Annotated in this window: 92 protein-coding genes, 3 pseudogenes and 2 riboswitches (2 of these 97 running past the window's edge); of the genes and pseudogenes, 39 read left to right on the top strand and 56 right to left on the bottom strand. The window is 71.0% G+C overall.

The genetic code is table 11. The features are described from left to right. From ACF08N_RS07530 to ACF08N_RS07510, 5 genes are all read right to left on the bottom strand, one after another. Positions 1-186, bottom strand: the 5' portion of a protein-coding gene (locus ACF08N_RS07530) for an amidohydrolase (RefSeq protein ID WP_392323911.1). It extends 1,083 nt beyond the left edge of the window; 186 of the gene's 1,269 nt are visible here — the first part of the coding sequence; the start codon lies at positions 184-186; the stop codon falls past the left edge of the window. A gap of 182 nt (positions 187-368) precedes the next feature. Next, positions 369-1,397 carry a hypothetical protein gene (locus tag ACF08N_RS07525; RefSeq protein ID WP_392323637.1) on the bottom strand — a complete coding sequence of 343 codons (1,029 nt, stop codon included), beginning with the start codon at positions 1,395-1,397 and terminating at the stop codon, positions 369-371. A 210-nt stretch (positions 1,398-1,607) separates the two neighbouring features. Beyond that, positions 1,608-2,531 carry an N-acetylneuraminate synthase family protein gene (locus ACF08N_RS07520; RefSeq protein WP_392323636.1) on the bottom strand — a complete coding sequence of 308 codons (924 nt, stop codon included), beginning with the start codon at positions 2,529-2,531 and terminating at the stop codon, positions 1,608-1,610. A gap of 13 nt (positions 2,532-2,544) precedes the next feature. Further along, positions 2,545-3,819: a cytidylyltransferase domain-containing protein gene (locus ACF08N_RS07515; protein WP_392323635.1), complete on the bottom strand. Its 1,275-nt coding sequence runs from the start codon at positions 3,817-3,819 to the stop codon at positions 2,545-2,547. Between the two features lie 112 nt (positions 3,820-3,931). After that, the gene (locus ACF08N_RS07510; RefSeq protein ID WP_392323634.1) at positions 3,932-5,245 is read right to left on the bottom strand and encodes a DUF6716 putative glycosyltransferase; all 1,314 of its coding nucleotides are present in this window, start codon (positions 5,243-5,245) and stop codon (positions 3,932-3,934) included. A gap of 187 nt (positions 5,246-5,432) precedes the next feature. On the opposite strand from ACF08N_RS07510, the gene ACF08N_RS07505 reads away from it, so the two are divergent. Continuing rightward, positions 5,433-6,416, top strand: a complete 984-nt coding sequence (locus ACF08N_RS07505; RefSeq protein WP_392323633.1) for a glycosyltransferase family 2 protein — start codon at positions 5,433-5,435, stop codon at positions 6,414-6,416. After that, positions 6,416-7,732 (top strand): polysialyltransferase family glycosyltransferase, encoded by a 1,317-nt coding sequence (locus tag ACF08N_RS07500; protein ID WP_392323632.1) that lies wholly within the window; start codon positions 6,416-6,418, stop codon positions 7,730-7,732. The genes ACF08N_RS07505 and ACF08N_RS07500 overlap by 1 nt, the downstream gene beginning before the upstream one ends. A 91-nt stretch (positions 7,733-7,823) precedes the next feature. On the opposite strand, the gene leuE is transcribed toward ACF08N_RS07500, so the two are convergent. Both leuE and ACF08N_RS07490 read right to left on the bottom strand, forming a co-directional pair. Next, positions 7,824-8,474 carry a leucine efflux protein LeuE gene (gene leuE / locus ACF08N_RS07495; RefSeq protein WP_392323631.1) on the bottom strand — a complete coding sequence of 217 codons (651 nt, stop codon included), beginning with the start codon at positions 8,472-8,474 and terminating at the stop codon, positions 7,824-7,826. A 59-nt stretch (positions 8,475-8,533) separates the two neighbouring features. Beyond that, complete coding sequence (locus tag ACF08N_RS07490) at positions 8,534-10,114, bottom strand: methylmalonyl-CoA mutase (protein ID WP_392323630.1); 1,581 nt, start codon at positions 10,112-10,114, stop codon at positions 8,534-8,536. A 259-nt stretch (positions 10,115-10,373) separates the two neighbouring features. Here ACF08N_RS07490 and ACF08N_RS07485 point away from each other — a divergent pair, with 259 nt between their 5' ends. Continuing rightward, complete coding sequence (locus ACF08N_RS07485; RefSeq protein WP_392323629.1) at positions 10,374-11,225, top strand: L,D-transpeptidase family protein; 852 nt, start codon at positions 10,374-10,376, stop codon at positions 11,223-11,225. A gap of 266 nt (positions 11,226-11,491) precedes the next feature. On the opposite strand, the gene ACF08N_RS07480 is transcribed toward ACF08N_RS07485, so the two are convergent. Then, complete coding sequence (locus tag ACF08N_RS07480) at positions 11,492-12,523, bottom strand: hypothetical protein (protein ID WP_392323628.1); 1,032 nt, start codon at positions 12,521-12,523, stop codon at positions 11,492-11,494. Further along, on the bottom strand, positions 12,523-13,251 hold the full coding sequence (locus tag ACF08N_RS07475) for an RNA polymerase sigma factor (protein WP_392323627.1): 729 nt from the start codon (positions 13,249-13,251) through the stop codon (positions 12,523-12,525). The genes ACF08N_RS07480 and ACF08N_RS07475 overlap by 1 nt, the downstream gene beginning before the upstream one ends. Positions 13,252-13,843: 592 nt before the next feature. Here ACF08N_RS07475 and ACF08N_RS07470 point away from each other — a divergent pair. Continuing rightward, positions 13,844-14,215, top strand: a complete 372-nt coding sequence (locus ACF08N_RS07470) for a hypothetical protein (protein ID WP_392323626.1) — start codon at positions 13,844-13,846, stop codon at positions 14,213-14,215. Here the strand turns inward: ACF08N_RS07470 and ACF08N_RS07465 are convergent. Continuing rightward, positions 14,178-15,098: a L,D-transpeptidase family protein gene (locus tag ACF08N_RS07465; protein WP_392323625.1), complete on the bottom strand. Its 921-nt coding sequence runs from the start codon at positions 15,096-15,098 to the stop codon at positions 14,178-14,180. The genes ACF08N_RS07470 and ACF08N_RS07465 overlap by 38 nt on opposite strands. Positions 15,099-15,257: 159 nt before the next feature. On the opposite strand from ACF08N_RS07465, the gene ACF08N_RS07460 reads away from it, so the two are divergent. Further along, complete coding sequence (locus tag ACF08N_RS07460; RefSeq protein ID WP_392323624.1) at positions 15,258-15,761, top strand: DUF1877 family protein; 504 nt, start codon at positions 15,258-15,260, stop codon at positions 15,759-15,761. Positions 15,762-15,819: 58 nt separating this feature from the next. On the opposite strand, the gene ACF08N_RS07455 is transcribed toward ACF08N_RS07460, so the two are convergent. Genes ACF08N_RS07455 through ACF08N_RS07445 form a run of 3 tightly spaced genes read right to left on the bottom strand, consistent with a single transcriptional unit; the run spans position 15,820 to position 17,355 of the window. After that, the gene (locus ACF08N_RS07455) at positions 15,820-16,695 is read right to left on the bottom strand and encodes a DUF6612 family protein (protein WP_392323623.1); all 876 of its coding nucleotides are present in this window, start codon (positions 16,693-16,695) and stop codon (positions 15,820-15,822) included. A 46-nt stretch (positions 16,696-16,741) separates the two neighbouring features. Next, a complete protein-coding gene (locus tag ACF08N_RS07450) occupies positions 16,742-17,152 on the bottom strand; it encodes an ATP-binding protein (RefSeq protein ID WP_392323622.1) in 411 nt (136 codons plus the stop codon). After that, complete coding sequence (locus ACF08N_RS07445; RefSeq protein WP_392323621.1) at positions 17,152-17,355, bottom strand: hypothetical protein; 204 nt, start codon at positions 17,353-17,355, stop codon at positions 17,152-17,154. Before ACF08N_RS07445 ends, ACF08N_RS07450 begins: the two co-directional genes overlap by 1 nt. Positions 17,356-17,532: 177 nt before the next feature. Here ACF08N_RS07445 and ACF08N_RS07440 point away from each other — a divergent pair, with 177 nt between their 5' ends. Both ACF08N_RS07440 and ACF08N_RS07435 read left to right on the top strand, forming a co-directional pair. Next, positions 17,533-18,387 (top strand): helix-turn-helix domain-containing protein, encoded by an 855-nt coding sequence (locus tag ACF08N_RS07440; protein ID WP_392323620.1) that lies wholly within the window; start codon positions 17,533-17,535, stop codon positions 18,385-18,387. Next, positions 18,368-18,664: a DUF397 domain-containing protein gene (locus tag ACF08N_RS07435; RefSeq protein WP_392323619.1), complete on the top strand. Its 297-nt coding sequence runs from the start codon at positions 18,368-18,370 to the stop codon at positions 18,662-18,664. Before ACF08N_RS07440 ends, ACF08N_RS07435 begins: the two co-directional genes overlap by 20 nt. 70 nt (positions 18,665-18,734) lie before the next feature. On the opposite strand, the gene ACF08N_RS07430 is transcribed toward ACF08N_RS07435, so the two are convergent. Continuing rightward, positions 18,735-19,220 (bottom strand): carboxymuconolactone decarboxylase family protein, encoded by a 486-nt coding sequence (locus tag ACF08N_RS07430; protein ID WP_392323618.1) that lies wholly within the window; start codon positions 19,218-19,220, stop codon positions 18,735-18,737. A gap of 175 nt (positions 19,221-19,395) precedes the next feature. Between ACF08N_RS07430 and ACF08N_RS07425 the strand changes: the two genes are divergently transcribed. Beyond that, a complete protein-coding gene (locus ACF08N_RS07425; RefSeq protein ID WP_392323617.1) occupies positions 19,396-20,346 on the top strand; it encodes an RNA polymerase sigma-70 factor in 951 nt (316 codons plus the stop codon). Positions 20,347-20,383: 37 nt separating this feature from the next. Here the strand turns inward: ACF08N_RS07425 and ACF08N_RS07420 are convergent, their stop codons facing one another. Continuing rightward, positions 20,384-20,848, bottom strand: coding sequence for a hypothetical protein (locus ACF08N_RS07420; protein WP_392323616.1), 465 nt, complete (start codon positions 20,846-20,848; stop codon positions 20,384-20,386). Positions 20,849-21,370: 522 nt separating this feature from the next. Between ACF08N_RS07420 and ACF08N_RS07415 the strand changes: the two genes are divergently transcribed. Then, the gene (locus ACF08N_RS07415; RefSeq protein WP_392323615.1) at positions 21,371-21,775 is read left to right on the top strand and encodes a hypothetical protein; all 405 of its coding nucleotides are present in this window, start codon (positions 21,371-21,373) and stop codon (positions 21,773-21,775) included. A 145-nt stretch (positions 21,776-21,920) separates the two neighbouring features. Continuing rightward, positions 21,921-22,013, top strand: a pseudogene (locus ACF08N_RS07410) (hypothetical protein); the annotation flags it as partial. 593 nt (positions 22,014-22,606) lie between these two features. On the opposite strand, the gene ACF08N_RS07405 reads toward ACF08N_RS07410, so the two are convergent. Together ACF08N_RS07405 and ACF08N_RS07400 are read right to left on the bottom strand one after the other, a co-directional pair. Next, positions 22,607-23,131 carry an SMI1/KNR4 family protein gene (locus tag ACF08N_RS07405; RefSeq protein WP_392323614.1) on the bottom strand — a complete coding sequence of 175 codons (525 nt, stop codon included), beginning with the start codon at positions 23,129-23,131 and terminating at the stop codon, positions 22,607-22,609. A 14-nt stretch (positions 23,132-23,145) separates the two neighbouring features. Next, the gene (locus ACF08N_RS07400) at positions 23,146-23,487 is read right to left on the bottom strand and encodes a DNA/RNA non-specific endonuclease (RefSeq protein ID WP_392323613.1); all 342 of its coding nucleotides are present in this window, start codon (positions 23,485-23,487) and stop codon (positions 23,146-23,148) included. Positions 23,488-23,803: 316 nt separating this feature from the next. Between ACF08N_RS07400 and ACF08N_RS07395 the strand changes: the two genes are divergently transcribed. The 3 genes from ACF08N_RS07395 to ACF08N_RS07385 all read left to right on the top strand — a co-directional run bounded on the left by ACF08N_RS07395 (position 23,804) and on the right by ACF08N_RS07385 (position 24,780). After that, positions 23,804-24,031: a hypothetical protein gene (locus tag ACF08N_RS07395; protein WP_392323612.1), complete on the top strand. Its 228-nt coding sequence runs from the start codon at positions 23,804-23,806 to the stop codon at positions 24,029-24,031. Between the two features lie 177 nt (positions 24,032-24,208). Beyond that, entirely contained in the window at positions 24,209-24,451 is a 243-nt protein-coding gene (locus ACF08N_RS07390; RefSeq protein ID WP_392323611.1) for a hypothetical protein, read from the top strand. Then, positions 24,448-24,780: a hypothetical protein gene (locus tag ACF08N_RS07385; protein ID WP_392323610.1), complete on the top strand. Its 333-nt coding sequence runs from the start codon at positions 24,448-24,450 to the stop codon at positions 24,778-24,780. Before ACF08N_RS07390 ends, ACF08N_RS07385 begins: the two co-directional genes overlap by 4 nt. Before the next feature lie 465 nt (positions 24,781-25,245). On the opposite strand, the gene ACF08N_RS07380 is transcribed toward ACF08N_RS07385, so the two are convergent. From ACF08N_RS07380 to ACF08N_RS07365, 4 genes are all read right to left on the bottom strand, one after another. After that, positions 25,246-26,112, bottom strand: a complete 867-nt coding sequence (locus ACF08N_RS07380; RefSeq protein ID WP_392323609.1) for a hypothetical protein — start codon at positions 26,110-26,112, stop codon at positions 25,246-25,248. A gap of 1 nt (position 26,113) precedes the next feature. Continuing rightward, positions 26,114-35,212 (bottom strand): DNRLRE domain-containing protein, encoded by a 9,099-nt coding sequence (locus tag ACF08N_RS07375; protein WP_392323608.1) that lies wholly within the window; start codon positions 35,210-35,212, stop codon positions 26,114-26,116. 615 nt (positions 35,213-35,827) lie between these two features. Further along, entirely contained in the window at positions 35,828-36,334 is a 507-nt protein-coding gene (locus tag ACF08N_RS07370; protein WP_392323607.1) for a S1 RNA-binding domain-containing protein, read from the bottom strand. Beyond that, entirely contained in the window at positions 36,331-44,571 is an 8,241-nt protein-coding gene (locus ACF08N_RS07365; RefSeq protein ID WP_392323910.1) for a DNRLRE domain-containing protein, read from the bottom strand. Before ACF08N_RS07365 ends, ACF08N_RS07370 begins: the two co-directional genes overlap by 4 nt. Positions 44,572-45,174: 603 nt before the next feature. On the opposite strand from ACF08N_RS07365, the gene ACF08N_RS07360 reads away from it, so the two are divergent. After that, on the top strand, positions 45,175-46,794 hold the full coding sequence (locus tag ACF08N_RS07360; protein ID WP_392323606.1) for an N-acetylmuramoyl-L-alanine amidase: 1,620 nt from the start codon (positions 45,175-45,177) through the stop codon (positions 46,792-46,794). A 70-nt stretch (positions 46,795-46,864) separates the two neighbouring features. On the opposite strand, the gene ACF08N_RS07355 is transcribed toward ACF08N_RS07360, so the two are convergent. Next, a complete protein-coding gene (locus tag ACF08N_RS07355; protein WP_392323605.1) occupies positions 46,865-47,380 on the bottom strand; it encodes a hypothetical protein in 516 nt (171 codons plus the stop codon). Between the two features lie 126 nt (positions 47,381-47,506). Then, complete coding sequence (locus ACF08N_RS07350; RefSeq protein ID WP_392323604.1) at positions 47,507-49,102, bottom strand: glycoside hydrolase family 20 protein; 1,596 nt, start codon at positions 49,100-49,102, stop codon at positions 47,507-47,509. Positions 49,103-49,317: 215 nt separating this feature from the next. Between ACF08N_RS07350 and ACF08N_RS07345 the strand changes: the two genes are divergently transcribed. From ACF08N_RS07345 to ACF08N_RS07320, 6 genes are all read left to right on the top strand, one after another. Next, on the top strand, positions 49,318-49,896 hold the full coding sequence (locus ACF08N_RS07345; RefSeq protein WP_392323909.1) for a 2-oxo-4-hydroxy-4-carboxy-5-ureidoimidazoline decarboxylase: 579 nt from the start codon (positions 49,318-49,320) through the stop codon (positions 49,894-49,896). Between the two features lie 231 nt (positions 49,897-50,127). Further along, positions 50,128-50,508 carry a succinate dehydrogenase, cytochrome b556 subunit gene (gene sdhC / locus ACF08N_RS07340; protein ID WP_392323603.1) on the top strand — a complete coding sequence of 127 codons (381 nt, stop codon included), beginning with the start codon at positions 50,128-50,130 and terminating at the stop codon, positions 50,506-50,508. 8 nt (positions 50,509-50,516) lie between these two features. Next, positions 50,517-50,993: a succinate dehydrogenase hydrophobic membrane anchor subunit gene (locus ACF08N_RS07335; RefSeq protein ID WP_392323602.1), complete on the top strand. Its 477-nt coding sequence runs from the start codon at positions 50,517-50,519 to the stop codon at positions 50,991-50,993. 24 nt (positions 50,994-51,017) lie between these two features. Continuing rightward, a complete protein-coding gene (sdhA, locus tag ACF08N_RS07330; RefSeq protein ID WP_392323601.1) occupies positions 51,018-52,772 on the top strand; it encodes a succinate dehydrogenase flavoprotein subunit in 1,755 nt (584 codons plus the stop codon). After that, positions 52,772-53,530, top strand: a complete 759-nt coding sequence (locus ACF08N_RS07325) for a succinate dehydrogenase iron-sulfur subunit (protein ID WP_392323600.1) — start codon at positions 52,772-52,774, stop codon at positions 53,528-53,530. Before sdhA ends, ACF08N_RS07325 begins: the two co-directional genes overlap by 1 nt. Before the next feature lie 157 nt (positions 53,531-53,687). Further along, positions 53,688-54,245, top strand: coding sequence for a hypothetical protein (locus tag ACF08N_RS07320; RefSeq protein ID WP_392323908.1), 558 nt, complete (start codon positions 53,688-53,690; stop codon positions 54,243-54,245). A 30-nt stretch (positions 54,246-54,275) separates the two neighbouring features. Here the strand turns inward: ACF08N_RS07320 and ACF08N_RS07315 are convergent, their stop codons facing one another. The 3 genes from ACF08N_RS07315 to ACF08N_RS07305 are packed head-to-tail and all read right to left on the bottom strand — an operon-like array spanning position 54,276 to position 57,273. Further along, the gene (locus tag ACF08N_RS07315) at positions 54,276-56,483 is read right to left on the bottom strand and encodes a DUF4132 domain-containing protein (protein WP_392323599.1); all 2,208 of its coding nucleotides are present in this window, start codon (positions 56,481-56,483) and stop codon (positions 54,276-54,278) included. A gap of 2 nt (positions 56,484-56,485) precedes the next feature. Continuing rightward, complete coding sequence (locus ACF08N_RS07310; protein ID WP_392323598.1) at positions 56,486-56,788, bottom strand: hypothetical protein; 303 nt, start codon at positions 56,786-56,788, stop codon at positions 56,486-56,488. Positions 56,789-56,817: 29 nt separating this feature from the next. Then, positions 56,818-57,273, bottom strand: a complete 456-nt coding sequence (locus ACF08N_RS07305; RefSeq protein ID WP_392323597.1) for an Lrp/AsnC family transcriptional regulator — start codon at positions 57,271-57,273, stop codon at positions 56,818-56,820. Between the two features lie 77 nt (positions 57,274-57,350). Between ACF08N_RS07305 and ACF08N_RS07300 the strand changes: the two genes are divergently transcribed. Then, the gene (locus tag ACF08N_RS07300) at positions 57,351-58,280 is read left to right on the top strand and encodes an SMP-30/gluconolactonase/LRE family protein (protein WP_392323596.1); all 930 of its coding nucleotides are present in this window, start codon (positions 57,351-57,353) and stop codon (positions 58,278-58,280) included. Here ACF08N_RS07300 and ACF08N_RS07295 read toward each other — a convergent pair. Both ACF08N_RS07295 and ACF08N_RS07290 read right to left on the bottom strand, forming a co-directional pair. After that, positions 58,240-58,518 (bottom strand): alpha/beta fold hydrolase, encoded by a 279-nt coding sequence (locus ACF08N_RS07295; RefSeq protein ID WP_392323927.1) that lies wholly within the window; start codon positions 58,516-58,518, stop codon positions 58,240-58,242. The genes ACF08N_RS07300 and ACF08N_RS07295 overlap by 41 nt on opposite strands. Then, positions 58,461-58,742 carry an alpha/beta fold hydrolase gene (locus ACF08N_RS07290; protein ID WP_392323907.1) on the bottom strand — a complete coding sequence of 94 codons (282 nt, stop codon included), beginning with the start codon at positions 58,740-58,742 and terminating at the stop codon, positions 58,461-58,463. Before ACF08N_RS07290 ends, ACF08N_RS07295 begins: the two co-directional genes overlap by 58 nt. 222 nt (positions 58,743-58,964) lie before the next feature. Between ACF08N_RS07290 and ACF08N_RS07285 the strand changes: the two genes are divergently transcribed. Genes ACF08N_RS07285 through ACF08N_RS07275 form a run of 3 tightly spaced genes read left to right on the top strand, consistent with a single transcriptional unit; the run spans position 58,965 to position 60,585 of the window. Continuing rightward, positions 58,965-59,408 (top strand): hypothetical protein, encoded by a 444-nt coding sequence (locus ACF08N_RS07285; RefSeq protein ID WP_392323595.1) that lies wholly within the window; start codon positions 58,965-58,967, stop codon positions 59,406-59,408. 5 nt (positions 59,409-59,413) lie between these two features. Beyond that, complete coding sequence (locus ACF08N_RS07280; RefSeq protein WP_392323594.1) at positions 59,414-59,815, top strand: thiol-disulfide oxidoreductase DCC family protein; 402 nt, start codon at positions 59,414-59,416, stop codon at positions 59,813-59,815. Positions 59,816-59,826: 11 nt separating this feature from the next. Then, positions 59,827-60,585 (top strand): TetR/AcrR family transcriptional regulator, encoded by a 759-nt coding sequence (locus tag ACF08N_RS07275; protein ID WP_392323593.1) that lies wholly within the window; start codon positions 59,827-59,829, stop codon positions 60,583-60,585. Positions 60,586-60,604: 19 nt separating this feature from the next. Here ACF08N_RS07275 and ACF08N_RS07270 read toward each other — a convergent pair whose 3' ends face one another. The 3 genes from ACF08N_RS07270 to ACF08N_RS07260 form a co-directional block, all read right to left on the bottom strand. After that, entirely contained in the window at positions 60,605-62,158 is a 1,554-nt protein-coding gene (locus ACF08N_RS07270; RefSeq protein ID WP_392323592.1) for an ABC transporter substrate-binding protein, read from the bottom strand. 89 nt (positions 62,159-62,247) lie between these two features. Beyond that, positions 62,248-63,888 carry a metallophosphoesterase gene (locus tag ACF08N_RS07265; protein ID WP_392323591.1) on the bottom strand — a complete coding sequence of 547 codons (1,641 nt, stop codon included), beginning with the start codon at positions 63,886-63,888 and terminating at the stop codon, positions 62,248-62,250. A 19-nt stretch (positions 63,889-63,907) separates the two neighbouring features. After that, positions 63,908-64,153, bottom strand: a complete 246-nt coding sequence (locus tag ACF08N_RS07260; RefSeq protein ID WP_392323590.1) for an SCO4848 family membrane protein — start codon at positions 64,151-64,153, stop codon at positions 63,908-63,910. 190 nt (positions 64,154-64,343) lie between these two features. On the opposite strand from ACF08N_RS07260, the gene ACF08N_RS07255 reads away from it, so the two are divergent. Further along, positions 64,344-65,534, top strand: a complete 1,191-nt coding sequence (locus ACF08N_RS07255; RefSeq protein ID WP_392323906.1) for a D-alanyl-D-alanine carboxypeptidase family protein — start codon at positions 64,344-64,346, stop codon at positions 65,532-65,534. On the opposite strand, the gene ACF08N_RS07250 is transcribed toward ACF08N_RS07255, so the two are convergent. The 4 genes from ACF08N_RS07250 to glyA all read right to left on the bottom strand — a co-directional run bounded on the left by ACF08N_RS07250 (position 65,482) and on the right by glyA (position 69,784). Next, complete coding sequence (locus tag ACF08N_RS07250; RefSeq protein WP_392323589.1) at positions 65,482-66,405, bottom strand: YihY/virulence factor BrkB family protein; 924 nt, start codon at positions 66,403-66,405, stop codon at positions 65,482-65,484. The two genes, ACF08N_RS07255 and ACF08N_RS07250, sit on opposite strands and share 53 nt — an antisense overlap. A gap of 82 nt (positions 66,406-66,487) precedes the next feature. Continuing rightward, a complete protein-coding gene (locus tag ACF08N_RS07245) occupies positions 66,488-67,069 on the bottom strand; it encodes a 2'-5' RNA ligase family protein (protein ID WP_392323588.1) in 582 nt (193 codons plus the stop codon). Between the two features lie 195 nt (positions 67,070-67,264). Next, entirely contained in the window at positions 67,265-68,275 is a 1,011-nt protein-coding gene (trpS, locus tag ACF08N_RS07240; protein WP_392323905.1) for a tryptophan--tRNA ligase, read from the bottom strand. 240 nt (positions 68,276-68,515) lie between these two features. Continuing rightward, positions 68,516-69,784, bottom strand: coding sequence for a serine hydroxymethyltransferase (gene glyA, locus ACF08N_RS07235; RefSeq protein WP_392323587.1), 1,269 nt, complete (start codon positions 69,782-69,784; stop codon positions 68,516-68,518). Between the two features lie 38 nt (positions 69,785-69,822). Beyond that, a riboswitch (ZMP/ZTP riboswitch) is annotated at positions 69,823-69,912 on the bottom strand. Between the two features lie 152 nt (positions 69,913-70,064). On the opposite strand from glyA, the gene rocD reads away from it, so the two are divergent. Further along, positions 70,065-71,270: an ornithine--oxo-acid transaminase gene (gene rocD / locus ACF08N_RS07230; protein WP_392323586.1), complete on the top strand. Its 1,206-nt coding sequence runs from the start codon at positions 70,065-70,067 to the stop codon at positions 71,268-71,270. Between the two features lie 244 nt (positions 71,271-71,514). Here rocD and ACF08N_RS07225 read toward each other — a convergent pair whose 3' ends face one another. Continuing rightward, complete coding sequence (locus tag ACF08N_RS07225; RefSeq protein WP_392323585.1) at positions 71,515-72,924, bottom strand: PLP-dependent aminotransferase family protein; 1,410 nt, start codon at positions 72,922-72,924, stop codon at positions 71,515-71,517. A gap of 47 nt (positions 72,925-72,971) precedes the next feature. Between ACF08N_RS07225 and ACF08N_RS07220 the strand changes: the two genes are divergently transcribed. Beyond that, positions 72,972-73,466 (top strand): carboxymuconolactone decarboxylase family protein, encoded by a 495-nt coding sequence (locus ACF08N_RS07220; protein ID WP_392323584.1) that lies wholly within the window; start codon positions 72,972-72,974, stop codon positions 73,464-73,466. A 13-nt stretch (positions 73,467-73,479) separates the two neighbouring features. Further along, entirely contained in the window at positions 73,480-74,217 is a 738-nt protein-coding gene (locus tag ACF08N_RS07215; RefSeq protein WP_392323583.1) for an isocitrate lyase/phosphoenolpyruvate mutase family protein, read from the top strand. A gap of 128 nt (positions 74,218-74,345) precedes the next feature. Here the strand turns inward: ACF08N_RS07215 and ACF08N_RS07210 are convergent, their stop codons facing one another. The 6 genes from ACF08N_RS07210 to ACF08N_RS07185 form a co-directional block, all read right to left on the bottom strand. After that, positions 74,346-75,308 carry an ABC transporter substrate-binding protein gene (locus tag ACF08N_RS07210; RefSeq protein WP_392323582.1) on the bottom strand — a complete coding sequence of 321 codons (963 nt, stop codon included), beginning with the start codon at positions 75,306-75,308 and terminating at the stop codon, positions 74,346-74,348. 1 nt (position 75,309) lies between these two features. Further along, positions 75,310-77,268 (bottom strand): ABC transporter permease subunit, encoded by a 1,959-nt coding sequence (locus ACF08N_RS07205; RefSeq protein ID WP_392323581.1) that lies wholly within the window; start codon positions 77,266-77,268, stop codon positions 75,310-75,312. A 115-nt stretch (positions 77,269-77,383) separates the two neighbouring features. Continuing rightward, positions 77,384-78,445, bottom strand: coding sequence for a glycine betaine/L-proline ABC transporter ATP-binding protein (locus tag ACF08N_RS07200; protein ID WP_392323580.1), 1,062 nt, complete (start codon positions 78,443-78,445; stop codon positions 77,384-77,386). Then, positions 78,445-79,971 carry a GMC family oxidoreductase gene (locus ACF08N_RS07195; protein ID WP_392323579.1) on the bottom strand — a complete coding sequence of 509 codons (1,527 nt, stop codon included), beginning with the start codon at positions 79,969-79,971 and terminating at the stop codon, positions 78,445-78,447. The genes ACF08N_RS07200 and ACF08N_RS07195 overlap by 1 nt, the downstream gene beginning before the upstream one ends. Before the next feature lie 17 nt (positions 79,972-79,988). Further along, positions 79,989-81,476, bottom strand: coding sequence for an aldehyde dehydrogenase family protein (locus ACF08N_RS07190; protein WP_392323578.1), 1,488 nt, complete (start codon positions 81,474-81,476; stop codon positions 79,989-79,991). A gap of 138 nt (positions 81,477-81,614) precedes the next feature. Further along, positions 81,615-82,118: a GNAT family N-acetyltransferase gene (locus ACF08N_RS07185; RefSeq protein WP_392323577.1), complete on the bottom strand. Its 504-nt coding sequence runs from the start codon at positions 82,116-82,118 to the stop codon at positions 81,615-81,617. 204 nt (positions 82,119-82,322) lie between these two features. Between ACF08N_RS07185 and ACF08N_RS07180 the strand changes: the two genes are divergently transcribed. Together ACF08N_RS07180 and ACF08N_RS07175 are read left to right on the top strand one after the other, a co-directional pair. Continuing rightward, positions 82,323-83,024, top strand: a complete 702-nt coding sequence (locus ACF08N_RS07180; protein WP_392323576.1) for a DUF6882 domain-containing protein — start codon at positions 82,323-82,325, stop codon at positions 83,022-83,024. Between the two features lie 94 nt (positions 83,025-83,118). Beyond that, a pseudogene (locus ACF08N_RS07175) lies at positions 83,119-83,220 on the top strand (Scr1 family TA system antitoxin-like transcriptional regulator); the annotation flags it as partial. Positions 83,221-83,456: 236 nt separating this feature from the next. Here the strand turns inward: ACF08N_RS07175 and ACF08N_RS07170 are convergent. The 3 genes from ACF08N_RS07170 to ACF08N_RS07160 form a co-directional block, all read right to left on the bottom strand. Next, a complete protein-coding gene (locus ACF08N_RS07170; protein ID WP_392323575.1) occupies positions 83,457-84,446 on the bottom strand; it encodes a malate dehydrogenase in 990 nt (329 codons plus the stop codon). 461 nt (positions 84,447-84,907) lie between these two features. After that, entirely contained in the window at positions 84,908-85,798 is an 891-nt protein-coding gene (locus ACF08N_RS07165) for a DUF3017 domain-containing protein (RefSeq protein ID WP_392323574.1), read from the bottom strand. Between the two features lie 9 nt (positions 85,799-85,807). Continuing rightward, the gene (locus tag ACF08N_RS07160; RefSeq protein ID WP_392323573.1) at positions 85,808-86,677 is read right to left on the bottom strand and encodes a bifunctional methylenetetrahydrofolate dehydrogenase/methenyltetrahydrofolate cyclohydrolase; all 870 of its coding nucleotides are present in this window, start codon (positions 86,675-86,677) and stop codon (positions 85,808-85,810) included. A gap of 244 nt (positions 86,678-86,921) precedes the next feature. On the opposite strand from ACF08N_RS07160, the gene ACF08N_RS07155 reads away from it, so the two are divergent. Beyond that, the gene (locus tag ACF08N_RS07155; RefSeq protein ID WP_392323572.1) at positions 86,922-87,467 is read left to right on the top strand and encodes a hypothetical protein; all 546 of its coding nucleotides are present in this window, start codon (positions 86,922-86,924) and stop codon (positions 87,465-87,467) included. A 204-nt stretch (positions 87,468-87,671) separates the two neighbouring features. Here ACF08N_RS07155 and purH read toward each other — a convergent pair whose 3' ends face one another. Further along, positions 87,672-89,237 (bottom strand): bifunctional phosphoribosylaminoimidazolecarboxamide formyltransferase/IMP cyclohydrolase, encoded by a 1,566-nt coding sequence (purH, locus tag ACF08N_RS07150; protein WP_392323571.1) that lies wholly within the window; start codon positions 89,235-89,237, stop codon positions 87,672-87,674. After that, positions 89,224-89,841: a phosphoribosylglycinamide formyltransferase gene (gene purN / locus ACF08N_RS07145; RefSeq protein ID WP_392323570.1), complete on the bottom strand. Its 618-nt coding sequence runs from the start codon at positions 89,839-89,841 to the stop codon at positions 89,224-89,226. Before purN ends, purH begins: the two co-directional genes overlap by 14 nt. A 224-nt stretch (positions 89,842-90,065) precedes the next feature. Between purN and ACF08N_RS07140 the strand changes: the two genes are divergently transcribed. After that, a complete protein-coding gene (locus ACF08N_RS07140) occupies positions 90,066-90,845 on the top strand; it encodes a hypothetical protein (protein ID WP_392323569.1) in 780 nt (259 codons plus the stop codon). Between the two features lie 68 nt (positions 90,846-90,913). On the opposite strand, the gene ACF08N_RS07135 is transcribed toward ACF08N_RS07140, so the two are convergent. Then, a complete protein-coding gene (locus ACF08N_RS07135; RefSeq protein WP_392323568.1) occupies positions 90,914-92,587 on the bottom strand; it encodes a DUF6350 family protein in 1,674 nt (557 codons plus the stop codon). Positions 92,588-92,703: 116 nt separating this feature from the next. On the opposite strand from ACF08N_RS07135, the gene ACF08N_RS07130 reads away from it, so the two are divergent. After that, complete coding sequence (locus tag ACF08N_RS07130; RefSeq protein ID WP_392323567.1) at positions 92,704-93,963, top strand: helix-turn-helix domain-containing protein; 1,260 nt, start codon at positions 92,704-92,706, stop codon at positions 93,961-93,963. Between the two features lie 73 nt (positions 93,964-94,036). On the opposite strand, the gene sucD is transcribed toward ACF08N_RS07130, so the two are convergent. Both sucD and sucC read right to left on the bottom strand, forming a co-directional pair. After that, positions 94,037-94,921 carry a succinate--CoA ligase subunit alpha gene (sucD, locus tag ACF08N_RS07125; RefSeq protein ID WP_356634793.1) on the bottom strand — a complete coding sequence of 295 codons (885 nt, stop codon included), beginning with the start codon at positions 94,919-94,921 and terminating at the stop codon, positions 94,037-94,039. 21 nt (positions 94,922-94,942) lie between these two features. Then, complete coding sequence (gene sucC / locus ACF08N_RS07120; RefSeq protein WP_392323566.1) at positions 94,943-96,124, bottom strand: ADP-forming succinate--CoA ligase subunit beta; 1,182 nt, start codon at positions 96,122-96,124, stop codon at positions 94,943-94,945. 178 nt (positions 96,125-96,302) lie between these two features. Here sucC and ACF08N_RS07115 point away from each other — a divergent pair. Further along, positions 96,303-97,178, top strand: a pseudogene (locus ACF08N_RS07115) (hypothetical protein); the annotation flags it as partial. Between the two features lie 496 nt (positions 97,179-97,674). Here the strand turns inward: ACF08N_RS07115 and ACF08N_RS07110 are convergent. The 4 genes from ACF08N_RS07110 to ACF08N_RS07095 form a co-directional block, all read right to left on the bottom strand. Next, positions 97,675-98,514, bottom strand: a complete 840-nt coding sequence (locus tag ACF08N_RS07110; RefSeq protein ID WP_392323565.1) for a hypothetical protein — start codon at positions 98,512-98,514, stop codon at positions 97,675-97,677. Between the two features lie 828 nt (positions 98,515-99,342). Next, positions 99,343-100,512, bottom strand: a complete 1,170-nt coding sequence (locus tag ACF08N_RS07105) for a VWA domain-containing protein (RefSeq protein WP_392323564.1) — start codon at positions 100,510-100,512, stop codon at positions 99,343-99,345. After that, on the bottom strand, positions 100,509-103,115 hold the full coding sequence (locus ACF08N_RS07100) for a DUF5682 family protein (RefSeq protein ID WP_392323563.1): 2,607 nt from the start codon (positions 103,113-103,115) through the stop codon (positions 100,509-100,511). The genes ACF08N_RS07105 and ACF08N_RS07100 overlap by 4 nt, the downstream gene beginning before the upstream one ends. Further along, the gene (locus ACF08N_RS07095; protein ID WP_392323562.1) at positions 103,112-104,224 is read right to left on the bottom strand and encodes an AAA family ATPase; all 1,113 of its coding nucleotides are present in this window, start codon (positions 104,222-104,224) and stop codon (positions 103,112-103,114) included. The genes ACF08N_RS07100 and ACF08N_RS07095 overlap by 4 nt, the downstream gene beginning before the upstream one ends. 118 nt (positions 104,225-104,342) lie before the next feature. Here ACF08N_RS07095 and ACF08N_RS07090 point away from each other — a divergent pair, with 118 nt between their 5' ends. Then, positions 104,343-105,746, top strand: a complete 1,404-nt coding sequence (locus ACF08N_RS07090) for an SWIM zinc finger family protein (protein ID WP_392323561.1) — start codon at positions 104,343-104,345, stop codon at positions 105,744-105,746. Between the two features lie 10 nt (positions 105,747-105,756). Further along, entirely contained in the window at positions 105,757-107,373 is a 1,617-nt protein-coding gene (locus ACF08N_RS07085; RefSeq protein ID WP_392323560.1) for a DUF5691 domain-containing protein, read from the top strand. Positions 107,374-107,887: 514 nt separating this feature from the next. On the opposite strand, the gene ACF08N_RS07080 is transcribed toward ACF08N_RS07085, so the two are convergent. Then, complete coding sequence (locus ACF08N_RS07080) at positions 107,888-108,298, bottom strand: cobalamin B12-binding domain-containing protein (protein WP_392323559.1); 411 nt, start codon at positions 108,296-108,298, stop codon at positions 107,888-107,890. A gap of 449 nt (positions 108,299-108,747) precedes the next feature. On the opposite strand from ACF08N_RS07080, the gene ACF08N_RS07075 reads away from it, so the two are divergent. Continuing rightward, the gene (locus tag ACF08N_RS07075) at positions 108,748-109,578 is read left to right on the top strand and encodes an esterase/lipase family protein (protein WP_392323904.1); all 831 of its coding nucleotides are present in this window, start codon (positions 108,748-108,750) and stop codon (positions 109,576-109,578) included. A gap of 259 nt (positions 109,579-109,837) precedes the next feature. Then, positions 109,838-111,442, top strand: coding sequence for a M23 family metallopeptidase (locus ACF08N_RS07070; protein WP_392323558.1), 1,605 nt, complete (start codon positions 109,838-109,840; stop codon positions 111,440-111,442). A 65-nt stretch (positions 111,443-111,507) separates the two neighbouring features. Here ACF08N_RS07070 and pcrA read toward each other — a convergent pair whose 3' ends face one another. Then, positions 111,508-113,943 carry a DNA helicase PcrA gene (pcrA, locus tag ACF08N_RS07065; protein ID WP_392323557.1) on the bottom strand — a complete coding sequence of 812 codons (2,436 nt, stop codon included), beginning with the start codon at positions 113,941-113,943 and terminating at the stop codon, positions 111,508-111,510. A gap of 240 nt (positions 113,944-114,183) precedes the next feature. Continuing rightward, a riboswitch (cyclic di-AMP (ydaO/yuaA leader) is annotated at positions 114,184-114,348 on the top strand. Between the two features lie 2 nt (positions 114,349-114,350). On the opposite strand from pcrA, the gene ACF08N_RS07060 reads away from it, so the two are divergent. Continuing rightward, on the top strand, positions 114,351-114,741 hold the 5' end (the start) of the coding sequence (locus ACF08N_RS07060; protein ID WP_392323556.1) for an NlpC/P60 family protein. Its footprint extends 758 nt past the window's final position; only the first 391 of its 1,149 coding nucleotides appear in the window; the start codon lies at positions 114,351-114,353; the stop codon falls past the right edge of the window.

Here is a 114,741-nt window from a genome sequence, read left to right as displayed (position 1 = left end):
CGCGGTGGTACGGAACTCCTGGTTCCCGAGCTCGGGGTGCATGTGGAGGTCGCGCCGGAAGGCGACGAGCTCCGTACGCAGCGGCTCGGTCAGCCTGCCGGGCAGTACGGCGTCGCCCGGCAGCGCACCCATGGAGGGCGCTGCGTCTGCGCCGGGCGTCTCGGCTTCTTCGGACTCGCGGGACATCAACTGGTTCACCCAGTGAAGGGTATGCCCCTCACGGCCCCAACTGCCGTGCGATCAACAAAAGATCAGCCTCATAGGGGAAGAAAACCTGGTACGAGGCGCATAGTCGATTGTCGTTGTGGGTAAACTCACTCGCCCTTTTTGTCAGGTCGGCTCTGCTCGCGGACCCCGGTCCCGCCCCTTCAAGCGGGCGCCGCCAGCCGGTGCACATCCCGGGCCGTGCCCGTGACGACCGCCAGGAATCCCTGGGCGCGCGGCGATGCGCTCTCCTTCAGCCACTCCGGCGCGATGTCGCAGACCGCCACCTTGATCCCCGTGCCCGCGAGGGCCAGCGGAAGGGTGTGGACGACCGTCGAAGGAAAACTCAGCACCGTTGAGCCTATCGGGCCCCTGCGGGCGATCAGCTCCAGCGGCAGGTCGGGTCGTACCACCGCGAGGCCCGTCTCGGCGGCGAGCCGGTGCAGCTTGTCGGAGCTCTCCCTGCGGTGGGCGAAGTAGCGGGTGGCGCCGTGGGCGCGGGCGAGCGTCGCGACCGCCTCCAGGTACTGCTCCAGGTCCACCACGCCCGTCTCGACCAGCGAGGTCCCGACCAGGTCGGCGCCCCGGGTGAGCGTCGGGGGCCCGAAGCGCTCCCGCGTCCAGGCGAAGTCGTTCGGCGTGACGGTGATCCCCGGCGACGGCTCCACGGGCATCGAGGTGAAGACCTCGACGGCACGGGTGCGGGACGGGGCCAGCCTGCGCCGGGCCATGAACGTCACCGGTGCGAGCACCAGCTCGCGCGGGCCGCGGCGGCCACCGCGCCGGTGCCAGCGCACCAGCTGCTCCCCGCGGGTGACCTGCGCGACGAACTCCATGGTCGCCGTGCCGTCGTCGACCACGGTCAGGTGCTTGCCGCCGACGAGCGTCAGCAGCAGCTGGACGTAGCGGGAGAACGGGTCCCCGATGACGATCCGCTCGGCGCGGCGCAGTATCGGGCCGAGCTCGCGGATGGTCCGCAGGGGTGCGCCGGCCCCACCGCGCGCCTCCTGCCAGCGGACGGTGTACCCCTCGCCGCGTGCCAGCTCCGCCATGCGGCGCAGCTGGCCCCGCGACATGGGGTCGGTGGGCGACAGGACGACCACGGTGAGGTCGGCGGCCGGGGTCCGGGCGGCGTGGGCCCACTCCAGGACGTTCAGAAGCTGGACCGGGCTCTCGACGAACGCGAGATTCACTGGGGTTTCACCTCGTGATGCCGGATCGGCGTGCCCGGCGGGGCCGGGGTCTGGATGGATACGCCCGCCGCGCACCCGGCCGGGCCGGCCGGGTGCGCACGGCGCGTACGTGACCGCGTCGGCGCGGCGGGCCCGCCGGGCGCGGACGCCCGCGCCCGGTGCGGCGCTGCGGCAGGGGCCGGCCCCCGGGACGGGGCCGGGGCCGGGGTGTCAGACCGCGGCCGGCTCACGGTCGTCCGCCTCGGCCACGACGCCCGCCACGCGGCGCAGCTTCTTCATCGGGCCGAGCTCGCTCTCGTAGACCTTCTTGACGCCGTCGCCGAGCGACTCCTCCACCACGCGGATGTCGCGGACGAGGCGGGTGAGGCCCTGCGGCTCCACGGAGGCGGCCTGGTCGGAGCCCCACATGGCGCGGTCGAGGGTGATGTGGCGCTCGATGAAGGCGGCGCCCAGGGCGACGGCGGCGAGGGTGGTCTGCAGACCGGTCTCGTGGCCGGAGTAGCCGATCGGCACGTTCGGGTACTCGGCCTGCAGCGTGTTGATGACGCGCAGGTTGAGCTCCTCGGCCTTCGCCGGGTACGTCGAGGTGGCGTGGCAGAGCAGGATGTTGTCGCTGCCCAGGACCTCGACGGCGTGGCGGATCTGCTTCGGGGTGGACATGCCCGTCGACAGGATGATCGTGCGGCCGGTGGCGCGCAGGGCGCGCAGCAGCTCGTCGTCGGTGAGCGAGGCGGACGCGACCTTGTGCGCCGGGACGTCGAACTTCTCCAGGAAGGCGACGGCCTCGGTGTCCCACGGGGAGGCGAACCAGTCGATGCCGCGCTTCTTGCAGTGCTCGTCGATCGCGCGGTACTCGTCCTCGCCGAACTCGACGCGGTGGCGGTAGTCGATGTACGTCATACGGCCCCAGGGGGTGTCGCGCTCGATGTCCCACTGGTCGCGCGGGGTGCAGATCTCCGGCGTGCGCTTCTGGAACTTGACCGCGTCGCAGCCCGCGTCGGCGGCCGCGTCGATCAGCTTGAACGCGTTCTCCAGGTCACCGTTGTGGTTGATGCCGATCTCGCCGGTGACGTAGACGGGGCGGCCGGGGCCGGCGGTCTTGCTGCCGAGGGTGCGCAGGCGGGTGGTGCTCATGGGGGGTCTTTCCTTACTTCTCGGGGGACAGGGGGGTGGTTTCAGGGGTGTTGAGGTGCGGGCCGAGGAGCCAGGCGGCGATCTCGCGGATCGCGCCCTCCCCGCCGGGCGTGGCAGTGACGGCACGCGCGGCGGCCCGTACGGAGTCGTGCGCGCTCGCGACGGCCACGGGCCAGCCGACGAGGTGGAAGCACGGGAGGTCGTTGACGTCGTTGCCGACGTAGAGCACGCGCTCGGGCGCGATCCCCTTTTCCTCGCACCACTGCTTGAGGGCGAGGTCCTTGCGGTCGATGCCGTGCAGGACGGGGACCTGCAGCTTGCGGGCGCGGGCGGCGACGACCGGGTTCTGCTCGGTGGACAGGATCAGGAGCTCCAGTCCGGCCCTGCGCAGGTGGGCGACGCCGAGGCCGTCCCCGCGGTGGACGGCGACGATCTCGCGGCCGTCCGCGTCGATGAGGACCCGGTCGTCGGTCTGGGTCCCGTCGAAGTCCAGGACGACCGCGTCGACGTCCTCGCGTGCGGGCAGGGCGGCGGCGTCCAGCAGGGGCGCGAGCGCCCGGGCGCGGGCCAGGTCGTGCGGGTCGTCGACCTCCAGGACGCGGGCGGGGTCGGTGCGCACGAGTGCGGTGCGTCCGAAGAACCGGTGCCCGGCCTCGCGGAAGCCGGCGGCGTTCATCGCGTACGCGGCGCCGGTCTCCAGAAAGTCCTGGGGACGGTCCTGGCGGCGGGGCCGGAAGGAGGCGTCGTGGTTGACGCCGTAGCCGGAGCCGGTGGCCGTGGCGGTGTCGACAAGGACGGCGGTGGAGCCGACGGCCTGTGCCACGGAGGGGTCCGCCGCGTCGGCGGGCTCGCTCTCGCGCCACACGAAGCCGTGGAAGGGGGCGACGGTCACCGCACTGTCCGCCCCGTCCTCGACGACCGCGCGGGCGACGCCCTCGATGTCCTCGCGGGCGATGAACGGGCTGGTGCACTGCACGAGCAGCACCACGTCGACGCCGTCGCCGTGCACGGCCTCGTGCGCGTCCATGGCGTGCAGGACGGCGGACTCGCTGGTGGCGGTGTCACCGGCGATGGCGGCGGGCCTCAGCACGACCTCGGCGCCCGCGCTGCGCGCGGCGGCGGCGATGTCGGCGTCGTCGGTCGAGACGGCGACGTGCGTGACCAGCGGTGCGTCGAGGCAGGCACGCACAGCACGCGCGACGAGCGGCACACCGGCGACGGGCGCCAGGTTCTTGGCCGGCACGCCCTTCGATCCGCCCCGGGCGGGGATCACGGCGAGAACGGTCATCGGGGCTCCTGAACAGTACGAGTGCGGTCCGACCCCGAACGGGGCCACGTGCGGTCCGCGGGCGCTGGGCGGACGGTCCTGGGGCGGGCCGCCCCCTGGACGGCGGTGGGGGTCACAGGTCGCCCATTCGGCGGATCATCGGGGCCACGCGCTGGACGCCGTGGCGGTACGCGCCGCGTGCGGCCTCGCGGACCGCGTCGCGGACCACCCGGCGCAGGCCCGTGGCCTCCGCCTTCGGGGCCGCGCCGGGCAGCGCCGTGCCGTCGGGGGCGAGGTGGTGGCGGGCGAGGATGTTCGGCAGGTAGCCCGGTGCCGTGCTCGGCGTGTAGTACGGCGCGATCGGGCCGGGCCGGTCGGCGAGCAGCTTCGCGACCCGCGCACGCGCCTCGTCGAAGGCGCTCTCGTACGAGCCTTCGGCGGCGACGCCCTGCCGGGCCAGCCACTCGGCATCGGGCACCGGACGGTGACCGGCGTCGAGCCGGTCCCAGGACGTCAGCAGGCCGGAGCCGAGGAAGTGGTGGTTGCCCAGCACCTCGCGCACCCCGAGGTCGCTGAGGACCGCGGTGGGGATGCGGCGGTGAAGGGACTCGAGCGCGGCGGTCGAGGAGACCGTGACGAGCAGGTCGGTGCGGTCCAGGACCTCGCCCATGTTCCCGTACACGAGACGGAAGTTGGGCGGCAGTCCGCCGGGCAGCCGGTCCGCCAGCCTCTGGTACGGCAGCTCCTCCAGGTGCGTGGTGTGCTCGCCCGGCTTGGACCGGAGCTTCAGCAGCACCTCGCGCCGCGGGTGCAGTCGCGCGTGCTCGACGAGGCGGCGCAGCAGGTACGTACGGTCGGCGCGGCTCTCGGGCACGGAGGGCTGCGCGGCGAAGACGACGGTGTCGCGGCCCTCCTCCGGCTGGTACGGCGCGCCGCCGAGGAAGGGCAGCGCGGCCTCGGTGACGGCCGAGGCGTCGGCGCCGACCCCCTCGTACACGGCGCGGAAACGGTCCGCGTCGTGGCGGGAGTTGGCGAGGACGACATCGGCGCCGTGGCGCAGCAGCAGCCCGTCGGCGAGCTTCTCGTAGACGACGCCGACGTAGCCGGTGACGACGACGGGCCGGCGCGGGAGTCCCAGTGCGGCGAGGCCGTGCAGCATGGCCTGCACGCCGCCGCCGACGAGTGCGAGGACGACGATGTCGTACGGCCCGTCCTCGACCGCCCGCAGGAACTCGTTCCCCGTCACCTCGCGCATCGCGTCGGCGTGCACGCCCACCTCGGCGAGCTGACGGGCCGTCGGGGTGGCCCGGCCGCGCAGCAGGAAGCCGCTCAGCTCCACTGAGGTGCTCGGGGCGATGCGGTGCGCGGTGAGCGCACCCCATTTCCACCGGGTGTCGGAGTCGGCGAGTACGGCTACCCGTACGGCCTCACTGGTACGTGTTGGCACGTCGAGGACGCTAGGAAGGCATTTCGTTTCACGGCCCAACTCAACTGCAACAACGGGTTAACAGAGCGCCTACGAACGGGGCGAAGACCCCGGAATCGAGCCGGTTAACAAACTCGACGCTCTGCGTTCACCTTCCATCCCTCCGACAGTCGATACGAATGCCGCGCAGCGACCTAGCGTCGCGCAGGTGGTTAAGCTCTCCGTCATCGTGCCGTTCTACAACGTGCAGACATACGCCCCGGACACACTCAAAAGCCTGCAGGCGAACGCCCGCGAGGACTTCGAGTTCCTTCTCGTCGACGACTGCTCGACGGATGGAACTCCGGAGATCCTGGAGCGGGCGGAGCGCTCGGTTCCGGGCGCGGTCCTGATCAGACATGAGCAGAACGGCGGGCTCGCCACCGCCCGCAACACGGGTCTGGACGCCGCGCGCGGTGAGTACATCACCTTCCTCGACGGCGACGACTGGCTCGCGCCCGGGCACTTCGAGGCGCTGCTCGCCGCCCACGAGAGCCTCGGCGTCGACTTCGTCCGCACGGACCACGTCCAGTGCACGGCCCGCGAACGCAAGGTGCACCGGGCACCCGTCGGCCGGCGCGGCGAGGTCCTGCGGCCGCGCGACTGGATCCTGCCCGCCGACCGCTCCACCGGCGTCGACTACCCCTACGCATGGGCCGGGATGTACCACCGCAGGCTCGCCGACCAGGGGCTGCTGCACTTCACGCACGGGCTGCGCACCGCGGAGGACCGGCCGTGGATCTGGCGGCTGCACCGCGAGGCGGAGACGTTCGCGACCATCAGCCGGCTCGGAATCTTCTACCGGCGCGGAGTGGCTTCTTCCCTGACGCAGATCGGCGACATCCGGCAGCTCGATTTCATCAAGGCATTCGACCAGGTGCTCCAGGAAACGGCGAATGACCCGGAGGCCGACCGCCTTCTTCCCAAGGCCGTCCGTACATATTGTGCCGTCATTTCCCACCACTTGGGATCGATCGAAAGGTTCGAGCCCGCCGTGGCAAGGAAATTGCGCACCATGAGTGCCGCCGCCCTGAAGCGCATGCCGCAGGACGTTCTGGGCGAGGCTCTCGACTCGATGGACATCGAGCGCGCCTCCCGGCTCCGCCGGGTGCGCCGCCGCCCCGCCCCCCTCACCGTGGAGGCGGCGGCCTGATGCCCACCACCCAGATCTTCTACGCGTCCTCCCTGTACGGAGCGGCGACCGTGGCCGCCGCGATCGACAGCGGCTGCTTCGCCACCGCGAACCGGCGGCTCCTGCTCGTCGCGAACAACGCGACGACACCCGAGACCACGCCGTCGCTGGACGAGATGGCCGGCTTCGAGCGGCTGCGCGGCCGCTTCGACGGGGTGCTGTCGTGGAACGAGGCCATCGCCCCCTTCCACCCCGGCGGCTGGTCGCCGCGCCAGGACGACATCCCTCTGTGGGAGAGGTACCTGCGGCAGCTGTGGGACCTCGGCGACGACCGCATCGAGCTGGCCGTCGAGTCGATCCAGGTCGCGCCCGCGCTGGCGATCGCCCAGCTCTTCCCGGACGCCGCGCTCGACGTGTACGCGGACGGGCTGATGAGCTACGGCCCCACCCGCAACAAGATCGACCCGTTGGTCGGCGAGCGCGTGCGGCGGCTGTTCCACCTGGACCTGGTGCCGGGTCTGAAGCCCCTTCTGCTGGCCGAGTACGGGGCCGAGCCGCAGCTCGTGCCGACCGAGGCGTTCGTCAAGATCGTCGCGGAACTGTCGGACGTCGTCCCCGAGGCCGTCCCCGGTGTCGGGGAGGGACCGGCGCTGCTTCTGGGCCAGTACCTGGCGGCGCTCGGCATCATCACGCCCGCGGAGGAGGAGGCGCAGCACCTGCGCATGCTGAAGGCCGTGGTCGGACTGGGCCACCGGAACGTCGTGTTCAAACCGCACCCGACGGCCCCCGCGTCCTGGACGCGGACGCTGGAGCGCGAGGCGGAGTCGCTGGGTGTCGAGCTCACCGTCGTGGACCGGCCGCTGCTCGCCGAGGTGCTCTACCGGCAGCTGCGGCCCGGCCTGGTCGCGGGCTGCTTTTCGACGGCGCTGTTCACGGCGGCCACGTTCTACGGCATCCCGGTCGCCCGGCTCGGCACGGAGCCGCTGCTTGACCGGCTCACGCCGTACCAGAACAGCAACCGGGTGCCGCTTACCGTCGTCGATGCGCTGGTCCCGGACCTCGCGGAGGGCGAGGCGGGCGCGCCGGCCGCGGCGGACGAACGGCTCACGGGGCTGCTGAGCGCGGTGGGCTTCGCGATGCAGCCGCAGATCAGGCCGGACCTGCGGCCGGCGGCGGAACGCTTCCTCAGCACGGCGCGCGACACGTCGACCATGCGCTACTTCAAGCGCCGCCGCCTGACGGTTCTGGGCCTGCCGGGCGGCGTCCCGGTCCCGCGCCACGCGGCGGTCCGCCGCGTGGTCCGCCGCGCGCGCCGGTTGAAGCGGGCCCTGACCTGACACGCCTGTTGGGGCTCCGCGCCAAGCCCCGCGCCTCAAACGCCGGCGGGGCTGGATTTTCCAGCCCGTCCGGGGCCCCTGCCGGCCCGCGTCACGCGCTGCTGAGCGACAGCTTCACCGCGAAGCCCAGGAACAGCGCGCCGGCCGCAGACGTCGCGCCGGCCGAGAGGCGCCTGCGGCGGCGGAAGGCCGCGGCCAGGCGCGTGCCGCCGAAGATCAGGGTCGTCAGGTACAGGAAGCTGCTGAGCTGGAGCAGGCTGCCCAGGACCAGGAAGGACACGGCCGGGTACGCGTACGACGGGTCGACGAACTGCACGAAGAAGGAGATCAGGAAGAGGATCGCCTTCGGGTTGAACAGGCTGATGATCAGCGCGCGGCGGTACGGGTTCTCCCCCGCGGCCGCCGTGCCCGCCGGCTCCTCGGCGCCTGCCTCGCCGCGCGCACGCCACATCGCCCAGGCCGCCCGCAGCATGCCGAACGCCATCCAGGTCAGATAGCCGGCGCCCGCGTACTTCACGATCATGAACAGCAGCGGAGTGGTCTGGAGCAGCGAGGCCGCGCCGAGCGCGGCGAGCGTCATGAGGATGGCGTCGCCGGTGAAGACTCCGGCGGCGGCCTTGTACCCGGTCCGGGTGCCCTTGCGGGCGGCGACGGACAGCACGTACAGCGAGTTCGGCCCCGGCAGAAGGATGATGAGGACGAGGCCCACGAGGTAGGTCGGCAGATCGGTGACACCCAGCATGAGGCGGAGTGTCGCACGAGGGTGCGACACTCCGCCTCGGCATTTCGTATGCCGGAAGATCAGAAGGCGTCGGTGGGGACGTACGTGCCCCAGACCTCCCGCAGCGCGTTGCACACCTCGCCCACCGTGGCGCGGGCCTTGAGCGCGTCCTTCATCGGGTAGAGCACGTTGTCCGTACCCTCGGCGGCCTTCTTCAGCGCGGCGAGCGCCTCGTCCACCGCCTGCTGGTCGCGCTCGGCGCGCAGCCTCGCGAGCCGCTCCGCCTGCTGGGCCTCGATCGCGGGGTCGACGCGCAGCGGCTCGTAGGGCTCCTCGGCGTCGAGCGTGAAGCGGTTGACGCCGACGACGACGCGCTCGCCCGAGTCGGTCTCCTGAGCGATGCGGTAGGCGCTGCGCTCGATCTCGTTCTTCTGGAAGCCGTGCTCGATGGCGTTGACCGCGCCGCCCAGGTCCTCGACGCGCTGCATCAGGGCCACGGCCGCCGCTTCGACGTCGTCCGTCATCTTCTCGACCACGTAGGAACCGGCGAACGGGTCGACGGTGGCCGTCACGTCCGTCTCGTACGCGAGGACCTGCTGGGTGCGCAGCGCGAGGCGGGCGCTCTTGTCGGTCGGCAGGGCGATGGCCTCGTCGAAGGAGTTGGTGTGCAGCGACTGCGTCCCGCCGAGGACCGCCGCGAGGCCCTGTACGGCGACGCGCACCAGGTTCACCTCCGGCTGCTGGGCGGTGAGCTGCACCCCGGCCGTCTGCGTGTGGAAGCGCAGCATCAGCGACTTCGGGTCCTTCGCGCCGAACTCCTCCTTCATCACCCGGGCCCAGATGCGGCGGGCGGCACGGAACTTGGCGACCTCTTCGAGGATCGTGGTCCGCGCGACGAAGAAGAACGACAGGCGGGGCGCGAAGTCGTCGACGTCCATGCCGGCGGCGACCGCGGTACGGACGTACTCGATGCCGTCGGCGAGGGTGAACGCGATCTCCTGCGCGGGCGAGGCACCGGCCTCCGCCATGTGGTACCCGGAGATCGAGATGGTGTTCCACCGCGGGATCTCGGTCCTGCAGTACTTGAAGATGTCGGCGATCAGCCGCAGCGAGGGCTTGGGCGGGAAGATGTACGTGCCGCGGGCGATGTACTCCTTGAGCACGTCGTTCTGGATCGTGCCGGTCAGCTTGTCCGCCGGAACGCCCTGCTCCTCGCCCACCAGTTGGTAGAGGAGGAGAAGGAGCGCGGCAGGGGCGTTGATGGTCATCGACGTGGAGACCTTGTCCAGCGGGATCCCGCCGAACAGCACGCGCATGTCGTCGATCGAGTCGATCGCGACGCCGACCTTGCCGACCTCGCCGTGCGCGAGGGGGGCGTCGGAGTCGTGGCCCATCTGGGTCGGCAGGTCGAAGGCGACGGACAGGCCCATCGTGCCGTGGGCGATGAGCTCCTTGTACCGGGCGTTGGACTCGACGGCCGTGCCGAAGCCCGCGTACTGGCGCATGGTCCAGGGCCGGCCGGTGTACATCGTCGGGTACACGCCGCGCGTGAAGGGGTACGCGCCGGGCTCGCCCAGTTTTTCGGCCGGGTCCCAGCCCGCCAGGTCCTCCGGCCCGTAGACCGGTTCGATGGGCAGTCCCGACTCGGACTCGCGCGCCATGTGACTGTGCCTCCCGCTAGAACTTCGGACCGGAATCCCGGAGCTACTGACTGGTAACGACCCTCGCGACGGACTGTAGCGGTGAGCGTGCGACGGGGTGGAGGGCCGCGCGCTGGGACCTTGCTCACAGCCCCTTCGTGTCGACCTCGTCCCCCAACTGTTACCCCCATGATGCGCGGGATCGCGCAACCGGGCGGGGAGGGAATCTGTCTCACCAGGCACAAGGACAAAGAGGGCGATCATGCTCAGGGGGGCGATCATGTTCAGAAGAGACGTGGCGGTCAGAACGCTGGCCGCGGCGGCCGCGATGACCGTGGCCGTGGTGACGGCCGGCTGCACGGCACAGGCCGCGACCAAGGAGCCGCGGGCCACGGCCACGCCGAGCGCGGCACCCACGACCACCACGCCGACGCCGTCGGCACCGGCCGAGCCGTCCGAGAAGCCGTCGGCGTCGCCCGCCACCTCCGCTCCCGCGCCGAGGATCCTCATGGCTCCCGGCGCGAAGGGCGAGCAGGTACGCGAACTGCAGGCCAGGCTGGCGCAGATCGGCTGGTTCGACGACAAGCCCACCGGCACGTACGGTCCGCTCACCACGACCGCCGTCAAGGGCTTCCAGGGCAAGCGCGGCCTGCCCGCCACCGGCAGCACGGACGAGGTCACCTGGCAGAAGCTGCTCGGCATGACGACGAAGCCGACCCGTGACGAGCTGGACGGCAAGGAGGTCGAGAAGCCGAAGGCGAAGCCGGACCCGCGGTGCATGACGGGCCGCGTGATGTGCATCAGCAAGACCACGCGCACGCTGTCGTGGATGATCGACGGCAAGGTCCTGTCGACGATGGACGTCCGCTTCGGCTCGCAGTACACGCCGACCCGCGAGGGCACGTTCAACGTGGGCTGGAAGTCCCGTGACCACGTCTCGACGATCTACCACACGCCCATGCCGTACGCGATGTTCTTCAGCGGTGGCCAGGCGGTCCACTACTCGTCCGACTTCGCGGCCCGCGGCTACAACGGCGCCTCGCACGGCTGTGTCAACGTGCGGGACAAGGGGAAGATCGCGGCGCTGTTCGACCAGGTGCGCACGGGCGACAAGGTCGTCATCTACTGGTGAGGTGCCTCGCGAGGGCGAGGGCGAGGGCTTCGGGCGGGGGGCTTCGGGCCGGAGAGCCGGGGGCTTTGAGCCGGGGCTTCGGGCCGGAGCAGAGAGGGCGCGGGCGGGACCGGGGGAACGTGTCCCGCCCGCGCCATGTGCGCTGAGCCGTAGGTACGGGGGGAACCCCGGCTCTTCGCGCGGCCGATGACCAGTCGGCTCACTTCTTACTGCGCCACCGGCCGAAAAAACGTCACACCACGTTCAGCCGGGCAGAAATTCGCAGGTCAGAGGATGTTCGTGGGCCGGCTCAACGAGGCAGGCCCGCTCGCCGAAGCGGTCGGGGCCACGGTGACCACCGAGTCCTGCGGGACGAGCGTCCAGGAGATGGGCGGGACCTCGACGGGGTCGGCGTCGTCGGAGCCGGCGCCGCCGGAGTCCTCGCCGCCCGCGTCACGCTCGCCTTCGCCCTTGCCGTCTCCGCCGCCGGAGCCGTCGCCGTTGCTGTCGCCGCTGCCCTTGCCGCCGCCGGTGGCCCGCTCGGGGCCGAGCAGCCGGTCGCAGAACCGCTTCACGCCGTCCGCACCGTTCGCCAGCTCGTCCAGGCGCTCCTTGCGCTCCGGGGCGATGGTGCCGTTGCGATAGTCCTTGCACGCCTCGACCGACGTGCGCCGCAGCTCGGCGTCCCGGCCCCCGCCCGCGCCGGGCGTCGCCTGGCTGCCGTCCGTACCGCCGGTGCTCGCCGTGCCGTCCGGGCCGGAGGGCGAGCCGGAGGGGTCACCGCTGAGCGACGGAGGCGCCGGGGGCGTGCCGGCGCCCGGGGACGTGGACGCGCCGCCGGTGGCCCCCTGTGTCTCGGACGTCAGGGGGCCGGGGGTCTGGGCCACCGAGACGGATGACTCGGGCAGCGGGTGCTCGTCGCCGCCGAAGGGAGCGGGCAGGACGCCCGTACCGGCCGCGACCGCCACCCCGCCGAGCGCGAACGCGGCCACCGCCGCGGCGAGCCCGAAGCGCACGGGGCGGCCGAAGCGCAGCCCGAAGGCCGGCACGGCGGGCCGGGTCAGGCGTGCCGTGCCGAAGAGGTCACCCGCGGGTGCCGCCGCATCGGCTCTGGCCTTGCGGAACGCGGCCATGGCGGCCGCCTCGCCGGGCAGCTCGCCGTCGTCGTAGCGATATCCGGGACCGGCGGCGCCGTCCAGGACCTCGAAGAGCCGTGCGGCCTGCGTACGGGCGTGTTCGTCGGTGGCCTCGACAGGCTCACCGCGCAGCAGCTGCTCCGCCGCGTCCCTGTCAAGCCACTCGTACCGCTCGTCGGCCATCACATGTCCTTCTGCGTCCGCGAGCGGGAATGCGTCACACCGGCCGGCGTCGTCGCGCCGCGCCGGCGGCCGCGCTGCGGGGGCACTCCGTCGAGTTCCGGAGCGGGTTCTTCCTCCCCCGCGGGCGTCGGAAGGCCGTCGGCCACCTGCGGCTTCGTCCCGTCGTCGGCGAAGTGGCCGCCCTCGTGGAGCAGTTCGGCAAGCCGCTTCAGCCCGCGGTGCGCCGCGGTGCGTACGGCGCCGGGGCGCTTGCCGAGCGTCTGCGCGGCGCTCTTCGCGTCGAGCCCGACGACGACCCTCAGGACGACGGCCTCGGCCTGGTCCTGCGGCAGCTGCGCGATCAGCGCCATGGTGCTGTTGGTCGTGATCGACTCCATGGCCTCGGCGACGGTGTCGGACTCGGCGGGCTTGCCCGTCAGCTCGGTCTCGTCCCCGCCGACGGCGGGCCGGCGGCCGCGCATCCGGATGTGGTCGAGCGCGCGGTTGCGGGCGATGCGCGCGGCCCAGCCCCGGAACCGGTCGGCGTCACCGCTGAAGCGGTCGAGATCGCGCGCGATCTGCAGCCACGCCTCGGACGCGACGTCCTCGGAGTCCATCTCGCCCACGAGCGTGCGCACATAGCCGATCAACCGCGGGTGCACGGCGCGGTACACAGTCCGGAAGGCACCTTCGTCCCCGTCCTGAGCCGCGAGCACCGCGGCGGTCAACTCCGCGTCGTCCCCCAGCACTACCTCAACCTGTCTGAATCGCAGCTGGTCACCACTGCCGCGCCACCCTGCGCGAACCAGCACGCTACGTCGTCGTCCGGGTGCACGTCCATGCCTAGTACAAGCGGCAACAACCTAACAATGCAGCGCGGTGTGACAGAAAACGCACGCACGGCGCTGAGAGAAGTACGGGGTACCACTGCGACCCCGTCCGAAGCGACGACCGGGGCCTCTCCTGTGGGGGGTGGCGGCCCCGGTCGTCCTTCTTTCCGCCCCTGCCCGGGCCTGTCGGGGGGATGGCTGCGGCTCCGGATCTGTAATGGATTCGATACGCAACGCGGCGCTCGCCGCGCCTCTCGCACACGTACTTCTCACTCACCGGCCATCTGCCGGTCACCTTCTTCGCACCGGACCACCACAGGCCGGGGGCTCGCGGCGGGTCCGTCCGACCCCGTCGGTACGGTCGCCTCATGACCCACGACGTCGACCTGGTCCGGTCGCTGACGGCGGCCGCCGAAGGCCGTGAGCATGCGGGGAGTTCGCCCGCGGCTTCGCGGCGCACTGGGCGGGCGACGCGCTCGGCGAGGGGCGCCTGACGCAGGAGGACCCGCCCGTGCGCATGCGGCCCGACATGGCCGACACGAGCAGGGCGGCGTGGCAGGACTGGCTGGACCGCACCTCGCTCGCGTTCGTCGAGATCGTCCTGTCGGAGTCGCTGCACGCGCCCGACGACCTCGTGGACGTTCTGGACGCGCTGGAGGAGGAGCACCTCGCCGGGCTGGAACGGCACGGTGTCCGACTGCCGCTCCCGGCGTCCCCCCTGGGGGAGGAGCCGGTCAGCGGCCTGGCGGCGCTGCGGACGCTGATGCCGCCGCCCCTTCGCGTCGACCATCGACGGACCACGCCGGCGGCAGCAGCGCCTTCAGCGAGGCGGGGTCCGGCACGCGTCAGCCGATGGCGATGCGCGGGTTCGCCGACGGCTTGACCCAGCCCATGAACCGGTCCATCGTCGCGCGCGGCACCGACACACAGCCCGCCGTCGCGCCCTTGCCGTTGACGTGCAGGAAGATGCCCGCTCCGCGGCCCGGCACGGCCGGCCAGCGGTTGAAGTTGATGACCAGCGCCTTGGCGTACTGCGTGGGGTAGTTGATCAGGTGCTCGCTGCCGCGCTCGCCGGACTCGGTGAGCGGGAAGTCCGCGCCCTCCGCCGTGTGCATCTGGTTGTAGTACTTCGACTCCGGGTCCTGGACCCACCAGTGGCTGTCGTTCACCTTGGTGTACGGCATCGCGGTGCCGCTGGACTCCACACCGAAGCCCTCGGTGATCGTGTACGTGCCGGTGGGCGTCGTGTACGTGCTCTGCTTGCGCGTGGCACCGTCGGTGACGCCGTTGGAGCCGACGCGCCCGGCGCTCGTGGAGAACTGCGCCTTCCAGCCGGAGGAGCCCTTCTGCCAGGCGGTGACCGTGGCGTACGAGCCGCTGGCCTTGACGGTGATGACCTGGGTGGCGTTGCCGACGTTCACGGGCACGGGGAAGTCCGGCGCCGAGGGGGCGGTCGACCGCTCGCTCGTGGACCCGCTGCCCGAACCGGTCCCGGTGGCCGTCGCCTTGGGGGCCGCGCTGCCCGACGCCTTGGCGGAAGCGGAAGGGGAGGCGGACGCGGACGCCGAGGGAGACGCGGAGGCGGAGGCCGAGGCGGACGGACTCGGCGACGCGGACGCATCCTTCGCGTCGTGGTCCCCGTGCGTGGCACCGGGCGCGACGGAGGCGGCGGAGCCTGCGGGCTCCTGGTCTCCGCACGCGGACACCAGAGTGATCGCACCGACCACGGCCAGCACGGACGCATACCTACGGGAAGAGCGCAGCACGAGAAATCCTTGGCTCGTCGGAACAGCGCGGCGGGGCAGGGCCGCGCATGTCAAGGCGGCCGGTTATACAGGGCCCTTCGGCTGATTTCCAGGCACCGGACATAGCGGACACGGGGTCGAGTGCTTCGCTGTCGGTGGCCCGGGGTACCTTCCGGGATCATGAGCTTCCACATGCATCTGCGGGCCGTGGCCGAATCCGAGGTCCAGGGCCGGGACGTCGCCTGGCTGCTGGACTTCATGGGTGCGGCCTGGGACGGGGACGTGCACAAGGCCGAGTACGCGGCGGGCATCGCGGAGTCCATCGAGAAGGACTTCCACACGGTCAACGAGCTGTGCGAGGCGGGCTCGGGGCACCCCGCGGGCGGCGCGGCGTGGGAGCTGCCCATATTCGGCGGCCGCGTGCTCCACGACCCGGCGAGCCCGAAGGCCCCGCTCGCCCTGCTCACCGCGGCCGAGACACGCGCGGCAGCAGCCTTCCTCACGGACGTGCCGTTCGCGACCCTGTGGGAGTCGGCCGGCGCCAGGATCCACGCATCCTTCGGCCCGGCCTGGGCCGAGGAGGTGGTCCGCGGCATCTACGAGGGGCACCACAGGGACCTGGCCACCTTCTACGGCCGCGCGGCGGCGGACGGGCGGGCGGTGATCAAGGCGTTCTGGTACTGAGGACTCCGGCTCCCCGACCGCGGGCCCCTGCCTCCGAGCGTTCCGGACGCCCCCGCGCTCAGCGCCGCAGGCCGGCGGGAAGCTCGATCGTCCCCTCGGACGCGCCCTGGTTCTCCTCCCGTACGTCCTGCTCGTACGCGATGTCCTGGCCGCCCGCGTACGGGACGAGGAAGCCGAACGCGAACCGGTGGCTCTTGATCCGGTACGTCGTCGCGTCCAGGACCAGCACCTCCTCCAGGCGGGAGAGCGTCAGCTGCTCCTTGTTCACCGGGACACCGGCCTTGCGGAGCTGTTCGGCGGTGGGGTCGAACTCCCGCTCCGCCTTCTTCGCCCACGCCCGGTCGCGCACGGCCGACAGCTTCTGCCGCTCGCTCGCGACCCGCAGTTCGACGGTGCCGCCCGCCTCGGTCACCGTCACGTCGTCGCCTGCCGCCTGCGCGTACGCCCGGAACTCCGCGACGACCGCGACCGGGTCCTCGATCTTGTTCCGCATCTCGGGGGCGGAAGCGGGCGCGTCCTTCCAGGCCGCGTCGCCCTCCTTGACGTACGCCGTGTCGTCGACGACGTAGATCTCCTCGTTCCGCTTCGTCCCCTTGCTGCTGGTGCTGACGCCCTGGGAATGCAGCGCCTCCGGGTCCATGCCGCGTCGGACGGTGGCGCGGTAGGTGGCATCGCTCTTCTGCCCCTGGAAGGTCAGCCCCTCCTGCCCGGTGACGGAGAAGGTCCATGCACGGCCGTCGGCCATCGCCTTCTCGGCGAGGTCGAGGAAGTCCTCGGGGGACTCGGGCGTCTCTGGTGCCTTCGTGGATGCCTCGGCGGACGGCGTCGCCTCGGGGGCCTTCGCGCCCCCCGCGTCCCCCTCCTCCGCACCGCACGCGGCGAGCGCGAGCACGAGCGGGAGAACGAGCGCGGCGGTACGGCGACGAGTGCGCATGGACCTCTTCCTTACGTCAGGCGGGGCGCGGACTGTACAGCAGCGGTCAGCCCGCGATCACGCCGACGCCCATTGCGCGCGAACCGGCAGGAATGCCCCCCAACTCGCACCACACGGTCTTGCCTCCCGGCCCCTGCTCCACGCCCCACCGCAGGGTCAGCGCGTCGAGCAGCGCGAGGCCGCGGCCGGTCTCGTCATCGGCGGCGGCCCGGCACAGGACGGGCAGGGCGCGGGGGTCGGGGTCGGTGACCTCCAGCCGCGTACGGTCCCCCTCGCACGCCACCCGGACCGTCACGGGGAGACCCTCACCCAGGTGCCGGACGACATTGCCGAGAAGCTCGCTCGCGCAGAGCTGGAGGTCGGCGCACGGCCCGCCCACGTACGCACGCAGAGCGCGGCGCACCTCGGACACGTCCTTGGGGGTGGCCAGGAGGTGCAGGGTCAGGGGTGACCGCATCACGCAACTCCCTTGCGCAGGGCGGCGACCAGCGCCCGGGCGGTGAGCAGGTTGCAGTTGCCCAGCGCGATGAGCGGCCGGGTCGGGTAGCGGGCGGCGAACGTCGGCAGGTCGACGCCGAGGGACGGCAGCGTGATGCCGTGCTCGGCGAGCGCGGCCCGCAGATCGGCGGCGCAGTCGTCGGCTTCGGAGTGGTCGTGCATGAGCGGTTCACACCTTCCAGTGCGCTGTGTGACGAACTGCTCACACCCTGACGCGGGCCCGCGTAGCGTGGAAGGGGTTCGGGCACCCGGCCCTGAACTGCACGTATGCGGGGCACAGTTGGTACGGGCCGGGGAACGCCGGGTAGCGGGCGGTAACGGCACCAAGGACGGTGAACGATGGGGCAGCGCAAGGACATCGACGGATCGGCGAGCGTCCCCACCTTCTACGGCAGTGAGTTGCGGTGGAAACGGGAGGAGGCGGGCCTCACCCTCCAGCAGCTGGTCGAGGGCAGCTTCTACGGCCCCAGCCACCTCAGCGAGATCGAACGCGGCACGCGCCGCATGCCGGCGGAACTGGCCGAGCACGTGGACAAGGTGCTCGGGACGGACGGCTTCTTCCGGCGGCGCTGCGAGGACGTGCGGAGGGCGAAGCGGCGGGGCCACGCGAGCTACTTCGAGCGGGTGCTGGAGGCGGAGAAGCACGCCAAGGCCATCGAGGAGTGGTGCCCGACGCTGATCCCGGGCCTGCTCCAGACCGACGTCTACGCGCGGGCGCTGGTTCGGGCGGCCATGCCGCTGGCCCCGGACGAGGAGGTGCAGGAGAAGGTCAGCGCCCGGCTGGCACGGGCCCGCCTCTTCGAGGACAACCACAAGACGCCGATGTACTGGGCGATCCTGTCCGAGGTGCTGTTGCGCCAGCCGATCCTTCCCCCGGAGCAGACAGCCGAGCAACTGGAGCACATCGCGGCGCTGGCACGTCGCCGCCGGATCGTTCCCCAGATCCTTCCGTGGAACTGCGGGCCGCACCCTCTCATGATGGGCATGGCCAAGGTCATGACCTTCCCCGACGCCCCTCCCCTGGTCTACTTGGAGTCACAGCACAGCGGGGACACCATCGACGATCCGGCCCTCGTGGAGGAGTACCGCAGGTCGTACGATCTGCTCAGGGCCGCCGCATTGCCGCCGGAGGCGTCCCTCGCCCTGATCGAGGAAGCGGCTGAGGATGTTCGAAATGGCAAACAGCGGGATTGACTTGAGCACCGCCGTCTGGCGCAAGAGCAGCTACAGCAACGGCACCGGCGGTGACTGCGTCGAGGTCGCCGAGGCGTTCCCCGGCGCGGCCACCTGGCGCAAGAGCACGTACAGCAACGGCGACGGCGGAGACTGCGTCGAGGTGTGCGACGCCCACACCGGCGTCGTCCCCGTCCGCGACTCCAAGGTCCCGAGCGGCCCGGTCCTCACCCTTGCGGCCCCGGCCTGGTCGTCGTTCGTGACGGCCTTGAAGGACGGGGCCGTCGGGGCTGCGTAGGCGAAGCTCGGGGGCTGCCGTGCCCGGCCTGGGTCGCGTGATGCCGGGCCGGGCCGGATTCATCCGCCGGTCAGCCGAGCGCGGCGGCGAACATGCCGGGCTCGTAGGAACCTCCCCGCTGGTGCACGATCACGGCGAGCCGGTTGGCCGCGTTGATCAGGGCGACCAAGGCGACCAGCGCGGCGATCCAGTCGTCGTCGTAGTGCTTGCGCACCTGGGCCCAGGTCTCGTCGGACACGCCGTGGTGGGCGTCGGCGAGCCGGGTGCCCTCTTCGGCGAACGCCAGCGCGGCCCGCTCGGCCTCGGTGAACACGGTGGACTCGCGCCAGGCGGCGACCAGATGGAGCCGGACCGCGGTCTCGCCCTCGGCTGCGGCCTCCTTGGCGTGCATGTCGATGCACCAACCGCAGCCGTTGATCTGGCTGACGCGCAGCGACACCAGCTCCTGGGTGGACTTCGGCAGCGGCGACTGGTGGATCACCATGGCGGCGCCTGCGAACCGCTTGGCGAACTTGAGGCCGATCTCGTTGTCGAACATGTCGAATCGGGCGTCCATGACTGCGTCCTCACTTGTGGTGGTGATGCACTGACGAACACCAGATGCCGGCGACCCGCTCCCTGTGACGGAGCGGCGGCGTGACGTACGTCACCGCTCATGGATGTCACAGAGCCGCGGGGACCGGCGTCTTGTGCGCGTGTCGCCGTCGAGAGCGAACAGGCAGGAGCAGCCGGTGAAGAGCGAGCACAGCGAGCGCACAGAGGACACGGCCGGGCAGCTCGCCGACGGCGGACGCACGGATCCCACGGACCCCGCCACCGACGCGTTCGTCGCCCATCGCAACCTGCTGTTCACCGTCGCCTACGAGATGCTCGGCTCGGCCGCCGACGCGGAGGACGTCCTGCAGGAGACCTGGCTGCGGTGGGCGGGCGTCGACCTCGGCACGGTGCGGGACCAGCGTGCGTACCTGGTCCGGATCACCACCCGCCAGGCGCTGAACCGGCTGCGAACGCTCGGCCGCCGCCGGGAGTCCTACGTCGGTCAATGGTTGCCCGAGCCGTTGCTGACCGCCCCGGACGTGGCCGAGGACGTCGAGCTGGCCGACAGCGTCTCGATGGCGATGCTGCTCGTGCTCGAGACGCTCACGCCGACCGAGCGGGCGGTGTTCGTGCTGCGCGAGGTGTTCGACCTCGGGTACGACGAGATCGCCGAAGCCGTCGACAAGAGCCCGGCCGCGGTCCGCCAGATCGCGCACCGGGCACGGGCACACGTCGCGGCGCGCCGGCCGCGCGGGGTCGTGTCCCCGACCGTGACACGAGACGCGCTCGACGCGTTCCTGCGGGCGACCGAAACGGGCGATCTGCAGGGCCTGCTCGACATCCTCGCGCCGGATGTCGTCCTGATCGGTGACGGTGGCGGAATCAAGCAGGCCGTCCTGCGGCCGGTCGTGGGGGCCGACAAGGTGGGCCGCCTGATGGTCGCCCGGATGGGCAGGATCGCCGCGATGGGGTCGCTGCGGCCGGCACAGGTGAACGGCTACCCGGCGCTGGTTCTCCGGCTCGACGGCGAGATCGACACCGTCGTGGCGGTGCGCATCGACGACGGCCTCATCACCGGGTTCTACGCCGTGCGCAATCCCGAGAAGCTGTCCCACATGCAGCGCGAGACGGCCCTGCGCCGCTGAGCCGGGGGCGGCCCCGGGGCCATGCCCTGGTCAGCTGTCACGTGTGGAGGTACACCGTGCATTCCCTGCCCGTCGGATGGACCAGGACGCCCACCGCCCCGTCTGCGACCCGGAGGTACCGGTCGTCCTCGTCGTCCTCGCTCCAGCCGTGGTCCCCCGCGAAGACCTGGACACCGACGAGGGCACTGTGGGGGGAGGAAGCCGGGCGCAGTCCACTGCGGGAGACGAAGCCGGACACCTCGGAGCAGGGCATGAGCAGCACCGCGGCCATCGGGTACTCGTCGTCCTCGGACCAGGCGTAGTACCCGACGACCTCCGTCGACTCCGGCACGACGATGTCGAAGTCACGGAACGCCTGGGCGGCGCTCACATCGGTGTGCGTGCCCGGGAAGGCGCCCGGGAAGTGCTTCTTCGGCTCCTCGCCGCACGAGGCGAGCACCGGCACTGGCAACAAGCCCAGGAGCAGGCCCGCCACGGTGCGCCGGACGGCACCGATGCGCATCGCACGCCACCACTCAATCCATCGGGAAGAAGTCCGGCTCCGGGAACAGTCTCGCGATCGAGAACGGCTCGAACTCCGGATCCGCCAGCACACGGTAGACGAATTCGGAAGTGGACATGCTCACTTGGTGCCAGGGGTGGTCATGTCCCCTGGTGTGGTGTAGCGGCGGGCAGCTGTTCTCTGCCCTGGTTGGTCAGCAACCTGTCGCGGTGCCCGTCGCGTCAAGTGGTGATGGCATGGACCGTCGCGTGCGCCGGGCCAGGAAGCGGTTCGCGAAGAAGGTGATCCATGGGCTATTTGCGGCCCGACCGCGATCGGCCGCTGTGGTTGCGGTACTTCGCTGCCGTACCGACTCACGCCTCGTGAAGAGCGGCCGCCGACGACTGACACTTGAACGTGTTCAAATTCCGTGCCAGGGTACGGCATGAGTTCCTGAGCCCATCGGTCTCGCACGAGGCCTGCGGAACCCGCTAGGGGTGGAGTGTGTTGCGTTCCTGTCGTACTGCGCTGATCTTGCTCGCCATGGCTCTCGCCCTGACGGCCTGCGGCAGGTTCACCGTCATGCCGCCGCCCGACGGCGAACCGGTCGTTCTGAAGCCGGCCGAACTTGCGACCACGTGGACCGATGCCGACGGCGGCACCCTCACGCTGAAGCAGGACGGGACGTTCATCGCCGATAAAGTCTGCCTCGCCGTCGGCTGGTACGACAGTTTGGCCTGGTCCGGAACAGGCACCTGGGAGCAAGGCGCCAACAAGAAGCAAAGCTTCGTCGGTGTGACCTTCGACGCCGATCACCCCGAAACGGGTGAGCGGGAGCCCGACGCCTACGCCGCCTTGAGGCAAGGCAAGGTCCTGAAGCTCTGGGTCGCCGTCGGCGATCCGGACAACGATTATCCGAACTGCGTCCTGACCAGCCCGGCGAGTTGACCTGGTTGCCGCGCGGCCGGGTGAGCTGCACATGGTCCGGCATCGCATTGCGGTGTCCGCTGCACCGTTCGCCGCGGAGACTCATGGAACAGCACTCGTCGGCGCTGCACCGACGGCTGGGTCTTGGCGTCGAGGGTAGGCTCGGCTGCCGGCTTCCCGGCGGCCTCCGCCGGCCCTGGGAGACGAGACCTCCGCCACCTGCTATCTCCCCGAGCACCGGGCCTTCCTGCAATGGCTCGCGGCCCCGTCCGAAGCCGAGCTGATCGCCACGGCCGAGCGCCTCCTCACGAGCCCCTCGCGGGCTCCCCACGTAGTACGTGTGGACGCCGTCGACAGTGAGGTTGTGGACACACTCACTGCGATGAGTGTCGTCAACGAAATCCGATCCGGCGCCCGTTCCTCTGCCCGCCGGCACCAGGAAGATCCGCGCCGTATACACCGAGGCCAACGAGCACACGTGGATCGGCCTGGTCCAGCTCCTGCGCGCCGGCCCATAAGGCCCCAGTCAGCGCTACAACGATCCCTCGTAGTAGTCCCCGATCTCGACGTCGTGCACGAAGGACGCCCAGAACCCCTCCGCGGCCTCGACACACGCCGGGTCCACCGAACGCAGGAATTCGGACCCGCTGCCCCGCAGCCATCTTCACCGAGGTGTCGTCGGAACAGGGCTTGCACCTCTGGCAGGCATCGGGTCACCCTATGGCCGTCAGCTGCTCCGGTGTCCAGGTGTCACACGAGGGTTGTCCACTGAAAAAAGCCGCGGCCCGCCGTCCCGAACGAATCGGGACGGCGGGCCGGACGGGGGACATGATCACTCCCCCGCCCTTCCAGCTATTCTTCCAACGGCTCGAACGAGGCTTCAGGAACCTGCCGGGCGATACCGAACGGAGCGAATTCCTCGTCCTTCAGGACTCGGTACAGGAACTCCGATGTCGACATCTCCAGTTCGTGCCAGGGCTCGTCGGTAGCCCGACGCGCCACGACCTTCCACGATTCCGGCCTGTCCGACTGTACGAGCCAGTGGAACTCTGCCTCATCAGCCGTGTCCGCCCACTGAATCAGCCTGCCTTCAGGATGGACTCCGTAGGGCTCGTAGAGGCGGCGGGCGGTTGGCCTTCGATCGAAGATGCTGTGCAGCCTTCGCAGGTTGTCGACCACCGCAGAGGACTCGCCTCCGGCGGAAGCCAGCACGGTGACGTATCCGGAGAACTCTCCACGGCCGAAGGTGGCGCACAACTCCTTGAAGTCGCCCGGCAGCTCGACACCCAGAGCTTCCTCCACAACAGTCCAGGAAATCTGGATGTCGCGCGGCTGCCACCCCGTAGCGCCGACGATTCTCTCAACCCAAGGGGTCATTGTCCCTCTTCCCGCTATGGCTGATTGATCAAGGGATAGTTCAGTGCATACCCCTTGCTACCGGCAGCGGTCAAAGTGAGACTCGTCGGAATATTTCCGCCGTTTCCGTAGTGCGGAATCACACTGTACAGAATTGCCTCATTCCCTTGGATACGCTCGGCTATCTCGGTCTCGATGTCCCGCATTTCCGGCGTATTGACACGGGCATACAGGAGGACCAGATTCCTGCGGTCCTCACCGTCACCGCCCAGTTGGCGCCCCAGGAGGTGCCCCCTGTGCATACCCTTCTTCATGCCCTTCGGGTTGTCTCCCCAGTCCTCGACGGGAAAGGGCTCCCCAGATCGCGGTGGCGTCATTGTCGGGGAAGGCAGTCTCTCCGTTGTCCTTCGTGTAGTTGAAGTCTCCCTTGTTGAGGCAGGCTTGCATGCCCGTGGCACGCCCCTGGTCGTCCAGGGGCTGATAGAAGGCCCAGGTCTGCCCACCGTAATCCCTGTACGGGCTCGGTGAGAGGCTCGACGGGGAGGACACGGTCCTCATCCGCCCCTACCTGGTCGAGCACGAGCGACACGAGGAGCGCGCCCGCCAGCGGTTGCGGTGTTTAACCGCCGTGATGGCGGCGGACTTCGGCGTCGACCTGGACACCCGTGACGTGCACGCGACGGGGGCGGCCTGGTGAGTGAGCCGACCCCCGGCGTGCCGATGCGGAAACCCGTCCGCCTGTGCGTGCGCTGCAACCACATCACGGACGCGCGCGTGCTCGTCTCCGAGGTGCACCAGAACTCCGGTCCCGGGTTCAACGTGTACGCCTGCCCGGAGTGCGTACCGCACTTCCCGCCGGTGCCCGATGCGCTCGGCCTCCTCCAGGGCAGGTACCGCGGGCACGAAGACCGTGCCGAGTGATTGCGCGGCGCACGGTGACCGCGCCTGCTTCCGACCACGCCCAGGCCCGGCCGCGCGCTCCCGCGCCCCTGAGCTCCGCGAGGAGCTGAGGCGTCCACGCTCCGCCGGATACGCTGGCGGGGCCCCACTCTGGAGGACACCGTGAGCACACAGCCGATTCACTCAGACCCGCAGCCGATGCCTCGCACGCAGAACGCCGTCGCTGCCGCTCTGCCCCCCGCGCAGCGCATGGAGTTCTACCGCGAGATGGGCGAAGCCACCCCCGAGACGATCGGGCACGTCCTGACGAACTGGTGGCTCCTCGTCCAGGTGGCAGGCGACCCTCAGACCGCTCGCACCGCCGCCGCGGTGAAGGCGCGTACCGCTCCTGGTCGCCCCGCGTCCACGGTCATGCGAGAGCTGCGGGAGCGCGGGCGGTGAGCGACGGGTACTACCCGTACGAAGGTCCGGAAGAGGAAGATCCGCTGACTCTCTCACCCCAGGTCGAAGAAATCCTCTTCAGCCTCGACACTCCCGCCGACGTGATGTCGGCCGTCTCCTCCGTCATGGTCGAGATGCGAGAGGCCCTGGAACTGGGCGTGCTTCCTCCCAGCGGCCGGCCGCTTCCGGGCCTTCCCGGAGCGTATGTCTCGCCCATGCCGCGCGGACTCGGCCTCATCGAGTACCACGAGACCACCACGGCCAAGGGAGAGCGCGGGTTCTACCTCGCCCGCGTGATCAGAACCGACGATTACCCCACCGGGTTCTGACGCTGTGGTCGGGTCGCCCGGGGAATCCCACCCCCGGGCGACCCGACTACCGGCAGGTGCGTCCGCGAGGGCGATGGCATCGCACAGCTGATCACCGCGCACGGCGGAGACGTCCACACCACGGTCATTCGTCCCCAGGGTCAGCCGAGAGGGCCTCTGGCATCCTCTGCCGTGATCGGGCACTTGGAGTCCGCAGCAGGGACGAGTCACCACCGGCTTATTACAGCGTGCACGCGAAGCGGCTCCGACGGGCAATCTCGCCGGAGCCGATTCTTGGCGCAAAGCCCCTACTTATCGAAGAACGGGGGACATTCCCTAAATTATCCGCTTAGCCTTTACCCCTCCGCGCGCTGCCGCGCTATCGCTACGCCCGCGAGGCGGACCGGCGGGCCCTGGGGCTCCGAAGAAGACATCAGGGCCCGCCGATGGATCGACGGGCCCTGACGCGGTTCACTTACGGATGGATCACTCGATGATCACCCCGCACACGGGAAGACTGTCGTCTCCGGGACGTGCCACGAGGAGGCGGAGACCCGACTCGGAGCACACGAATTCCGCTTCCTTAGAGATCAGCGGAATTCCGGCACCCGACAGTTTTGCATGGATTTCACCGGCCGGGACGCCGATTATTTCCATCCCCTCGAAGAGGACTTGCGCAGGGCGCTCGACCGCAATGCGGCTGACGGCGCCGTCCGCATCGTAACCGACCTCGACACCTTCCTCCCAGAAGCTGTCCGCCCGGCTCGGCCCGAAAGGCGGCTGCCAGGAGGCCCCACTGCCCATTCGCGCGCGTACGTCGGACATCGACTCCCCGAGCCGGACGGTCGGGATACCGACCCCGGGCGTGACCACATAAGTACGGTCAGACTGCTGCTCGGGTGTGGAAAAGAAGAGTTCGATCTCCGGACTCCACGCAGCCGATTCGTGGACGGTCACGCTCTCGACCGGCGAATCCGGGTCGGTAGACCCACCGCAGTCGAGCGCGAGGCCGAGGTCGGACTCCCACGACCCGTCGTCGGCCACGAACTCGACATCGTTCTTCGCCAGTGTGGAGACCACCCGGGAGACGGGCTCTCCCAGAAGGCCGACACCGTGGAGCCGGGCACGAGCAGGGGCAGTGAGCACGATCGACCCCAGTACATCCCGATCGTCGAAGCTCAGGATCAGGCCCAGCTCATCGTACTGATCATCGAGCTCGGCCGATGTGGCCGACCGGCGGAACGGCGCCGGGCTCCCGAGCCGCTGCCGCAGAGCACGGCGGGACTCCCCGAAGGCAAGGCCCGTCACTCCTCTGCCAGGCTCGATCTCGTAGTCGTTCTGATCTGCGGCCATTTCAGCGCAACGTCCCCTGGTACACGCCGGCATTATTGATCGCGACGAGGAGTTTGTCCATGCTTCCCAGCATCTCATCCATCGCGTCATCGTACTTGTTGCCGAACAGGTTGCGGACGTTGTCGACGTCCATCTGGATGGCGTCGGTCAGCCTGCCCTGCCGCAGCAGATATTCCTGGTGCGCCCGGTGCAGCTTGCCCTTGTGGCTGCTGCCCCAGCTTTCCGTGGCATGGTGATCCTTCTTCGCCATCTGGAAAGCAAGGCCCTGACCTTCGGAGATTCCGAAGACATTCTGCATGGCCTGATTGGCGGGAGCGTGATTACGCTCGATCTTGCCTTCCTTGGCACGCAGATCCTTGTGCTGTCCGCCCCTGTACTTGCCGTTGACGGGATCGGACACGATGCACGGGGTGATCGGTGCGTTGTGGACGAGAACATTCGCACCACCGACCTCCACGAAGTACGTGTGGACGCCTTCCACCGTCAGGTTGTAGACCCGCTGCGTGCGCTGCGACTCCTCGACTCCGGTCACCTGGACCCAAGTGCCGGCCGAGGTCTGAAGCCACATGCCCGGCTCGAGGTCCTCGGCGTGAGCCCACCTGCCGAAGTCCGGGAGCCAGAACGGGTGCTCGTCCGTGGCCGTGATGGTCTCGGGCTTGGCGTCGCCGTTCTTGCCGTCGGGGTCAACGGTGAGGGTGATCAGGTGCTTGACACCGCTGTGGTTACGGGTGTCCGTGATCTCGCGGGTCTGCAGGTTGCCGGTCTCCGGGTCGGAGGCCATGACGTACTCACCCGCCCGCAGGTCCTCGATCTTCTTCGTGGACCCGTCGGCCATCACCACAAGGGTGCCGGGGACGAAGCTGTTCGTCTTCTTCTTGACCGGGCAGCCTTCCCCCTTCTTCGGCGCAGGCTTGCTCTCGGGCTTCCTTCCCTCGGCCTTCGGCTTGCCCTTGGGCTTCGGGGCACTCGCCGTGGGCTTCTTGCCGCCCTTCACGGCGTCCGCGGCCTTCGCGCCCTTCTTCGCGTACTTCGCCGCCGTGGCTGCCGCGCCGATGCCCGGGATCGCCGCCGCCATCGACAGCGCCGCGTCCGCGTAGTTGCCCTCGGCCGCGTACCAGACACCGTTGGCGACGTCCGCGACCTCGCCGATCACCGGGACCATGCCCGCCACGTCCAGGGCCGCGTGGCCCACGTCCGAGAGCGAGATGTCGATGCCGAAGAGGTGGCCGTCGAGCTCCACGAAGGAGATCGGGTTGCCGCCGGCGAAGGCGTAGCGGTTGCCCGTGTACGGGTCCGTGGCCAGGGACATGTCGTCCAGGGCGCCGCCGTACATGTCACGCGTCAGGAACCGGTTCAGGCCCGGGTCGTAGTTCCGGAAGCCCATGTCATAGGTGCCGGAGCCGTCGTCGTGACGTGCCGCGTTGTAGCGGTAGTCGTTGTACTGCTCCTTGTCCGGGTTCGCAGCGTCCGGCTTGTCCGCGCCGGTGAACTGCTTCTCGTCGTCGGAGCCGTACGCCGAGTAGCCGTACGTCGCCCGGGTGTTGCCGTCGTCCTTCGTGATCGCCTCCACGTCACCCTTGGGGTGGTAGAGGAACTGCGAGTACTCCTTCGTCGAATCGGAGTTGTGCTTGATCTGAGTCAGCTTCTGGCCCCACGGGCTGTACTGGTAGGACTTGGTCGCCTTGCCGGCGACCTCCTCCCGCAGCACCTTCGACTCCATGCCCAGGTAGGTGAAGAGCGTGGTCTTCCCACCGGTGCCAGTCGTCGTCTGCGAGGCCGTGCGGTCGAACGCGTCGTAGACGTACGACGTCGTCTTCGCCGACGTCCCCGTGCCCGCCGTCGCCTTGGCGACGCGGTCGAAGCCGTCGTAGCTGTACTTCTCCTGCACCGTCCCGTTGGAGGACACCGTGTCCAGGCGGCCGAGCGGGTCGTAGTTGTACGTGGCGGCGACACCCCCCGCCGCCGTCTTCAGCAGACGGTTGCGGTCGTACGTCGACGTCGACGTCACCCCGCCCACCGTCTGCTCGACGATGTTGGAGTTGCCGTCGTACTTGTACGTCTCCGTGCCCGCCGCGTCGCCGGTCTTGGTGACCTTGGAGATGCGGTCCTGCGGGTCGTAGTCGAACGTCGAGACGGTGTCCAGGTAGTCCGCCGCGTTGTCGGCGTTCATGACCTGGGACGTGTCCTTGGAGCGGTTCCCGTTCGGGTCGTACTCCAGGTCGTGCGAGGCGACGAGCGTGCCGCCGCTCTTCTTCTCCACCTGCGATTTGACCGCGCCGTTCAGCCAGTACGCGTAGTCGACGGTGTTCCCGTTCGGCTTCGTCTGCTTCAGCGGCTGACCACGGTCGGTGTAGGTGAACGTGGTGATCTGCTGGTTGCCCGCCGTCGGCGTGTCCGCGTTCGTGATCTTGTTGATCATGTCGCGGACGTCGTACTCGGCCTTCGACCACGTCACGTCGTGCGTGGTCTCGACCGGGTTGCCGTTGACGTCGTAGGCCAGCGAGGTCGTGTTCTTGACCGTGCTGCCCAGCTTCTCCTCGACCTTCGAGAGCTGGTTGAGCTCGTCGTAGGTCATCGTGTACGCGTCGGCCTTGGCGCCCGGCGAGAGGTCCTTGACCTCGGACAGCAGACCATTGACGTCGTACCGGTAGGTGAAGTCCTTCTTCTCGTTGTCGGTCTCGCCCGTGTTCGAGCGGACCAGCTTGAGACCGTCGGCGACGACCGTGCCGTCGGCCAGGTCGGACAGCGTGACCTTCTGGGTGCCGGACTCCGTGAAGGAGTAGGAGCCCAGCGAGACCCACTCACCGGACCGGGTGGTCTGGTTCACCGGCTTGGTGACCTCACCGCCCGCGTGGGTGATCTTGAACGGTGCGTTGGTCGCCGCGCCGGTCACGTCACCGTGCCGGACGAAGACCTCGTACGTACCGTCCTGCGGGATGTTCAGCTGCCAGGTGAAGGAATCGAGGCCGAGTCCCTTCGGGTTCGTACGGACGTCGTAGCCCCACTGGCCCATGGCCTGCGAAGCGTCCCAGCTGCCTTGCGTCGCCGTGTTGTTGACGTCGGTGGAGTCGACGACCACGACCTGACTGCCGACCGGGATACCGTCGTCGGAGCGCGCCTTCTGGTTGCCCGACAGGTAGAAGTCCCACGTCATGGTGCGCTGCGACGAGCCGCCGGCCGAGGTCAGCGTGTTCTTCGTCTGCTGGCCGAGCGCGTTGTAGTCGTACGCCGTGGTGATCTCGAACGGGTCCTTCGCGGACTTCGTCCACCCGTTGTCGTAGTAGGTGTACGCGGTGTCGTTGCGGACCGTCTGCCCCTGCGACGGTGGGGCCGAGACACGCTCCAGCTGGCCGACCGAGTCGTAGAAGTAGAAGGTCTTGTCCGGGGTGCCGTAGTTGGCGTCACCGGCATCGAACGGGCTGAGCCGCTCCTTGACGCGGTTCAGCTCGTCGTAGACCGTCTCGGAGGTGAAGTCGGTCGCGTCGTCCGTGGTCTGGACGCCGCGCGGGCTGATCTCCTTCGTCTGGTTGCCGACCTCGTCGTACTCGAAGCGGGTCGTCCGGTAGGTGATGACACCGGCGCCGTCCTTCGAGTAAGGGACCTTGACCTCCTTGACCAGGCCACGCCGGTCGAAGACCGTCTCGGTGGTGTTGCCCTCCGCGTCCGTCGCCTTGGGCGAGCGGCCGTCGAGGTCGTACTCGACCGTGGTGAACTTGCCGGCCGCGTCCGTCGTCTTCGTGACCCGGTGGTTCAGGTCGTAGGTGTACTTCGTGGTGAAGTCGGCGGTGTCCGCCGTGGCGTTCTTCTTCGGGTCGACGACAGTGACGACGTTGCCGACGCTGTCGTACGTGCTGGAGACCTTGTCGCCCTTGGCGTTGACCACCGAGACCGGCTGGTAGATCTCGTCGTAGGTGTAGGTCGTGGTGTAGTCGCCGACCGTGGCCGTCAGGTTGCCCTTGGGCTCGGTGACGGTCTTGACGTTGCCGACCTTGTCGTACGTCGTGGTCGTGCGCCGCTCGGGGTCCGTCGTGAGGTCCTTCGGCGCGAGCGAGGCGGTGACCTGGTCGGCCTCGTCGTACACCGAGGAGGACTCGGCGTCGCTCGGCGTGAAGACCTTCACCAGGTTGTTGTTGGCGTCGTACTCGGGTGCCGGGGTGGTGATGTAGACCCCTGCCGCCTGGTCCTTCGGCTGCTTCTGCTCCAGCGGGCGGCCGAAGTAGTCGTAGGACTGGGTGACCTTGGCGCCCTTGGCGTTGATGACCTCCTTGGTGTTGCCGCGCTCGTCGTAGACGAAGTTCGTGGAGTTGTTCAGCGCGTCCGTGATCTTCGTCGGGTAGCCGTGCGGGCCGAAGCCGAAGTACGTGGTGGCGTGGCCGTTCGCGTCGGTCTGCTTGGTGGGCTGGCCGTACGCGTCGTACTCGGTGGTGGCGGTGTAGTCACCGGCCGTCGCCGAGGCGACGCCCTCCGGGTCCGTCACCGACGTCTGGTTGCCGAACTGGTCGTAGCCGAACTCCCAGATGTTGCCGAGCGGCGAGGTCTTGCGCCACAGGTCGGCGGAGTAGCCGTCGATCCGTGTCGTGTACTCGAACTTCGTCGCATTGGCGGGGTAGGAGGCCGGGTTGCAGTAGTCCGTCGGGTTGAACTGCGCCCAGGACTTGGTGGCCTCCGCGTCCCACATCCGCAGCGGGTAGCCCGTCTTCGGGTCGTAGCAGGAGGCGGTCTTGGCGCCGTTGGCCTCCTCCGTGTAGACGACGTTGTTGTCCGCGTCCCAGCTCAGCTTGGTCGTCTGGGACTTGGCGTTCGTCATCTGCACCGGACGGCCGAAGTCGTCCAGGACGTGGTCCGTCGCACGCAGCTCGGCGTCGGTGACCTTGGTGTCGGTGAACTTGGTGTTCAGGACATTGGGCTTGTACGCGAAGTTCGTGGCGAACCGGCGACGGTCGGTGATCGTCTGGGTCCACCAGTGGTACTTCGGGTCGTCGCCCTCCTTGGGGTAGTAGTACGCCAGGTCGGTGGCGTTGCCCCGCGGGTCGGTCGCCTTGACCAGCTTGACGTTCTTGTTGCCCTGTGTCGCGTCGTAGGTGAACTTGAAGACCTTCGGCTGCGTCCAGGCCTCACCGTCGATGATCTGGCCGAGCAGACCCTTGGTGGTGTAGTAGAACGTGATCTTGCGGCCCGAGATGTCCGTCATGGACTTCACGTGGTCGTAGATCTTCGAGTTGGTCAGGTTGGTGCCGCTGACCTTCGCGCCCGTGTCGTCGATGTAGTGGTAGGACGCGTCACCCTTCTTGTAGTACTCGAGGGTGAGCGACTTACGGCCGGCCGGGTCCGTGATGTAGGTCAGGAACTTGGTCGGCTTGTTGTTGGACTTGCGCTCCTCGTACGTGAAGGTTTGCGTGTTGCCGTCGTTGTCGACGACCGACGTCATGTAGCCGTCGCAGCCGAAGAGGAACCGGGTGCCATCAGGGCGCGTGAGCGTCCAGGCGTCGGGGACCGGGTCCTTGGTCGGCTTGCAGTCCAGTCCCGCCTTGGCGGCCAGCTTGAAGTGGACGCCCGCGGGCGCCTTCCACACGCTGTTCGTCGCGTCCCAGCGGAAGACGTGCGTGGTGCCGTCGCCGTCCGGGAGACGGACCTCGGTCGGGTTCGGGTTCGGGTGGAAGTCCAGCGGCGCGCCGAGACGCGTCGGACCGGAGACCTGAGCCGACCAGCCGTGTCCGAGGACGGTGTCCGAGGTGTCCAGGGTGTTGTAGGCCAGGCGCGCGAAGGTGTTGAGGCCGCGGCCCGGGTTGTTGATGGCGTTGTACTGCCACACACCGTTGCCGGACGCCAGGTTGTTCATGAAGGTCGACCCGGCGCCGGTGTTCTTGCCGGCGTACGAGTAGAACTTCTCCAGGCCCAGCATGTTGGAGGTCGGGTCCTCCACCGCCACGTTCTGCTTCAGCGGCGGGATTCCGCCCGTTCCGGCGGACAGCCAGGTGCCGTCGGAGATCTTGCGGATGTCCCAGCCGAGCACGTACTCGTTGCGCTTGTTGCCCGAGTCCGAGTTGATCGGGGTGGCGACCTTGGCCTGGATCGTGGCCGACTTGCCCGGCAGCAGCGCCGGGATCGCCGTCTTGAGCTGGTTGCCGCCGGTCGTCACGTCCGTGCCGTCGGGCAGCTTCCAGGTGTAGGACAGCTCCCGCTCACCCGCGGCCCACGCCGTGGAGGTGGTGTTGGTGACCGTGAACTCCACCGTGTAGGTGGTGTTCGGGGTCATCCGGGACGGGGTGGTCGGCGCGTAGTACGTGTCCTCCGTCGTGGAGTCGACGTAGATCACGCGCAGCAGCGGGCGCAGCTGCGGGTCCGGGGCGGCGGACGACAGGAAGATGGAGCGTTCCTGCGGGCCGGCCGTGGACTCGTCCTTCAGCTTGATCAGGGTGCCCTTGTTGCTGGTGGGCGTCTTGACCCAGCCCTGGGTGAGGCTGGTGGCGTCCCACCAGTGGCGGCCCAGGTCCGTGTTGAAGGCGGGCACGTAGTCGGAGACGACCGAGGAGTGGTCACCGCCGGGCGCGGTCCACGCGGTGGTGGAGGTCGCGTTGTTCCAGGTGGCCTGGGTCTCGTTGAAGTCCCGGGTCAGTCCGTGCAGGTTGTACTGGGCCTTGGTCGTGGTGTCGCGCGAGGTGAGCGTGGACCACAGGAAGACCCGGCTCTCGAGCACCGTGGCGGTGCTCGGGATGGTGGTGGTGGGCCACTTGATGATCGCGCGGGTCCGGTCGTAGGTGGCGGAGTTGTTGCCCACCGTCAGCCAGTCCTGGCCGACCGTGCCCTGCTCGATGGTGTTCAGGTTGGTCGTCGGCTTCAGCGAGGACAGCGTCGTGTCGGTGACACCGGCGCCGGCCTGGATGAGCCGCATGGTGCGACCGGCCTTGGGGATGCCCACCACGCGGGTCGGGGAGCCCAGCACCTGGCCGTCGGCCGTCTTGACCGCGATCTGGTAGTAGTACGACTTGCCGATCTCCGCGCTGCTGGAGTCCGGGGTCGGCACCGCGGTGGTGTCGGTGTAGGTGGTCGCCGTCTCGGCGATCGGCGCGATCAGCGTCGCGGCCGAGGGCGTGAACACCTGCTGCGTGGAGCGGTGCAGCTGGTACTCGACGATGTCCAGATCAGCGTCACCGGTGGTGTTCTTGTACGGCGCCCAGGACAGCTCCGGGCCGGTGCCGTGCACCACGGTCGGCGAGTTCAGCGAGGTGCCGACCTTGCCGAAGGTGACCGTCAGGCGCGGGATCGTGGACGTCTCGCCGCCGTAGTCGTAGTCCCCTGCCTCGTACTGCGGACCGCCGAGCGGCGCGGTGGAGGACTCGTCGACGGCCTTGATGACGAAGCCGTAGTTCGGCGAGGTGCCCGAGACCCACTTCTGGACTGTGTCGCCGACCCGGAAGTTGTGCCACTCGTTGTACTCGCCGACATCCTTGCGGATCTGCGCCGGGTTGACCAGCCGGAGGCCGTCGGCGATCGTCCGCTTGGTCGAGTCACCGGTGTCACCGAGGACGATCTTGCCGGTGTTGCCCTTGGCGAAGTCGATCTGCGTGGTGCCGAGCTGGCGCCAGCCGGTCGTGCCCGTGGCCTGGTTCACCGTGAAGTTCGCGGTCGGCTCGGCCGAGGTCACCGTGTACGGGGCGGCCGTCGCACCGTCCGCCTGCACCGGGGTGTGGACCTCGACGCGGTAGTCAGCCGCCTCCGGGACCATCGGCTGCCACGTGTACGAATCGCCGGTCGCGGTGTTCTTGTTGTACGCGTAGTCGCTGCCGTAACCGGTGCCGGTCACCCGCGGCCACTCGCCGACCGCGGCCGTGCCCGTGTCACCGTCGTCCATCACGACGCTCGTCGCGGACTGCTCGCCCACGAACGTGCTGGTCTTCTCCCACGTCGCCGTGGCCTCGTCCCAGGCGCCGGTCGCCCGGCGGACCTCCACGTCGACGTTCGTCGAACCGGAGGTGTGGACCTGGTCGAAGTACATCGACAGCTGCGCCGTGTCGATCTTCGAGCCGGTCGGGATCTCGTCCAGCGGGAACCTGATCAGCGAACGGGCGATGCCCGAACTGCTGGTCTTGCCCGCCGACATGTCCCACGTGCTGTTGAAGTTCGTCGTCGGCGCGTCCGAGCGCACCATGACGTCCTGCGACTCCGTCGGCGACGGCGCGATCGTGATCGTCGGGTCGATCACCACCGGGTACGCCCGCTCGGGAGCGGCCAGCCACTTCGCGTCCGGCGTCACCGTCAGCCGCCACTGCTTGCCCTGACGGGTCAGCTCCTGCGACACCTTCGGGCTGTAGGACGTGCCGTACGGGGACGCCTTGTCCTTCTTCGCGTCCGTCATGAACGCCGGCGGAATCACCAGCACCGGGTTCGCCGGGTCCTCGCCGAACAGGGCGATCGAACCGTCGCCCCGCTCCTTCGGCTCCAGCGCGCCCGCGTCCAGCGTGAACACGAACTTGACCGGCCCGGCGGGCTTCTCGGCCAGGGTGATGTTCTCCTTCACCCGGCCCGCGCCCACCTGGTACGACACGTCCGCACCCGATGCCAGGCCCTTGTAGGTGACCGTGTCACCCTTCGCGGACGGCGAGACGCCCTTGGCCGCACCCTCCAGGCCCAGCGTGACCGCCTGCCCCGCGGCCGTCTCGAACCGCACCAGCTTCGAGGCGTCCGAACCGAACCAGCTGCGGCCCGTGTTCGTCGTGTTCGCGAAGTCGAAGCCCTTCGCGTCCGACGCGCGCACCGTCGTGTCGATCGGCTTCCAGGAGGCACCCGACCGGTACGACACGGGCTTCGCCGACAGCTCGGCCTCCACCCGCCCGTCCGACAGCTGCCAGAACCGCGCCTGCGGCGTACGCCGCTCCGCCAGCTCCTTGACCCGCTTCGCCGGAGGCAGCTTCTCGCCCCTGGGCAGCTTCTCGCGGCTGGGGATCTCCAACTTGCCGCCCACAGGCGGCTTCGCGTCCTTCTTCTCGTCCTCGTCCGAGAACCAGCCCGCTATGGTGTCGACAACGCCCTTGTCGTCGTCCTTTTCGGGCACGGACGGTGGCGCCGCATAGGCGACCTGCGGCAGTAGCGTTCCCGCCACCGCCGACACCACCAAACAGGAGATATATCTCCCGTAGGGGATTTTCACCTCGATACCTTTCCGTACGGCGGGCCGCTTCCACCGTGCGGAAATCCTCCGCAGACGAAAACGGCACGCCGAATGAGCCGGACGGAGGTCTCCGTTCGGCCTGCTACAACGCCGCTTCCGTCCACCGCACATACGGAGTGCCGGCCCACGGGCGCAGCCCGCGGATTATGGATCAGGTGCCTGATGCTTCGTCAACCAGGCGGACATAAGGGGGCAAGGGATCGCTGATCTGTCGTCACTTCGTCCCTTTCTTCCGGTCGCTCGCGCGCACGTTCCCCGGTGGTGTATAGCCGCGACCCGACTCCACGCGCCCCGCGCCCGCACACGCCCGATTCGCTTCAGCGGACCTCGAGTTGGCCATGGGTTGTACCACGAGCTGTTCCGGTGCCTGGGCTCGGCGGGTATCACTGCCACGGGCCCTGGCTTCGCCTACTACGAGGACGCCCCGGAGGGTGACGGCAGGATCAGCATCCACGGGTCAGGGCGGCGGCGAGGCCGAGAAAAGCGATGAACGGCCCGCGCTCCGGTTCCGGAGCGCGGGCCGCCGCTGGGATCAAGCCAGGGAGATCACTCCTTCAGCGATTCCGCCCTGACGAACAACACGCGGCGAGTGTGGACATTGACCTCCACGGCGGCGACCGTCACCTCGTCGCCCACCTCCGGCCGCACATCGCCGAACTCGGACTCCGGAAGCAGTCCGTCGAAGTCCTCGCGGACCCGGACGAAAGCGCCCAGGTCCCCGAGCTTGACCACGTTCCCCACGACAGGCTCCATGAGGGAGTCCCTGGCATAGGCCCGCAGCGGATCGTCCTGCAGGTCCTTCAGCGACAGCGTCACATCGCCGGACAGCTCGCCGACGCCGAGGACCATCACCGTCAGTTCCTGTCCGACCCGGACGATCTCGTCGCTGCTCGAGAACGGCCGCCACGACATGTTCGCCGTGCTCAGCAGCCCGTGAACGCCACCGAGGTCGATCATCGCGCCGGTGGGAAAGACGGATTCCACCACGCCTCGCAGGACCGTTCCCGGTGTGAGAGCGCTGAGCCCGCTCTGCTGCCCGCCTTCTGCTGTCATCCGGAGAATCCCTTCTCATACGACGTCCAGTAGGAATTCTCGATCATCGAGTTGAACCGGGGAATGTCCTTCTGGGGTATTACCCATTCGTATTCCACGGCTCCTCGGGAATTCTCGTGCCGCTGCCGGTACTGCTCGGGCGGGAACTCCGCCTCGAACTCCGGCTTCATCACGTATTCCCAGTAACCGTTCTCGTAGCCGGGCTGACCAGCATACTGTTCGGCCACTCCTCGGCTGCCGCCCACATAGGCCGTTCCCTCGTGCCGGCCGTGCTGGCCGTGGGCCGAGGAGACGAGGCCGTTCTCGGTCGCGTCCTTCTGCCCTGCGTGCGGCGCCCGGAACAGCGACGGGCCCTCGCCCTCGGCCTTCTGCCGCTTGGGCTTCTCGGGCGCGGGCTGCGGCGTCGGCGCCGGCTTCTTCTTCATGGGCATCGAGCCCGGACCCGGCTTGGACGGGCTCGGCTTCCGGGTCACCACGTCGGCGAGCATGCTGGGGAGCGTGTAGGTCCACTTGTCGGTGTTGTACCCGTGGCTCGCCACCCAGTTGTCGTACTGCGTGCCGTAGTCGCAGCCGGGAGCGCCGGCCCCGCCGTTCCAGCAGTCGCCGTCGACGAGCCAGCCGCCCAGCTCCGCCGCGTGCGGGACGTTGCCGACGAGGCCGTAGAACACTTCCCCGGTGCCCATGTAGATACCGCTGGCGGTGTCCGAGACGGCGTCCGCGGCGTCCTCGCACCAGTCGATCCCGAAGCAGTGCCCGTCGAGCTCGACGTTGCTGACCGGATTGCCGCCGCCGAAGGCGTACCGGTTCCCGGTGAAGGGATCGGAACCGAGCCGCATGTCGTCCAGGGCCCCGTTGTACATATCCCGGGTCGTGAAGCGGTTCAGCCCCGGGCTGTAGTCGCGGAAGCCCATGTCGTACGTGCCGGTCGCGGCGTCCCAGCGCTTCGAGTTGAAGCGGTAGGGGTTGTACGCCTCCTTGTCGGGCTGGGCGGTGTCGGGCTTGTCGATGCCGGTGAACTCGGACTTGTCGTCCGAGCCGTAGACCGTGTAGCCGTAGGTCGCCTTGGTGTCACCGCCGGCGTCGGTGAGGGTCTCGGTGTCGGCGTGGCCGTTGTAGCCGTAGACACCCAGCTCCTCGGTGTTGTCGCTGTTGTGCTTCAGCTGCGACAGCCGCTCGCCCCACGGTGAGTACTGGTAGGACTTGGTGACCGCACCGGCCACGGCCTCGCTCAGCACCTCACTGCTCGTGCCGAGGTAGTTGTACTCGGTGGTCTTGCCGTCCGCCGTCTTGGTGGACGTGCGGTCCAGCGGGTCGAAGGCGTATGTGGTGGTCTTCGACGTGCCGTCGCCCTGCAGCTTGGTGTGCTTGACCACGTGGTCGAAGCCGTCGTAGTCGTTGTCCTCGACCGTCTTGCCGACAGAGGTGACGGTGTCGAGCCGACCGAAGGCGTCGTAGTGGTAGTCCGCCGCGACACCGCCCGTCGTGGCGCGGGTCAGCCGGTTCCTGTCGTATGTGTAGACCGTCTCGACGCCCTTGACGGTCGAGCGGATCACATTGGCGTTGTTGTCGTGGACATAGGTCTCCGTACCGGCGCCGTTACCGGTCTTGGTGGCCTCCCGGATCCTGTCGGCCGGATCGTAGGTGTAGTTGGTGGTGGACTCGAGGTACGCCGTGCGGTTGTCGGCGTTCATCTTCTTCGCGACGTCCTGCGCCCGGTTGCCGTTGGCGTCGTAGGCGTAGGTGTGCGAGGAGACGAGGGTGCCGTTCGCCTTCTTCTCGGTCTGGGACTTCTCAGCTCCGTTGAGGTAGTACGTGTAGTCGACCGTGTTGCCGTTGGCCTTGGTCTCCTTCAGCGCCTGACCGCGGTCGGTGTAGGTGTAGTCCGTCACGTGCGGGCTGGTGTCCGCGGCGGACGAGCCGACCTTCACCGTCTTGACCAGGTCCCGCAGGTCGTACACGTACCGCGAGAACTGGTCGTTGTGGGTCACGGTCTCGACCAGGCCGCTGACGTCGTACGTGTAGGAGGTGGCCTTCTTCTCCTGTCCCGTGAGCGCCTCGGTGACCTTCTGGACCTGGTTCTGTCCGGTGTAGACCATCGTGTACGCGTCGACCCTGGCCCCGGAGGAGGTGTCGTCGATCGACGTCGTGTTGCCGTTGGCGTCGTAGGCGTACGCGAAGGACTTGCGCTCGGCTCCTGCCGATGGCGCGTCGGTGCGGGTCTTCAGCGACCCGTCCGGCCAGTAGGCGGTGTTCTGAACCCGGGTGGCGGTCCCGCCCGCGGACGTCAGCGTGCGCTTCGTCTGGCGGCCGTCGTCGTCGTACTCGTACGCCGTGCGGATGTCCCACGGGTCGGTCGAGACACGGACCTGCCCGTTGTCGAAGTAGGAGTACTCGGTGTCGTTGCGCACCGTCTCGCTGTCGGACGGCGGCGCGGAGACCTTCTTCACCCGCCCGATCTCGTCGTACACCGTCTGCGTGTAGACGTTCGGGTCGTTGTGGCGGCTGTCGGCCGGGTCGTACGGCTGGAACTGCTTCACCGGCCGGTTGAGCTTGTCGAATTCGGTGCGGTGGACGAAGTCGTCTGCTGTCCCCGCCGTGTTCACGCCGCGCGGGGTGATCACCTTGACGACGTTGCCGACCTCGTCGTACTCGGTCCTGGTGGTGCGGACTGTGGTGCCCTCGTACGGCACCCGCTTCTCGACGGCCTTGCCCCGCTCGTCGTAGATCATCTCGCTCTTGTTGCGCTCCCTGTCGGTCACCTCCTTGACCAGGGAGTCCTTGTCGTAGGTGCGGGTGGTGTACTTGCCGGCCGCGTCGGTGACGCGGGTCACACGGTGGTTGAGGTCGTAGGCCGTCTTGGTGGTGTAGTCGGTGGCGTCGGTTGTGGCGTTCTTCTTGGGGTCGATGACCGTGACCACGTTGCCGACGTTGTCGTACTCGTACGAGACCTTGTCGCCCTTGGCGTTGACGACACTGGTGAGCTGGTAGACGGCGTCGTAGTTGTTGGTGGTGACGTAGTCCGTGAGGTCCGCCGTGGTGGCCACGCCCTTGGGCTCGGTCGTGGTCCTGAGGTTGCCGACCTTGTCGTACGTGTAGGCCGTCCTGCGCCCGGTGTTGTTGTTGTCCGGGTCGGTCGCCTGGGTGACCTGGTCCGCCGCGTCGTACACCGCCTGGGAGACTGCGCCCGCCGGCGAGGTCGCCTTGGTGACGTTGTCGTTCGCGTCGTATTCCGGAGTCGGGGTGGTGATGAAGACGCCGGCCTTCTGGTCCTTGGGCGTCTTCCTCACCAGCGGACGGCCGAAGACGTCGTACGTCTGCGTGGTGGTGAGCTTCCGGCTCTCGGACGTGAGTACCTGGTCGACCTGGGTGACCTGACCGCGCTCGTCGTAGACGTACTCGGTGACGTTGCCCTCGGCGTCGGTGATCGTCTTCGGATACCCGTTGGGGTCGAAGCCGGAGCTGAGCGTCTCGTTGCCGTTGGCGTCGGTGTCCTTGGTCGGCTGGCCGTAGGCGTCATAGGCGTACGTGGCGGTGTAGTCACCCGCCGTCGTGGTGGCGACGCCCTTGGGGTCCGTGACCGAGATCAGGTTGCCGAAGGTGTCGTAGCCGAACTGCCACTTGCGGCCCTCGGGCGAGGTCTTGGTGAACAGGTCGGCGGAGAAGCCGTCGACGCGGGTCTGGTACGTGTACTTCGTGGAACCAGGCAAACTGGCGTCGTTGGCCGGGTCGCAGAAGTACGTGGCCAGCAGCTGCTCGGACGCCCAGGACTTGGTCGTCTCGGCGTCCCACTCGCGCAGCGGATAGCCGGTCTTGGGGTCGTAGCAGTATGCGGTCTTGGCGCCGTTCGGCTCCTCCAGGTAGGTGACGTTGTTGTCGGCGTCCCAGTTGAGCTTGGAGATCTCCGACTTGGCGTTGGTGATCTGCACCTGCCGGCCGAAGTCGTCCAGCACGTAGTCCGTGGCGCGCGACTCGGCGTCGGTGACCTTGGCGTCGGTGAACTTCGGGTTCGCCGCGTTCACCTTGTACGTGAAGCCGGTGTTGTGGTTCAGACGGTCGGTGATCGTCTTGGTCCACCAGTGGTACTTCGGGTCGTCGCCCGTCTGCGGGGCGTAGTACGCCATGCCTGTCGCGTTGCCGCGCGGGTCGGTGGCCTTGACCAGCTTGACGTTCTTGTTCCCCTGCGTGGCGTCGTAGGTGAACTTGAAGTCCTTCGCCTGGGACGAACCGGCACCGTCGGTGAACTGACCGAGCAGGCCCTTGTCGGTGTAGTAGAAGGTGATCTTGCGGCCGGAGATGTCCGTCATGGACTTCACGTGGTCGTAGATCTTGGAGTTGGTCAGGTTCGAGCCGGTGACCTTCGCGCCCGTGGCGTCGATGTACTCGTAGCTCGCGTCACCCTTCTTGTAGTAGTCGAGGGTGAGCGTCTGACGGCCGGCCGGGTCGGTGATGTACTTGAGGAACTTGGTCGGCTTGTTGTTGGACTTGCGCTCCTCGTAGGTGAACGTCTGCGTGTTGCCGTTCTTGTCGACCGTGGACGTCATGTAGCCGTCGCAGCCGAAGAGGAAGCGGGTGCCGTCGGGGCGGGTGAGTGTCCAGGCGTCGGGGACCGGGTCCTTGGTCGGCTTGCAGTCCAGGCCCGACTTCATCGTGACCTTGTAGTGGACGCCCGCAGGAGCCTTCCACACGCTGTTGGTCGCGTCCCAGCGGAAGACGTGCGTGGTGCCGTCGCCGTCCGGGAGACGGATCTCCGTCGGGCTGGGCTTGGGGTGGAACTCCAGCGGCGCGCCCAGCCGGATCGGCCCGGACGCCTGCATCGACCAGCCGTGACCGGCGACGGTGTCCGAGGTGTCCTGCGAGTTGTAGGCGAACCGGGCGAACGTGCTCAGGCCGCGTCCCGGGTTGGTGAACGCGTTGTACTGCCAGACGCTGTTGCCGGAGGCCAGGTTGTTCATGACCGTGGAGCCGGCGCCGGTGTTCTTCCCCGTGTAGGAGTAGAACTTCTCCATGCCGAGCTGGTTCGATGTCGGGTCTTCGACCGCGACGTTCTGCTTCAGCGGCGGGATGGCGCCGGTGCCGGCGGACAGCCAGCTGCCGTCGGAGATCTTGCGGACGTCCCAGCCGAGCACGTACTCGTTGCGCTTGTTGCCGGAGTCCGAGTTGATCGGGGTGGCGACCTTGGCCTGGATCGTGGCCGACTTGCCCGGCAGCAGCGCCGGGATCGCCGTCTCCAGCTGGTTGCCGCCGGTCGTCACGTCCGTACCGTCGGGCAGCTTCCAGGTGTAGGACAGCTCCCGCTCACCCGCGGCCCACGCCGAGGACGTGGTGTTGGTGACCGTGAACTCCACCGTGTACGTGGTGTTCGGCGTCATCCGGGACGGGGTCGTGGGCGCGTAGTACGTGTCCTCCGTCGTGGAGTCGACGTAGATGACCTGCATGTACGGGCGCAGCTGGGGGTCCGCGGCCTCCGCGTTCAGGAACAGGGTGCGCTCCTGCGGGCCGGTGGTGGACTCGTCCTTCAGCTTGACCGCGACGCCCTTGTTGCTGGTGGGCGTCTTCACCCAGCCCTGCATCAGGCTGGTGGCGTCCCACCAGTGGCGTCCGACCTCGGACATGTTCGCCACGGTGTCGGAGACGGTGGCGGACATGTCACCGCCCGCCGTGGTCCATGCGGTGGTGGAGTTCGCGTTGTTCCACGTGGCCTGGGTCTCGGTGAAGTCCCGGGTCAGGCTGTGGAGTTCGTAGATCGCACCGCTGCTGCCCGTGGTGGTCTCGGCACCCCACATGTACATCTTGTTGTCGAGCACCGTGGCGGTGGTCGGGATCGACGTGGTGGGGAACTTCAGCACCGCACGGGTCTTGCCGTAGGTGGAGGAGTTGTTGCCGACGCTCAGCCACTTCTGCCCGACGCCCCAGGACTGGATGGCGTCCTGGTTGGTGGTCGGCTGGGCGGAGGAGAGCGTGGTGTCGGTGACGCCGCCCTGACTGCCCTGGATGATCTTCATCGTCCGGCCGGCCTTCGGGATGCCCACCACACGCGTCGGCGAACCGAGCAGCTGCCCGCCCGCCGTCTTGACCGCGATCTGGTAGAAGTACGACTTCCCGATCTCCGAAGAGCTGGAGTCCGGGGTCGGCACCGCGGTCGTGTCCGTGTGGGTGGTGGCGGCCTTGTCGATCGGCGCGATCAGCGTCGCCGCGGACGGCGTGAACACCTGCTGTGTGGAGCGGTGCAGCTGGTACTCCACGATGTCCAGGCCGGTGTCGCCCGTGGTGTTGGTGTACTTCGGCCAGGACAGCTCCGGGCCCGTCGAGTGCACGACGGTCGGCGAGTTGAGCGCCGTGCCCACGTTCCCGTAGGTGACCGTCAGGCGCGGAATCGACGAGGTCTCGCCGCCGTAGTCGCCGTCACCGGCCTCGTAGCGAGGGCCGCCGGTCAGAGCGGTCGACGACTCGTCGGTCGCCTTGAGCACGAAACCGTGGTTGGTGGCCGTGCCCGAGACCCACTTCTGGACCGTGTCGGTGACCGGGAACTTGTGCCACTGGTTGTACTCGCCGGTGTTCTTCACGATCGACGCCGGGTTCACCAGCCGGACCGAGTCGGCGAGGGTACGGGTGGTGGAGCTGCCGGTGTCGCCGAGCACGATCTTGCCGGTGTTGCCCTTGGCGAAGTCGTACTGCGTGGCGTCCAGGGTCTTCCAGACCCCGCCCGTACCGGTCTGGTTGACCGTGTAGCTCTTCGTGCCGCCGTTGTAGTTCACGGTGTACGGGGCGACCGTCGCCGCATCCGAGGCGGCCGGGTAGTGCACGTCCACCCGGTACGACGCGGACTCGGGGACCTTCGGCTGCCACGTGTACGTCTCACCGGTGGCGGTGTTCTTGTTGTACCGGTAGTCGTCGTTCGTCGCCGCGCCACCGGTCGTGGTGCCGCCCGGCCACTCGCCGACCGCCGCGGTACCGGCGTCGCCGTCGTCCTGCTGGACGGTCGTGCCGGACAGCTCGCCCACCAGCGCACTGGTGTTGGACCAGGTCGCTGTGGCCTCGTCCCAGGCGCCGGTCGCCCGGTAGGCGCCGATGGTGACGTCGTTGCCGTTGGTGGTGTGCGCCTGGTCGAAGTACATCTCCAGGCGGGCGGTATCGATCTTGGTACCGGTCGGAATCTCGTTCAGCGGGAACTTGATGAGCGACCGCGAGAGACCGGTGTCGGTCTTACCCGCCGACAGCTTCCAGCTGGTGTTGAAGTTCACCCCGGACTGGTCGGACAGGACCATGGTGTCCTGGGACGTCGACGCGCTCGGGGTGATCGTGATCGTCGGGTCGATCCGCACCGGATACTGGCGCTGCTCCGCCGCCAGCCACTTGGCGTCCGGCGTGACCCGGATCTTCCAGTCCTTGCCGTCACGGATCAGCTGCTGGCGCACCTGCGTGCTGTGGGCATACCCGTACGGCGACGCGGCGTCCTTCTTCGCGTCCGTCATGAACGCGGCGGGGATCACCATGACCGGCGTGTTCGGCAGCTCACCGAACAACGCGATCGAGCCGTCCTTGCGCGCCTTGGGCGTCAGACCGCCCGCGTCGAGGGTGAAGGTGTACGACACCGGGCCCGAAGGGGCCTCGGCGAGCACGATGTTCTCCTTCACCCGGCCGGGCCCGACCCGGTACTCCAGGTCGGCACCGCCGGCCGCCACATCCTTGTAGACGACCGTGTCGCCCTTGGCGGTCGGCTCGACACCCCTGGCCGCGCCCTCGAGACCGAGGGTGACCGCCGGCCCGTCGGAGCCGGCCTGGAACTTCAGCAGCCGCCCCGCCGACGCGTCCGAACCGAACCAGCTGCGGCCCGTGTTCGTCGTGTTCGCGAAGTCGAAACCCTTCGCCTCGGTCGCGGTGACCGTGGTGTCAATCGGCTTCCAGGACTTTCCGGCCTGGTACGACACGGGCTTCGCCGACAGCTCGGCCTCCACCCGCCCGTCCGACAGCTGCCAGAACCGCGCCTGCGGCGTACGCCGCTCCGCCAGCTCCTTGACGCGCTTCGCCGGTGGCAGCTTCTCGCCCTTGGGCAGCTTCTCGCGGCTGGGGATCTCCAACTTGCCGCCCACCGGCGGCTTCGCGTCCTTCTTCTCGTCCTCGTCCGAGAACCAGCCCGCTATGGTGTCGACAACGCCCTTGTCGTCGTCCTTTTCGGGCACGGACGGCGGGGCCGCATAGGCGACCTGCGGCAGTAGCGTTCCCGCCACCGCCGACACCACCAAACAGGAGATATATCTCCCGTAGGGGATTTTCACCTCGATACCTTTCCGTACGGCGGGCCGCTTCCGCCCTGCGGAAATCCTCCGCAGCCGAAAAACGGCACGCCGAATAAGCCCGCCGGGGAATTCCGACGCGCCTGAACAGTGCCGCTCTTCTGCGCGCGAGCAGGGATCGGACCACCTCGCGAGCGCGGCAGCGGATTATGGACCAGGTGCCTGACGCCCCGTCAACCACAGGGACATAAGGGCGGAATGGATCGCTGATTCGCCGTCACTTCGTCCCTTTCTTCCCGTCGCTCGCGCGTACGTTCCCCGGTGGTGTATAACCGCGGCTCGACTCCACGCGCCCCGCCCTCGCGCACGCCCGATTCGCTTCAGCGGACCTCGGGTTGGCCATGGGCTGCCAGGAGATTGCGTGCACCGGAATTCCGGGCCACAACGATCGGCAATGCCGGACGGCGGGACGCAGAGACGGCAGGCACGGAACCGAGGGAGGGGGCCTGCCGCCCACCAGGGTGCGGGCGCGACGGACATCCGCGGCCGCGCCTCGGTGGGGCGATCACGCGTGGACATGGATCACTTGCGTACGAGGGATGGGGCATGAGTCCGAGAAGAGACCGCGCAGCGCGGACGAACAGGGCACGACGCACGGTCTGGCTGGTGGCGGGAGCCGTCGTCCTCGGGGGCGGCGGGGTGACGGCCGTGGCGGTCACCGGTTCCTCCGAGGACGTGGGCGCCGAGGCCGGCGGACGTCCCGCGCAGGCGCATGTGCTGGCGCTGGACGGCAAGGACCCGAAGAAGCGCGATCTGCCGCGCACCGAGACACAGTTGTTCTCGCTGGTGGGCGTCTCCTGGGAGGACAGTGCCGACACCTTCGAGGGCACGGCCCAGATCCGTACCCGCAGTGCGGGCGCGGGCACCTGGTCCGACTGGCGTGACCTCGACTTCGACATCCGGGCACCGGAGTCGGCGGAGGGCGACACCTCCGGTGTGCGCGGCGCCTCCGAACCCCTGTGGGTGGGGGCGTCGGACGCCGTCGAGGCACGGGTCGTCGCCGACGGCGAGGAGACCGCGGTGCCGAAGGCTCTGCGGCTCGACATGATCGACCCCGGGACGACGGACGGGGACGGCGTAAAGGGCGGCAAGGGGCAGACGGCGGCAAAGCCCGAGCGGACGAAGGGCCCGGGCAAGCCGACGGCTCAGCCGTCCGAACCGGTCGCGTCCACCGCGCCCGCCGAGAGCACGGGCGGCGAGCCGACGGCCGACGCGCCGTCCCCCGTGCCCTCCGAGGCGCCCGCGGAGCCGAGCGCTCCGGCCGAGTCCTCGCCGTCCGTGAGCGAGGAGCCGCCCGCTCCCACCGCTCCCGCCGAGCCGTCGCCGAGCGAGGTCCCTGCCGAGTCGGCCGCGCCCGCTCCGTCGGAGGAGCCCACGGCCGCGCCCTCCACCGGCGAGCCCTCCGCCGAGCCGCCGGTCGAGTCCCCGACGCCCGCGGAGCCGACGGCCTCCCCGTCGGAACCGGCCCCGTCCGCCGACCCGACGGACGTCCCGGCAACCGACCCGACGGACGGCCCGAGCAGCGCCCCGGCGCCGTCCGAGAGCACGCCCGCGCCGAGCGCGCCCGCGATCGTGAGCCGTGCCGAGTGGGGCGCGGACGAGTCACTCGTCCAGGACCCGCCCGCCTACCTCAACAAGGTCGACGCGGTGTTCGTCCACCACACGGCCGGGACGAACAACTACACCTGTGCCGAGTCGCCCGCCATCATCCGCGCGATCCTCACCTATCACGTGAAGACGAACGGCTGGAACGACGTCGGCTACAACTTCTTCGTCGACAAGTGCGGCACGGTCTTCGAGGGCCGCGCGGGCGGCGTGGACAAGCCCGTGCAGGGCGCGCACACATACGGCTTCAACGGCTACTCGTCCGGCGTCTCCCTCCTCGGCGACTACGAGAACGGCGGCACGCCGACGGCCGCGGCCAAGAAGGCCGTCGCCGACATCTCCGCGTGGAAGCTCGGCCTGCACGGCGTCGACCCGCAGGCCAAGGTGACACTGACCGCGGCGGCCGACACCGGGGTCTGGAAGAAGGGCGACCAGGCCACGCTGTACACGATCTCCGGACACCGTGACGGCTACGCCACCCTGTGCCCGGGCAGGACCCTGTACTCCGCCCTGCCGGAGATCCGCACGGCGGCGGGCGCGTCGCCGTACGCCGTGCGCTGAGCCGGTACGTGCGGCGGCGGCCGGTGCCCCGAGGGGCGCCGGCCGCCGCTGTCGTTGGAGGAGCCGCCGGTCAGGACTGGGCGCGGGCCCTGCGGGAGAGCGCCGCGCGCAGCACCCGCCGGCCCTCGGTGACCAGGTCCATGGCGCGGCGCAGTCCGGCACCGCCCTCGGTCGCGAGGAGGATCTCCAGGATCTGGATCTGTCGCCGCTGCTCCCCGGCGACGAGGGGCCCCTCGTCCCCGCCGGACGGGTCGAGGTCCCGGTGGACCTCCAGCGCCAGGGCCGAGCACGCCGTCGCCCACTCGGCGAGCGGGCCGGTGACCCATTCGGAGGGCGCCGCGCCGATCATCCGACGTACAGGGGCCGCCGCCTCGTCGGCGCGGACGGAGTCGAGGGCTGCCCTGGCGGTGGCGAGCCGTTCCGCCCAGCCGTCCTCGCCCGCGGCGATACCGGACCACAACGGGCGAAGTACGTCCATCTCGTCGACCAGCATCGGCAGACAGCGGTCCAGGCAGGCGAGCCCGCTGGCGGCGAGAGCGCGCTCATCCGCCGCTGCGATCAGTTCCTTCAGGCTCTTGGACGTCATTCGGACGCCTCCCATCGCGGACGAAGTCACTTCTCTTACAGCGCCCGATGGCTCGATTGCGTCACTCTGTGGCTGAAGTCCAACACTCAACGAATTCGTCCGCGTGCCGGTGGGAGCTCCCGGAACTCACCCCAGTCTCTGCGCCAGCGCCGTGAAGGACTGCCAGTCCCGCGCCGGTTTCCGCGGGTCCCACAGCTTCTGGGCCGTCGCCTGGAGCGGGCGCCGGATGCCCGCCGCGACCTGGTCCTGCGTCTGGGAGTTCGCGAGGTCGCACCAGACGGCGAAGCGGCCGCCGAGGATCTGGGACGAGTACTTCTGCGGTACCGGCTCATTGCCGCGCAGCACCAGCGGGGTCCACTCCTCGTAGATGCGGCGGCCGGTGGGGTACGTGAACTGGTTCGGCTCGCCGAGCACGTAGTAGAGGTACTCGTCGTTGAGGTTCACCAGCTTGCGGCCCTCGGCCAGGTACGAGACCGGCGGACGGGCCCCGATCTCCCTGCCCGTCCAGTACTCGACCTCGATGTTCTTGTCGGGGGTGACCACTCCCCCGGTGAAGAACCCGTCGTTCCACGCCTTGGGCCGCTTCTTCTGGTCGCGCACCACGGCCGCGCGGTCGTTCAGCCAGCCCTCGGCCAGGTCCTGGACGCCGGCTCCGGGGCCGTACCGCTGCCGGGCGGCCGTCGCCAGCTGCGGGTAGGAGGCGGCCGGGTCGCTGACGGTCAGCGCCTGGTACTCGTCGGCGCCGACGTGGAACCACGCGCCCCCGAAAAGGGCCGTGTACTCGCGCAGCAGATCGTCGACGATCTTCGCCGACTCGGGCTTCGAGATGTCGATCGCCCCCTGCCGGGGCACGCCCTGCACGTTGCGCAGCTGCAGTTGCGGATGGGCGCGCAGCACTGCGCCCAGGTGTCCGGGCGAGTCGATCTCGCCGAAGACGGTGATGTGCAGCCGGGCGGCCAGCGCCAGGATGCGGCGGACCTCGGCCTTGGTCAGGTGCGGATCGGAGACGATCTCCGGGTGCGAGTCGGACTGGATGCGGAAGGCCTGGTCGTCGGAGAAGTGCAGGCCGAGCTGGTTCAGCTTGAGGTCGGCCATCTCGCGCAGCCGGTTCTCGATCCATCCGGCGGTGAAGTGCTTGCGGGCGATGTCGAGGTTCAGTCCGCGCTGGGGGCGGTCGGGCCGGTCCCGTACGACGCCTTCGGGCATCGCGCCGCCGGAGCGCACGGCCTGCTTCAGCGTGCGGGTCCCGTAGAAGACGCCGGCCTCGTCGGGGCCGGTGATGCGGACCCGTCCGTCGCGCGTGGTCAGGCTGTACGACTCGGCGGGGCCGCCGCCGTCCGCGAGGGACAGCTCGACGTCGCCGGAGCGGGCCGCGTTCGTGCCCCGGAAGCCCAGCTTCAGCTCCTGTGCGATCAGGCGGCCCTCGTCGGCCAGCTCCTCGCTGCCCTTGGTCACGACCACGGCGCTCTGTGCGGTGCGGCTCCAGCCGGGGCCGCGGGCGGCCTGGTGGTCGCGTATGGAGGGGATCGTGGCGGGCGGCTTCGACAGGGCGTAGCTGCGGGTGGGGCTCGGGGTGGTGTACGGGGACGTGGGTCCGGCCCGGTCGGGGGCGGCGTCCGGTGCCGCCGGTCCGTTGTCGGAGCAGCCGGTCGCCGTGGCCGAGAGGACGGCGACGGCGACGGCGATCACGCCGGTGGCCTGCTTCTTTCGCGAACGCCTCATCATGCGCAAACCTCCTGGAAACCAAACAAACCCGTTCGAAGTACCCGTCTGCCTCTTTCAGCCTCCACCCCAGGCGTCCATCGCATGCGTCCAAACTCTCCCGTCCGGGTGAAATTCGCGCATCCGTCGGACAGCTCTCGACGCACATCGATAGCTTTGCGGCTCATCCTTCCCTCCCTTTCCAGCCGTCCCGCTGGCCTTTCGAGGAGTCCCCGCTGTCCAGCGATTCCCCCGCCGGCACCCCTGAGCGACCGCCGACACTCCACCGCCCCCGGAGCCACACCCGGAGCGCTCTCGCCTCCTCGCCCATACCGCCGCGGCGCGGTACGCCGACGGGCCTCGCGCACTTCAACGGCGCACCGGCCGAGGCCGCCGAAGCCCTCCTGCTGACCTGCTGCGGAAGCCACCGCTGGGCCCGCCGGGTCGCGGCCCACCGCCCGTACCCCGACCTCGACGCACTCCTGGCCGCCTGCGACGAGGCCGGATACGACCTCACCGCCGCCGACGTGCACGAGGCGCTGGCCCGCGAGTCCTCCCCGGGCCTGCACCCCGACGCACACCAGGCGGCGCACACCGCGCTCGCGGCCGCGCACGCCGCCTACGAGAGCCGATTCGGACACGCGTTCGTCATCTGCCTCGACAGGTACGGCCCGGACGAGCACCTCGACGAGCTACTCGCCGGTATCCGCAGCCGGCTCTCCCACGAACCTGACGAAGAACGGTCCGTTTCGGCGGACGAACTGCGCGCCCTCGCGCGCTCCCGCGTGGCCCGCGCCGTGGCCGGCCGTCCGTAGCCCGCCGTCGGAGGCCGACGTCAGAGCGATGCCCGAAAGGCGCCGGCCCCAGGGCCAGCCCTAGCCCGTCCGGGCATTTTGGCTGCCTGTTTGATCACACCTGTGGACCCCGCGCGAACGAACCGACAACACGTCGCTACGATGGCCGGGGCCGGTGGACCGTACCCGGCCGGGCCAGACCGACAATCCCAAGCCGGCAGGCCCCAATCCCCGCTCCCGGAGGGTTCTTCCGTGCCGGCTGGAACGCTGTACCGCGGCCGGGAAGGAATGTGGTCCTGGGTGGCTCATCGAGTCACCGGCGTCCTCATCTTCTTCTTCCTGTTCGTACACGTGCTGGACACCGCGCTCGTCCGCGTCTCCCCCGAGGCGTACGACGAGGTCGTCGCCACCTACAAGACGCCGATCGTCGCGCTGCTCGAATACGGCCTCGTCGCCGCGATTCTCTTTCACGCGCTCAACGGCCTGCGTGTGATCGCCGTGGACTTCTGGTCCAAGGGCCCGCGCTACCAGAAGCAGATGTTCTGGACCGTCATGGCCATCTGGATTGTGCTGATGGCAGGAGCGCTGTACCCGGTGCTCGGCCACGCCGCTCGTGAACTGTTCGGGAGCTGAGGCGAGACATGTCCACTGAGGTTTCCTCCTCGATCGGCGACGTCGAGGGCGCACGCGTGTACGACGTCGACAACCCGGCCCCCTACATCGAGGCGCCCCGCAAGCGCACCACGAAGACGCCGAAGGCGACCCGCGGCAACTTCGAGATGGCCGCATGGCTCTTCATGCGCCTCTCGGGCATCGTGCTGGTCGTCCTGGTCATCGGCCACCTGCTGATCCAGCTGGTGCTCGACGGCGGCGTCTCCAAGATCGGCTTCGCCTTCGTGGCCGGCCGCTGGGCGTCCCCGTTCTGGCAGACCTGGGACCTGCTGATGCTCTGGCTTGCCATGCTGCACGGCGCCAACGGCCTCCGTACCGTCATCAACGACTACGCGGAGCGCCCGAACACGCGTCTGTGGCTCAAGGGCCTGCTGTACACCGCCACGGTGTTCACCATCCTTCTGGGCACGCTGGTGATCTTCACCTTCGACCCGAACATCCGCTAGGCACGGGGCTGAGGTAATCCACTCATGAAGATCCACAAGTACGACACCGTCATCGTCGGCGCCGGTGGCGCCGGCATGCGCGCCGCCATCGAGGCGACGAAGCGCAGCCGCACCGCCGTGCTGACGAAGCTCTACCCGACCCGCTCCCACACGGGCGCCGCGCAGGGCGGCATGGCCGCCGCGCTGGCGAACGTGGAGGAGGACAACTGGGAGTGGCACACCTTCGACACGGTCAAGGGCGGTGACTACCTGGTCGACCAGGACGCCGCCGAGATCCTGGCGAAGGAGGCCATCGACGCGGTCCTCGACCTGGAGAAGATGGGTCTGCCGTTCAACCGGACCCCGAACGGGACGATCGACCAGCGCCGCTTCGGCGGGCACTCCCGCAACCACGGCGAGGCGCCGGTCCGCCGGTCCTGCTACGCCGCGGACCGCACCGGCCACATGATCCTCCAGACGCTGTACCAGAACTGCGTCAAGGAGGGCGTGGAGTTCTTCAACGAGTTCTACGTCCTGGACCAGCTGATCACCGAGGTCGACGGCGTCAAGCAGTCCGCCGGTGTGGTCGCCTACGAGCTGGCCACCGGCGAGATCCACGTCTTCCAGGCGAAGGCCGTGATCTACGCGTCCGGCGGCACCGGCAAGTTCTTCAAGGTGACCTCCAACGCGCACACCCTGACCGGTGACGGCCAGGCCGCCTGCTACCGGCGCGGTCTGCCGCTGGAGGACATGGAGTTCTTCCAGTTCCACCCGACGGGCATCTGGCGCATGGGCATCCTGCTGACGGAGGGCGCCCGTGGTGAGGGCGGCATCCTCCGCAACAAGGACGGCGAGCGCTTCATGGAGAAGTACGCGCCCGTCATGAAGGACCTCGCCTCGCGTGACGTCGTCTCCCGCTCCATCTACACGGAGATCCGCGAGGGCCGCGGCTGCGGCCCCGAGGGCGACCACGTATACCTGGACCTGACCCACCTGCCGCCGGAGCAGCTGGACGCCAAGCTCCCGGACATCACCGAGTTCGCCCGGACGTACCTCGGCATCGAGCCCTACACGGACCCGATCCCGATCCAGCCGACCGCGCACTACGCGATGGGCGGCATCCCGACGAACGTCGCGGGTGAGGTCCTCAGCGACAACACCACCGTCGTCCCCGGCCTGTACGCCGCCGGTGAGGTCGCCTGCGTCTCGGTGCACGGCGCCAACCGCCTGGGCACCAACTCGCTGCTGGACATCAACGTCTTCGGCAAGCGCGCCGGCATCGCCGCCGCCGAGTACTCCGCGAAGGCCGACTTCGTCGACCTGCCCGAGAACCCGGCGTCGTTCGTCCAGGAGCAGGTCGAGCGTCTGCGCAACTCCACGGGCTCGGAGCGGGTCTCGGTGCTGCGCCGCGAGCTCCAGGAGACGATGGACGCCAACGTGATGGTGTTCCGCACCGAGCAGACGATCAAGACGGCGGTCGAGAAGATCGCCGAGCTGCGCGAGCGGTACCTGAACGTGTCCATCCAGGACAAGGGCAAGCGGTTCAACACGGACCTGCTGGAGGCCATCGAGCTGGGCAACCTGCTCGACCTGGCCGAGGTCATGGCCGTCTCGGCCCTGGCGCGCAAGGAGTCCCGCGGCGGTCACTACCGCGAGGACTTCCCGAACCGCGACGACGTCAACTTCATGCGCCACACCATGGCGTACCGCGAGGTGGGCGACGACGGCTCCGAGACCGTCCGTCTCGACTACAAGCCGGTCGTCCAGACCCGCTACCAGCCGATGGAGCGTAAGTACTGATGGCTACCCCCGTAATGGACAAGGTGGAGAAGGACTCCGCGGCCTCTCCGTACATCACGGTCACCTTCCGGATCCGCCGCTTCAACCCCGAGATCTCGGACGCGGCGGTCTGGGAGGACTTCGCGATCGAGATCGATCCGAAGGAGCGCGTGCTCGACGGTCTCCACAAGATCAAGTGGGAACTGGACGGCTCGCTGACCTTCCGCCGCTCCTGCGCGCACGGCATCTGCGGCTCCGACGCGATGCGGATCAACGGCAAGAACAGGCTCGCCTGCAAGACGCTGATCAAGGACATCAACCCGGAGAAGCCCATCACGATCGAGGCCATAAAGGGCCTGACGGTCCTCAAGGACCTGGTCGTGGACATGGATCCGTTCTTCCAGGCGTACCGCGACGTGATGCCGTTCCTCGTCACCAAGGGGAACGAGCCGACGCGTGAGCGTCTGCAGTCCGCCGAGGACCGCGAGCGCTTCGACGACACCACCAAGTGCATCCTGTGCGCCGCGTGCACGTCCTCGTGCCCGGTGTTCTGGAACGACGGCCAGTACTTCGGCCCGGCGGCGATCGTCAACGCGCACCGCTTCATCTTCGACTCGCGTGACGAGGCGGGCGAGCAGCGCCTGGAGATCCTCAACGACAAGGACGGCGTGTGGCGTTGCCGCACCACGTTCAACTGCACGGACGCCTGCCCTCGCGGTATCGAGGTCACCAAGGCGATCCAGGAAGTGAAGCGCGCGCTGATCACGCGCCGCTTCTGACGCCACCGATCTTCATGTGACGTGGTGTCAAGGGCCTCGACTCCCGGAAGCGGAGTCGAGGCCCTTGCCCGTATCGCCGTACGGGCTTCACCGACCGGGGCGGACCTGGCAGGATCGGGGGACGTCTGACGTGACGCAGCAGGAAAGCGGGGACGAGATGACCGAGCCCAATCCGTACAAGGACGGGGAGCCCGAGTACCAGTGGGGGCCGACGCAGCCGCCGGGGACATCGGGGACGCCGGCGTACGGCTACCCGAACGCGGCGCCGGGCTACGGCTATCCCCAGGATCCGACTCCTGCCTACGCCCAGACGCAGCCCGCCGGTGTGCCGGTGCCGGTCGCGGGCGGCGTGCCCGCCGCGACGGGCGGCCAGCCGCTGGTGTCGATCGGTGACATCACCGTGATGGGCGACTCGATCGTGACCCCCGCCGGGTCGATGCCGCTGCGCGGCGCGGTGTGGAACGCGACGGACATGTCCCGCACGGAGGAGAAGATCCCGACGCACGCGATCGTGCTCGCCATCGTCTTCTTCATCTTCTGCCTGCTGGGCCTGCTCTTCCTGCTGATGAAGGAGAAGCAGACGACCGGCTTCATCCAGGTCACGGTCACCAGCGGCGGCAAGCACCACTCGACGATGATTCCGGCGCGGGGCCCGGAGACGTTCCAGCAGGTGATGGGGCAGATCAACTACGCGCGCTCGCTGAGCAGCATGTAACACCCCGGTGGCGCGGGGGCGCGGGGGTCGTCACAGCTGACTCAGGATCGTCGGGTCGGTGATCTCCGTGTCCCGCGCCAGCAGCATCGCCTTGCTGAGGACGACGCCGAGCATCCGGTCTCCCTCGAAGGGGAGGCAGCCGGTGTCGACGGCGGTGCCGCCCCGCTCGGGGACGATGCACAGATACCGCTCGTGCGGGTCGATGAGGACGTTGCCCGAGCCGAGATGGACGCGGTAGGTGTGGCGGTCGCCGCGGACCCGGAGGAACCGGCCGTCGACCGTGCACCGGTCGGCTATCGCGAGTCGCGGCACCAGACGGGTCAGCAGGTCCCTGCGCGTGGCCGCGGTCTCGGACAGCTCGCCGAAGCCGTACGACGTCCAGTAGGCGCGGTGGCGGCCGCGGGGTCCGCCGTCCTGCCAGGTGGGGTCGTTGCCGATGGAGGACACGCCGACGAACAGGTCGACGTCGCGCAGGACTTCGGACAGCACGAGCTCCGGCACCTCGGTGAGCGGCACGGGGCCGGCCGGGGCGCCGCCGCCGAACCGGTCGCGGCCCTGGTGGTACTCGCCGCCGCCTGCGTGCGCCCAGTTGGGCGGGGCGTCGATCGCATGGAACCGGACCTGGTCGGTCGAGACCCTCGTGTACGCGCCCGAGCCGGTGAGGTCGCCGTCCTCCGCGCCGCCGATGCCCTCGATCCAGTACTCCGCGCGCAGGCCCCACGCGGGCAGTTCGCGGACGGCGGGCGGGTAGGAGTCGTCGACGCTCAGGCGCAGCTTCGCCGTCCAGCCGCGCACCGCCGCCAGCGCGTTGAACTGGTGCTGGTTCAGCACATGGCCGGCGAAGCGGTTGGAGTACGTCCCGGTGGTGCGCTCGGCGTCCGTGAGCGGATACACCTCGCGGTGCGCCTGCTTGAACGGCTGTGTGATCTGCCGTGCCTCCAGCCAGTCGCGCCAGGCCACGATCTCGGCCGCGGGCCGGCCGGCCGGGTGCCACAGCTCGACGCGCGCCGTCTTCGAGGCGCACACCGGATCCCCTTCCAGGGTGCGGACATCGGTGCCGTCGAAGGCGATCGGCACGGTGCCGCCGACCAGCCAGATGAGCCGGCGGGCGAGCGTGCCGACGAGCGGATGGTCGACGTAGCGCTCGCGCCAGGTCCGGAAGTCCCAGTCGCGGCGGGCCAGGAAGAGGCGGTCGAGCCGCTCCGAGCAGGCCGTGAGCGTCTTGTCGATGTCCTTGGCCTCGGCGCGCAGCTCCTTCACCTCGTCGGGGAAGTCGCGCCGGACGGCGGCGGGGACGGACGTGACCGTCCGGCCGGCGGCCGTACGCCAGGACAGCACCGCCTTCGTGCCGCGGACCTCCAGCACGGCCGTGCAGTCGCCCAGCAGCCGCTCGCCGCGGCCGGGCTCGGTGAGTCCGTACGAGGGCACGGCCAGCTCCTCGACGTCCTCACGGCTCAGGCCCAGCGCCACGGCGCGCGCGTCGAGCGCGGCGCCCAACTGCTTGAGGGTGCCCTTGTAGGTGACGCGGGCGGACAGCCGGGCGAGCACGGCGAGCGCCGCTTCGCCGCCGGTACGGGACAGGGCGGTGACGCCCGCGCCCGCGATCTTGGGGGCGCGGGGGCCGATGCCGCGGACCTTGCGCAGGGCGGTCTCGACGAGGGCGCCGAGCGCGCGGGCGACGTCCGCGGAGGGCGGCAGCAGGGCGGCGAGCCAGGCGGCTCCGCGCAGCGCGTCGGCGTTGTACGGGTCGATCAGGCCGTTGTGGTCGGGCCATCCCTGGGGCACGTGCAGGGGGTGGGTGCGCGGCTGTCCGGCCAGGCGGAGCCAGTCGAGCACCGCGCGACGGGTCTCTTCGCCGCCGATCTCGTCGATCAGGGCCGCGGCGGTCCTGTCCCATGCCGCGGTCGGCTTGGCGGAGGTGGCCTTCTTCAGGTGCAGCAGGAGCCGGCGACCCGGCTCACCGAACCGCGCGGCATCGGCGAGCGCCTGGTCCGCCCACGCCTCCCCGGGGCTCAGCACGGGGTCGGTGATCCGGTCGGTCAGCGCGGCCAGCTCGGGTGAGTACGCATACGTCTCCAGCATCGTGCGCCGCAGGAGAGCCACGAACGGGCCCGGCAACGACCGCCCGGCCGCCTGCTCCTCGCGCACGAGGGTGATCAACTCGTGGTACGTGTGCTGGGAGTAGGCGCTGCCCAGCTCCTCCATGCGGCGCAGGCGCGCCTGCTGTCCCTGGCCCATCGTCAGCCACCCACCAGCGGCACGAGCCTGAGGAAGGTGACCTCGGTGGCGGCGGAGAGGTCCACGTGCTCGTCCAGCTCGGTGATCTGGCGGTCTCCGGCCAGGACCAGGAAGCCGCCCCTCCCGAAGGACTCGACGGCCCGCTCGTACGCCTCCTGCGGGTCCCGGCCCGCCGCGGTCGCCTCCTCGGCCACCCTGCGGCGGATCAACTCGCGCAGCTCCAGGCGCTCTTCCGCGATCCCCAGCCCGAGGGCGGCGCGGCGCGTCCCCGATGTCGTCTCGTCGACGAAGGTCACCTCTGCCATGCCCGAACAGTAGGCGTCCCCACTGACAGTCAGCCGACGCGGGGTGGTTCCAGCGGCGACGGCGGCCGTTCGAAGAACGTCTCCAGCGCGACGGTCGCCTGCGTGCCGCTGACGCCCTCGATCGCGTACAGCCGCCGCAGCACGTCCTGGAGTTGCTCGGTGGTGGCCGTGCGGACCTTCACGAGGACGGCGGCGCTGCCGGCGATGACGTGCGCCTCCTGGAGTTCGGGTATGGCGGCGAAGTCTGCCGCCGAGTCCCCCATCCACGCCGACGAGTCGACCATCACGAACGCCAGGACGTCCCGTCCGAGGGCGGCGGGGTCGACGTCCACGGTGGTGCGCCTGATGACGCCGCGCTCGCGCAGCTTGCGCACCCGCTCGTGCGCCGCGCCCGCCGAGAGGCCGACGGCCCTGCCTATCGCGGCGTACGCCTGCGTCGCGTCCTCCTGGAGCAGCGCGACGATCTTCCGGTCCATGTCGTCCATGCTTGCGACCGTACCGCATTCTGCTGTAGTCATGTCAGGCCGAATATGGTTCAGCGTTCTGCCGGAAAGGTTTGACGATGCCCCGCTCCGACCGCCCGTCGATATACGAGATCCTGGACGACCGCTTCACCACCGGACGCTGCGCCAACGGCGACGAGCGGCTGGAGCAGCTGTACGGGGACTGCCGCTGGGCGGAGGGTCCGGTCTACCTCCCGGCCTGGAAGCAGCTGATCTGGAGCGACATCCCGAACGACCGCATGCTGCGCTGGGACGAACAGACCGGCGCGGTCGGCCTCTTCCGCTCCCCCGCCGGCCACAGCAACGGCAACACGCTCGACCGCGAGGGCCGCCTGGTCTCCTGCGAGCAGGGCAATCGCAGGGTCACCCGCACCGAGCCCGACGGGACGCTCACCGTGCTCGCCGACCGCTTCGAGGGCAAGCGGCTCAACAGCCCGAACGACGCGGTCGTCCGCTCCGACGGCTCCATCTGGTTCTCCGACCCGACCTTCGGCATCACGAGCGACTACGAGGGACACCGGGCCGACCCCGAGATCGACGGGTGCAACGTCTACCGCATCGACCCGGCGAGCGGCGAGGTGCGCAAGGTCGCCGACGGCTTCGGCGGCCCCAACGGGCTCGTGTTCTCCCTCGACGAGCGGCAGCTGTACGTCTCCGACACCGTGGCGGGCCACATCCGCGTCTTCGGCGTGCGCGAGGACGGCACCCTCGACGAGGGCCGGGTGTTCGCGGAGGCCCCGGGCCGCGACGCCCGCTTCGACAACATCCGCTTCGACGACGGCGGCCGGCTGTGGGTGGCCGCCATGTACGGCGGGGTGCACTGCTACGACCCCGACGGCACGCTCATCGGCCGCCTGCTCGTCCCCGAGGCCGTCTCCAACATCGCCTTCGGCGGCCCGAAGAACAACCGCCTGTTCATCACGGCGACGACGTCGCTGTACTCGCTGATCATGTCGGTGACGGGGGCTCCGCGCATCCGCCGCGCCTAGGAGCGCCGGGCGGCCCAGGGCCGCCCGGGCCTGACCCGTAGCCGTCCGGGGCGGCCGCGTCGGCGCTCTCGCCCGCCAGGAAGGTCAGCAGGGCGGCGACCTCGGCGGGTCGCTCCAGGCCGGGCAGACGGCCGGCCCAGGGCAGTTCGATGTGGCGGGCGTTCGGCATCAGCGTCGGCATCAGGGCCGCCATCCGCCGGAAGTCGGGCAGGTCGTGGGCACCGGAGACGGCCGGCACGGGAGCCTCGATCCGCGACAGGTCCGGCGGCTCGGCCGCGGTCGTGCCCGAGAGGACGTACCCCGCACCCTCCTCTCGATGCCCAGCGCGTCCATGAGGCCGAGCACGTCCCCGGCGTCCGTGTAGGGGTGTTCGGCGACGGGGGTGTCGCCGTAGCCCCGGAAGTCGCAGCGCACGACCCGGTGGCCGGCCGCCACGAGGACGCCGAACCGGGCGTCCCACATCCGCCGGTCGCAGACGCCGGAGTGCAGCAGGACGACCGGGGGTCCCTCGCCGGCCACGTCGTGAGGGAGAGTCATCCACCGAGGTCAGGCCCCGCCGCCCTCGTCACGCCCCTCCATTTCCCCGTCCGCGGACCGGCCGACGACAGCACGCTTGAACATGTTCAAAAGTAGGTCTACAGTCAGGCGCACCAGCTTTTGAACATGTTCAAGGGAGGGTGGGGCATGGACCTCACTGTTGTCGCGTACGTCGCCTACCTGTTGATCAGCGTGGCGCTCACCGTCTGGGTGGCCCGCACCCTCAGCCGGAACGGCAGGGTCTTCCTCGCCGACGTCCTCAAGGGGAACGAGAAGCTCGCCGACGCCGTCAACCACCTGCTGGTGGTCGGCTTCTACCTGGTCAACCTGGGCTTCGTCGCCCTCTACCTGAGGTCCTCCGAGAAGGTCGCCGACGCCCGCGGCCTCCTCGAAGCACTGTCGGTGAAGATCGGCGTCGTCCTGCTCGTCCTCGGCGTCATGCACCTCGGCAACGTCTACGTGCTCAACAAGATCCGCCGGCGCGGTGTGATGGAGCGCGAGCAGACCCCGCCGGTCGGGCCGCAGGGCTGGACGCGGCAGTCCTCCGCCGACCCGTGGCGCGGACCGGCCGCCGGTCCCGCCGGGGCGTGACCGCGATGGGCACCGCGGTCCGGGCACTGACCGTCCTGTACGACGCCGACTGCCCCCTCTGCGTCCACCTGCGCAACTGGCTGCTGCGGCAGCGGCCGCTCGTCCCCCTGCGGACCGTGCCCGCCGGATCGGCCGAGGCACGGCGCAGGTATCCGGAGCTCGATCACGCCCGGACCCTGCGGGAGATCACCGTGATCGGCGACAAGGGCCAGGTCTACACGGGCCAGGCCGCCTGGGTGGTCTGCCTGTGGGCCCTCGCCGACCACCGGTCCAAGGCGCACTGGCTGGCCACCCCCGCGGGGGCGCCGTTCGTCCGCGTCACCATGCTCGCCGCGGCCAAGTACCGCGAGGCCGTGAACCGTCCGGGCACCCCGCCCTGCGCCGAGCAGTGCGCCGTCCCCCATTAGGCTCGGACACCGTGACGGAACCGAAGGCCCCCACCGAGACCAAGGCCCCCAAAAGCGAGCAGACCCGCACGCTGATCCTCGAAACCGCGCTCCGCCTCTTCCAGGAACGCGGCTACGACAAGACCACGATGCGGGCCATCGCCAAGGAGGCCGGCGTCTCGGTGGGGAACGCGTACTACTACTTCGGCTCGAAGGAACACCTCGTCCAGGGCTTCTACGACCGGATCGCCGCCGAGCACAGGGCGGCGGTCCGGCCCGTGCTGGACAAGGAGACCGACCTCGAGGCACGGATGGCCGGGGTGCTGACCGCCTGGCTGGACATCGCCGAGCCGTACCACGAGTTCGCGGCCCAGTTCTTCAAGAACGCCGCCGACCCGGAGAGCCCGCTCAGCCCCTTCTCCCCCGAGTCCGAGCACGCCCGCGAGGAGGCGATCGCGGTCCACCGCGAGGTGCTGGCCGGGTCCAAGTCGAAGGTGGCGGAGGAACTGCGGGACATCCTCCCGGAGTTGATGTGGCTCTCCCAGATGGGGCTCGTCCTGTACTGGGTGTTCGACCGCTCCGAGAACAGCGAGCGCAGCCGGCGGCTGGCCGTCCGCGGCGCCCGGCTGACCAGCCGGGGCGTGGCGCTCGCCCGGTTCCGGGTGCTGCGGCCCCTGGTCCGCGAGGTGCACGAGCTGTTCACGGACTTCCTGCCCGGGATGGCGCAGAGCGTCGCCGCCCGCAAGGCGAACGGCACCGGCACCGGCACCGCCATGGGCGACGCTGACTGAGCCGGCGCCCGCCGGGGGGTCACAGCCGGCCGAGCTCCCACAGCCGCCACATGCCCGTGCCGTCCGACAGGTACTGCGCGCCGGTCACGTCCGCGCGGCTGATCACGTAGTCCTTCTTCTGCCACAGCGGCACCAGCGGCACGTCCTCGGCGATCCTGCGCTGGAGCGTCCTGAAGTCCTCGGTGGCGCGGGCGCGGTCGCTGTACTGCTGCGTGGAGGCGATGAGCCGGTCGACGGCCTTGCTCGCGTAGCCGTTGCGCAGGGTCGTGTTCCTGCCGACGAGCGGCTGGCTGAAGCTGTCCGGGTCGGGGAAGTCGGGCAGCCAGCCGACCGTGTACGCGTCGTACTCGCCTCTGGCGTACTTCTTCTGGAAGACCGTCCAGTCGTCGGGCAGGACCTCCACCTCGAAGAGCTTGGTGGCCTCCAGCTGACGGCGCAGTTCCGCGGCCTCGGCCGCCGGGCCGGTGTCCGCCTTGTGGGCGAGCGTGAACCTGACCGGGGTGTCGATCCCGGCCGCGTCGAGCAGCTTGCGCGCTCCCTCGGTGTCCGGCTCCGGATAGCGGTCGAAGAACGGGTTGCTGTGGGCGAGCGTGCCCTGCGGGATCAGCGAGTACAGCGGCTGCACGGTCGCGTGGTAGACGGACGTGACGATCTGCGAGCGGTCGACGACCTTCGCGATCGCCTGCCGCACGGGCTTCTTCGCCATCGGGGAGCCCGGCCGCACGTTGAGGACGAGGTTGCGGGTCTCCGCGCTGTCGGCCTCGTTGACGCGGATGTCGTCGTCGGCGCCGTCGAGGCCGGCGACCAGGTCCGGCGGCATCTGGCGGTGCGTGAGGTCGAGCCGCCCGGCCTCCCAGGCGACGGCCAGCTCCTCGGACGTCTTGTAGTAGCGGACCGTGACCGGCCCGCCCTTCTTCTTGAGCGCGCCCTTGTAGGCCGGGTTGGGCACGAGGCGGGCGCGGACGCCGGGCTCGTACTCCTTGAGCACGTACGGCCCGGAGCCGTCCGCCTTCCCGCCCTCGCGCAGCGCGTCGCGCGGGTACTGGGTGCGGTCGACGATGGAGCCGGCGCCGGTGGCGAGCTTCTGCGGGAACGTCGCGTCCCGGGCGCCGAGATGGAACGTGACGGTCTGCCCCTCGGCGACGACGCTCCTCAGCGTGGCGAACAGCGGCTGCGGGCCGACGTCCGCCTTGATGCCGAGCATGCGCTCGAAGGAGTGCCGGACGTCCTCGCCGGTGACCTTGCGGCCGTTCGTGAACGTGAGGTCGTCGCGCAGCTCGCACTGGTAGGTCTGGAGCTGCATCCCGATGAACCGGCAGCTGCGGGCCGCGTCGGGCACCGGGGTGACACCGCCGGGCTCGAACGTCAGCAGCGACTGATAGATGTTGCTGTACAGCGCCCAGGAGCCGGCGTCGTAGGCGCCGGCCGGGTCGAGGGACGTGACGACGTCACTGGTCCCGACGACGACCGGGGTCCTGCCCTCGGTTCCCGACGGCAACAGCTGCCAGGCCCCCGCCCCCACCGCCAGCAGCACCACGCACATGACAAGAATCCGCAGACGGACCGACCGCACCACCGACGCTCCCCTTCACGCCCACCCCTGATCGTGATGTCCGCCAGCCAATCACAGGACCTTCACATGCGGAAGAGACAGGACACGGCTCAGGCGCGGCGTGCGGCGAGCTCCACGACGGTGATGTCGGACTCGGCCCCGACGCGCACCGGCGGGCCCCACGCACCGGCGCCCCGGGAGACGTACAACTGGGTGTCGCCGTACCGCTCCAGGCCCGCGACGGTCGGGTTGGCCAGGCCCGCGAGGAGGTTTCCCGGCCAGAGCTGGCCGCCGTGGGTGTGCCCGGACAGCTGGAGGTCCACGCCCTGCCCGACGGCGTCGTGGATGACGACGGGCTGATGCGCGAGGAGCACCGCGGCGCGGGAGCGGTCGCGGTCACCGAGCGCCTTCACGAAGTCGGGGCCCTGGCCCTCGCTCTCGCCCGCGACGTCGTCGACGCCCGCGAGGTCGAAACCGCCCGCGATCTCGACGCGTTCGTTGCGCAGCGGGCGCAGGCCCAGCTCGCGTACGTGGTCGACCCACGCGTCCGCGCCCGAGAAGTACTCGTGGTTGCCGGTCACGAAGAACGCGCCGTCGCGCGAACGGAGCCCGGCGAGCGGCTCGGCGGCGGGCCCGAGGTCGGCGACGCTGCCGTCGACGAGGTCGCCCACGACGGCGACGAGGTCGGGCTGGGTGGCGTTGATCGAGTCGACGATGCGCTGGGTGTGGGCGCGGCCGAGGACGGGCCCGAGGTGGATGTCGCTGACGACGGCGATGCGGTAGCCGTGGGCGGCGCGGGGGAGCTTGGCGAGCGGAACGGTGACGCGCTTGACTCGGGGCCCGCGCAGGACGCCGTACGCGCCGTACCCGACGGTCCCGAGCGCGGCGGTGGCGGCTGCGCCGCCGACGATCCGCGCGACGAACAGCCGCCGCGAGAGCGCCCCGCGGGGCGCGTCACCGGGTGGGGGCGCGGCGTCCCCTGTGTCCGGCGAGACGACGGCCTTCGTCGCGACGGCCCCGTCGCCGGAGGCGACCGCCTCCTCGGCAGGAGAGGCGCCCGCGGCTGCCGGGGCACCTCCGGCCCGCGCGTCACCCGGAGCCGACGAGACGACGGCCTCGGTCGCGACCGACACGTCGCCGGAGCCGCGTACGTCCGTACGGGTGCCCGCGGACGCGGCGTCGCCGGTGTCCGGCGAGACGAGAGCCTTCGTCGCCACGCCCCCGTCGCCGGGGCCGGCCGTGACCGCGGGAGCCGCAGCGCGGGACGCGGGCGCGACGACGGCCTCGTCGCCGAAGGCGAGCACGTCCGTACGGGCGCCCGCGGACGCGGCGTCGCCCGGCGCCGGCGAGACGGCGGTCCCGGTCGCTGTCGGCCCCTCGCCGGAGGCCGAGGCGGACACGTCGCCGGGCCCCGGCGCGGCAGCCCGCCCGGAGTAGGCCAGCGCGCGGCGCAGCACAGGGCGCACGGCCTCGCCGACCACCAGCGCCAGCACCAGGTACAGCAGGACCGCGAGCCACAGGAAGCCGGGCCAGGCCAGCACCTGCTGCACCTCGAACGGCGCTCCCGCGCGTCCCGACATCAGCGCGCCGAGCGACAGCAGCGGCAGCACCCACAGCACCACTGTGCCGACCCTGCGGGCGGTCCCGCCCGGCGCGGTCGTGTCGCGCACCATGCGACGCCACACGTACCAATGCACGCCCGCGAGCAGGGCGACCACCACAATGATCACTAGCACCACGACAGCCACCATGAACGCGTTCCCCTACCCCTTATCTGCGCTCACGGCGCAATGCACGCAGACCGCGCAACCCGATGATGCCGATGACCGTCCCCAGGACAAAGGACGTGATGGCGAGCAGCAGATGGACCCAGAAGTACCCGGTCGGGTCGCCCGCGTCGTCGAACGCGAGCCCGCTGGCGTCCTGCCACAGGTTCTTGACGAAAGTGATCCAGATGAACCAGCTCCATACCCCGAACGCGAGCAGGAACCAGGACACGGGGCGGCTGAGCTTCATGAGTCAAGTATCGCGGGCATCCGCCGACCGGGGCGCGCGGGGTGCTCTGTCCCGGCGTCACTCCCGGCGGGTCACCGGTCCGATCTCCATATTTTCGGCAAGGCCCTGTACGTTCTCGTCCGTGTCTGCTCTGTCTGCTGCCTTCAAACCGTTCGCGCGAAGGGCCGCGCTCGCGGCTGTCGCCTCCGCGATGCTGCCCGCCCTGACCGCCGCGCCCGCGTCCGCGGCGACGCTCGACGGCACGCCGGGCAGGAAACAGCCCAAGCCGCCGGCCAGCATGTCGACCGTCGGAGGCGCCCAACTGGGCAAGCCGGGCACTCAGGTCAGGCTCGGCGCGGGCGCGCCGGTCCTGCCGAAGGACGTCAGCGGGCGTTCGTGGATCGTCGCGGACGCCGAGAGCGGTGACGTGCTCGCCGCCCACAACGCGCACTGGCGGCTGCCCCCCGCCTCGACGATGAAGATGCTCTTCGCGGACACGCTGCTGCCCAAGCTCGCCAAGGACACCGTCCACACGGTGACCGCCGAGGACCTCGCGGGCGTCGGAGCGGGCAGCAGTCTCGTCGGGGTCAAGGAGGACCACACGTACACGGTCCACGACCTGTGGCTCGGTGTGTTCCTGCGCTCCGGCAACGACGCCGTGCATGTGCTGACCGAGATGAACGGCGGCATGGCCAAGACGGTCCAGGACATGCAGGAGCACGCCGACGAGCTGCAGGCACTCGACACGCGCGTCGTCTCCCCCGACGGCTACGACGCACCCGGCCAGGTCTCCTCCGCGTACGACCTCACGCTCATCGCCCGCAGCGGCATGCAGAAGAAGGACTTCCGCGAGTACTGCTCCACGGTCAGCGCCACCTTCCCCGGCGAGCACAAGGAGGGCAAGGAGCGCGCGTCGTTCGAGATCCAGAACACCAACCGCCTGCTCACCGGGGCGGCCGGGATCGAGCCGTACCAGGGCATCGCGGGCGTCAAGAACGGCAACACCACGCACGCCGGGGCGACGTTCACCGGTGTCGCCGAACGGAACGGCCGGGTCCTGCTGGTGACGGTCATGAACCCGGAGTCCGAGGAGAGCCAGGCCGTCTACAAGGAGACCGCCCGGCTGTTCGACTGGGGCTTCGCGGCGGCCGGGAAGGTGACGCCGGTCGGTGAACTGGTGCCGCCGAAGTCCGCCGACACGGCGACGGGCGGCGCCGAGCCGGTCGAGGACGGCAAGGGCGCACCGGCGAAGCCCGTGGCCGCCGCCCAGCACGGCTCGGGCGGCATGGGCATCGCGCTCGCCGTCGCGGGCGGTGTGCTGGTGCTGCTGGCCGCCGGGGCGTTCCTGGTCAAGCGCCGCTGGCCGCTTCCCGAGCGGATCCGCCGCCTTCCGCGTTCCTGACCTCTTCCCCGTCTTCTCCGTCGCCGTTCCGCGTCGCCGTCCAGGCGGCGCAGAACAGCAGCAGTTTGGCGGTGAAGTTGATCCAGAGCAGGAGCGCGATCGGCACGCCGAAAGCGCCGTACATGCTGCGGGTCGCGACACCCTGCATGTAGCCGCCGAGCAGCAGCTTGAGCAGCTCGAAGCCGACCGCGCCGATCAGACCGGCCACGACCAGCCGGTGGCGCGGCGGCTGCACGCCGGGCAGCAGCGTCAGGACGTAGAGCAGGATCAGGAAGTCGGCGAGCACGGCGACCGCGAGGGCCGCGATGCGCAGCACCACGCCGCCGATCCCGCCCTTCTCCAGGCCGAGCAGGTCCGCGGTCCAGCCGACCGCGGTGGAGCCGAGCGCGGAGGCGGCGAGCGAGGCGAGTCCGATGCCGCCGAGGCCGGCCAGCACGCCCGCGTCCTTGAGCTTGCGGACGAGCGGATTGCCCTCGTCCCGGTCGTCGAGCTCCCACACGGCCCGCAGGCAGTCCCTCATCGAGCCGACCCAGCCGATGCCCGTGAACAGCAGGAGGGCGCCGGCGACGGCTCCGACGGTGGCCGCGTTGGCGACGAGGCCGTTGATGTCGATCTGGTCGGAGATGCCGGGCACCTGGTCGGAGATCCTGCTCTCCAGCGTGTCCAGTGCCTCCTGGTCGAGGAGCGCGGCACCGATCGCGGCGGCGACCGTGATCAGCGGGAAGAGGGCGAGGAAGCTGAGGAACGTGACGGCAGCGGCCAGCCGCGTCCAGTGCACCCGCTCCAGCGTCTCGTAGCTGCGCCAGGCGTGCGTGCGCATCAGCCGGGCGGCGAGCGGGCCGACGACGGGGAGCTTGATCAGCCAGTCCATGCCGTACGCCTACCCGGTGATCGTCCGGCCAGTGCCCCGACCCGCCGCACGGCGGCGAACCGGTGACCCGAGGGTGGGACGGTCAGGCGGTGGTGGCGCGCTCGTCGACCGGTGTGCCCTGGGCGGGAACGCCGGTGACGCCGCCGCCGAAGGCGTAGGTGCGCAGTTTGCGCCACACGCCGTCCGCGCCCTGCTCGTACAGCGCGAAGGAGGGGCAGGTCCACTCGGCGGCGAACTCCGACAGCTCCTCGTACGCCCGGTCCATCGCCTCCTCGGAGATGCCGTGGGCGACGGTGACATGCGGGTGGTACGGGAACTGCAGGTCGCGCACCAGCGGGCCGGATACGTCCCGCACCCGCTGCTGGAGCCAGGAGCAGGCCGAGCCGCCCTCGACGACCTGGACGAAGACGACCGGCGACAGGGGGCGGAACGTGCCGGTGCCGGACAGGCGCATGCGGAACGGGCGCCCGGCCGCCGCGACGGCCGCGAGGTGCGCCTCCACCGCGGGCAGCACGGCCGAGTCGACCTCGGTCGGGGGCAGGAGGGTGACGTGGGTCGGAATGCCGTGCGCGGCGGGATCCCCGAAGCCCGCACGCCGCTCCTGGAGCAGGCTGCCGTACGGCTCCGGGACCGCGATCGAAACGCCGAGCGTTACGGTCCCCACGTCGTTCTCCTCAGTCTCGGTGCGCGGCTGCGGTCCACAGCTCGCGCGGGTGTGCAGCCGCCAGTGTGGCGGCTTTACCGCCGGTTCGGCCAGAGTCCTTGGACACAGGCCCTTGGACTCCTTCCGCCCCGGCCGGGGCGCCCGGTATGCGCTCGGTGTGCGTCCGGGCGCGCTCGGTGTGCGCCAGGTGCTCGCTCAGTGCTTGGCGGGGAGGAAGCCCACCCTCTCGTAAGTGGTGGCCAGCGTCTCCGCCGCGACCGCACGGGCCTTCTCCGCGCCCTTGGCCAGGATGGAGTCCAGCGTCTCCGTGTCGTCCAGGTATTCCTGCGTCCGGGTGCGGAACGGTGTGACGAATTCGACCATCACCTCGGCGAGGTCGGTCTTGAGCGCACCGTAGCCCTTGCCCTCGTACTTCCGCTCCAGATCGGCCACAGCCGTACCCGTGAGGGTGGAGTAGATGGAGAGCAGGTTGCTGACGCCCGGCTTCTCGACCGCGTCGAAACGGATCACGGTGTCCGTGTCGGTGACCGCGCTCTTGACCTTCTTCGCGGTCACCTTCGGCTCGTCGAGCAGGTTGATGAGGCCCTTCGGCGTGGAGGCCGACTTGCTCATCTTGATCGACGGGTCCTGGAGGTCGTAGATCTTCGCCGTCTCCTTGAGGATGTGCGGCGCGGGGACGGTGAACGTGTCGCCGAAGCGGCCGTTGAAACGCTCGGCCAGGTCGCGGGTCAGCTCGATGTGCTGGCGCTGGTCCTCACCGACCGGGACCTCGTTCGCCTGGTACAGCAGGATGTCCGCGACCTGCAGGACCGGGTACGTGAACAGGCCGACGGAGGCACGCTCGGCGCCCTGCTTGGCCGACTTGTCCTTGAACTGCGTCATCCGGGACGCCTCGCCGAAGCCCGTCAGGCAGTTCATGACCCACGCCAGCTGGGCGTGCTCGGGCACATGGCTCTGCACGAACAGGGTGCAGCGCTCGGGGTCGAGACCGGCGGCGAGCAGCTGGGCCGCGGCGAGCCGGGTGTTGGCACGCAGCTCGGCGGGGTCCTGCGGAACGGTGATCGCGTGCAGGTCCACGACCATGTAGAACGCGTCGTGCGTCTCCTGGAGCGCCACCCACTGGCGGACGGCGCCGAGGTAGTTGCCGAGGTGGAACGAGCCGGCGGTGGGCTGGATTCCGGAGAGCACACGAGGTCGACGCTGCATGGCGGTGCCATTCCCCTGCGGGTGGTGGTGGGCGACGGGCGGGCGAACTGAGGCCATGCCCCACATTCTCTCAGGTGCGGACCGATGTCCGGCCGCCGGTGCATCCGCTGCGGACCGTAGCCGCCGCGGGTCGTGGCCGATGAGACGAGGAACACAGGGCGCACCGCCGTGCGGGCCCGGGCGCTCGCCGGATGGGCGGCGCCCGGGCGGTGCGGGCCGGCCGGGCAAGCCGGGCAGCCCCTAGGGGGTGAGGCCCGGGGCCGGGTGGGCCGACATCAGGTCGGACACCTCGGCGCGGACCGCGGCCAGCGCATCCTCGTCGCCCTTGGCCGCCGCCGAGACACCCCGGTCGATCCACTCGGCGACCGCGGCCATGTGCTCCGTGCCGAGGCCGCGGGAGGTCAGCGACGGCGTGCCGATGCGGATGCCGGAGGGGTCGAAGGGCTTGCGGGGATCGAACGGCACGGTGTTGTAGTTGACGACGATCCCGGCCCGGTCGAGCGCCTTGGCCGCCACCTTGCCCGGAACGTCCTTGGAGGTGAGGTCGATCAGGATCAGGTGGTTGTCGGTGCCGCCGGAGACCAGGTCGAAGCCGCGCGCGAGCAGCTCGGCGGCGAGTGCCTTGGCGTTGGCCACGACGGAGCGGGCGTAGTCGCGGAAGGAGGGCTGGGCCGCCTCGTGGAGGGCGACGGCGATCGCCGCGGTGGTCTGGTTGTGCGGACCGCCCTGGAGGCCCGGGAAGACCGCCTTGTCGATGGCCTTGGCGTGCTCCTCACGGGACATCAGCATGGCGCCGCGCGGACCGCGCAGGGTCTTGTGGGTGGTGGTGGACACGACGTCGACGTGCGGGACGGGCGAGGGGTGGGCGCCGCCCGCGATGAGGCCGGCGATGTGGGCGACGTCGGCGACCAGCACAGCGCCGACCTCGCGCGCGATCTCGGCGAAGGCGGCGAAGTCGATGGTGCGGGGCAGCGCGGTGCCGCCGCAGAAGATGACCCTGGGCCGCTCCTTGAAGGCGAGGTCGCGCACCTGGTCGAAGTCGATCAGCCCGTTGTCGTGGCGTACGCCGTACTGCACGCCGCGGAACCAGGTGCCGGTGGCCGAGACGCCCCAGCCGTGCGTGAGGTGGCCGCCCATCGGCAGGGCCATGCCCATCACGGTGTCGCCGGGCTCGGCGAAGGCGAGGTAGACGGCGAGGTTGGCCGGAGAGCCGGAGTAGGGCTGGACATTGGCGTGGTCGACGCCGAAGAGGGACTTGGCGCGTGCGACGGCGAGCAGCTCGACCTGGTCGATGTTCTGCTGGCCCTCGTAGTAGCGGCGGCCGGCGTAGCCCTCGCTGTACTTGTTCTGCAGCACCGTGCCGGACGCCTCCAGCACGGCGGCCGAGACGTAGTTCTCGCTGGGGATCAGTCGCAGGGTGTCGGCCTGGAGCCGTTCCTCGGCGCCGACGAGGGCGGCGAGTTCGGGGTCGGCGGCGGCGAGCGCGGGGTGCGGCAGGGGAAGGGGCATGGTGTCCTCCGGGACGGTCCGTGGCATCGGTCGTGGTCCCGGGGTGCCCAGGCGATCGACACCACGTGTTACTGCCCCGTGCGGCTCCCTCGGGGTCACTTCCCCGTACGCCAGTCGCCGCACGTACCGCCCACCCTAGCGGGCACGCCGGGCGCCCGGTTTCCCGGTCGGCATGGCGAGCGACGATAGAAACAGGGGCAACACCGGATCCGGGCACCCGTCCCAGGGACGGGGCACCGCCCCCCTCGCCGGCTGGTTCGTCCTGACGATCGGAGCACCCGTGTCGACCACGACTTCCGCGATCGCCTCCGCGGAGGCGCACAGCGCGCACACCTACCACCCTCTTCCGGTCGTCGTCGCCTCGGCCGACGGCGCCTGGATGACCGATGTCGAGGGGCGCCGGTTCCTCGACATGCTCGCCGGCTATTCGGCCCTCAACTTCGGCCACCGCAACCGCCGGCTGATCGACGCGGCGAAGGCCCAGCTGGACCGGGTCACCCTCACCTCCCGCGCCTTCCACCACGACCGGTTCGGGGACTTCTGCGCCCAGCTGGCCGAGCTGTGCGGCATGGAGACGGTGCTGCCGATGAACACCGGCGCGGAGGCGGTGGAGACCGCGGTGAAGACCGCCCGGAAGTGGGGCTACCGGGTCAAGGGCGTCCCCCAGGGCCAGGCGAAGATCATCGTCGCGGCGAACAACTTCCACGGCCGGACGACGACGCTGATCAGTTTCTCGACCGACCACGAGGCGCGGGCGGACTACGGCCCGTACACGCCGGGCTTCGAGATCGTGCCGTACGGCGACCTGACCGCGTTGGATGCGGCCATGTCCGCGAACACGGTGGCCGTGCTGCTGGAGCCCGTCCAGGGCGAGGCCGGGGTGCTGGTCCCGCCGCACGGCTATCTCCCGGGCGTGCGCAGGCTCACCCGGGAGCGGGGTGTGCTGTTCGTGGCGGACGAGATCCAGTCGGGTCTGGGCCGGACGGGAAAGACGTTCGCGTGCGAGCACGAGGGAGTCGTGCCGGACATGTACGTGCTGGGCAAGGCGCTCGGCGGCGGTGTGGTGCCGGTGTCGGCGGTCGTGTCGTCCGCCGAGGTCCTCGGGGTGTTCCGGCCGGGCGAGCACGGGTCGACGTTCGGCGGCAATCCGCTGGCCTGCGCGGTGGCGCTGGAGGTCGTCGCGATGCTGCGCACCGGCGAGTTCCAGGCGCGGGCGGCCGAGCTGGGCGAGCACCTGCACCACCAACTCGGCCTGCTTATGGGCAGCGGCGTCGTGACGGAGGTGCGCGGGCGCGGCCTGTGGGCGGGTGTGGACATCGCGCCGGGCCTGGGCACGGGCCGGGAGATCTCGGAGAAGCTGATGGACCGGGGTGTCCTGGTCAAGGACACCCGCGGTGCGACGATCCGGATCGCGCCGCCGCTGGTGATCAGCAAGGAGGACCTGGACTGGGGGCTCGACCAGCTCCGGGCGGTCCTCACGTCGTAGGCCGGGACCGGACAGGCGCCGCATTTTCAGCCTCGCTGGGGACACCACCCACGGCCTCCAGGCCGTAGGGGGAGTTTGAGGCGCGGGGTCCGGGGCAGCGCCCCGGCCGGGTGGGTGACGCTCGCGGGGGCAGTCACCCCGCGGGCCGCGGCCGCCAGGCTGTAGGGGTGCGGCGGCCCGGCGGGGGCTTTCAGCCTCGCTGCCGTCAGGGCGCGGCGAGGGTCCGGGCGCCCGGACCCCGCGGCTACTCCAGTGACGCGCACAGCGCGTCCAGCGCTCCCGCCCAGGCGCTGTCCGGCGGTGTCGCGTACCCGACGACGAGCCCCTCGCGGTCGGCCGCCCGGGCCTCGGCGTGGCGGAAGTCCGAGAGGCCGTGCACCGCGAGGCCGTGCCACGCCGCGGAGCGGATGGCCTGGCGCTCGGTGCCCGGCGGGAGTTCGAGCACCGCGTGCAGCCCGGCGGCGATCCCGCTGACGCGGATGGCGGGGGCGCGCTCCGCGAGCGCCGCCACCAGCTGGTCGCGCCGCCGCCGGTAGCGCAGCCGCATGCCGCGTACGTGCCGGTCGTACGCGCCCGAGGCGATGAACTCGGCCAGGGTCAGCTGGTCCAGCGCCCCCGAGGACCACTCCTCGCGGCCCTTGGCCTCCAGCACCTCGCCGACCATGCTCTCCGGCAGCACCATCCACGCCAGCCGCAGCCCGGGCGCGAGCGACTTGCTCGCCGTGCCCATGTAGACGACGCGTTCCGGGTCGAGTCCCTGGAGGGCGCCGACGGGCTGGCGGTCGTAGCGGAACTCGCCGTCGTAGTCGTCCTCGAGGACCAGGCCGCCCGTCCTTCGCGCCCAGTCGACGGCCGCCGCGCGCCGGTCGGCGTGCAGAGGAACGCCGAGCGGGAACTGGTGCGCGGGTGTCATCAGCACCGCGCCCACGCCCCGCATCCCGCCGAGGCCCTCGGTGCACGTGCCGGTGTCGTCGAAGGGCAGCGCGGGCGTGCCGAGTCCCGCCCCGGTCAGCAGGTCCCAGTGGAAGTCGAGACCGTACGACTCGACCGCCACATCCCGTACCCGCCGGCGCTTGAGGATCTTGCCCATCAGCATCAGCCCGTGCACGAAGCCGTTGCAGACGACGACCCGTTCGGGCGCGGCGTACACCCCCCGGGCCCGGGCGAGGTAGTCGGCGAGCACGGTCCGCAGCTCGATGCGCCCGCGCGGATCGCCGTACCCGAACGCCTCGTGGGGCGCGGCGGTCAGCGCCCTGCGCGCGGCCTTGAGCCATTCCGCGCGGGGGAACGACGCGAGGTCGGGGCTGCCCGGCCTCAGGCTGTAGTCCGGACCGCTGCGCACCGGCCGGGCCCGTGCCCGGCTCTCCCCCGGCGGCGGCTTGCGCGGCACGGACCTCTGGGCGACACGGGTGCCGGAGCCCTGCCGTGCGACGAGCCAGCCCTCGGCGACCAGCTCCGCGTAGGCGTCGGCGACGGTGTTGCGGGCGACGCCCAGGTCGACGGCGAGGGACCGGGACGACGGCAGCCGGGTGCCGGGCGCGAGCCTGCCGGTGCGGACCGCCTCCCGCAGGGCGTCCATGAGGCCGCTGCGCAGCCGGGTGCCGCGCAGGTCCAGATGCAGGTCGGCACCGAAAGTGGCCCAGGAATCCGTCATGGGAATGGACCATACAGCTGTGCCATATGGCCCGTACGGTCGTAGCCATGACGACGAACGACACGTACGCATCCGAGACCGAGCCCCGTATCCGCGTCTCCGAGCTCCTCCCCGACGTCTACAAGGCCATGGTCCGGCTGGACGGGGCCGCCCGGAAGAACCTCGACCCGGTCCTGCTGGAGCTGGTGAAGATCCGCGCCTCGCAGATCAACCACTGCGCTTTCTGCCTCGACATGCACAGCAAGGACGCACTGGCGGCGGGCGAGTCGGTGGAGCGCATCGTGCAGCTGAGCGCATGGGAGGAGTCGCGGCACTTCTACACCGAGAAGGAGATCGCGGCACTCGAACTGACCGAGGCGGTGACTGTGCTGACGGACGGTTTCGTGCCCGACGAGGTCTACGAGAAGGCGGCGAAGCACTTCGACGAGACCGAACTGGCCCAGCTCATCGCGTCGATCGCGGTGATCAACGTCTGGAACCGGTTCGCGGTGACCGGACGGCTCACGCCCGGCCACTACACTCCCGGCTCGCTGAAGCACTGACGGGGGACGGCCGGTGACGGCTCATCACGAGACCTTCCGCGCCCTGCACCACGGCCGGGAGGCGGCGGATCCCCTGGTCCTGCCCGGTCCGTGGGACGCGGCGAGCGCTCGCGCGTTCGCCGACGCGGGCTTCCCGGCGCTCGCCACGCCCAGCGCCGGCGTCGCCGCCTCGCTCGGCCACGAGGACGGGGCGGTGCCCGCCGCCGAGATGTTCGCGGCTGTGGCGCGGATCGTGCGCGCGGTCGACGTGCCCGTCTCCGCCGACGTCGAGGGCGGCTACGGGCTCGCGCCGAAGGAGCTGGTGGCGCGGGTGCTGGAGACCGGCGCGGCCGGCTGCAACCTGGAGGACTCCGACGCGGCGACCGGGTCGCTCAAGGATCCGCGCCGGCACGCCGACTGGCTGGCCGAGGTGGTCGCGGAGGCGGACGGCGCACTGTTCGTCAACGCCCGCGTCGACACGTTCCTGCGGGGTGTGAGCGACCCGCGGGAGGCGATCGTACGACTGCGGCTGTACGCGGAGGCGGGCGCCGACTGCGTCTATCCGATCCTCGCCCCGCCGGAGCACCTGCCGCTGCTGCGTGCCGGGACCGACCTGCCGATCAACGCGTTCGCCCCGGCGGCCGATCCGCCGGTGGCCGAGCTGGGCAGGCTGGGCGCCACGCGGATCACCTTCGGTCCGGGGCTCCAGCGGCGCGCACAGGCGGCCGTGACGGACATGGCCCGGGAACTGCGGCGCGGCCTCGGGGCGTGAACGGCGGGGCGTGGGCCCCACCGAAAGTGGCGTACCCCACCGCGCCCGGGGGCGAGACGCGGGCCCAGGGGTGAGACACGGGCCCGGGGGCTGTGCCCCCGGGCCCCGTCCCGTTCACCGTCCCGGCGTCACTTCGGCAGCCAGGCCCGCCACGTCGGCTCGTTCTCCTTCACCCACTTCTCCGCCGCCGCCTGCGGCGACAGCTTCTGGTCCGCGATCATGAGCGCCACGTCGTTCTGCTGCTCCGTCGTCCACCGGAAGTTCCTCAGGAACTCGGCCGCCTTGCCGCCCTTGTCCGCGAACCGCGCGTTCAGGAACTTCTGCAGCGGGGTGTGCGGATACGCGCACGCCACCTTCTTGGGGTCGGCGTCGCAGCCCTCCTTGTACGCGGGCAGCTTCACCTCCGTCATGGGGACCTTCTCGAACAGCCACTGCGGCTTGTACCAGTAGGTCAGGAACGGCTTCTTCTCCTTGGCGAACTGCTTGATCTGCGTGATCTGCGCAGCCTCCGAACCCGCGAACACCACCTGGTAGTCCAGGTCCAGGTTCTCCACCAGCGCCTTGTCGTTGGTGACGTACGAGGGCGAGCCGTCGAGCAGCTGGCCCTTGCCGCCGCTCTCCGCCGTGCGCAGCTGGTCCGCGTACTTGTTCAGGTTCTTCCAGTCCGTCACGTCCGGGTGCGCCTTCGCGAAGTACGTCGGCACGAACCAGCCGATGTGGCCGGTCACCCCGAGGTCGCCGCCCGGCGCGATCGTCCTCTTGTCGGCGACGTACCGGTCCTCCTGCTCCGGGTGGCCCCAGTCCTCCAGGATCGCGTCGACACGGCCCTGGCTGAGCGCGTCCCACGCGGGGACCTCGTCGATCTGGACGGTGTCGACGCGGTAGCCCAGCTCGTGTTCGAGCAGGTACTGCGCCACGGCGACGTTGGCCTGCGCGCCCACCCAGGACTGGACGGACAGCGTCACGGTCTTCGCGCCCTCCGCGGCGGCGTACGGGGACGCCTGGCGGGTCATGTCGGCCGCGCCGCAGCCGGTGACGGCCATCAGGCCGACCGCCGCCGCGAGCGCGGTGATGCGTGTACGAGAAGCCATGTCAGGCCCCCTTTCCGGTGCTTCGGCGGGTCGGCTGGGTGACGCGGTCCAGCATCAGACCGAGGCACACGATCGCCGCGCCCGCGACGAGCCCGGTCGCCAGGTCGCCCTGGGCGAGGCCGAACACCACGTCGTAGCCGAGCGCCCCGCCGCCGACCAGGCCGCCGATGATGACGACGGCGAGGACCAGGACGACGCCCTGGTTGACGGCCAGCAGCAGCGCGGGCCTGGCCAGCGGCAGTTGCACCTGGAGCAGCTGCTGGCGGGCGGTCGCGCCCAGCGAGCGCGACGACTCCATCGCGACCGGGTCCACGGCGCGCATGCCCTGGGTGGTGATGCGGACGACGGCGGGCAGCGCGTACACCACCGCGGCGGCGACCGCCGGGGCGCGGCCGACGCCGAACAGCGCGACCACCGGGATGAGGTACACGAACTGCGGCATCGTCTGGAACACGTCGAGCACGGGGCGCAGCAGCCGTTCCAGGCGAGCGCTGCGCGCCGCGGCGGTGCCGACGGCGAACCCGGTGACGAGGGTGACCGCGACCGCGGCCAGCACCTGGGAGAGCGTGTCGAGCGCGGGGTCCCACACGCCGAGCACCCCGATGGCGGCCATCGCGAGGACGGCGGTCAGGGCGGTTCGCCAGGTGCCGATGAGCAGGGCGAGCACGCCGACCAGGAGCAGCACGGCCCACCAGGGCAGCCACTGCAGGCCGTCGCGGACCGGGTCCAGGACCCAGGTGGTGAAGCGGGCGGCCCAGTCGGCGGTGCCGCCGATGACGGGCACGCCGGAGTACAGGTGGGCGGTCATCCAGTCGACGGCCCGGTTGACGGGCTCGGCGATGCCCACGGTCCAGGCGTCGGGCCAGGCGAGGCGACCCGTGAGCCGTCCCGCGACCGCTGCGGCCACGGCGACGGCCGCGGCGATCGCCCAGCCGAGCCGGGCGGACGGCCCGGACCTCGGCGCGGTGCCGATCCGCTCGCCCGCCGCGGCGGTGACGCGGTCGAGGACGACGGCGAGCAGCACGATCGGGATGCCCGCCGCGAGCGCGGCGCCGACGTCGACGGAGGCGAGCGCCTGGTAGACGCGGTCGCCGAGGCCGCCGGCGCCGATCACCGAGGCGATCACGGCCATCGAAAGGGCCATCATGATCGACTGGTTGAGTCCGAGCAGCAGTTCCTTGCGCGCCAGCGGGAGCCGGGCCGTCAGCAGCCGCTGCCGGCCGGTCGCGCCGAGCGAGGCCGCGGCCTCCATCACCCCGGCGTCCGCGCCGCGCAGTCCGAGCGCGGTCAGGCGGGCCATGGGCGGGGCCGCGTAGACGACGGTGGCGAGGACGGCGGCCGGTACGCCGATGCCGAAGACGAGCACGACGGGCAGCAGGTACGCGAACGCGGGCAGCACCTGCATGGTGTCGAGCACGGGCCGCAGCGCCCGGTGCGTACGGTCCGACAGTCCGGCGGCGAGCCCGAGGAGCGCCCCGAGCAGGACGGACGCGGCGACCGCGACGACCATGAGCGCGAGGGTCTGCATGGTGGGCACCCACATGCCGAGCAGCCCGCACGCGGCGAACGCGGCGACGGCGGTGAGCGCGAGCCTGATGCCGGCGGCCCGCCAGGCGATCAGCCCGGCGGCGACGGTGACCCCGGCCCAACCGGCGGCGAGCAGCACCAGGTACACGGCGCGCACGGACAGCACGACGGCGTTGCTGATGTGCCCGAAGAAGTACAGGAAGACCGGGTGGCTGTCCCGGTTGTCGATGATCCAGTCGCTGGCACCCCCGAGCGGCCCGGACAGGTCGACGGCGAACCGGTCGGGCCAGGCGCCGCCGCCGAGGAGCACGGCCCCGAGGACGAGGAGCACGGCGCCGGCGCCGGTGATCGCTGCACGCCGCGAGGCGAGGATGCGCAGGGGGCCGCCGAGCGCGGAGGTGCTCTCGGCGGGCGTGGTGACGGTGGCGGTCATCGTCCCCACCTCCGCGTGGCGTGGGCATCGTGCGCCCGGCCGCCGCGACCCCACAGGTCGCCGCGGGCGGCGCGGGTGCGGCGCGTGCCCGGCGGGGAGATCGTTCGGTCGTACCTCACGCGGCCGCCTTTCCGGCCGCCGCCGGCGCGATGCCCGCGACCACGCCCAGCAGGCCCGCCTGGTCCACGACGCCCAGGCAGCGGCCGTCCTCGACGACGCGGGCGGTCTCGCCCGTGCGGGCGACCGCCTCGATCGCCTCGTGGACCGTGGCGTCGGGGGCCAGCGCCGGGCCGGCCTCCGTGTCGGACGTCTCGGCGGGGCGCATCGCCGTGCGCACGGTCATGACCTGCTCGCGCGGCACGTCCCGGACGAAGTCGCGCACGTAGTCGTCCGCGGGCGTGCCCACGATCTCCTCGGGCGTGCCGAGCTGCACGATCCGGCCGTCCCGCATCAGCGCGATGCGGTCGCCGAGCTTCAGCGCCTCGCTGAGGTCGTGCGTGATGAAGACCATCGTGCGGCCCTCCTCGCGGTGCAGCCGGACGACCTCCTCCTGCATGTCCCGCCGGATCAGCGGGTCCAGCGCGCTGAACGGCTCGTCGAACAGCAGGACTTCGGGGTCGACGGCCAGCGCGCGGGCCAGGCCCACGCGCTGCTGCTGTCCGCCGGACAGCTGGCCGGGGCGGCGGTGCTCCATGCCCTCCAGACCGACCTTGGTGACGAACTCCGCCGCGCGCTCGCGCCGCTGGGCGCGCCCCATGCCCTGGATCTCCAGCCCGTAGGCGACGTTGTCGAGGACCGAGCGGTGCGGAAGCAGCCCGAAGTGCTGGAAGACCATGGCGGCGCGGTGGCGGCGCAGCTCGCGCAGCCGCCCGGCGTCCATGGACAGCACGTCCTCGCCGTCGATGGCGATCGCGCCGGACGTGGGCTCGATGAGCCGGGTCAGGCAGCGTACGAGCGTGGACTTCCCGGAGCCGGACAGGCCCATGACGACGAAGACCTCGCCCTTGCGGACGTCGAACGACACGTCGCGCACGGCGGCGGTGCAGCCGGTGCGTTCGCGCAGTTCGGCGGGCTCGAGGGCGCCGAGCGCGGGGTCGGCGGGGACCCGGTCGGCCTTCGGTCCGAAGACCTTCCACAGGTCGCGTACGGAGAAGACGGGCGGCGGCGGAGTGTTCATCAGGCATTGCCTCCCAGTAGGTCAGCGCATTTCTCCCCGACCATCAGCACGCCGATCATCGGGTTGACGGCGGTCATGGTCGGGAAGACGGAGGCGTCGGCGATCCGTATGCCGGCGAGCCCCCGGATCCTCAGGTCGGGTGTGACGACGGCGAGTTCGTCGTCGGCCGCACCCATCCGGCAGGTGCCGGCCGGGTGGTAGACGGTGTGCGCGACCTTGCGCGCGTACTCGCTGAGGTCCTCGTCGGAGGTGACCTCCGGCCCGGGGCAGACCTCATGCTTCAGCCATCCGGCGAGCGGCTGCTGCTGCGCGATCTCGCGGGCGATCCTGATCCCGTCGACGAGCGTGCGGCCGTCGTAGTCGTCCTCGTCGGTGAAGTACCGGAAGTCGAGGGCGGGCTTGACCTCGGGGTCCGCGCTGGTCAGGTACAGCCGGCCGCGGCTCTTCGGCTTGGGGATGTTGGGCGTCATCGACACGCCGTGCGCGGGCCGCTCGTAGCCCAGGCGCTCCGGGTTGTCGGTGAACGGGATCTGGTAGAAGTGGAACATCAGGTCGGGTCCGGCCGAGGCGGGGTCCCGGCGGACGAACAGACCGGCGTCGCTGTCCATCGCCGAGTTCTCCGGGATCGGCCCGTGGGTCTCCCAGACGATGACGGACTCGGGGTGGTCGAGCAGGTTCTCGCCGACGCCCGGCAGGTCGTGCACCACGGGGATGCCGAGCTTCTCCAGGTCGGCGCGCGGCCCGATGCCCGAGTGCATCAGCAGCCGCGGGGTGTCCACGGCGCCCGCGCACACGAGGACTTCGCGCCGCGCCCGTACGACGTGTTCCGCGCCGTCCTTGGTGCGCACGTGCACGCCGGTCGCACGCGCTCCGTCGAGCTCCAGGCGGAAGGCCCAGGTCTCCAGGGCGATGTGCAGGTTCGGCCGGTCGAGGAAGGGGTGCAGATACGCGACCGAGGCCGAGGAGCGCTTGTTGTTCTCCGGGTGGTAGGCGAGGTCGAAGAAGCCGACACCCTCGTGGAACGGCGCCTTGTTGAAGCCCTCGACACGCGGCACCTGGAGCGCCGTCTGCGCGGCGTCGACGAAGTCGCGGGCGATGGCGTTCCGGTCGGCCTCGTCGACGGGGACGATGTTGTTGCGCAGCTTGGCGAAGTACGGGTCCATCGACGCGGCGTCCCAGCCCTCGGCGCCCGCCTCGGCCCACTCGTCCCAGTCGGACGGCAGCGGCTTGAAGGCGATGAGGGTGTTGTGGGACGAGCAGCCGCCGAGCACGCGGGCGCGGCTGTGGCGGATGTGCGAGTTGCCGCGGGGCTGCTCGGTCGTCGGGTAGTCGTAGTCGAGTTCGCCGCCGAGGAGTCCCATCCAGCGGCGCAGGGTCAGCACGTCGTCGCGGTCGACGTCGCTGGGGCCGCCCTCGATGACGGCGACGGTGACGTCGGGGTCCTCGGTGAGGCGGGAGGCGATCACGGAGCCTGCGGTGCCGCCGCCGACGACGACGTAGTCGTACACGGTGTGGTGCTCGGTCATGGTGCTGCTTTCTCCGCTCAGCCCGCGAACCAGCGCACGGGGCGCGGGGCGAGGTTCTGGTAGATGTGCTTGGACTCGCGGTATTCGGCGAGTCCCGTCGGGCCCAGCTCCCGGCCGGTGCCCGACTTCCCGAAGCCGCCCCACTCCGCCTGCGGGAGGTAGGGGTGGAAGTCGTTGATCCAGACGGTGCCGTGGCGCATCCGTCCGGCGACGCGCCGGGCGCGGCCGGCGTCGGCGGTCCACACGGCGCCGGCGAGGCCGTACTCGGTGTCGTTGGCGAGGGCGACGGCCTCGTCCTCCGTACGGAAGGTCTCCACGGTCAGGACCGGTCCGAAGATCTCCTCGCGGACGACCCGCATCCGGCGGTTGCACCGGTCGAGGACGGTGGGGCGGTAGAAGTACCCCAGGCCGTCCGGGCGTTCGCCGCCCGCCCTGAGCACCGCGCCCTCCTCCAGCGCGGACGCGACGAAGTCCTCGGTCCTGGCGAGCTGCTGCGCGGAGACGAGCGGACCGCACTCGACACCCTTGTCGGTGCCGCGCCCGAGGCGGATCTTCTCGGCGCGGCGCGCGAGTTCGGCGACGAAGCGCTCGCGCAGCGACTCCTCGACGATGAGGCGCGATCCGGCGGAGCAGACCTGGCCGCTGTGGATGAAGGCGGCGTTGAGCGCCTGGTCGACGGCGGTGTCGAAGCCTTCCTCGGTCGCGCAGGCGTCGGCGAAGACGACGTTGGGGTTCTTGCCGCCGAGTTCGAGGGCGACCTTCTTGACGGTGTCGGCGGCGGCGCGGGCGACCTTGGTGCCGCTGACCAGCCCGCCGGTGAAGGACACGAGGTCCACGTCGGGGTGCTCGGCGAGACGAGCGCCGACGGTGTCGCCGGGGCCGGTGACGATGTTCGCGGCGCCGGGGGGCAGCCCGGCCTCCATCAGGAGCTCCATCAGCGCGACGGTGGTCAGCGGGGTGATCTCGCTCGGCTTGATCACAAAGGTGTTGCCGGCCGCGAGCGCCGGGGCGATCTTCCAGCTGGCCTGGAGCAGGGGGTAGTTCCAGGGCGTGATCAGCGCGCAGACCCCGACGGGCTCGTGCACGACCACACTGTGGATCTCGTCGGAGCCGGCGTCGACGACGCGGCCGCCGCTCTCGTTCATGACGAGGTCGGCGAAGTAGAGGAAGGCGTCGCGCACGCAGTCGACGTCGGTGCGCCCCTCTTCGAGAGTCTTGCCGGCGTCCTGGCTCTCCAGGCCGCCGATCCGCTCCCGGTCCCGCTCCAGCAGGGCGGCGACGCGGCGCAGCAGGGCGGCCCGCTCGGCGACGGGCGTGCGCGGCCAGGTGCCGTCGTCGAAGGCGGCGCGCGCGGCGGCCACGGCATCGTCGGTGTCGGCGACGCCGCCCTCCGAGACGACGGCGAACACGCTCGTGTCGACGGGGTCGATGATCTCGCGCGTGGCGCCGGAGACGGCGGAGCGCCACTCTCCGCCCACGTGGATGGTCTGCTGTGCTGCCGACACGTCGTGTTTGGCCTTTCGTTCCCGTTTCGTCCTGCACCGGTGACATCCCGGCGATCTGGCCGCCTGCCCGGGGATTCCAAATCCATGCGGAACGGTTAACGGAAAGTGCTCCGCCTCACACCGTGCGTGAGACGTGCGTCACATGTCCGTCGTGTCGAACGAGATCCACACGTCGGGCGGCACATCGGGCTTGCCGGGGACCGGCCTGCGCTCCTCGGTCCACGCCGCACCGGCGATCCGGCCGGCGACGCCGCGCCAGAACCGCACGGCGCCCGCGTTCGCGTCCTGGAACGGGATGTCCCACGGCCCCGGGTGCCTGCCCACCACGTCCTGCACGGCCCGCGTCCCGACGCCGGTCCTGCGCAGAGCGCGCACGACGAAGAACGCGCTCATCACGCGCCTCGGCTCCCTCAGGCCGCGCACGAGGACAAGCCCGACGGGGTGCTCGCCGCTGGTCAGCAGGTACAGCGCCCGGTCGGGGTTGTCGAAGGCGGCGTCGAGGCGGTCGTCGTGGAAGGTCCCGTCCGGTGCGGGCAGCGGCCCGACGAACTCGGACAGGTCGTGGCGGAACAGCTGCCACAGCCGCTCCAGCACGGGCCGGTCACCGGCGTGCGCGAGGCGGAGAACGGGGTCGTCGGTCATGGAAACTCCTCCGGTCGGTCGGGCGCGGGGGCGGGGCGGGGCGAGCGGTCGGGTGCCGCCGGATCCGGCGCCCGGAACGCAGAAAAGCCCTCCGGCCGGAAGCGTGTCCGAGCCGAAAGGCTTGCTGTGCCAGGGATGTTAGCGCACCGGCCGCGCCGAGGCCCCGCGCATCCCGCTCCCGCCCGCGCCCTTAGGGTCCTGGTCATGACCACGACCTTCAGCGAGCCCTTCCTCCGGCTCACCGAGGCGCACTCCGCGTGGGGTGCCGAACAGCTCGAGACCTTCAACGCGTTCCTGCCCATGGGCGAGTGGAGCGCCGATCTGGGGCAGTGCCTGTACCGGCAGTCGGGCCGGGAGCTGCGGATCTCGCTGCTCGGCACGTTCGACACCGACGAGCGGTCGTGGCTGTGGGCGTGGGCCAATCCCGGCTTCCAGGGGACGCCGGTGGTGCGCGCGGCCGAGGAGGTACGGCAGTACGGAGAGGCCCACGGCCTGCGGGAGTTCACCGAGGAACTGATTCACCTCGCGGGACACGACGACCCCCGCCTGGCCGCCGAGAACCTGGCCTTCACCGCCATGGGCGTCCTCGGCGCCGCCGGGTACATCGGCGTCCAGGCGAACCCCTCCGCCCGCGCGTACCTGGTACCCGACGACCCCCAGGTCCCCCGCGCCGAGCCCGACGCGATCACGCTCCCCCGCGTGCTGCTGACCGGCGCCGGCCTCATCGGCGGCTCGGCGCGCCACGTCGTGGACGGCTACGTCGCCCACCACGCCCTCCCCCGCCGCGAGGCCCCGGGCCGTATCAGCGCCGGCCTCCCGGACGGCGGCACGGTCGACGTCCTCTTCGACGACCTCGACCGCATCGCCTCGGTGCGCGTCAACACAGGCGGCCCCGCACCGGCCTGAGGCTGCGGCCGGGGACACCCGTACTCCGGGCGCAGGCGGTGCGGCGTCGCGGGTCGGGGCACTGAAGCCGCGGTGTGCGACCGCGTCAGGGGGCCGCAACCCGGTCGGTGGGCCAGGCGTCATGCGCGAGCAGTTGCAGCATCTGCTCGAGGTCGGCCGCCAGCGGCACATCGAGATCCAGGTCATGCCGACGGCCAGTATGGGTGGTCGACATTCGACGTACCGCCTGCCGCGATCGCCAAGACCGAGGCCGACGTGGCCGAGGACTACGTCGCCGCCTACGGCAAAGACGACCTGCCGTGCGACCGGGACGGCCGCAAGCGGACCGGCTGAACGGGCGTGGCCCTACTGCCCCGCCAGGGGACGCGCAACACGACGCACGCCCCCGGAGGCCGGAGGCCGCCGGGGGCGTGAACCGCTGGTGCGGGTACGTCAGATGAGGCCGAGCTCGCGGACCGCCGCGCGCTCCTCCTCCAGCTCCTGCACGGACGCGTCGATGCGCGCACGCGAGAAGTCGTTGATGTCCAGGCCCTGGACGATCTCGTACTTGCCGTCCTTGCAGGTGACGGGGAAGGAGGAGATCAGGCCCTCCGGGACGCCGTAGGAGCCGTCCGACGGGATGCCCATGGAGGTCCAGTCGCCCTCGGCGGTGCCATTCACCCAGGTGTGGACGTGGTCGATGGCGGCGTTCGCGGCCGAGGCGGCCGAGGAAGCGCCACGGGCCTCGATGATCGCGGCGCCGCGCTTGGCGACGGTCGGGATGAAGGTGTCGGCCAGCCACGCCTGGTCGGCCACGACCTCGGCGGCGTTCTTGCCGGCGATCTCCGCGTGGAAGATGTCCGGGTACTGGGTCGCCGAGTGGTTGCCCCAGATGGTGAGGCGCTTGATGTCGGAGACGTCGGCGCCGGTCTTGGCGGCCAGCTGCGAGATCGCGCGGTTGTGGTCGAGGCGGGTCATCGCGGTGAAGCGCTCGGCCGGTACGTCCGGGGCGGCGGCCTGCGCGATGAGCGCGTTGGTGTTGGCCGGGTTGCCGACGACGAGGACCTTGATGTCGTCAGCGGCGTTGTCGTTGATGGCCTTGCCCTGCGGCTTGAAGATGCCGCCGTTGGCGGACAGCAGGTCGCCGCGCTCCATGCCCTTGGTGCGGGGGCGGGCGCCGACGAGGAGGGCGACGTTGGCACCGTCGAAGGCCACGTTCGGGTCGTCGGTGATGTCGATGCCCTTGAGCAGCGGGAAGGCGCAGTCGTCGAGCTCCATGGCGGTGCCCTCGGCGGCCTTCAGGCCCTGCGGGATCTCGAGCAGGCGCAGCTTGACCGGCACATCCGCGCCGAGCAGGTGGCCGGAGGCGATGCGGAAGAGCAGCGCGTAGCCGATCTGGCCGGCCGCGCCGGTCACGGTGACGTTGACGGGAGTGCGGGTCATGGCGATCTCCGTAAGACAGCTGGCGGTGGGCAACACTGCCCCTCGTGCGGGACGTCTCGTCCACGCCCGACCTGAATCTTGACGTGAAGAGAATTCCAGCGGTCAGGCTATCCGACCCTGCCCCTGGGCAATCCACTCCCCCTTGTGGCGCGGCTCACCCGTTCGGGGCCGAACGGAACGGCGCCGCGCGCCGGTGCCGCTGGTCGTCCCGCCATGCGCGTCGCTGCCGGGTGACGCCGCCATCGGGGGTACGGGGGCGCCACCCGTGTTGACCAGCCGTTCCGGTCCGTGGCCGAACGATCACACGATGGCGGAATGGTCACCTCCGTGCCACAGGCCCCAGCCGTCCCTTGAACGCCCTTGGCGCGTGCATGACTCTTGAAACACGACGGCGCCCGTCCTCCCTCGGGGGAGAGGACGGGCGCCGTTCGCCGTTCGGAGCCGTTCCGCGCCCGCGGGCGCTACCGCACCGTGAAGTGGACGGCGTCCTCCAGGATGGGGATGTCCAGCCAGGGCTTGGGCTGCGTCACGAGGGCGAGCAGCACGATCGCCACGCCGAGCACGCCGTACGTGATCATGTCCGTGAAGCGCGAGCGCACGGCGAGCATGCCGACCGAGGGCAGGCAGCGCCGCAGTACGGCTCCGGTGATGAGCGCGACCCCGATGAGCATCGCGCCGATCCGGAACGCCTCGGCGAAGGCGTCGGTACCGACGACGAGGACGCCGGCAGCGGTCAGCCCGAGGACGGTGAGCAGGGGCCACTGCCGCGCGGGAGCGGGAGCGTCCTTGGCAGCGGCCCGTCCGCCGCCCTCGGGCCGTGCGGTGTCCCGCGTGACGGCGGGAGGCCGCCGCGAGGCCGGCTTCTCCCCGCCCCCACCGGTCCCGTTGCGCGCGGCACCCGCGACGCCGCTCGCGTCACTGTCAGGACCGCCGGGCCGGGCGCCGCGCGCACTGTCGGGCCCGTCGGGCCCAGCGGCCACCGCGTCGGCGCCGCGGTCCGCAGATCCGTGCCCGACGGTCCCGCCGGAGCCGGCGGCCGCGGACGTGTCGTCCCGCACCGCACCGGCGGCGGTCACCCCGCCGACGTCGCGGGCCGCAGCCACGCCCGGCCCGGCGGCAGGCATGTCACCGTCACGGCCACCCGTCGCGGCGTTGCCCGCGCCGTCGCGGTCCGCGGAACCGCGCCCGACGGTCCCGTCGGACCCAGCGGTCACCGCGTCGCCGTCGCGGTCCGCGGACCCGCGTCCGGCGGACCCGTCCGACCCGGCGGTCACCGCATCCGCGGCGCGGTCGCCCGGCGCCGCCGCGTCCGGGGAGGCGTCCTCGGGGACGTCGTTCGTGCGTACGCCCATGGCGTCGGCTCAGCCCTCGGTCGTGGCCGACGCCGCGCGCTCGGCCGCCTCGACCACGTTGACCAGCAGCTGCGCGCGCGTCATCGGGCCCACACCGCCCGGGTTGGGGGCGACCCAGCCGGCCACCTCGGCGACGCCGGGGTGCACGTCGCCGACGATCTTGCCGTTCTCGTCGCGGCTGACGCCGACGTCCAGGACGGCCGCACCCGGCTTCACGTCCTCGGGCTTGATCAGGTGCGGCACACCGGCCGCGGCGACGATGATGTCCGCCTGCCTCAGGTGCGCCGACAGGTCGCGCGTGCCGGTGTGGCACTGCGTCACCGTGGCGTTCTCCGACTTGCGGGTCAGCACCAGCGGCATCGGCCGGCCGATGGTGATGCCGCGGCCGACCACGACCACGTTCGCGCCCTTGATCTCGACGCCGTGGTGGCGCAGCAACTGCACGATGCCGTACGGCGTGCAGGGCAGCGGACCCTCGATGCCGAGCACGAGGCGGCCGAGGCTCATCGGGTGCAGACCGTCGGCGTCCTTGGCCGGATCCATGAGCTCCAGGACGCGGTTTGCGTCGATGCCCTTGGGAAGCGGGAGTTGCACGATGTAGCCGGTGCAGTTGGGGTTCTCGTTGAGCTCCCGGACGACCGCCTCGATCTCCTCCTGCGTCGCGGACTCGGGCAACTCGCGCTGGATGGAGGCGATGCCGACCTGCGCGCAGTCGCGGTGCTTGCCGTTGACGTACCAGCGGCTTCCCGGGTCGTCCCCGACGAGCAGGGTCCCGAGGCCCGGGGTGACACCCCGTTCCTTGAGAGCCGCCACGCGGGCGGTCAGATCGGACTTGATCGCGGCTGCGGTGGCCTTGCCATCGAGAATCTGGGCAGTCATGCCCCCATCCTCCCGGATGGACCCGTCCCGGTTCCAATCCGGTCCGCCGCGATCTCGCCCTTCGGGCGAACAGCAGGTTGCACTTGCACAACACATACGGATACCGGCTGGACAAAAAGTCGACGACAATACGACGATGATCCGCGCAGTGCCGCGGGCAGTGCCGGGGGGCAAAACAGCAAAACGACGCAGTTCCTCCGCGCGGACCGCGCAGTCCCGCATTTTCCAACGGAGGAACCCCGCCATGAGCTTCGGCGACCCGAACAACCCGTACGGCCAGCAGAGCCAGCCGCAGGGCCAGCCCGGCTACGGTTACCCGCAGGCCCCGCCGGTCCAGCCGTACGCCGGTGGCTACCCGACCGGACCGACCGAGATGCCGGGCGGCGTCAAGGCGGCCCGCGTGATGCTGTTCATCATCGCCGGCTTCCAGGTGATCGGCGCGATCTTCGCCGCGATGGGCGCCATCGGCCTCAACGAGGCCAAGAACGACCCGGCGCTCAAGGACGACCTCCAGTTCCAGCAGATCGCCGACATGTCGGTCGGCGCGGTCTGGGCCATCGCGGTCCTGATCCTGGCCTGGGGTGTCCTCGCCATCGTCCTCGGCGCCAAGTTCGGCAGCGGCGGCAACGGCATCCGCGTCACCGCGATGGTCTTCGGCATCATCACCGCCGTCCTCGGCATCTACCCGTTCGTCCTGGTCGGCCTGGTGCACACCGTGCTCGCCATCCTGATCACCGTCTTCGTCGGCAAGTCCGACGGCGGTGCCTGGTTCAACCGCCAGCGCGCCTGATCCGCGCGGCGCCTCACGCACGAAGGCCGTGAACCCCGCTCCGGCGGGGTTGACGGCCTTCGGGCCTTTCCCGGGCCCTTTCGCTGCCCCTGCCGGCCGACGGACGTGGCGGCCGTTCGTCAACGGCGCCCGGCAGGTGCGGGGTTGCGCGGACGCGGAGAGGCCCGCCGCGCGGGTCGCGCGGCGGGCCTCCGGGGTCCACGGTCAGTGGAAGAAGTGCCTCGTACCGGTGAAGTACATCGTCACGCCCGCCTTCTTCGCGGCCTCCACGACCTGCTCGTCACGGACCGAACCGCCCGGCTGGACCACGGCCTTGACGCCGGCGGCCGTCAGGATCTCCAGGCCGTCGGGGAAGGGGAAGAACGCGTCGGACGCGGCGTACGAGCCGCGCGCGCGATCCTCGCCCGCGCGCTCGACCGCGAGCTTGGCGGAGTCGACACGGTTGACCTGGCCCATGCCGACGCCGACCGAGGCGCCGTCCTTGGCGAGCAGGATCGCGTTCGACTTGACCGCGCGGCAGGCGCGCCAGGCGAAGGCCAGCTCGGCGAGCTCGTCGGCGGACAGCGCCTCGCCGGTGGCGAGCGTCCAGTTCGCCGGGTCGTCGCCGTCGGCCTGGAGGCGGTCGGTGACCTGGAGCAGCGCGCCGCCGTCGATCGGCTTGAGCTCGACCGGGTTCGCCGGGGCGCCCTCGGCGCGCAGCACGCGGATGTTCTTCTTCTTGGCCAGGACCTCGACCGCGCCGTCCTCGTAGCCGGGCGCGACGATGACCTCGGTGAAGATCTCGGCGACCTGCTCGGCCATGGCGACCGACACCGGGCGGTTGACGGCGATGACGCCGCCGAACGCGGACAGCGGGTCGCAGGCGTGCGCCTTGCGGTGCGCCTCGGCGACGTCCGCGCCGATCGCGATGCCGCACGGGTTGGCGTGCTTGATGATCGCGACGCACGGCTCGTCGTGGTCGTACGCGGCCCGGCGCGCGGCGTCGGTGTCCGTGTAGTTGTTGTACGACATCTCCTTGCCGTGCAGCTGCTCCGCCGCGGCGAGACCGCCGGTGCCGGACGTGTAGAGCGCCGCGGGCTGGTGCGGGTTCTCGCCGTAGCGGAGCACGTTCTCGCGCTCCCAGGTGGCGCCCAGGAACTCGGGGAAGGCGCTCTCGTCGGCGGGCGCGTAGGACGACGCGAACCAGGAGGCGACGGCCACGTCGTACGCGGCGGTGTGCTGGAACGCCCTGGCGGCGAACAGCTTGCGCAGCTCCAGGGTGAAGCCGCCCTCCTTGACCGCCTGGAGGACCGCGGCGTACGCGCCCGGGTCCGTCACGACCGCCACGGACGGGTGATTCTTGGCGGCGGCGCGGACCATGGAGGGGCCGCCGATGTCGATCTGCTCGACGCACTCGTCGGGGCTCGCGCCGGAGGCGACGGTCTCCTTGAACGGGTAGAGGTTCACCACGACCAGGTCGAACGGCTCCACGCCCAGCTCGGCGAGCTGCTCGCGGTGCGCGTCCAGGCGCAGGTCGGCGAGGATGCCGGCGTGCACGCGCGGGTGCAGGGTCTTGACGCGGCCGTCGAGGCACTCGGGGAAGCCGGTCAGCTCCTCGACCTTGGTCACCGGGACACCGGCGGCAGCGATCTTCGAGGCGGTCGAGCCGGTGGACACGAGCTCGACGCCGGCCTCGTGCAGCCCGCGGGCAAGCTCCTCAAGACCCGTCTTGTCGTAGACACTGATCAATGCGCGACGGATGGGCTTGGTACCCGACTTATTCACCGACATGAACCTTTCGTCCCTCAATGCGGTAGCCGTGCCGGGCGAGACGCCCCACGACCTCGACGAGCAGCGAACGCTCGACTTCCTTGATGCGCTCGTGCAGAGCGGCTTCGTCGTCCGTGTCCCGGACCTCGACCACGCCCTGGGCGATGATCGGCCCGGTGTCGACGCCGTCGTCGACGAAGTGGACGGTGCACCCGGTGACCTTCGCGCCGTACGCGAGCGCGTCCCGCACGCCGTGGGCACCGGGGAAACTGGGCAGCAGCGCGGGGTGCGTGTTGACGATGCGCCCGCCGAACCGCGCGAGGAACTCCTTCCCCACGATCTTCATGAACCCGGCCGAGACGACGAGGTCGGGCTCGTACGCGGCGGTGGCCTCGGTCAGGGCCGCGTCCCACTCCTCACGGGTGGCGAAATCCTTCACCCGGCACACGAAGGTCGGCAGCCCGGCCCGCTCGGCACGCTCCAGACCCGCGATCCCCGTCCGGTCGGCGCCGACGGCGACGACCCGCGCCCCGAACCCGTCGGGGTCGGCGGCGATGGCATCCAGCAGGGCCTGGAGGTTCGTCCCCGATCCGGAGACCAGGACGACGAGGCGGGCGGCAGCCACAGGGGGACTCTTTTCGCGTTGCGGTGCGGCTTTGTGTGGTCGTACGAACGAATCGCATCCCTGGATACGGGGAACTCTACGAAGGGGCCGACCGTCAGCAACGATACCGGCACTCAGCACGGCCCCCACGGGACGGGGGCGTGGCCGGGAGGTAGCGTCTGGGGGCAGAGCACACGCCCGGGCGCGCTCGACGACGGGCATGACGAGGGGAAGACGTTCACCAGATGCCGGACCGACGCCACCGTACGGACCTCCTGTTGCCGCGGGAGCGCCAGTCCACGGACGACGACAATCCCTTCGCGCCCCCGCCGGAGGGCCGACCGGACCAGCCGTGGCGGCCCCGTCAGCCGTTGAACGACGGCTCCTCCTCCGACAGCCGCTCGCCGGGCTCGTCCGCGGACGGCCGCGGATCGGACGGCACCGACGACGGCTCCAACGGGTCGAACGACTCGCGCTGGGGCAGCCAGTGGAGCAGCCGCCAGCCGGGCCGCTCCTCGGGCGGCTTCGGCGGCCGCCCCGGCGGCCAACGCGACCAGAACGGTCCGGAGGGCGGCGGCCCCGGCCCCGGCGGCATGCGCTGGGACCCGACGGACCCGGTCCAGCGCCGGGCGCGGTACGCGCTGCTCGGGGGCATGTGGGCGTTCTTCTTCGCGCTGTTCGACTTCCCGGAGATCGCCCTGCTGCTGGGCGCACTCGCCGTGTACTGGGCGATCAGCTCCCTGCGCGCCAAGCCCCGGCGCACCCCCGAGGCGGTGACCACCGGGGCGCCGACGCCCCCGCCCGCGGCCTCGGCCCAGCCGAACAAGCCGCAGATCACGGCGGCGATGAGCGGTCTGGTGATGGCGAGCATCGCGCTGCTGATCGTGGCCGCGTCGTTCACCGCGCAGCTGGTCTACCGCGACTACTACACCTGTGTGAACGACGCTCTGACGAAGTCCGGCCAGGTGGCCTGCAACGAGCTTCTCCCCGAGCCCCTGCGGGACGTGCTGGGCGTGAAGGAGTAGCTCCTGCGCCCACAGGAAGTGAGACGGCCCGGACCGCGATGGCGGTCCGGGCCGTCGTGCGTCCGGCATCAGTCCCCGGCCTGACGGTCGTCCTCAGGCGTGGGTACGGCGTCGGCGCCCGTCTCGGGGGCCGTCGCCGGCGCGGCGTCGCGTGCGCCCTCGTCCTCGCCCGGGGGCCGTTCGGCGGGCTCGGCGGGCCCGTCCTCGGTCGGGGCCGGCGCGGCTGTCGCGCCGGCGGAGTCCGCGGCCCCTCCCCCGGTTCCGGCCGTGCCCGCCCCCGGGGCGACTGCCGGGGGCGCCGGAGCGGTGCGAGCGCTCCAGGTGTCCGCCGGAAGGAAGTCGTACGGCTCGAAGTCCTCGTCGGGGTCCGGATCCGCACCGAACTCCGGGGCCGTCGCCGAGGGCAGAAGCACCGCGTCCGGCGTGTCCCGCCGGGGATCCGCGCCGGTCCCGGGCTCCTCGGCCACGGCGGCCCCCCGGACCCGCCAGGCGCGCACGGCCAGGGCGACCGGGACGGCCACCGCCGACGTCCAGAGCAGCGCCGCCGCACCCGTGAGCCACCACACCGGCCCGAACTCCGCCAGCCGCCCTCTGCCCAGCGGACCGCCCGCCGCCGCGGCGAGCACGGCCATGAGCGCCCCACAGCCCGCGGACCCCAGTAGAGCCGTCAGCGCGGTGCCGCCGCGCGTCCACGCCTCCTCGCGTACCCCGTAGCGGGGCGCCGCCGTGTGGATCGTGCGCCAGGCGACGAGCAGGCCCGCCACGACCGGGACAGCGGCCGCCGCCCAGTGCAGGGGCGTTCCGGGCCCGCGGGCGGGCACAGCGGCGAGCAGCGGGAAGTCCGGGAGCGCGGGCACGCCGGTCAGCGCGAGCGGGGTGGCCGTGGCGCCCGTGCCCAGCGAGAATCCGGGGCCGAGCCCGTAGGCCGCGCCCCACACCGCCGCGTTCGGCAGCAGCGCCAGCGCCAGGAGGACCACCGCCAGCCGCCCGGACCAGCCACCGGCGAGGTCGAGCAGGGACGTCTGCGCCGCATGTCCGTGCACGACGAGGGACACCACGACCAGCACCGCGCCCCCGCCCACCAGCCCCAGCGCCCCGACGGCCGCCGCACGCAACGCCACGGTGACACGGCTGCGGGCCAGGGCGACCCGCAGCCCCCGCGGCAGCCGGGCGGGCAGTGGCCCGAGCGGGCGCCCGCTCGCCGACCACACCCCGCAGGCGGCTGCCAGGAACGCCAGCAGCGGTACGTGCACGAGTGCGCTGAGCGGCTCGGCGGCGATCGGGCCGCCCGCCGCGTAGAGCACCACAGGCGCCCCGACCAGCACGTAGCCGGTGGTCACGGCGGTCAGCGCGCCCGACGCGGACGCCCGGGGACGTGACGCGTCGGGCTCCAGCGCGTCGCGCGCCGCCCGGTGCGCGAGCCACGCGGGAAGCGCGGCGAACAGCAGGGGCACGAGCCCCACGGGAGCGGGCAGTTGCGCGAGCGTGTCCGTGCGGACGAGCTCGGCCCCGTGCGCCAGCAGCCACAGCGCGGCGGCGATGCGCAGCGCACCGCCGGGTCCGCTGTCGGGGAACGGCGAGCTGATCCACATCACCATAACGAGAACGGTGATGACGCCGAGTCCGAGTCCGGCCGCGGTCGCGCCCCGTACGCATCCGGCGACGAAGGCCGCCGACGCCCCGCCCTGGACGGCGACCGGCGCCTGCGGCACGGGCGGGCTGTGATCGGTCAACTGGGTCACGCGGCCATGCTGCCAACGACACGCGCTTGCACCCGGTAACGGGCGAATGCCCGTTGTGTCGCTCAAGATACGTTTATGTCATTTTCTGCCGAGTGGCGTGCCGGATGGAGCCCCGCATGACACAGAGCGCCACGCCCTCCGCCCCCGACGCGCCCCTCCCGCCACCCAAGGAGCGGCGCAGGCTCCGCGAGGCGAAGTCGCTGACCCAGACGCAGCTCGCGTCGGCGCTCGGCGTCACCCGCGCCACGATCAGGTCCTGGGAGACCGGCCGCACGAGCCCCCGGGGGCGCAAGCGCGAGGCGTACGCGAGGCTGCTCGCCGCCTTCGACGCCGAGCAGGCGCCGGAGGGGGCCCCCTCGGCGAAGGACACCCTGCACGAGACGGCACCGGTGGCGGAGCCCGCCGCTGTGCCCGAGGCGGAACCGGCTGCCCAGGCGGCCCCCAGAACGGACGCCGACGCCGACGTCACCGGCCCCGACGCCGACGCCGACGTGATCGCCCCCGAGCCGTGGCTGCCCGGCCTGCCCGATCCGCACGCCGGGACCACGCCCGACGAGGCGTTCGACGCGCTCTACGCGCACGCCGCGCCCGACCTCGTGCGCCAGACCTACGTGCTCACCGGCCGCCGGCGCCTCTCGCAGGAATCCGTCGAGCGCGCCTTCCATCTCGCCTGGCAGCGCTGGCCCGAGGTCGCCGTCGACCGGGACCCGACGGGCTGGGTACGGGCGGCCGCCTACGACTTCGCCATGTCGCCCTGGCAGCGGCTGCGGCCCGCCCACCGGCACCCCGACGAGCCGCCGGGCGATCCGGCCCGGCGCGCCCTGCTGGAGGCGCTGCAGCAGCTGCCCCCGGCCTACCGCCGGACCCTCCTGCTCTACGACGGCCTCGGGCTCGACCTGCCGGAAACGGCCGCGGAGATCGAGGCCAGCACTCCCGCCACCGCGAACCGTGTCCTGCACGCCCGCGAATCCGTCGCCGAACGGCTGCCCCGGCTCGCCGAGAACGCGGTGCTCCAGGACGAGCTCAGAGCACTCGTCGGCGCCGGTCCCACGCCGTGCCTCGCGCCCGCCGGGACGGTGCGCACGGGCTGCGAACGACGGGCCGAGATGTGGACCAGGGCCGTCGTGGCGGCGACCGCGCTGATCGTCGTGGCGACGGCCCTCGCGCTGCTCACTGCGCCCCGGGAGTACGAGCCGCCCGTGCCGCCGAGCCGGCAGGTCGAAGGCGTACCGCCGCCGCACGGCGGCCCCCAGATGCTCAGCGGGGCGCCGTACAGCGGCCCGCAGAGACTCAGCGCCAAGGACCGGAAGCTGCGCGACAAGCTGCGCGCCGAACCGGCCGCGGGCCCGGAGCGGCTGCTGCCGCGGCTCGGCTGAACGGACCGCCCGGAAAGACGTGTGGGCCCGCCCCCGGAGATCCGGGAGCGGGCCCACACGCTGTGCGGAAAGGTCAGCCCGCGAGGATGGCGCGCGCGAGCTTGGCCGTCTCGGTCGGCGTCTTGCCGACCTTGACGCCCGCGGCCTCGAGGGCCTCCTTCTTGGCCTGCGCGGTGCCGGAGGAGCCCGAGACGATGGCGCCGGCGTGGCCCATGGTCTTGCCCTCGGGCGCGGTGAAGCCCGCGACGTAACCGACGACCGGCTTGGTGACGTTGGCCTTGATGAAGTCGGCCGCACGCTCCTCGGCGTCGCCGCCGATCTCGCCGATCATGACGATCAGGTCGGTGTCGGGGTCGGCCTCGAACGCGGCGAGCGCGTCGATGTGCGTCGTACCGATGACCGGGTCGCCACCGATGCCGACGGCGGAGGAGAAGCCGATGTCACGGAGCTCGTACATCATCTGGTAGGTCAGCGTGCCGGACTTGGACACGAGACCGATGCGGCCGGGCTTGGTGATGTCGCCCGGGATGATGCCGGCGTTGGACTGGCCCGGCGTGATGAGACCGGGGCAGTTCGGGCCGATGATGCGGGTCTTGTTGCCCTTGGACTTCGCGTACGCCCAGAAGGCGGCGGAGTCGTGGACGGCGATGCCCTCGGTGATGACAACAGCGAGGGGGATCTCGGCGTCGATGGCCTCGACCACGGCGGCCTTGGCGAAGGCCGGCGGCACGAAGAGGACGGAGACGTTCGCGCCCGTCTTCTCCATCGCCTCGGCGACGGTGCCGAAGACCGGTACCTCGGTGCCGTCGAAGTCGACGGACGTGCCGGCCTTGCGCGGGTTCACGCCGCCGACGATGTTCGTGCCGTCGCCGAGCATGAGCTTGGTGTGCTTCATGCCCGTGGCACCGGTCATGCCCTGGACGATGACCTTGCTGTCCTTGTTCAGGAAGATAGCCATGGTTCTACGATCCCTCTTCCCTTACTTCGCGGCAGCGGCGAGCTCGGCGGCCTTGTCGGCCGCACCGTCCATGGTGTCCACGCGCTGCACGAGCGGGTGGTTGGCGTCGGAGAGGATCGAGCGACCCAGCTCCGCGTTGTTGCCGTCGAGGCGCACGACGAGCGGCTTGGTGACCTCTTCGCCCTTGGAGGCGAGGAGCTGCAGGGCCTGGACGATGCCGTTGGCGACCTCGTCGCAGGCGGTGATGCCACCGAAGACGTTGACGAAGACGGACTTGACGTCCGGGTCGCCGAGGATGATCTCGAGACCGTTCGCCATGACCTCGGCCGAGGCGCCGCCACCGATGTCGAGGAAGTTGGCGGGCTTCACGCCGCCGTGGTGCTCACCGGCGTAGGCGACGACGTCGAGGGTCGACATGACCAGACCCGCGCCGTTGCCGATGATGCCGACCTCGCCGTCGAGCTTGACGTAGTTGAGGTTCTTGGCCTTGGCGGCAGCCTCGAGCGGGTTGGCTGCGGCCTTGTCCTCGAGGGCCTCGTGCTCCGGCTGGCGGAAGTCGGCGTTCTCGTCGAGGGACACCTTGCCGTCGAGGGCGATGACCTCACCGCTCGCGACCTTGGCCAGCGGGTTGACCTCGACGAGGAGCGCGTCCTCGGCAATGAAGGTCTTCCACAGGGTCACCAGGACCTCGGCGACCTTCTCGGCGACCTCGGCCGGGAACTGCGCCTGGGCGACGATCTCCCGGGCCTTCTCGATGGAGACACCCTCGTTGGCGTCGACCGGGACCTTCGCCAGCTTCTCGGGGGTCGTCGCGGCGACCTCCTCGATGTCCATGCCGCCGGCGACGGAGGCCATGGCCAGGAAGGTGCGGTTGGTGCGGTCGAGGAGGTACGAGACGTAGTACTCCTCGTCGATCTCCGGAGCGGTCTCCGCGATCATCACCTTGTGGACCGTGTGGCCCTTGATGTCCATCCCGAGGATGTCCGTCGCGCGGGCGACGGCCTCGTCCGGGGTGGCGGCCAGCTTGACGCCGCCGGCCTTGCCACGGCCACCGACCTTCACCTGCGCCTTGACGACCGACTTGCCGCCCAGCCGCTCGGTGGCCTCGCGCGCCGCCTCAGGCGTGTCGATGACTTCACCGGCCAGCACCGGTACACCGTGCTTGGCGAAGAGGTCCCTCGCCTGGTACTCGAACAGGTCCACGCGCGTCCGTCCCTTTTCTGATGATCGCGGTTCGTTGTCTGCGTGGGCGTGCCGCGAAGGGCAACGTGACTGCTCTGTCACAAGGGAGGCACACACGGTGTCCGTGGGCGCGGCATGTCCGCCTGGCAGGTTATCCCCGCTGGAGGCGGCTCCCTAAATCACAGATCACACCTGGGCGGTGATTACGGTCACAGATCGCGACTCACCGTGCTCGGATCGGATCTGTGAGGACGAGCGGCCTTCCGGAGCGGAAGGCTGCCGAGCAGCCGTCGGCGGGACGCCGGACGGACGTCCCGCGCGACGGCTGCTCGCAGTACGGACGTGCTCAGATGCCGTACGGCAGGTAGCTCGGGGTCACGTCGGAGACGACACCCTGGACACCGGTGACGGCGTTGCCCGCCAGCGGCGCGGTGCGGGCCGAGACATCACCCGCGACGGCCTGCGCGAACGGCTGCACCTCGGAGACCACACCGCCCGCGAACGGACCGACCTGGGCGGTCACGCCGTACGCCAGACCGGACGCGCTGCCGCCGACCCCCTGCGCGAGCGGCTGCACGTGCTCGACGACGGCGTCGACCAGCGGCTGCACCTCGGAGACGACACCGCCGGCGAACGGGCCGACCTCACCCGTCACGCCGTACGCGAAGGGCTGCACCTCCTCGGCGACGCCGTACGCGAACGGCTGCACCTGGTCGGTGAGCCCGTAGGCGAACGGGGCCACGTCGGAGACGACACCCCCGGCGAGGAAGCCCGCGTCGGTCACGGCCTGGTTCGCGACCGGCCGGGCACCGGCCACGGCGGTGGCGACGACGGGCGGGAGGACGGCCGCGGACGTCTCGTCCACGATCGGGCCGGACGCGGCGACCAGGTCCTCGGCCCGGGCCTGCGCGTAGGAGGGGGTCTGCTGCAGTTCGGCCGCGAACGCGGAGAGCGGGCCGAAGAGGTAGTCGATGCCGGTGTCGACCTGCGGGCACTGGACCTGGGGCACCTGGACGGCGGGCGCCTGGACCTCAGGGGCCTCGACCTCAGGGGCCTCGACCTCAGGGGCCTCGACCTCGGGGGTGCGGACCTGCGGGACACCGACCTGCGGGGCCTCCACGGACGGGATCTCGTACGAGGGGAGTTCGGCCTCGACGTACTGGCCGGCCCTGTCCTGCACCTCGGACGTCACGTCCGGGACGCCGACCGACGGCAGTCCGGTCTCCAGCTCGGCACCGACGAGGCCGACGTCGCCGACGTGGACGTCGGCCGAGGCACCGTCGGTGCCCGCGTCGGCCGTGACGCCGACGGCGTCGGTGATCCCGTCCACCAGGTCCGGCGTGGAGAGCGGCACGGAGACCGGCAGCTCGTCGGCGCTCGCGGCGGCGGTGCCCAGCGCCCACATGCCGGTGGCCGTGGCGGCTACGGCGATGGAGCGGCGGATGTTCTTGTTCATGCTCGGGTGATCCTTCGAATTCGTTCGGCGGTCCGGAAGCGATGGAGAGGTTCCGGAGTGGAGGGCAGACCTGCCCACCCCCGCGCGGCAGGTCAGAGGCGGGGGAAGGCCTGCCCTAGCCGGGGAATTCGGGAATGTCGCGCGGCCTGTCGCGGGTCGGCGGCTCGGCCGCCGGACAGCCCGGTCCGGACACCAGCGCGTCCCGCGCCGCGTCCGCGAACGCCGCCCCGTGCTGGTCGCCCGGGCGGGGTGTGTGGTTCTCGCCGCCGTGCTGCACGGTCCCGGGCACGAGGCCGCAGGGGACGAACGGCGCCGGTGCCTGATCGGGCGCGGATGCGGCCGAGGGCACCGGTGGGACCGGCACGTCCGGCGACTGTCCGGGCCGGATACCGCCGTCGTACCCGGTGACCGTGCCGGAACGGGTGTCGGCGGCAGAGCTTCCGGTCGCGTCGGCGTCGGCCGGGGCCGGCGCCTGCGCCATGGCCCGGAGAACGCCGCCCAGGAGCGTGGATGGGACAGTGCCCGTCACCGGCTGCACCACAGCGGGACCGCCGGGAACATCGGGCAGAGCGCCCGGAGCCGGGAGCGGCAGCGCTCCCGTCAGCGCTCCGGTGAGATCGGACACGGTCCCGGCGAGAGGCCGCACCGCTTCGTTCGCGGCGCTGCGCGCAGCGCGGATCGCCGCCTGCTCGGGGGTCTCCTGACCGGGCGCCCGGGAAGCGGCGGGGTCGTCCCCGTCGGCACGGGCCGCGGCGCCGGGGCGGACGTCCGCAGCCGCTTCCGCCTCGGCCCGGAACTCGGCGGGCGCCTCCGCGGCATGCGCCTGACCGCCCCAGAGCAGACCGAGCGTCAGCAGCCCCGCGAGGAGCAGCAGTACGCGCAGCGCGCGCGAACCGGCCACCGTCCGGCGCAGCGCGCACAGGACGGCAGCGGGAGGAAGCGCTGCGGAGGTCACGGAGGAAGAACCCTTTTCGGTCGGGGACCGGCCTGATGCTCGCACGAGCCTCCCGGGGCGGCGCAAGTCCCGTGTTACTGATGAGTCACCATGCCCCCTGTTGTGCCCGATACACCGTCATGTCCGGGAATGCCCCCACGAACAGGGCTGCCTCTGCCTGCCACCGGGGGCTCCCGAGCCACGCACGGGCACTCCCCGGTGCTGGGCCCTGTGCCTCGCCCTCCACCGCCTCCCGCGGCACGCTTGCGCCCGAACACGCCGCCGCGCGCCCGGCCTTGGGCCGGGCACACGGGCACTCCTCGGTGCTGGGCTCTGTGCCTCGGCCTCCACCGCCTCCCGCGCGGCGCTTGCGCGCGAACACGCCGCCGCGCGCCCGGTCCTGGCGCCCGCGTCCGGCACCCGGGTCAGTCCGCGTCCGGCGCCCGGTTCCGCGCCGCGTCTGGGTCCGGCGTCCGGGTTCGGCGCTGGGCGCCCACGTCCGGGGACCGGCGCCGGGGTTCGGCGTCCGGATCTTTCGCCGGGGTTCGGCGTCCGGTTCCGCACCCGGTCCGGCACGCTCGGGTCCCACGTCCGCACCGCGTCCGGTCCGATGCCGGCGGCCCACGTCCGGGGACCGGCGCCGGCGCTCGGCGCTCGACGCCCACGTCCGGGGACCGGCGCCGGCGTTCGGCGCTCGGCGCCGAGGTTCGACGTCCGGTCCGCGCCCGGTCCGGTGCTCGGGGCCCACGTCCGGGCCCGGCGCCAGCGCGCGCCCTGTCCGGCGCCCACATCGGCCCGGCGCCCGGTTCCGCGCCGCGTCTGGGTCCGGCGCCCGCGGCCCGCGCCCTGTCAGTCCGCCGCCGGTACCGGAAGCGGACGCTTTTCTATCGCCGCCGCCATGACGTCCGGGAACAGGTCCGGCGTGCACGCGAAGGCCGGGGCGCCCAGGGCGGCGAGCGCCGCCGCGTGCTCGCGGTCGTAGGCCGGAGCGCCCTCGTCCGAGAGGGCGAGCAGTGCGACGAACTGCACACCCGACGCCTTCATCGCCGCCACCCGCTTGAGCATCTCGTCCCGTATGCCGCCCTCGTAGAGGTCGCTGATGAGCACGACCACCGTGTCGGCGGGCCGGGTGATCTGCGACTGGCAGTACGCCAGCGCCCGGTTGATGTCCGTCCCGCCGCCGAGCTGCGTGCCGAACAGCACGTCCACGGGATCGTCGAGCTGGTCGGTCAGGTCGACCACGGCCGTGTCGAAGACGACGAGCCGCGTCGCGATGGAACGCATCGAGGCGAGGACCGCGCCGAACACCGAGGCGTACACGACGGACGCGGCCATCGATCCCGACTGGTCGATGCAGAGCACGACCTCCTTCTTCACCGACTGCGACGCCCGGCCGTAACCGATGAGACGCTCGGGCACGACGGTGTCGAACTCCGGCAGGTAATTCTTCAGGTTGGCCCGGATCGTGCGGTCCCAGTCGATGTCGCGGTGGCGCGGCCGGCTGATCCGCGCCGAACGGTCCAGCGCTCCCGTCAGCGTCGACCGCGTCCGCGTGGCGAGCTTCTTCTCCAGCTCCTCGACGACCTTGCGCACGACCGCCCTAGCGGTCTCCTTCGTCGTCTCCGGCATGGCCTTGTTGAGGGAGAGCAGCGTGCCGACCAGGTGGACGTCCGCCTCCACCGCCTCCAGCATCTCCGGCTCCAGCAGCAGCGTGGAGAGCCCGAGGCGGTCGATCGCGTCCCGCTGCATGACCTGGACGACGGAACTGGGGAAGTACGTACGGATGTCGCCGAGCCAGCGCGCCACGGACGGCGCGGACGCCCCAAGCCCTGCCGAACGGTTACCGGAGCGCGCGCCGGTCCCGGCGCGGGTGCCGTAGAGCGAGGTGAGCGCGCCGTCCATCGCCGCGTCCGTGCCGCTCAGCGCGCAGCCGGTGCCGTCCGCCTCGTCGCCGCCGAGCACGAGCCGCCACCGGCGCAGGCGCTCGTCGTGGCCGGCCTCTGTCGTCGTCCGTGTCATCGGGCAACCCCCGCCAGGTCGTTGTCGTCGATGCCGAGAAGCAGGCGCAGCACGGGCAGGACCGCGTCGGCGCGCGCCTCGTCGAGCCCCGGTCCGAAGCCCGGAACCGCGGCCTCCTCGTGCGCCGGGCCCGCTGCCGCTGCCGGCCCGCGGCGCACGAGCTCGCCGAGCGTCCGGCGCACGCCGGGCTCGTACGCCGAGAACGTGCGCCGCAGCAGCGGCAGTACGTCCGTGAACGCCTCCGCGGGCACGCCCGTCAGCCAGGCGTCCACCAGTCCGAGCAGGCGCTCGTCGTGGACGAGCAGCAGCCCTCCCCCGGACGCCCCGCCGACGAACCCCTCGATCCACGCGGCCGCTTCGGCGGGCTGCGTGGCGGGTGAGAGCGCGAGGGCCATGAGCCGGGCGGCCTCGTCCTCCGCGAGCCGTCCGTCGTCCAGCAGCAGACGTGCCGCGCGCCCCCGGATGACGCCCGGGGCCGATGCGCGAACGGCGAGCTTGCGCAGCACCGCCTGCCAGCGCCCGGTCATCGCGGCCGCGTCGGGCAGCAGTCCGATCGCGGCGTGCACGCCGTCGATGTGGCCGCGCATCTCCGCGGCGCCGTCGGCGTCGAGACCGCTGCAGGCGGGCGGCAGGCCGACGCAGATCCGCTCGGCGAGCCCGGCCGCGACCTCACCGAGCGCGGCGGTGTCCGTGGCCCGCACGTCCCCGTACCGCAGGGAACGGGCGAGGGCGGGCAGCGCCTGGGCGAGCCGGCTCACGTCCGTGTCGAGCGCGGCCCGGTCGGCGAGCGCGGTCATCACCACGGGCAGCGCCTCGGGCAGTTCGGCGAGGAGGCACTGCTCGGCCAGTGCCGTGACCTCCCCGAGTGCCGTGGCCGCGAGGGCCTGCGACTCGACCTTCGCGGTGGCGGCCGAGAGCACGGTCGTGCCCCATACACCCGCCTCGGCAACCCTGACGAACAGCTCGGGCTCCCAGCGCAGCCGCCACGTCTCGCGGAACGTGCCGGTGCTCCCCCGTCCGGCCGCCGGCTCGCCCCAGGTGACGCCCAGGAGCCGCAGCCGGTGCAGCAGCCGGCTCTTGCCGCTGTCGCTGTCCTTGCGCAGGTCGAGCTCCAGCTCGCGCTCCAGCGCCTCCGGCTTGAGGCGGAGACTGCGCTGCTGCCTGGCCAGGTCGCGCTGCAGCGGAACGGCCGGGGCGTCGTCCGGCACTTCGCCGAGCACGTCGCCGACGACGAGCCGGTCCCTGACGAGGTCGAGCGGCACGTCGGAGCCATCGCACATCACGGCCCGTACGGCGTCGGTGGTCTCGCTCAGCCCGGCGAGCGGGCGGCCGCGCACGACGGCGAGGGTGTCGGCGAGACGCACGGCCTCGATGACATGCGCGGACGACACCATGTGGTCCTCGTCCCGCAGGAGGCCCGCGACCTTGGTCATCCAGCGCTCGACGGGCCGGTCCGGGGCGGCGAACAGATGGCCGTACCAGCCGGGCGAGTCGATCCCGGCGCCGTAGCCGGAGTGCCGGGCGAGCCGGCGGTGCGTCCAGGGCACCCAGGTCATCTCGGCCTTGACCTTGGGCAGTCCCTTGAGGAGGGCGCGGTCCGCGGCGACGGTCGTCTTCTGTGCGAGCGCCGGGACGTGCCAGGCGCCGCAGACGACGGCGACCTCGTCGCCGAACTCCTTGCGGGCGGCGCGCAGCTGGATGCGCATGTACGCCTCGCGGACGAGGTCCCGATCGTGACCGCCGTGCCCGTACGTCTCGCGGAGGGCGGTCATGGCCTCGCCGAGCGCGGTGAACGGCCCGTAGGGATCGCTCTCCCCGCCCCCCGTCCCACGACCCCGGTGCTCGACGACGTCCTCCCACCAGCGCTCGGCGTCGTCGTACCCGGCGGCCTCGGCGAGCACCGCGATGGGATCGATCCGGACGGACTCCGGCTCGGCCCCGCCCGTCGTCCCCGCCGCCCCGGGCCCGTCCCGGCTGCCGTCGGCCTCGGCCCGGGGCCCTCCGTCCGGGCTGCCCTCTGCGTCGGCCCCACCCCCGCCTGCGTCGCTCCGTACGTCCTCGGGCCCCTCGCCCGCCCCCGCGGCCCGCTCGGCGGCGGGTCGGGGCGACCCGGCGGGATCGGCGGGCGCCGTCGCGGCAGTGGGGCTCGTCGGGCCGCCACCGGCCGGATCAGCCGGCGACGCCGGGCCGCTCGGACCGGCAGTCCCGGCCGACCCCGCCAGGTCGTCGGAGTCCCCGTCGCCGGCCGGACGCGTGGGCGGCGCGGCTGCGCCGTCCGGCTCCCTCGCCAGCGAGTGCGCGGCCGGGAGGTCGATGAAGCGGACGGGCACGTCGTGCGCCAGCGCCCAGCGGATGGCGACCCATTCGGGGCTGAACTCCGCCAGCGGCCAGAACGCCGCCCGGCCCGGGTCGTCCACCGCGTGCGCGAGGAGCGCGACCGGCGGGCGCATCTGCTCGTCCGCGGCCAGCGGCAGCAGCGCGTCGCCCTCGGGCGGGCCCTCGATCAGGACGGCCCGCGGCGACGCCGCGTCCAGCGCGGCCCGCACCGCCCGGGCCGAGCCGGGCCCGTGGTGGCGGACGCCGAGCAGGAGCGGGCCGGTCATGCGCTCACCTCGCGGCAGGCGCGGTAGAAGTCCTTCCAGCCGTCCCGCTCACGCACCACGGTCTCCAGGTACTCCTGCCAGATCACGCGGTCCGCCGCCGGGTCGCGCACGACCGCGCCGAGGATCCCGGCCGCGACGTCCTGCGGACGCAGCACGCCGTCGCCGAAGTGCGCGGCGAGCGCGAGGCCGCCCGTGACCACGGAGATCGCCTCGGCCGTGGAGAGCGTGCCCGACGGGGACTTGACCTTCGTGCGGCCGTCCGTGGAGACGCCGTCCCGCAGCTCGCGGAAGACGGTGACGACGCGGCGGATCTCGTCCAGTCCCTCCGGCACGGCCGGCAGGTCGAGCGAACGCCCCAGCTGGTCGACGCGGCGGGCGACGATGTCGACCTCGGCCTCCGGCGTCGCGGGCAGCGGCAGCACGACCGTGTTGAACCGCCTGCGCAGCGCGCTGGAGAGGTCGTTGACCCCGCGGTCACGGTCGTTCGCCGTGGCGATGAGGTTGAACCCGCGGACCGCCTGGACCTCCTGGCCCAGCTCCGGCACCGGCAGGGTCTTCTCGGACAGGATCGTGATCAGCGTGTCCTGCACGTCCGCCGGGATACGGGTGAGCTCCTCGACCCGCGCGGTCATGCCCTCGGACATGGCGCGCATGACGGGACTGGGTACGAGGGCGTCGCGGCTGGGCCCGTGGGCGAGCAGCTGCGCGTAGTTCCACCCGTACCGGATGGCTTCCTCCGGGGTGCCCGCCGTGCCCTGCACGAGCAGCGTGGAGTCGCCGCTGACGGCCGCGGCGAGGTGCTCGGACACCCACGTCTTCGCCGTGCCCGGCACACCGAGCAGGAGCAGGGCGCGGTCGGTGGCGAGCGTGGTGACGGCGACCTCGACGATCCTGCGCGGCCCCACGTACTTGGGTGTGATGACGGTGCCGTCGGCGAGCGTGCCGCCGAGGAGGTAGGTGGCGACGGCCCAGGGCGACAGCCGCCAGTTCACCGGCCGCTGCCGGTCGTCGTGTGCCGCGAGCGCCGTCAGCTCGTGCGCGAAGGCGTCCTCGGCATGCGGCCGCAGGGCCTCGGCTCCGCTGGTGGTCCCGGTTTCGGACACGGTCATGGATCCCCCTCCAGATCGTTCGACCCGATGTGGGATCCACCGTGCACCACGCCACTGACAATCGACCGTCACCGCAGGTCGGAGCCGGTTGTCAGTGGTGAGCCGTAGCGTCGAACACATGCTGCGACTCAACGGGGGAGAGCCCTCGAACCCCACGAAGCAGGGGGTTCGCTGGACGTCGGAACAGGTGCTGTCGCTGGCTCCTGACGACGCATCACGCAAAGCGGGGAACAAACTGTCCGCGGCCGGGCCGTGGTCGGGTGCGGGCTGCGACGGCTCGGGCGCGGTGTGGGGCCTGTGCAAGGGCAGTGGCAGCCGGCCGTACCAGACGGTGGTGGACACCACCGGCCCGGCCTACAAGTGCAGTTGTCCGAGCCGGAAGTTCCCGTGCAAGCACGCGATCGGACTGCTGCTGCTGTGGTCCGCGGACGAGCGGGCCGTGGCGGACGACGGTGCGGTCCCGGACTGGGCCGGGGAATGGCTGTCCGGGCGCAGGAAGCGCGCCGCGGACAAGGACGCGGGGGACGCGGGCGCGGGTGCGCCGGCGAGGAGCGCCGACCCGGAAGCGGCGCGGCGGCGCGCCGAGCGCCGGGCCGGTCGGATCACCGCGGGCGCCACGGAGCTGGAGCAGCGGCTGGCCGACCTGCTGCGCGGCGGGCTCGCCTCCGCCGAGCAGTCCGGGTACGGACTGTGGGAGGAGACAGCCGCGCGCATGGTCGACGCGCAGGCGCCGGGCCTCGCCGCCCGTGTGCGCGAGTTGGGGGCGGTCCCGGGCTCCGGGCCCGGCTGGCCGGTGCGGCTGCTGGAGGAGTGTGCCCTGATCCACCTGCTGGACTCGGCATGGCTGGGACGCGAGCGGCTGCCTGAGCCGTTGGCGGCCACCGTGCGCACACGGGTCGGGCTCCCCTCCGCCCCCGAGGGCGACCGGATCCGGGACCACTGGCTGGTTCTCGCGCAGTACGACTCGTCCGACGGCAAGCTCACCACCCGCCGGATCTGGCTGTACGGACGCGATTCGGGCCGGACCGCAGTGCTCCTGTCGTTCGGAGCGGCGGGCCGCTCACCCCAGCTCGCCCTGCCGGTGGGCCTGATGGTCGACGCCGAGCTCACCCCGCACGGCGGGGCGGCCCAGCTGCGGGCCGAGCTGGGCGAGCTGTTCGCCGCGCCCGTCCCCATCGGCGCGCCGCCGCCGGGCGGCTCCTGCGCCTCGGCGGTCGAGGCGTACGGGCGCGCGCTGCAAGGCGATCCGTGGCTGGAGTCCTGGCCGGTCACGCTCTCCGGCGTCGTGCCGGTGTCGACAGACGACGGCTGGCAGCTGGCCGACGCGGTCGGGGACGGCACCGAGGGCGGCGGGGGCGCGCTGCCCGTCGCGGCCTCCGCCCTGTCCAGGCCCGGCCTGTGGAAGCTCGTCTCGCTCGCGGGCGGCCGGCCGGTCACCGTCTTCGGCGAGTTCGGCCACGAGGGCTTCGCGCCCCTGGCCGCCTGGTCCGACGACCTGTCCGAGACGGTCCCGCTCATCTGAAGGAGGCCCCATGACCGGCACCACCAGTACGTCACCGTGGGAAGAGCTCGTCACGTCGGCCCTTCTCGGCACCGACCGGCGCACACCACCGGCCGATCTCGTGCCCGCGGGCAAGGAGGCGCCCGTCGCCCTGCTCGACGCCGCCGCGCTGCACACCCTGCGGCGCCGGGCCGGGCTGCGGCCCGCCCCCGCGCCGACAGCCGCCGAGCGGCCCGCGGCCGCTCCGCACGATCCCCGGCCCGCGCTGCCGGACGCCGCCCGCAGACGGCTCGCCCAGCTCCTCGCGGACCGGGGCCCGTCGGGTTCCGGCGGCCGGCGGGGCGCCACGCCGGACCTGACCGAGCTGCTGCCCCAATGGCTGGCCGCCGCCAACGAGCACGGCTACCAGGCCCCGCCGTCCCTCCTGCCCGCGCTGCTCGACGCGGCCCGGGGGCGTACGGACCTGCGGCCGCAGGCTCTGGCGTTCGCCGGGCCGCGCGGTCTGTGGCTCGCCCGGCTCAACGCGGAGTGGAAGTTCGCCCTGCGCGGTGGATCCGGCGGCTCGGCGCTCCCGTCCCCCGACGACACCGAGGCTGTGCGACGCCTGTGGGAGGAGGGCCTCTTCGCCGAGCGCGTCGCCCTGCTGTCGTCGGTGCGGGCACGCGACACGAAGGCCGCGCTCGCCCTGCTCGGATCGACGTGGCCGACCGAACGGGCCGAGGACCGCCTCATGTTCCTGGACTCCCTGCGGACGGGCCTCTCCGGAGCTGACGAGCCGTTCCTGGAGCAGGCGCTCGCCGACCGCAGCCGCAATGTGCGCGCCACCGCCGCCGAGTTGCTGTCCGCGCTGCCGCACTCCGCGCTCGCCGGGCGCATGGCGGCGCGCGCCGCGACGTGCGTCGCGCTGGACCGCAGCGGCGACGCGGGCACACTGATCACGGTCGAGGCGCCGCACGAGTGCGACGCCGGCATGCAGCGCGACGGGGTCGTCCCCAACGCGCCCTCGGGCCGCGGCGAACGCTCCTGGTGGCTGGGCCAGCTGGTCGAGTCGGCCCCGCTGTCCACATGGCCGGCCCGGCTCGGCGGCCGCACGCCGCGGGAGATCGTCGCGCTGCCCGTGTCGGACGACTGGGCCGACGAGTTGCACGGGGCCTGGTGCCGGGCGGCGGTCCGTCAGGGCGACGCCGACTGGTCCCGCGCCCTGCTCGGCTCCCCCGGTACGCCGCCGTCGAGCGGGCCCGGCACCACGTCACTGGCCGAGCGCTCGAAGCTGCTCGCGACGCTGCCCGAGGAGGAACGGGCGTGCTGGGTCGCGGACTTCATCGCCGCGCACGGCCTGTCGGAGGCGTTCCAGCTGCTGGGGGTGTGCGCGGTGCCGTGGGCGGAGCCGCTGGGCCGCGCGGTGGTCGACGCGCTCGACATCGCGCGCGACGCGGGGAGCTACCCCTGGAGCTTCAGCGGCGTGATGGGCCTCGCGGAGCGCTGCCTGTCGCCGTCGGAGGCGCCGCGCCTGGAGGTCCTGACGGCGACCCCGGCGGAACAGGAGGACGCGTCGCCGGGAGCCGGCGGGTACTGGTCCGAGGCGTTCCAACGCCTGGTGTCGACGCTGCGCCTACGGGCGACGATGCTCGCGGAGCTGGAGGGCTAGCGAGTCTCCGGGGGCGCTGCGCCCCCGGGGGTGCCCCTGGTCGACCCCGGCGCCGTATGCCCCCCGTGTGCCCCTTGCCCGGGGTGGGTGCGGGGGCCGGGGCCTCCGGAGCGGGGTACCCGGACTGCTTTACTCACCGCGCTTCGCGCGAGCTGCGGCGCTTTACGTCCGGGCACCCCCCTCCTCCGACCCCGACCCCCTCCGCCCGGCGGAATCCGTTCCGGCCACTGGTCGTCACCACGATCGACGGCGCTGCCCGGGTGGGTCGGGTGCCCACGGACGGTCGGCCAGGGGTTCCGAACTCGGGTCAGGGACGCGCAGGGGTCGTGTTCGGGACGTAAAGCGTCGTGAGATACCGCAACGCAAGCTCGTGAAAGCAGTCCCGGATACGAGCCCCGGAGCGGCCCGAGGCTACGCGCCCGGACCGGGCCGAGCCCGGGAAGCCTGGCCCCCGCGAGGGGGCGTTACGCGCACGAGTTCGGCCACGCCCTAGACCGCAGCCCGGTCCACGCCGCTACGCGGCGGAAACGCGTACGTTCGCGTTCACCCACTCCACGATCGACGCCGTCGTCGCGCCGGGCGTGAAGATCTCCGCCACGCCCTTGTCCTTCAGCGGCGCGATGTCCGCCTCCGGGATGATCCCGCCGCCGAAGACCTTGATGTCCTCCGCGTCCCGCTCCTTCAGGAGCTCGATGACCTTCGCGAAGAGCGTGTTGTGCGCGCCCGAGAGGATCGAGAGACCGATGGCGTCCGCGTCCTCCTGGATCGCCGTGTCCACGATCTGCTCGGGGGTCTGGTGCAGCCCCGTGTAGATGACCTCCATACCGGCGTCACGCAGCGCCCGCGCGATCACCTTCGCACCGCGATCGTGTCCGTCGAGACCCGGCTTGGCGACCACCACGCGGATCGGACCCGTCACACCCATCACTGCCTCCACATACCGACTGCGCCGCCTCGGGCACGGGTCCCCGCGCCCGGCGAGCGGAGCGCGGAGAGTGAACGAACGTTATCTGCAGAAGTCCAGCATCCCGCAAGCCGCCGTTTCGCGGTGTACGGCGAGGGGGAAATCACACGTGGGACATATTTCGCTGAAGCGTCGTACCGGCACCAGGCACCGCGCAAGCCGCGCGCGGCCCCGGGGGGCACGACCGTACAAGGGGAGCCGCCGCAGATCCGGAAAGGTGGCCGCGCCGCCGTGCCGACAGCCGCACGGCACGGTGGCGCGGCACCGCTTTTGCAGCGCGCGCCCCACGAGGGCGTACCCGTGCCGAGCCGCACCGGGGCGCCGGTCGGGAGGTCGCTGTGAAGGCTTCGGCCCTGCCTCTGCCCTGTTCCCGCGTCGTCACGGAGTTCACGGCGCACTGCCTGACCAGACTGCGAGAGCTTCTCCCCGCCGGTCTCCTCTCCACCAGCCTTCTCCCCGCCGGTCTCCTCCCCGCCGCCCTCCTGCGCGCCACCGCCCTGGAGCTCGCGATCCTCGCGGGGCACCTCGTCCTCTATCCGACCGGGATCGTCCCCGAGCGCCCGGCCCGCAGACGCGCCGCGGCCCCGCTGCCCGGGGCGCGGGCCGATGTCGTGCCCACCGTCCTGCTGCACGGGTTCGTCGACAACCGATCGGTGTTCGTCCTGCTCCGGCGCGCGCTCGCCCGGCACGGCCCGCACCATGTCGAGTGCCTCAACTACTCGCCGCTCACCTGCGACATCCGGACCGCCGCCGAGCTGCTCGGCCGCCATGTGGAGGAGATCTGCGCGCGGACCGGACAGCGCGAGGTCGACATCGTCGGGCACAGCCTGGGCGGCCTCATCGCCCGTTACTACGTGCAGCGCCTCGGCGGCGACCACCGGGTCCGTACGCTCGTCACCCTCGGCACCCCGCACTCCGGGACCGCGGTCGCGCCGCTCGCCGGTGCCCACCCGATCGTGCGGCAGATGCGGCCCGGCTCGTCGGTCATCGAGGAGCTGCGCAGACCGGCGCCCGGCTGCCGGACGCGCTTCGTCAGCTTCTGGAGCGACCTCGACCGGATCATGGTCCCGGTCGAGACGGCCTGTATCGACCATCCCGACCTTCTCGCCCAGAACGTACGGGTCAGCGGAATCGGCCATCTCGCCCTGCCGGTTCATCCCGCCGTCGCCACCGGGATCCGTGAAGCGCTCGCCTCGGGCGCGGCGGCGGCCGGTTCGGCCGGCGCGGTGTCCGTCGCCTGAGCGAGGTCGCCCGACGAGACGATGAGAGGCGGTCCTCGCAACTGACTTTTTCTCGAACGTTTCTCGAACGTAGGGCCAAAGCTGTGCCCACAGTCCGCCGAAAGGCGGCCGAATGCCCGTTTCCTGATTGCGGAGATGCCGCCGAAGATTGTCGCCATCGCGTACCGCCGGGTACAGTCGCGCCACTGCTTCCCCCTGGGACCCCCCTCATGCGGCGGCCCCGGATGCAGGTCCTGCTGCCGAGGCGAGAGAGAAGTTGGTGAACGACCAGCACGCCCATGCCGGATACGCCGGCTATGCCACCGGCAGCTTCGACTCCGACCCGCTCTTCGGCGCCATGCCGGGCAGTTACGAATCCGAGCACAGCGGCCAGTACGACGCGTCCCAGTGGGACACGGGGGCGCAGCAGACGGCCGGCTACGACGCCTACGCATCGGCGCAGCAGGTCCAACAGCCGCAGTACGACCAGCAGTACGCGCAGTACGACGCCACCGGTCAGTACGCCGCCGCCCAGTACGACACCACGGGCCAGTGGGACGCGAGCGCCTGGAACCAGGCCGACCAGACGGGCTCGTACGAGACGGCCGCCGCGACGTTCGCCTACGACACGACCGGCCAGTGGTCCTCCTCGCCCTTGGAGACCGGCGCGTACGACGCGACCGCCTGGAACTCCGGCACGGCGACCACGCCGGAAGGTCTCGTACCGCAACAGTTCACGCCGGAGCACGAGTTCCTCCCGGCTGCCGAGTACGACAGCGGCTATGCCGACTACCAGACCACGGATCTGCCCGGCTCGGAACATTCCGGCCAGGACTTCCAGAGGTCGGACTTCCAGGACGCCGCGTACGAGCCGGAGTTCCCGGCCCACGACATTCCCGCACAGGACATCCCCGCTCAGGACTTCCCGGGCGCCGCGCACGCCGACTACGCCGACGGCCCGGACACCGGCGCCGCCGCGGAGCAGGGCTACGCGACCGCGTACGAGCACGAGGCCGATCACGGCCACGACGCCGAGTACGGCAACGACGCGGAGAACAGCGACGAGGCGCACGACGCGCTGACGCAGACCATGACCGTGCCGGCCGCTTCCGCCGGCCCCCGCCCGGCCCGCCGCGCCGGCGGCAGCCGCGGCCGTCGCCGGACGCCCGCCAAGCGCTCCGCGCTCCTCACCGTCGCCGTGCCCTCGGCCTGCGTGATGGGCGTCGCCGGTATCGCCGCGGCCTCGGTCGGCAGCCTGGGCGGCGAGCAGAAGGACGACGCGCCCAATCTGGCGGCCACCGACCCGGCCGCGGTCAAGCACGTCGCCGCCAACAGCAAGATGGACACGCAGCTCGCCGCGCTCAGCGCGGACGCCCGCGACTTCGGCGACCGCGCCTCCCGCACCCAGGAGCGCCTCGACCTCAAGGCCCGCCAGGAGGCGGAGCGGAAGAAGCGCGAGGCGGAGGCGGCACGGCGCGAGGCGCTGCGGCCCAAGTTCATGCTGCCCGTGAAGCAGGACGGCCTCAGCGCCTACTACGGCCAGTCCGGCGTCAACTGGATGTCGCTGCACACCGGGATCGACTTCCCCGTCCAGTACGGCACCGAGGTCCTGGCCGCCACGGACGGCACCGTGCGCACCCAGTGGAACAGCGCCTACGGCAACATGGCGATCGTGACGGCGGCCGACGGCACGGAGACGTGGTACTGCCACCTGAGCACCACCAAGATCCGCAGCGGTTCCGTGAAGGCGGGCGATGTCATCGCCTACTCGGGCAACTCGGGCAACTCGACCGGCCCGCACCTGCACTTCGAGGTGCGCCCCGGCGGCGGTTCGGCCATCGACCCGCTGCCGTGGCTGCGCAGCCACGGCCTCGACCCGACGTAACGGCCGGGCAGGCGACAGCGAACGCACATGAGGCGGGGGCCGCGGCCCCCGCCTCGTGGCGTTTGTCAGAGCTTCTCGACCGGCGCGTACCGCAGCAGCAGCCGCTTCGGCTTCTCGTCCCCGAAGTCGATCGTCGCCTGCGCGTCCGAACCCGCCCCGGCCACCGCGATCACGGTCCCCAGACCGAACTGGTCATGGGTGACCCGGTCGCCCACGGACAGCGCGATCACCGGCTTGTCGTTCGTCCGCCGCGTGGCGAAACCGGACGCGCCGCCCCGTGCACGCGACGACGACAGCGACGACGTGATGCCCGACGTGGGTCCGGCAGGCGCGGCCATCGGGCCGGTGCGCTTCCAGTCCACATGCGCGACCGGAATCTCCTCCAGGAAGCGCGACGGCGGGTTGTAGGAGGGCTGGCCCCAGGCGCTGCGCATCGACGAGCGCGTCAGGTACAGGCGCTCGCGGGCGCGGGTGATGCCCACGTACGCCAGGCGCCGCTCCTCCTCGAGCTCCTTGGTCTGGCCCAGCGCCCGCATGTGCGGGAAGACGCCGTCCTCCATGCCCGTCAGGAACACGACGGGGAACTCGAGGCCCTTGGCGGTGTGCAGCGTCATCAGCGTGATGACGCCGGTGCCTTCCTCGTCCTCGTCGGGGATCTGGTCGGAGTCGGCGACGAGCGCGACCTGCTCCAGGAACTCGGCGAGCGTGCCCGCGCCCTCCTCCTCCCCGCGGTCCTGCTCGAACTCCAGCGCCACGGCGGCCAGTTCCTGGAGGTTCTCGATGCGCGTCTCGTCCTGCGGGTCCGTGGACGCCTGCAACTCGGCGAGATAGCCCGTGCGCTCCAGGACGGCTTCGAGCACGGTGGCCGGTCCGGCACCGGACTCGGCGATGGTGCGCAGCTCCTCCATCAGCACGTTGAACCGCTTGACGGCGTTCGCCGAGCGGGCCGCCATGCCGTACGCCTCGTCGACGCGGCGCAGCGCCTGCGGGAAGGTGATCTTCTCGCGGAGCGCGAGGGCGTCGATCATCGCCTCGGCGCGCTCGCCGATGCCGCGCTTGGGCACGTTGAGGATGCGGCGCAGCGGGACGTTGTCCTCGGGGTTGGCCAGCACGCGCAGGTAGGCGAGGACGTCCCTGACCTCCTTGCGCTCGTAGAAGCGCACACCGCCGACGACCTTGTAGGGCAGGCCGACGCGGATGAAGATCTCCTCGAAGACACGGGACTGGGCATTCGTCCGGTAGAAGACGGCGACGTCGCCGGCCTTCGCCTCGCCGGCGTCGGTGAGCCGGTCGATCTCGTCGGCGACGAACTGGGCCTCGTCGTGCTCGGTGTCCGCGACATAGCCGGTGATCTGGGCGCCCGCGCCGGCGTTCGTCCACAGGTTCTTCGGGCGGCGGGACTCGTTGCGCTCGATGACCGCGTTGGCGGCGGACAGGATCGTCTGGGTGGAGCGGTAGTTCTGCTCCAGCAGGATCGTCGTCGCGTCCGGGTAGTCCTCCTCGAACTGGAGGATGTTGCGGATGGTCGCGCCGCGGAACGCGTAGATCGACTGGTCGGCGTCGCCGACGACGCACAGCTCGGCGGGCTCCAGGTCCTCGTACCCCTCGCCCACCAGCTCGCGCACGAGCGTGTACTGGGCGTGGTTGGTGTCCTGGTACTCGTCGACGAGGACGTGGCGGAAGCGGCGCCGGTAGTGCTCGGCGACATCCGGGAACGCCTGGAGCAGGTGGACCGTGGTCATGATGATGTCGTCGAAGTCCAGGGCGTTGGCCTCGCGCAGCCGCGCCTGGTACATCCGGTACGCCTCTGCCAGCGTCTTCTCGAAACCGTCCTGCGCCTGGTCGGCGAAGGTCTCCTCGTCGATCAGCTCGTTCTTCAGGTTGGAGATCTTGGCGCTGAAGGACTTCGGCGGGAACTTCTTCGGGTCCAGGTCGAGATCGCGGCAGACCAGCGACATCAGGCGCTTGGAGTCGGCGGCGTCGTAGATCGAGAACGACGAGGTGAAGCCCAGCTTCTTCGACTCGCGGCGCAGGATGCGGACGCAGGCGCTGTGGAAGGTCATGACCCACATGGCATGGGCGCGCGGGCCGACCAGCTGCTCGACGCGCTCCTTCATCTCGCCGGCGGCCTTGTTGGTGAAGGTGATCGCCAGTATCTGGCCGGGATGGACATGGCGCGTGGCCAGCAGGTGGGCGATGCGGTGGGTGAGCACGCGCGTCTTGCCCGAACCGGCGCCGGCGACGATGAGCAGCGGGGAGCCGACATGGACGACGGCGGCGCGCTGCTGCTCGTTCAGCCCCTCCAGCAGGGCGGCCGCGTCGACGGCAGGGCGGGGCGCGCCGTCGCGGTAGTACCCGTCGCGGGCCGGCGGCACGTCGTACGCACCCTGGAAGAGATCGTCCGGGATCGGCTCCGGAGCCGACTCCTCAGGGGGCGGAGGGGGCTCCTCCCCGTGGGTCTGGAGATCCGCCAGGAAGCTGTCGTCAAAGAGGCTGCTCATCGCTTATCGAGTCTAGGCGGCCGGACCGACAACCGGGCCCGCATGCCCATACGGGGAGAGCTCACGTTGCGTGACCGAGCCTGTCCGAGGCGCCATCGCGGCGCGGAAACACGGCCGCCACCCAAAAAGGTCACGGAAATGTATCGGACATATCGAACATCAACCTTCACAGCGCGCACACGAGTTGGCTAGCGTGCTCGACCAGACGGCCCGCACCCCTCCCGGCGAACCGCGCCGAACGGGTCGACTCCGCCGAATTCGGGCTGCCCGCAGGGGCGTTCGAAACCGGGGACCCAAACTCTGCACAACCGGGGTGAATCGGACCATGCTGTCAGTGGTCCGTAGGGCATCTTCCGTTCTGCCCGAACCCGACAGCTAACCCGGTAGGCGGTCCACGGAAGAAGGAGATGCCGGCCTTGGCGTCGCATCGCAGGACCCGCAGCCGCAGCGCAAAACCCTCCCCCGCCGTCGGGTTCACGACGGCCGCCCTCGCCGGCGTCACCCTCCTGTCGTCACAGAGCGCCACCGCCACGCCCAGCGACCCCAAGCCCTCCATCGAGGAGGTGCAGAAGAAGGTCGACGACCTCTACCGGCAGGCCGGCAGCGCGACTCAGGAGTACAACAAGGCGAAGGAGGCCACCGCCGAGAAGCGGCGCGAGGTCGACACGCTGTTCGACGAGGCGGCCGCGCGGGCGGAGAAGCTGAACGAGTCGCGCCGCGCCCTCGGAACCTACGCCGCCGCCCAGTACCGCACCGGCGCGGTCACCCCGACCGCGGCGCTGCTGTTCGCGGACAGCC

The organism is Streptomyces sp. NPDC015127, assembly GCF_043080095.1.
Lineage (GTDB): Bacteria > Actinomycetota > Actinomycetes > Streptomycetales > Streptomycetaceae > Streptomyces.
The sequence above is the reverse complement of the archived record's forward strand: the minus strand, read 5'-3'. Positions and strand labels throughout refer to the sequence as shown.

What these genes read in the sequence shown, in the direction of transcription:
- ACF08N_RS07285 (WP_392323595.1), top strand. Translation starts at nt 58,965, where the DNA reads ATGGACCTCACTGTTGTCGCGTACGTCGCCTACCTGTTGATCAGCGTG.
- ACF08N_RS07460 (WP_392323624.1), top strand. Translation starts at nt 15,258, where the DNA reads ATGAGCTTCCACATGCATCTGCGGGCCGTGGCCGAATCCGAGGTCCAG.
- ACF08N_RS07090 (WP_392323561.1), top strand. Translation starts at nt 104,343, where the DNA reads ATGCTGCGACTCAACGGGGGAGAGCCCTCGAACCCCACGAAGCAGGGG.
- ACF08N_RS07380 (WP_392323609.1), bottom strand. Translation starts at nt 26,112, where the DNA reads ATGGCCGCAGATCAGAACGACTACGAGATCGAGCCTGGCAGAGGAGTG.
- ACF08N_RS07435 (WP_392323619.1), top strand. Translation starts at nt 18,368, where the DNA reads ATGGCAAACAGCGGGATTGACTTGAGCACCGCCGTCTGGCGCAAGAGC.
- ACF08N_RS07430 (WP_392323618.1), bottom strand. Translation starts at nt 19,220, where the DNA reads ATGGACGCCCGATTCGACATGTTCGACAACGAGATCGGCCTCAAGTTC.
- ACF08N_RS07325 (WP_392323600.1), top strand. Translation starts at nt 52,772, where the DNA reads ATGGCTACCCCCGTAATGGACAAGGTGGAGAAGGACTCCGCGGCCTCT.
- ACF08N_RS07095 (WP_392323562.1), bottom strand. Translation starts at nt 104,224, where the DNA reads ATGACCGTGTCCGAAACCGGGACCACCAGCGGAGCCGAGGCCCTGCGG.
- leuE (WP_392323631.1), bottom strand. Translation starts at nt 8,474, where the DNA reads ATGCTGGGTGTCACCGATCTGCCGACCTACCTCGTGGGCCTCGTCCTC.
- ACF08N_RS07205 (WP_392323581.1), bottom strand. Translation starts at nt 77,268, where the DNA reads ATGACCGCCACCGTCACCACGCCCGCCGAGAGCACCTCCGCGCTCGGC.
- ACF08N_RS07480 (WP_392323628.1), bottom strand. Translation starts at nt 12,523, where the DNA reads ATGGCCGACGAGCGGTACGAGTGGCTTGACAGGGACGCGGCGGAGCAG.
- ACF08N_RS07315 (WP_392323599.1), bottom strand. Translation starts at nt 56,483, where the DNA reads ATGGGCCAGGGACAGCAGGCGCGCCTGCGCCGCATGGAGGAGCTGGGC.
- ACF08N_RS07450 (WP_392323622.1), bottom strand. Translation starts at nt 17,152, where the DNA reads ATGCGGTCACCCCTGACCCTGCACCTCCTGGCCACCCCCAAGGACGTG.
- ACF08N_RS07455 (WP_392323623.1), bottom strand. Translation starts at nt 16,695, where the DNA reads ATGCGCACTCGTCGCCGTACCGCCGCGCTCGTTCTCCCGCTCGTGCTC.
- ACF08N_RS07405 (WP_392323614.1), bottom strand. Translation starts at nt 23,131, where the DNA reads ATGACCCCTTGGGTTGAGAGAATCGTCGGCGCTACGGGGTGGCAGCCG.
- ACF08N_RS07140 (WP_392323569.1), top strand. Translation starts at nt 90,066, where the DNA reads ATGCCGGACCGACGCCACCGTACGGACCTCCTGTTGCCGCGGGAGCGC.
- ACF08N_RS07320 (WP_392323908.1), top strand. Translation starts at nt 53,688, where the DNA reads ATGACCGAGCCCAATCCGTACAAGGACGGGGAGCCCGAGTACCAGTGG.
- ACF08N_RS07440 (WP_392323620.1), top strand. Translation starts at nt 17,533, where the DNA reads ATGGGGCAGCGCAAGGACATCGACGGATCGGCGAGCGTCCCCACCTTC.
- ACF08N_RS07390 (WP_392323611.1), top strand. Translation starts at nt 24,209, where the DNA reads ATGCCTCGCACGCAGAACGCCGTCGCTGCCGCTCTGCCCCCCGCGCAG.
- ACF08N_RS07265 (WP_392323591.1), bottom strand. Translation starts at nt 63,888, where the DNA reads ATGGTGGCTGTCGTGGTGCTAGTGATCATTGTGGTGGTCGCCCTGCTC.
- glyA (WP_392323587.1), bottom strand. Translation starts at nt 69,784, where the DNA reads ATGCCCCTTCCCCTGCCGCACCCCGCGCTCGCCGCCGCCGACCCCGAA.
- ACF08N_RS07445 (WP_392323621.1), bottom strand. Translation starts at nt 17,355, where the DNA reads ATGCACGACCACTCCGAAGCCGACGACTGCGCCGCCGATCTGCGGGCC.
- ACF08N_RS07210 (WP_392323582.1), bottom strand. Translation starts at nt 75,308, where the DNA reads ATGGCTTCTCGTACACGCATCACCGCGCTCGCGGCGGCGGTCGGCCTG.
- ACF08N_RS07250 (WP_392323589.1), bottom strand. Translation starts at nt 66,405, where the DNA reads ATGGACTGGCTGATCAAGCTCCCCGTCGTCGGCCCGCTCGCCGCCCGG.
- ACF08N_RS07290 (WP_392323907.1), bottom strand. Translation starts at nt 58,742, where the DNA reads ATGTGGGACGCCCGGTTCGGCGTCCTCGTGGCGGCCGGCCACCGGGTC.
- ACF08N_RS07130 (WP_392323567.1), top strand. Translation starts at nt 92,704, where the DNA reads ATGACACAGAGCGCCACGCCCTCCGCCCCCGACGCGCCCCTCCCGCCA.
- ACF08N_RS07170 (WP_392323575.1), bottom strand. Translation starts at nt 84,446, where the DNA reads ATGACCCGCACTCCCGTCAACGTCACCGTGACCGGCGCGGCCGGCCAG.
- ACF08N_RS07255 (WP_392323906.1), top strand. Translation starts at nt 64,344, where the DNA reads ATGCTGCCCGCCCTGACCGCCGCGCCCGCGTCCGCGGCGACGCTCGAC.
- sucD (WP_356634793.1), bottom strand. Translation starts at nt 94,921, where the DNA reads ATGGCTATCTTCCTGAACAAGGACAGCAAGGTCATCGTCCAGGGCATG.
- ACF08N_RS07520 (WP_392323636.1), bottom strand. Translation starts at nt 2,531, where the DNA reads ATGAGCACCACCCGCCTGCGCACCCTCGGCAGCAAGACCGCCGGCCCC.
- ACF08N_RS07080 (WP_392323559.1), bottom strand. Translation starts at nt 108,298, where the DNA reads ATGGGTGTGACGGGTCCGATCCGCGTGGTGGTCGCCAAGCCGGGTCTC.
- purH (WP_392323571.1), bottom strand. Translation starts at nt 89,237, where the DNA reads ATGTCGGTGAATAAGTCGGGTACCAAGCCCATCCGTCGCGCATTGATC.
- ACF08N_RS07260 (WP_392323590.1), bottom strand. Translation starts at nt 64,153, where the DNA reads ATGAAGCTCAGCCGCCCCGTGTCCTGGTTCCTGCTCGCGTTCGGGGTA.
- ACF08N_RS07515 (WP_392323635.1), bottom strand. Translation starts at nt 3,819, where the DNA reads ATGACCGTTCTCGCCGTGATCCCCGCCCGGGGCGGATCGAAGGGCGTG.
- ACF08N_RS07420 (WP_392323616.1), bottom strand. Translation starts at nt 20,848, where the DNA reads ATGCGCATCGGTGCCGTCCGGCGCACCGTGGCGGGCCTGCTCCTGGGC.
- ACF08N_RS07415 (WP_392323615.1), top strand. Translation starts at nt 21,371, where the DNA reads ATGGCTCTCGCCCTGACGGCCTGCGGCAGGTTCACCGTCATGCCGCCG.
- ACF08N_RS07165 (WP_392323574.1), bottom strand. Translation starts at nt 85,798, where the DNA reads ATGGGCGTACGCACGAACGACGTCCCCGAGGACGCCTCCCCGGACGCG.
- ACF08N_RS07105 (WP_392323564.1), bottom strand. Translation starts at nt 100,512, where the DNA reads ATGACACGGACGACGACAGAGGCCGGCCACGACGAGCGCCTGCGCCGG.
- ACF08N_RS07195 (WP_392323579.1), bottom strand. Translation starts at nt 79,971, where the DNA reads ATGACCGAGCACCACACCGTGTACGACTACGTCGTCGTCGGCGGCGGC.
- ACF08N_RS07220 (WP_392323584.1), top strand. Translation starts at nt 72,972, where the DNA reads ATGACGACGAACGACACGTACGCATCCGAGACCGAGCCCCGTATCCGC.
- ACF08N_RS07185 (WP_392323577.1), bottom strand. Translation starts at nt 82,118, where the DNA reads ATGACCGACGACCCCGTTCTCCGCCTCGCGCACGCCGGTGACCGGCCC.
- ACF08N_RS07500 (WP_392323632.1), top strand. Translation starts at nt 6,416, where the DNA reads ATGCCCACCACCCAGATCTTCTACGCGTCCTCCCTGTACGGAGCGGCG.
- ACF08N_RS07225 (WP_392323585.1), bottom strand. Translation starts at nt 72,924, where the DNA reads ATGACGGATTCCTGGGCCACTTTCGGTGCCGACCTGCATCTGGACCTG.
- ACF08N_RS07180 (WP_392323576.1), top strand. Translation starts at nt 82,323, where the DNA reads ATGACCACGACCTTCAGCGAGCCCTTCCTCCGGCTCACCGAGGCGCAC.
- ACF08N_RS07310 (WP_392323598.1), bottom strand. Translation starts at nt 56,788, where the DNA reads ATGGCAGAGGTGACCTTCGTCGACGAGACGACATCGGGGACGCGCCGC.
- ACF08N_RS07355 (WP_392323605.1), bottom strand. Translation starts at nt 47,380, where the DNA reads ATGACGTCCAAGAGCCTGAAGGAACTGATCGCAGCGGCGGATGAGCGC.
- ACF08N_RS07160 (WP_392323573.1), bottom strand. Translation starts at nt 86,677, where the DNA reads ATGACTGCCCAGATTCTCGATGGCAAGGCCACCGCAGCCGCGATCAAG.
- ACF08N_RS07360 (WP_392323606.1), top strand. Translation starts at nt 45,175, where the DNA reads ATGAGTCCGAGAAGAGACCGCGCAGCGCGGACGAACAGGGCACGACGC.
- trpS (WP_392323905.1), bottom strand. Translation starts at nt 68,275, where the DNA reads ATGCAGCGTCGACCTCGTGTGCTCTCCGGAATCCAGCCCACCGCCGGC.
- ACF08N_RS07155 (WP_392323572.1), top strand. Translation starts at nt 86,922, where the DNA reads ATGAGCTTCGGCGACCCGAACAACCCGTACGGCCAGCAGAGCCAGCCG.
- sdhA (WP_392323601.1), top strand. Translation starts at nt 51,018, where the DNA reads ATGAAGATCCACAAGTACGACACCGTCATCGTCGGCGCCGGTGGCGCC.
- ACF08N_RS07490 (WP_392323630.1), bottom strand. Translation starts at nt 10,114, where the DNA reads ATGGCGCGCGAGTCCGAGTCGGGACTGCCCATCGAACCGGTCTACGGG.
- ACF08N_RS07280 (WP_392323594.1), top strand. Translation starts at nt 59,414, where the DNA reads ATGGGCACCGCGGTCCGGGCACTGACCGTCCTGTACGACGCCGACTGC.
- ACF08N_RS07335 (WP_392323602.1), top strand. Translation starts at nt 50,517, where the DNA reads ATGTCCACTGAGGTTTCCTCCTCGATCGGCGACGTCGAGGGCGCACGC.
- ACF08N_RS07485 (WP_392323629.1), top strand. Translation starts at nt 10,374, where the DNA reads ATGTTCAGAAGAGACGTGGCGGTCAGAACGCTGGCCGCGGCGGCCGCG.
- ACF08N_RS07085 (WP_392323560.1), top strand. Translation starts at nt 105,757, where the DNA reads ATGACCGGCACCACCAGTACGTCACCGTGGGAAGAGCTCGTCACGTCG.
- ACF08N_RS07370 (WP_392323607.1), bottom strand. Translation starts at nt 36,334, where the DNA reads ATGACAGCAGAAGGCGGGCAGCAGAGCGGGCTCAGCGCTCTCACACCG.
- ACF08N_RS07300 (WP_392323596.1), top strand. Translation starts at nt 57,351, where the DNA reads ATGCCCCGCTCCGACCGCCCGTCGATATACGAGATCCTGGACGACCGC.
- ACF08N_RS07305 (WP_392323597.1), bottom strand. Translation starts at nt 57,273, where the DNA reads ATGGACGACATGGACCGGAAGATCGTCGCGCTGCTCCAGGAGGACGCG.
- ACF08N_RS07350 (WP_392323604.1), bottom strand. Translation starts at nt 49,102, where the DNA reads ATGAGGCGTTCGCGAAAGAAGCAGGCCACCGGCGTGATCGCCGTCGCC.
- ACF08N_RS07100 (WP_392323563.1), bottom strand. Translation starts at nt 103,115, where the DNA reads ATGACCGGCCCGCTCCTGCTCGGCGTCCGCCACCACGGGCCCGGCTCG.
- ACF08N_RS07200 (WP_392323580.1), bottom strand. Translation starts at nt 78,445, where the DNA reads ATGAACACTCCGCCGCCGCCCGTCTTCTCCGTACGCGACCTGTGGAAG.
- ACF08N_RS07400 (WP_392323613.1), bottom strand. Translation starts at nt 23,487, where the DNA reads ATGACGCCACCGCGATCTGGGGAGCCCTTTCCCGTCGAGGACTGGGGA.
- pcrA (WP_392323557.1), bottom strand. Translation starts at nt 113,943, where the DNA reads ATGAGCAGCCTCTTTGACGACAGCTTCCTGGCGGATCTCCAGACCCAC.